At 54.2% G+C, this 91,834-nt stretch carries 85 protein-coding genes, 1 tRNA gene, 1 pseudogene and 1 riboswitch (1 of these 88 running past the window's edge); of the genes and pseudogenes, 44 read left to right on the forward strand and 43 right to left on the reverse strand.

Annotated elements, in window-relative coordinates; all coding sequences use genetic code 11:
- Together tolC and dhaR are read left to right on the forward strand one after the other, a co-directional pair.
- On the forward strand, positions 1 to 842 hold the 3' portion of the coding sequence (tolC, locus tag ACRDCA_RS22370) for an outer membrane channel protein TolC (RefSeq protein WP_438691488.1). Its footprint begins 568 nt before the window's first position; only the last 842 of its 1,410 coding nucleotides appear in the window; its start codon lies off the left edge, out of view; it ends in the stop codon at positions 840 to 842.
- Positions 843 to 998: 156 nt separating this feature from the next.
- The gene (gene dhaR, locus ACRDCA_RS22375; protein WP_438691489.1) at positions 999 to 2,948 is read left to right on the forward strand and encodes a dihydroxyacetone kinase operon transcriptional regulator DhaR; all 1,950 of its coding nucleotides are present in this window, start codon (positions 999 to 1,001) and stop codon (positions 2,946 to 2,948) included.
- Here the strand turns inward: dhaR and dhaM are convergent.
- The 4 genes from dhaM to ACRDCA_RS22395 are packed head-to-tail and all read right to left on the reverse strand — an operon-like array spanning position 2,945 to position 7,238.
- Complete coding sequence (dhaM, locus tag ACRDCA_RS22380; protein WP_438691490.1) at positions 2,945 to 4,375, reverse strand: dihydroxyacetone kinase phosphoryl donor subunit DhaM; 1,431 nt, start codon at positions 4,373 to 4,375, stop codon at positions 2,945 to 2,947. The genes dhaR and dhaM overlap by 4 nt on opposite strands.
- Entirely contained in the window at positions 4,372 to 5,010 is a 639-nt protein-coding gene (dhaL, locus tag ACRDCA_RS22385) for a dihydroxyacetone kinase subunit DhaL (RefSeq protein ID WP_438691491.1), read from the reverse strand. The genes dhaM and dhaL overlap by 4 nt, the downstream gene beginning before the upstream one ends.
- Positions 5,011 to 5,019: 9 nt before the next feature.
- Complete coding sequence (gene dhaK / locus ACRDCA_RS22390) at positions 5,020 to 6,087, reverse strand: dihydroxyacetone kinase subunit DhaK (protein WP_438691492.1); 1,068 nt, start codon at positions 6,085 to 6,087, stop codon at positions 5,020 to 5,022.
- A 50-nt stretch (positions 6,088 to 6,137) separates the two neighbouring features.
- Positions 6,138 to 7,238 (reverse strand): glycerol dehydrogenase, encoded by a 1,101-nt coding sequence (locus ACRDCA_RS22395; RefSeq protein WP_438691493.1) that lies wholly within the window; start codon positions 7,236 to 7,238, stop codon positions 6,138 to 6,140.
- 338 nt (positions 7,239 to 7,576) lie between these two features.
- On the opposite strand from ACRDCA_RS22395, the gene ACRDCA_RS22400 reads away from it, so the two are divergent.
- From ACRDCA_RS22400 to ACRDCA_RS22415, 4 genes are all read left to right on the forward strand, one after another.
- On the forward strand, positions 7,577 to 8,233 hold the full coding sequence (locus ACRDCA_RS22400) for a DUF1190 family protein (protein ID WP_438691494.1): 657 nt from the start codon (positions 7,577 to 7,579) through the stop codon (positions 8,231 to 8,233).
- A gap of 3 nt (positions 8,234 to 8,236) precedes the next feature.
- Positions 8,237 to 9,397 carry a glutathionylspermidine synthase family protein gene (locus ACRDCA_RS22405; RefSeq protein ID WP_438691495.1) on the forward strand — a complete coding sequence of 387 codons (1,161 nt, stop codon included), beginning with the start codon at positions 8,237 to 8,239 and terminating at the stop codon, positions 9,395 to 9,397.
- 120 nt (positions 9,398 to 9,517) lie between these two features.
- Positions 9,518 to 10,081 (forward strand): glucose-6-phosphate isomerase family protein, encoded by a 564-nt coding sequence (locus ACRDCA_RS22410; protein WP_438691496.1) that lies wholly within the window; start codon positions 9,518 to 9,520, stop codon positions 10,079 to 10,081.
- Entirely contained in the window at positions 10,074 to 10,856 is a 783-nt protein-coding gene (locus ACRDCA_RS22415) for a glucose-6-phosphate isomerase family protein (RefSeq protein ID WP_438691497.1), read from the forward strand. Before ACRDCA_RS22410 ends, ACRDCA_RS22415 begins: the two co-directional genes overlap by 8 nt.
- 44 nt (positions 10,857 to 10,900) lie before the next feature.
- Here ACRDCA_RS22415 and ACRDCA_RS22420 read toward each other — a convergent pair whose 3' ends face one another.
- Genes ACRDCA_RS22420 through ACRDCA_RS22440 form a run of 5 tightly spaced genes read right to left on the reverse strand, consistent with a single transcriptional unit; the run spans position 10,901 to position 15,248 of the window.
- Entirely contained in the window at positions 10,901 to 11,722 is an 822-nt protein-coding gene (locus ACRDCA_RS22420; protein ID WP_025119950.1) for a PTS system mannose/fructose/sorbose family transporter subunit IID, read from the reverse strand.
- The gene (locus ACRDCA_RS22425) at positions 11,722 to 12,522 is read right to left on the reverse strand and encodes a PTS mannose/fructose/sorbose/N-acetylgalactosamine transporter subunit IIC (RefSeq protein WP_438691498.1); all 801 of its coding nucleotides are present in this window, start codon (positions 12,520 to 12,522) and stop codon (positions 11,722 to 11,724) included. The genes ACRDCA_RS22420 and ACRDCA_RS22425 overlap by 1 nt, the downstream gene beginning before the upstream one ends.
- Positions 12,523 to 12,538: 16 nt before the next feature.
- Positions 12,539 to 13,039, reverse strand: coding sequence for a PTS system mannose/fructose/N-acetylgalactosamine-transporter subunit IIB (locus tag ACRDCA_RS22430; RefSeq protein ID WP_223498499.1), 501 nt, complete (start codon positions 13,037 to 13,039; stop codon positions 12,539 to 12,541).
- Positions 13,040 to 13,048: 9 nt separating this feature from the next.
- Positions 13,049 to 13,477 (reverse strand): PTS sugar transporter subunit IIA, encoded by a 429-nt coding sequence (locus tag ACRDCA_RS22435; protein WP_438691499.1) that lies wholly within the window; start codon positions 13,475 to 13,477, stop codon positions 13,049 to 13,051.
- 4 nt (positions 13,478 to 13,481) lie between these two features.
- A complete protein-coding gene (locus ACRDCA_RS22440) occupies positions 13,482 to 15,248 on the reverse strand; it encodes a class I mannose-6-phosphate isomerase (RefSeq protein ID WP_438691500.1) in 1,767 nt (588 codons plus the stop codon).
- Positions 15,249 to 15,464: 216 nt separating this feature from the next.
- Between ACRDCA_RS22440 and ACRDCA_RS22445 the strand changes: the two genes are divergently transcribed.
- The 3 genes from ACRDCA_RS22445 (at position 15,465) to ACRDCA_RS22455 (ending at position 17,615) form a co-directional block, all read left to right on the forward strand.
- A complete protein-coding gene (locus ACRDCA_RS22445; protein WP_438691501.1) occupies positions 15,465 to 16,475 on the forward strand; it encodes a LacI family DNA-binding transcriptional regulator in 1,011 nt (336 codons plus the stop codon).
- A 103-nt stretch (positions 16,476 to 16,578) separates the two neighbouring features.
- On the forward strand, positions 16,579 to 17,040 hold the full coding sequence (locus tag ACRDCA_RS22450; protein ID WP_438691502.1) for a helix-turn-helix domain-containing protein: 462 nt from the start codon (positions 16,579 to 16,581) through the stop codon (positions 17,038 to 17,040).
- 212 nt (positions 17,041 to 17,252) lie between these two features.
- Positions 17,253 to 17,615: a hypothetical protein gene (locus tag ACRDCA_RS22455; RefSeq protein ID WP_438691503.1), complete on the forward strand. Its 363-nt coding sequence runs from the start codon at positions 17,253 to 17,255 to the stop codon at positions 17,613 to 17,615.
- Between the two features lie 25 nt (positions 17,616 to 17,640).
- On the opposite strand, the gene ygiD is transcribed toward ACRDCA_RS22455, so the two are convergent.
- Complete coding sequence (ygiD, locus tag ACRDCA_RS22460) at positions 17,641 to 18,423, reverse strand: 4,5-DOPA dioxygenase extradiol (protein ID WP_438691504.1); 783 nt, start codon at positions 18,421 to 18,423, stop codon at positions 17,641 to 17,643.
- A 207-nt stretch (positions 18,424 to 18,630) separates the two neighbouring features.
- Here ygiD and zupT point away from each other — a divergent pair, with 207 nt between their 5' ends.
- The gene (gene zupT, locus ACRDCA_RS22465; RefSeq protein WP_025119957.1) at positions 18,631 to 19,398 is read left to right on the forward strand and encodes a zinc transporter ZupT; all 768 of its coding nucleotides are present in this window, start codon (positions 18,631 to 18,633) and stop codon (positions 19,396 to 19,398) included.
- 105 nt (positions 19,399 to 19,503) lie between these two features.
- On the opposite strand, the gene ribB is transcribed toward zupT, so the two are convergent.
- Positions 19,504 to 20,157 carry a 3,4-dihydroxy-2-butanone-4-phosphate synthase gene (ribB, locus tag ACRDCA_RS22470; protein ID WP_025119958.1) on the reverse strand — a complete coding sequence of 218 codons (654 nt, stop codon included), beginning with the start codon at positions 20,155 to 20,157 and terminating at the stop codon, positions 19,504 to 19,506.
- 110 nt (positions 20,158 to 20,267) lie between these two features.
- Positions 20,268 to 20,429: riboswitch (FMN riboswitch) on the reverse strand.
- Positions 20,430 to 20,576: 147 nt separating this feature from the next.
- Here ribB and ubiK point away from each other — a divergent pair.
- A complete protein-coding gene (ubiK, locus tag ACRDCA_RS22475; RefSeq protein ID WP_438691505.1) occupies positions 20,577 to 20,849 on the forward strand; it encodes a ubiquinone biosynthesis accessory factor UbiK in 273 nt (90 codons plus the stop codon).
- A 19-nt stretch (positions 20,850 to 20,868) separates the two neighbouring features.
- Here ubiK and yjeH read toward each other — a convergent pair whose 3' ends face one another.
- From yjeH to ACRDCA_RS22495, 4 genes are all read right to left on the reverse strand, one after another.
- Positions 20,869 to 22,122 carry an L-methionine/branched-chain amino acid transporter gene (yjeH, locus tag ACRDCA_RS22480; protein WP_438691506.1) on the reverse strand — a complete coding sequence of 418 codons (1,254 nt, stop codon included), beginning with the start codon at positions 22,120 to 22,122 and terminating at the stop codon, positions 20,869 to 20,871.
- A gap of 67 nt (positions 22,123 to 22,189) precedes the next feature.
- Complete coding sequence (hldE, locus tag ACRDCA_RS22485) at positions 22,190 to 23,620, reverse strand: bifunctional D-glycero-beta-D-manno-heptose-7-phosphate kinase/D-glycero-beta-D-manno-heptose 1-phosphate adenylyltransferase HldE (protein ID WP_025119961.1); 1,431 nt, start codon at positions 23,618 to 23,620, stop codon at positions 22,190 to 22,192.
- Between the two features lie 229 nt (positions 23,621 to 23,849).
- Positions 23,850 to 26,687: a bifunctional [glutamate--ammonia ligase]-adenylyl-L-tyrosine phosphorylase/[glutamate--ammonia-ligase] adenylyltransferase gene (gene glnE, locus ACRDCA_RS22490; RefSeq protein ID WP_438691507.1), complete on the reverse strand. Its 2,838-nt coding sequence runs from the start codon at positions 26,685 to 26,687 to the stop codon at positions 23,850 to 23,852.
- Between the two features lie 47 nt (positions 26,688 to 26,734).
- Positions 26,735 to 28,042, reverse strand: coding sequence for a CYTH domain-containing protein (locus tag ACRDCA_RS22495; RefSeq protein ID WP_438691508.1), 1,308 nt, complete (start codon positions 28,040 to 28,042; stop codon positions 26,735 to 26,737).
- A gap of 278 nt (positions 28,043 to 28,320) precedes the next feature.
- Between ACRDCA_RS22495 and ACRDCA_RS22500 the strand changes: the two genes are divergently transcribed.
- Positions 28,321 to 28,938, forward strand: a complete 618-nt coding sequence (locus ACRDCA_RS22500; protein WP_438691509.1) for a TIGR04211 family SH3 domain-containing protein — start codon at positions 28,321 to 28,323, stop codon at positions 28,936 to 28,938.
- Between the two features lie 109 nt (positions 28,939 to 29,047).
- The gene (locus ACRDCA_RS22505; RefSeq protein ID WP_438691510.1) at positions 29,048 to 30,283 is read left to right on the forward strand and encodes a multifunctional CCA addition/repair protein; all 1,236 of its coding nucleotides are present in this window, start codon (positions 29,048 to 29,050) and stop codon (positions 30,281 to 30,283) included.
- 31 nt (positions 30,284 to 30,314) lie between these two features.
- Here ACRDCA_RS22505 and lldD read toward each other — a convergent pair whose 3' ends face one another.
- The 3 genes from lldD to lldP are packed head-to-tail and all read right to left on the reverse strand — an operon-like array spanning position 30,315 to position 33,896.
- Complete coding sequence (gene lldD, locus ACRDCA_RS22510; protein ID WP_438691511.1) at positions 30,315 to 31,457, reverse strand: FMN-dependent L-lactate dehydrogenase LldD; 1,143 nt, start codon at positions 31,455 to 31,457, stop codon at positions 30,315 to 30,317.
- A gap of 16 nt (positions 31,458 to 31,473) precedes the next feature.
- Positions 31,474 to 32,244, reverse strand: a complete 771-nt coding sequence (gene lldR, locus ACRDCA_RS22515) for a transcriptional regulator LldR (RefSeq protein ID WP_438691512.1) — start codon at positions 32,242 to 32,244, stop codon at positions 31,474 to 31,476.
- Positions 32,241 to 33,896: an L-lactate permease gene (gene lldP / locus ACRDCA_RS22520; protein ID WP_438691513.1), complete on the reverse strand. Its 1,656-nt coding sequence runs from the start codon at positions 33,894 to 33,896 to the stop codon at positions 32,241 to 32,243. The genes lldR and lldP overlap by 4 nt, the downstream gene beginning before the upstream one ends.
- A 317-nt stretch (positions 33,897 to 34,213) precedes the next feature.
- Between lldP and ACRDCA_RS22525 the strand changes: the two genes are divergently transcribed.
- Positions 34,214 to 34,450, forward strand: coding sequence for a type II toxin-antitoxin system CcdA family antitoxin (locus ACRDCA_RS22525; RefSeq protein ID WP_438691514.1), 237 nt, complete (start codon positions 34,214 to 34,216; stop codon positions 34,448 to 34,450).
- A 2-nt stretch (positions 34,451 to 34,452) separates the two neighbouring features.
- Positions 34,453 to 34,767 carry a CcdB family protein gene (locus ACRDCA_RS22530; protein WP_438691515.1) on the forward strand — a complete coding sequence of 105 codons (315 nt, stop codon included), beginning with the start codon at positions 34,453 to 34,455 and terminating at the stop codon, positions 34,765 to 34,767.
- 201 nt (positions 34,768 to 34,968) lie between these two features.
- Here ACRDCA_RS22530 and bacA read toward each other — a convergent pair whose 3' ends face one another.
- Entirely contained in the window at positions 34,969 to 35,793 is an 825-nt protein-coding gene (gene bacA, locus ACRDCA_RS22535; protein ID WP_438691516.1) for an undecaprenyl-diphosphate phosphatase, read from the reverse strand.
- 140 nt (positions 35,794 to 35,933) lie between these two features.
- Positions 35,934 to 36,293 (reverse strand): bifunctional dihydroneopterin aldolase/7,8-dihydroneopterin epimerase, encoded by a 360-nt coding sequence (gene folB / locus ACRDCA_RS22540; protein WP_438691517.1) that lies wholly within the window; start codon positions 36,291 to 36,293, stop codon positions 35,934 to 35,936.
- A 107-nt stretch (positions 36,294 to 36,400) separates the two neighbouring features.
- Between folB and plsY the strand changes: the two genes are divergently transcribed.
- Positions 36,401 to 37,039, forward strand: coding sequence for a glycerol-3-phosphate 1-O-acyltransferase PlsY (gene plsY / locus ACRDCA_RS22545; RefSeq protein WP_438691518.1), 639 nt, complete (start codon positions 36,401 to 36,403; stop codon positions 37,037 to 37,039).
- Between the two features lie 33 nt (positions 37,040 to 37,072).
- Here the strand turns inward: plsY and ACRDCA_RS22550 are convergent, their stop codons facing one another.
- Genes ACRDCA_RS22550 through tsaD form a run of 3 tightly spaced genes read right to left on the reverse strand, consistent with a single transcriptional unit; the run spans position 37,073 to position 39,005 of the window.
- Positions 37,073 to 37,333 (reverse strand): hypothetical protein, encoded by a 261-nt coding sequence (locus ACRDCA_RS22550; protein WP_438691519.1) that lies wholly within the window; start codon positions 37,331 to 37,333, stop codon positions 37,073 to 37,075.
- Positions 37,334 to 37,383: 50 nt separating this feature from the next.
- A complete protein-coding gene (locus ACRDCA_RS22555) occupies positions 37,384 to 37,953 on the reverse strand; it encodes a hypothetical protein (RefSeq protein ID WP_438691520.1) in 570 nt (189 codons plus the stop codon).
- 38 nt (positions 37,954 to 37,991) lie between these two features.
- A complete protein-coding gene (gene tsaD, locus ACRDCA_RS22560) occupies positions 37,992 to 39,005 on the reverse strand; it encodes a tRNA (adenosine(37)-N6)-threonylcarbamoyltransferase complex transferase subunit TsaD (protein WP_438691571.1) in 1,014 nt (337 codons plus the stop codon).
- A 324-nt stretch (positions 39,006 to 39,329) separates the two neighbouring features.
- Between tsaD and rpsU the strand changes: the two genes are divergently transcribed.
- The 3 genes from rpsU to rpoD all read left to right on the forward strand — a co-directional run bounded on the left by rpsU (position 39,330) and on the right by rpoD (position 43,427).
- Positions 39,330 to 39,545 carry a 30S ribosomal protein S21 gene (rpsU, locus tag ACRDCA_RS22565; RefSeq protein ID WP_001144069.1) on the forward strand — a complete coding sequence of 72 codons (216 nt, stop codon included), beginning with the start codon at positions 39,330 to 39,332 and terminating at the stop codon, positions 39,543 to 39,545.
- Between the two features lie 137 nt (positions 39,546 to 39,682).
- A complete protein-coding gene (gene dnaG / locus ACRDCA_RS22570) occupies positions 39,683 to 41,431 on the forward strand; it encodes a DNA primase (RefSeq protein ID WP_438691521.1) in 1,749 nt (582 codons plus the stop codon).
- A 157-nt stretch (positions 41,432 to 41,588) separates the two neighbouring features.
- Positions 41,589 to 43,427, forward strand: coding sequence for an RNA polymerase sigma factor RpoD (gene rpoD / locus ACRDCA_RS22575; protein WP_438691522.1), 1,839 nt, complete (start codon positions 41,589 to 41,591; stop codon positions 43,425 to 43,427).
- Positions 43,428 to 43,476: 49 nt separating this feature from the next.
- Here rpoD and mug read toward each other — a convergent pair whose 3' ends face one another.
- Positions 43,477 to 43,965 (reverse strand): G/U mismatch-specific DNA glycosylase, encoded by a 489-nt coding sequence (mug, locus tag ACRDCA_RS22580; protein ID WP_438691523.1) that lies wholly within the window; start codon positions 43,963 to 43,965, stop codon positions 43,477 to 43,479.
- Between the two features lie 148 nt (positions 43,966 to 44,113).
- Between mug and ACRDCA_RS22585 the strand changes: the two genes are divergently transcribed.
- Positions 44,114 to 44,190, forward strand: a tRNA-Ile gene (locus ACRDCA_RS22585).
- Between the two features lie 315 nt (positions 44,191 to 44,505).
- On the opposite strand, the gene ACRDCA_RS22590 is transcribed toward ACRDCA_RS22585, so the two are convergent.
- On the reverse strand, positions 44,506 to 44,904 hold the full coding sequence (locus ACRDCA_RS22590; protein ID WP_438691524.1) for a hypothetical protein: 399 nt from the start codon (positions 44,902 to 44,904) through the stop codon (positions 44,506 to 44,508).
- A 546-nt stretch (positions 44,905 to 45,450) separates the two neighbouring features.
- On the opposite strand from ACRDCA_RS22590, the gene ACRDCA_RS22595 reads away from it, so the two are divergent.
- Entirely contained in the window at positions 45,451 to 46,356 is a 906-nt protein-coding gene (locus ACRDCA_RS22595; RefSeq protein WP_438691525.1) for an endonuclease/exonuclease/phosphatase family protein, read from the forward strand.
- 72 nt (positions 46,357 to 46,428) lie between these two features.
- On the opposite strand, the gene ACRDCA_RS22600 is transcribed toward ACRDCA_RS22595, so the two are convergent.
- From ACRDCA_RS22600 to ACRDCA_RS22615, 4 genes are all read right to left on the reverse strand, one after another.
- The gene (locus ACRDCA_RS22600) at positions 46,429 to 47,805 is read right to left on the reverse strand and encodes a DUF3999 family protein (protein ID WP_438691526.1); all 1,377 of its coding nucleotides are present in this window, start codon (positions 47,803 to 47,805) and stop codon (positions 46,429 to 46,431) included.
- Positions 47,802 to 50,555, reverse strand: a complete 2,754-nt coding sequence (locus ACRDCA_RS22605) for a DUF2339 domain-containing protein (RefSeq protein ID WP_438691527.1) — start codon at positions 50,553 to 50,555, stop codon at positions 47,802 to 47,804. The genes ACRDCA_RS22600 and ACRDCA_RS22605 overlap by 4 nt, the downstream gene beginning before the upstream one ends.
- A gap of 104 nt (positions 50,556 to 50,659) precedes the next feature.
- On the reverse strand, positions 50,660 to 52,117 hold the full coding sequence (locus ACRDCA_RS22610) for an EmmdR/YeeO family multidrug/toxin efflux MATE transporter (protein WP_438691528.1): 1,458 nt from the start codon (positions 52,115 to 52,117) through the stop codon (positions 50,660 to 50,662).
- Positions 52,118 to 52,352: 235 nt separating this feature from the next.
- Positions 52,353 to 53,432: a type I restriction endonuclease gene (locus tag ACRDCA_RS22615; RefSeq protein ID WP_438691529.1), complete on the reverse strand. Its 1,080-nt coding sequence runs from the start codon at positions 53,430 to 53,432 to the stop codon at positions 52,353 to 52,355.
- A 392-nt stretch (positions 53,433 to 53,824) separates the two neighbouring features.
- On the opposite strand from ACRDCA_RS22615, the gene ACRDCA_RS22620 reads away from it, so the two are divergent.
- From ACRDCA_RS22620 to yfcF, 4 genes are all read left to right on the forward strand, one after another.
- Positions 53,825 to 54,478 carry a Qnr family pentapeptide repeat protein gene (locus tag ACRDCA_RS22620; RefSeq protein WP_438691530.1) on the forward strand — a complete coding sequence of 218 codons (654 nt, stop codon included), beginning with the start codon at positions 53,825 to 53,827 and terminating at the stop codon, positions 54,476 to 54,478.
- A gap of 64 nt (positions 54,479 to 54,542) precedes the next feature.
- Positions 54,543 to 54,794, forward strand: a complete 252-nt coding sequence (locus tag ACRDCA_RS22625) for a type II toxin-antitoxin system Phd/YefM family antitoxin (protein WP_438691531.1) — start codon at positions 54,543 to 54,545, stop codon at positions 54,792 to 54,794.
- Entirely contained in the window at positions 54,784 to 55,065 is a 282-nt protein-coding gene (locus ACRDCA_RS22630; RefSeq protein ID WP_438691532.1) for a type II toxin-antitoxin system RelE family toxin, read from the forward strand. Before ACRDCA_RS22625 ends, ACRDCA_RS22630 begins: the two co-directional genes overlap by 11 nt.
- 167 nt (positions 55,066 to 55,232) lie before the next feature.
- Positions 55,233 to 55,868: a glutathione transferase gene (gene yfcF, locus ACRDCA_RS22635; protein WP_438691533.1), complete on the forward strand. Its 636-nt coding sequence runs from the start codon at positions 55,233 to 55,235 to the stop codon at positions 55,866 to 55,868.
- A gap of 111 nt (positions 55,869 to 55,979) precedes the next feature.
- On the opposite strand, the gene ACRDCA_RS22640 is transcribed toward yfcF, so the two are convergent.
- Together ACRDCA_RS22640 and ACRDCA_RS22645 are read right to left on the reverse strand one after the other, a co-directional pair.
- Positions 55,980 to 57,434, reverse strand: coding sequence for an NAD-dependent succinate-semialdehyde dehydrogenase (locus ACRDCA_RS22640; protein ID WP_438691534.1), 1,455 nt, complete (start codon positions 57,432 to 57,434; stop codon positions 55,980 to 55,982).
- A gap of 12 nt (positions 57,435 to 57,446) precedes the next feature.
- Complete coding sequence (locus ACRDCA_RS22645; protein ID WP_438691535.1) at positions 57,447 to 58,712, reverse strand: 4-aminobutyrate--2-oxoglutarate transaminase; 1,266 nt, start codon at positions 58,710 to 58,712, stop codon at positions 57,447 to 57,449.
- Between the two features lie 120 nt (positions 58,713 to 58,832).
- Here ACRDCA_RS22645 and ACRDCA_RS22650 point away from each other — a divergent pair, with 120 nt between their 5' ends.
- From ACRDCA_RS22650 to ACRDCA_RS22660, 3 genes are read left to right on the forward strand one after another with little or no spacing between them, the layout of a single operon-like run.
- Positions 58,833 to 60,308, forward strand: a complete 1,476-nt coding sequence (locus ACRDCA_RS22650) for a PLP-dependent aminotransferase family protein (RefSeq protein WP_438691536.1) — start codon at positions 58,833 to 58,835, stop codon at positions 60,306 to 60,308.
- Positions 60,309 to 60,357: 49 nt separating this feature from the next.
- Complete coding sequence (locus ACRDCA_RS22655; protein WP_438691537.1) at positions 60,358 to 60,648, forward strand: BrnT family toxin; 291 nt, start codon at positions 60,358 to 60,360, stop codon at positions 60,646 to 60,648.
- Positions 60,635 to 60,949, forward strand: a complete 315-nt coding sequence (locus ACRDCA_RS22660) for a BrnA antitoxin family protein (protein ID WP_438691538.1) — start codon at positions 60,635 to 60,637, stop codon at positions 60,947 to 60,949. Before ACRDCA_RS22655 ends, ACRDCA_RS22660 begins: the two co-directional genes overlap by 14 nt.
- A 54-nt stretch (positions 60,950 to 61,003) precedes the next feature.
- On the opposite strand, the gene ACRDCA_RS22665 is transcribed toward ACRDCA_RS22660, so the two are convergent.
- The 3 genes from ACRDCA_RS22665 to ACRDCA_RS22675 form a co-directional block, all read right to left on the reverse strand.
- Complete coding sequence (locus ACRDCA_RS22665; protein WP_438691539.1) at positions 61,004 to 62,344, reverse strand: APC family permease; 1,341 nt, start codon at positions 62,342 to 62,344, stop codon at positions 61,004 to 61,006.
- 242 nt (positions 62,345 to 62,586) lie between these two features.
- Positions 62,587 to 64,293 carry an amidohydrolase gene (locus ACRDCA_RS22670; RefSeq protein ID WP_438691572.1) on the reverse strand — a complete coding sequence of 569 codons (1,707 nt, stop codon included), beginning with the start codon at positions 64,291 to 64,293 and terminating at the stop codon, positions 62,587 to 62,589.
- Positions 64,294 to 64,356: 63 nt separating this feature from the next.
- A complete protein-coding gene (locus ACRDCA_RS22675; protein ID WP_438691540.1) occupies positions 64,357 to 65,976 on the reverse strand; it encodes an ABC-F family ATP-binding cassette domain-containing protein in 1,620 nt (539 codons plus the stop codon).
- Positions 65,977 to 66,463: 487 nt separating this feature from the next.
- Here ACRDCA_RS22675 and ACRDCA_RS22680 point away from each other — a divergent pair, with 487 nt between their 5' ends.
- Entirely contained in the window at positions 66,464 to 68,485 is a 2,022-nt protein-coding gene (locus ACRDCA_RS22680; protein WP_438691541.1) for an oxidoreductase, read from the forward strand.
- Positions 68,486 to 68,519: 34 nt separating this feature from the next.
- Here ACRDCA_RS22680 and rlmG read toward each other — a convergent pair whose 3' ends face one another.
- Positions 68,520 to 69,659, reverse strand: a complete 1,140-nt coding sequence (rlmG, locus tag ACRDCA_RS22685; protein WP_438691542.1) for a 23S rRNA (guanine(1835)-N(2))-methyltransferase RlmG — start codon at positions 69,657 to 69,659, stop codon at positions 68,520 to 68,522.
- Positions 69,660 to 69,808: 149 nt separating this feature from the next.
- On the opposite strand from rlmG, the gene ACRDCA_RS22690 reads away from it, so the two are divergent.
- From ACRDCA_RS22690 to sstT, 4 genes are all read left to right on the forward strand, one after another.
- Positions 69,809 to 70,315: a M48 metallopeptidase family protein gene (locus tag ACRDCA_RS22690; RefSeq protein WP_438691543.1), complete on the forward strand. Its 507-nt coding sequence runs from the start codon at positions 69,809 to 69,811 to the stop codon at positions 70,313 to 70,315.
- An 89-nt stretch (positions 70,316 to 70,404) separates the two neighbouring features.
- Positions 70,405 to 71,385 carry a Gfo/Idh/MocA family protein gene (locus tag ACRDCA_RS22695; RefSeq protein ID WP_438691544.1) on the forward strand — a complete coding sequence of 327 codons (981 nt, stop codon included), beginning with the start codon at positions 70,405 to 70,407 and terminating at the stop codon, positions 71,383 to 71,385.
- 1 nt (position 71,386) lies between these two features.
- A complete protein-coding gene (locus ACRDCA_RS22700; protein ID WP_438691545.1) occupies positions 71,387 to 72,118 on the forward strand; it encodes a glutamine amidotransferase in 732 nt (243 codons plus the stop codon).
- A gap of 294 nt (positions 72,119 to 72,412) precedes the next feature.
- A complete protein-coding gene (sstT, locus tag ACRDCA_RS22705; protein ID WP_438691546.1) occupies positions 72,413 to 73,648 on the forward strand; it encodes a serine/threonine transporter SstT in 1,236 nt (411 codons plus the stop codon).
- Here the strand turns inward: sstT and ACRDCA_RS22710 are convergent, their stop codons facing one another.
- From ACRDCA_RS22710 to uxaC, 3 genes are all read right to left on the reverse strand, one after another.
- On the reverse strand, positions 73,649 to 74,215 hold the full coding sequence (locus tag ACRDCA_RS22710) for a YgjV family protein (RefSeq protein ID WP_438691547.1): 567 nt from the start codon (positions 74,213 to 74,215) through the stop codon (positions 73,649 to 73,651). It lies immediately after the preceding gene.
- 77 nt (positions 74,216 to 74,292) lie between these two features.
- Positions 74,293 to 75,783 (reverse strand): UxaA family hydrolase, encoded by a 1,491-nt coding sequence (locus ACRDCA_RS22715; RefSeq protein WP_438691548.1) that lies wholly within the window; start codon positions 75,781 to 75,783, stop codon positions 74,293 to 74,295.
- Positions 75,784 to 75,803: 20 nt separating this feature from the next.
- Positions 75,804 to 77,216, reverse strand: a complete 1,413-nt coding sequence (uxaC, locus tag ACRDCA_RS22720) for a glucuronate isomerase (protein WP_438691549.1) — start codon at positions 77,214 to 77,216, stop codon at positions 75,804 to 75,806.
- Between the two features lie 384 nt (positions 77,217 to 77,600).
- Here uxaC and ACRDCA_RS22725 point away from each other — a divergent pair, with 384 nt between their 5' ends.
- The 11 genes from ACRDCA_RS22725 to ACRDCA_RS22775 all read left to right on the forward strand — a co-directional run bounded on the left by ACRDCA_RS22725 (position 77,601) and on the right by ACRDCA_RS22775 (position 85,127).
- Positions 77,601 to 78,899 (forward strand): MFS transporter, encoded by a 1,299-nt coding sequence (locus ACRDCA_RS22725; RefSeq protein WP_438691550.1) that lies wholly within the window; start codon positions 77,601 to 77,603, stop codon positions 78,897 to 78,899.
- Positions 78,900 to 79,017: 118 nt separating this feature from the next.
- A complete protein-coding gene (gene exuR / locus ACRDCA_RS22730; RefSeq protein ID WP_438691551.1) occupies positions 79,018 to 79,794 on the forward strand; it encodes a transcriptional regulator ExuR in 777 nt (258 codons plus the stop codon).
- A 188-nt stretch (positions 79,795 to 79,982) separates the two neighbouring features.
- Positions 79,983 to 80,432 (forward strand): hypothetical protein, encoded by a 450-nt coding sequence (locus tag ACRDCA_RS22735; RefSeq protein WP_438691552.1) that lies wholly within the window; start codon positions 79,983 to 79,985, stop codon positions 80,430 to 80,432.
- A 200-nt stretch (positions 80,433 to 80,632) separates the two neighbouring features.
- The gene (locus tag ACRDCA_RS22740) at positions 80,633 to 81,307 is read left to right on the forward strand and encodes a DedA family protein (RefSeq protein ID WP_438691553.1); all 675 of its coding nucleotides are present in this window, start codon (positions 80,633 to 80,635) and stop codon (positions 81,305 to 81,307) included.
- Entirely contained in the window at positions 81,304 to 81,678 is a 375-nt protein-coding gene (gene mzrA, locus ACRDCA_RS22745; protein WP_438691554.1) for an EnvZ/OmpR regulon moderator MzrA, read from the forward strand. The genes ACRDCA_RS22740 and mzrA overlap by 4 nt, the downstream gene beginning before the upstream one ends.
- Before the next feature lie 188 nt (positions 81,679 to 81,866).
- Positions 81,867 to 82,238, forward strand: coding sequence for a DUF1090 domain-containing protein (locus tag ACRDCA_RS22750; RefSeq protein ID WP_438691555.1), 372 nt, complete (start codon positions 81,867 to 81,869; stop codon positions 82,236 to 82,238).
- 163 nt (positions 82,239 to 82,401) lie between these two features.
- A complete protein-coding gene (locus ACRDCA_RS22755; protein WP_025120023.1) occupies positions 82,402 to 82,707 on the forward strand; it encodes a DUF883 family protein in 306 nt (101 codons plus the stop codon).
- A gap of 2 nt (positions 82,708 to 82,709) precedes the next feature.
- Positions 82,710 to 83,129, forward strand: coding sequence for a phage holin family protein (locus ACRDCA_RS22760; RefSeq protein WP_438691556.1), 420 nt, complete (start codon positions 82,710 to 82,712; stop codon positions 83,127 to 83,129).
- The gene (locus tag ACRDCA_RS22765) at positions 83,107 to 83,394 is read left to right on the forward strand and encodes a YqjK-like family protein (RefSeq protein WP_438691557.1); all 288 of its coding nucleotides are present in this window, start codon (positions 83,107 to 83,109) and stop codon (positions 83,392 to 83,394) included. The genes ACRDCA_RS22760 and ACRDCA_RS22765 overlap by 23 nt, the downstream gene beginning before the upstream one ends.
- A gap of 278 nt (positions 83,395 to 83,672) precedes the next feature.
- Positions 83,673 to 84,068: a DoxX family protein gene (locus ACRDCA_RS22770; RefSeq protein ID WP_438691573.1), complete on the forward strand. Its 396-nt coding sequence runs from the start codon at positions 83,673 to 83,675 to the stop codon at positions 84,066 to 84,068.
- Positions 84,069 to 84,140: 72 nt separating this feature from the next.
- The gene (locus ACRDCA_RS22775; RefSeq protein WP_438691558.1) at positions 84,141 to 85,127 is read left to right on the forward strand and encodes a glutathione S-transferase family protein; all 987 of its coding nucleotides are present in this window, start codon (positions 84,141 to 84,143) and stop codon (positions 85,125 to 85,127) included.
- A 119-nt stretch (positions 85,128 to 85,246) separates the two neighbouring features.
- Here ACRDCA_RS22775 and ACRDCA_RS22780 read toward each other — a convergent pair.
- From ACRDCA_RS22780 to ACRDCA_RS22800, 5 genes and pseudogenes are all read right to left on the reverse strand, one after another.
- Positions 85,247 to 85,392: pseudogene (locus ACRDCA_RS22780) on the reverse strand (transposase domain-containing protein); the annotation flags it as partial.
- Positions 85,393 to 85,556: 164 nt separating this feature from the next.
- The gene (locus ACRDCA_RS22785) at positions 85,557 to 86,828 is read right to left on the reverse strand and encodes an HlyD family type I secretion periplasmic adaptor subunit (protein ID WP_438691559.1); all 1,272 of its coding nucleotides are present in this window, start codon (positions 86,826 to 86,828) and stop codon (positions 85,557 to 85,559) included.
- A 4-nt stretch (positions 86,829 to 86,832) separates the two neighbouring features.
- Positions 86,833 to 89,112, reverse strand: coding sequence for a type I secretion system permease/ATPase (locus tag ACRDCA_RS22790; RefSeq protein ID WP_438691560.1), 2,280 nt, complete (start codon positions 89,110 to 89,112; stop codon positions 86,833 to 86,835).
- A 6-nt stretch (positions 89,113 to 89,118) separates the two neighbouring features.
- Positions 89,119 to 91,020: a TolC family protein gene (locus ACRDCA_RS22795; RefSeq protein WP_438691561.1), complete on the reverse strand. Its 1,902-nt coding sequence runs from the start codon at positions 91,018 to 91,020 to the stop codon at positions 89,119 to 89,121.
- Positions 91,021 to 91,088: 68 nt separating this feature from the next.
- A partial coding sequence (locus ACRDCA_RS22800) for a hypothetical protein (protein WP_438691562.1) occupies positions 91,089 to 91,834 on the reverse strand: 746 nt, incomplete at its 5' end.

Below are 91,834 nucleotides of genomic sequence, written 5' to 3' on the forward strand. Positions count from 1 at the left end.
AAGTGACCGCCCGTAACAACCTGGATAACGCGGTGGAAGTATTGCGCCAGATCACCGGCACCTTCTACCCGGAACTGGCCTCGTTGGATACCAACAAATTCAGCACCAAGCGCCCGGAAGCCGTCAACAATCTGTTGAAAGAAGCGGAAAGCCGTAACCTGAGCCTGTTGTCTGCCCGCCTGAGCCAGGATCTGGCCCGTGAGCAGATCAAATCGGCACAAACCGGCTATATGCCAACCGTCGATCTGAACGCTTCTTCCAGCGTCAGCAATAACAGATATAGCGGTTCTGCACGTACTTCAGACAATAGAGATATTGGCCAGAATCAGATCGGCGTCAGTGTGAGTGTGCCGCTATACAACGGCGGCATCACCAATTCTCAGGTACAACAGGCGCAGTACAACTTCGTCGGTGCCAGCGAGCAGTTGGAAAGTGCTCACCGCAGCGTAGTGCAAACCGTGCGCTCCTCCTTCAACAACGTTTCTGCCTCCATCAGCAGCATCAGCGCTTATAAACAAGCGGTGATCTCTGCTCAGAGTTCTTTGGATGCCACCGAAGCCGGTTATGAAGTCGGTACTCGTACCATCGTCGACGTGCTGGATGCGACAACCACGCTGTATAACGCCAAGCAACAGCTTTCCAATGCGCGTTATTCTTACCTGATCAACCAGTTGAACATCAAATCGGCGCTCGGTACGCTGAACGAAAACGATCTGATGATGCTGAACGGATCCTTGGGTAAACCGATCTCCACTGCGCCAGACGTGGTTGCGCCACCAACCTCGGCACAAGATGCCTATGTTGACGGTTCCAGCACCACCCGGCCAACGGCCAGCAGATAACCTGCTGCGACAGCTTAAAGCAACGGAATAACGGAGCCAGGCATTTGCCGCGCTCCGTTTTTTTAGCCGCTAATCCGACTTCTGCCCACCATCTCACAGCCTCCCTAGGGGTTAATGTTATGATTAGCGCCATATTTATCTGCTGAACGGGCTCTGATGGATAACGCTTCACTCTGGCAACGGTTGATCACCGAAGGCGTATTACCGCCACAGTTGCGCCCCTCCCCGGCCATTTATGCCTCCTGGCTGCGTTGCAGCCACCTGATGCAACCCGGCGTGTGGAAAGCCCCACACCGCGCCCTCGGCACCACTTTTAACTCTATCTGCCAACGTAAGAATGATTTTATTACGCTGGGACAGGCGGCGTTGGAGGATGCCTGGGAATATATGGAACAGCGCCACTGCGTGCTGCTGATCCTCGATGAAAGCGGCTGCACGCTGTGGCAATGCGGCGACAAGTCGACCATTGAACAGTTGCTCAAGCTGGGCTTTGCACCCGGCGCTTATTGGGCTGAAGGCGATATCGGCACCAATGCCCCTTCTCTGGCCGCATCGGAAGGCCACCCGGTACAGATCCACGGCGATGAACACGTACGCCAGGCGCTGCATGGCTGGTCATTTTGCGCCGCACCGGTGCATGATCATAGCGGCCGTCAGCGCGGGATGCTGGCTTTGGGCTGCCAGTTGGCCGATTGCAACGCGGGCGATCTCTCGCTGATCCTGGCGATCGCCCGGGAGATCGGTAATGCCCTGAACGCCGATGGCCTGCTGGCCGAATCCAATCGCCATCTCAACCAGCTCAACGGATTGTTGGACAGCGTAGACGACGGCGTCATGGCCTGGGATCATCGGGGTTACCTGCAATATATCAACCCACGCGCCGCCGCCATGCTGAAGCTGCACGAACAGCAAAGCCAGGGCAAACCGCTGGCACAGCTGTTGACGCTACCGGCGTTGCTTAACCGCGCCATCAATCAACGCCAGCCGTTACAGCATGTAGAAGTTACCTTTGAAAGCCAGGGCCAGTTTATCGCCACGCTGCTCACCCTCAAACCGATCCTGGACGGTGAACACTGTAGCTTTATCGCTTTGCTGCATCCTCTGGAAAGGCTGCATCAGTACGTCAGCAGCCAGATTGGCCGGGTCAGCCATACCTTTGAACAGATGCCTTCGGGAACCCAGGAAATGCGCCGCCTGATCCGCTATGGCCAGCAGGCAGCGAAAGGCCATCACCCGATTTTGCTGTGCGGTGAAGAAGGGGTGGGGAAAGAGCTGGTCAGCCAAGCCATCCATAATGCCAGCGAGCGCGCCGCCGGGCCTTATATCGCCTTGAATTGCCAGTTGTTACCCGAGGCGCAAGGGTTAAGGGAACTGCTGGGCAGCGATGCCAATGAAGATGAGGCGGGCCAGCTCAGCAAGTTTGAACTGGCTAACGGCGGCACGCTATATCTTGAGCAGGTCGAATACCTACCGCTGGCTATGCAGTCCGCCCTACTGCAGGTGCTAAAAACCGGCGTGGTGATGCGCATGAATTCCAGCCGCGTGATCCCGGTAAACGTACGGGTGATCGCTACCAGCGCCGCCAATCTGGCGCTATTGGTACAACAGAACCGTTTCCGCCGTCAGCTGTTTTATAGCCTGCAAGCCTTCGAGATCCAAATTCCGCCGCTACGCCAGCGTCTGAGCGATATCCCTTTGCTGGTCCAGCACCATCTGCGTGCCCTGGAACAACACTTCCAGTGCCGCTTCCGGGTGGATAATGAGGCGATGACCCAGCTTGGCCTCTACCTGTGGCCGGGTAACGATCTGGAGCTGAAAGGAGTCATAGAACGTGCCGCGATGATTTGCCACGGCCATCATATCCAACTGGCCGATCTGCCCGCTCACCTGCTCAGCCATCAGCCGTTAGTGGAAAGCGACACTCAGCCAGCCATGCCGCTGCTGACGTTGGCAGAAATGGAGCGACAGGCGATCATCCGCGTGGCCAACGTCAGCCACGGCCAGCTTAATGAGATGGCGCAGCTGTTAGGCATCAGCCGCACCACCTTATGGCGTAAGATCAAACTGTTGCAGATTGATATCAGCCAATTCAAACTTCGGGCTTAATGACTGAGCTGCAAGGTACCGCGCGCCGCATCCAGCATCGCTTTCTGGCCGTTGCGGGTCTTGCTCAAGCATTCGCTCATGCCTACCACCATCGGGATCCCCATCGCTTTGGCCAGGATCGCAGTGTGAGACAAAGCGTTACCGCCACTCAGGCAAATACCCAGCACCATACGGCGGTCGAGCATTACGACGTCGGAAGGCATCAACTCATCCATAACCAGGATCGCTGGCTCATCAAGCACGATCGCCGGGATAGGCTGCCCTGCCAGATGGCTCAGCGTGCGGCGCAGCATGTCACGCACGTCCAGTTCACGCGCCTGTAAATACTCATCATCCAGCGCCCGATAATCGGCGGCAATCTGCTCCAGCTCCAACCGCCACGCCTGTTCCGCGCTGCATTGCTGCTGGGCGATACGGGTGAAGGCGGCCTGTTGCAGATCGGGATCGTCCAACAGCATGCTGTGCGCCCCAAAGATCGCCGCCTGCGGTTTGCCGATCAGGGTACCGGTGCGATCCGCCAGCTTGTTCAGGTCGTTGAGCGTTTGCTGCAATGCGATGCGCAGGCGCTGCTGCTCATCGAGCACGTCATCGGCCCCAAGTTGGCGCTCGGCCGTTTGCGGCCAGAAGTTCAACACCTGGTATACCGGGCCGCTACTGATGCTTTCCTCCACTGGAATACCGTGCAGCGAAGGCAGTTGCTGCTCAGACACGGTTTCACCAAAATGCTGCTCCGCCAACGCCTTGAAAGCTGCCAACGCCTGATCGGCCTGGGCACCATCGGCAATCAGGCGGATGGTGTCGCCGTGGCGAACCTGCAACAGCGCCAGCTGATTCAGGCTGCGCGGGTTGGCACACTGGCCGTGTTTTTCCAGCACCAGTTCAGCCTCAAAGGGAGCCAGAGCCTCTGCCAAACGCGCCGCCGGGCGAGCGTGCAGCCCGTGCGGATTTTGTACCGTCCAGCTCAGGCTTTTACCCTGGCTCAACGGTAGATTCAGGGGTTTGCTGACAGACACCTCCTCGCCAAGCTGGGCCTGCTTGGCCTGCAACGCCCCTTTCGCCTCCGCCAGCACCTGTTCCAGGCTGCCACCCGCGTTAGCCGCCACGACCGCCGCCAACGTGCCTTCAACCAATGGTGCCGCACACAGCACCACCTTGGCCGCCACTTCTGGGTCGAGCAGCTCAAGCGCGGTTTCCGCACTCAATAAAGCGCTGCCGAGATCCATCAGCACCACGATCCCCGTCCCATCGGATACGGACTCGATCGCTTCCATCACTTTCACCGCATCGGTGCCAATCGGGTGTAATTCATCATCCACCCCCGCCGCCAGCACCAGTTTGCAACCTTCCCCACGCATCATCTGGCGGGCCAGTTGTTCAACACCCTGCGCCAATTGCGCACTGTGCGAAACCACCACGATATTGATCATCCCGCCTCCTCGACCACCTGGGCCAGCGTTTGCATCATCAGCATCACAGAGGTTGCCCCCGGATCCTGGTGGCCGATACTGCGTTCGCCCAGATAGCTGGCGCGCCCTTTGCGGGCCTGCATTACGATGGTGGCCTGTGCAGCCTGCTCTGCCCGAGCAGCGGCCTGTTGCAGCGCCTGAGTCACGCTGAGCTGCTGCTGTAGCGACTCGCCCAGGCTGGCGACCACCGGTCCCCAGACATCACACATGGTTTTATCGCCCGGCTCAGCCTTGCCGCGCATCGCTACGCCTTCCGCCCCTTCCTGCATCACCTGCTGCAACTCCGCCAGATCCAGGCTCTGCTTGGCGTTGGCCGCCTGAGCCGCACGGATGAAGAAGGTGCCAAACAATGGACCACTGGCACCGCCTACGCTGGAAAGCAACGTCATGCCAGTGTTCTTGAGAATAAAACCGATATCCTTATCCGCCACCGAGGGCAGCTTTTCCACCACCTTGTTAAAGCCACGATTCATATTCAGGCCGTGGTCGCCATCGCCAATATCGCTATCCAGTTGAGTCAGGAAATCACGTTCGCGGGTAAATACCTCACCACAACGCATCAACCACTCAACGACCTGCTGTTTGCCTAATGTCATGTTTCCTCCTCAAGCCCAGCGCAGCGCTGGCGTGTTCACCGGCGCATCCCACAGCGATAACAATTCGTCATCCACTTGCAGCAAAGTGATGGAAATCCCCTGCATATCCAATGCGGTACAATATGACCCCACCAGATTACGTTCGATCACGATCCCGGCTGCGGCGCAACGCTGTGCTAAACGGTGATACACCCCGTACAGTTCGGAAAGCGGCGTGGCCCCCAGGTTGTTGACCAGTGCAATCACCCGATCGCCCTGCGCCAAGGCCCGCTTGCTCTGGATCTCTTCACGCCATTCTCCCTGCTGGCGATCCCAAACGCGGATTGTACGCTGATAATCACCGTGGTCGATCAGGGTAGCAAACATGTCATCCACCGTTTGATCGAGGGTGGTGAACGTCCGTCGTTCGATCCCCGGTTCACCGTGAATGCCAACGCCGAACTCCATCTCGTTTTCTGCCAGGGTAAACGATGGCTTACCTGCCGCAGGCACGGTGCAAGCGCCTAGAGCGATCCCCAGCGAGTGACCCTGGTTGTTGATTTTGTGCCCCAGCGTCACCAGTGCGTCCAGGTCGTCACCCCGTACCGCCGCCGCGCCGAGCAGTTTCTCCATCAGTACCGTGTTGGCAACGCCACGTCGGCCAGCGGTAAACAGGCTGTCTTTAACCGCCACATCATCATCCACCAGCACCGTGGCCACCGATACGCCGCTGTCATGCAGCAATTCGGTCGCCGTTTCAAAATTCAGGATGTCACCGGTGTAGTTCTTGATGATCAGCAACACCCCGGCACCGCCGTCGATGGCCTGGCCGCAGTCATACATTTTATCCGGCGTCGGCGAAGTGAAAATTTCCCCCGGGCAGGCACCGTCCAGCATTCCTTCACCAACAAAACCGCAGTGCATCGGCTCATGGCCGCTACCACCGCCTGACAGGATCGCCACTTTGCCAGGGACCGGCCCCGCTGTACGGGTCACAAACACGGGATCCTGATGCACCTGCAACTCCGGATGAGCGGCGGCCATGCCGAGTAACTGTTCGTTAAGCACCGAATCGACCTGATTGATTAGCTTTTTCACAATGAATTCCTCTGTAGGGAACAGCGGGCGCGTTAACCGCGCCCGATGATTTATGCTCGTTGCAACCAGGCGCTACCCAGCTTGTCTGCCGTCAGGATGGCCGCCAGTACGCTTTCCGGTGTCACGCTAAATGGCATGTTGTGAATGGTTTCACCCTTGGCACAGCTGGCCTCTGCCACTTTACTGATTTTCTCTGTCAGTTCGCCGGTGATGCCCATCTGCGCCAGGGTGATCGGCAGCCCGACCTGCTGACAGAAGTTCAGTACCGTTTCAATCTGCGCCATTGGGCTGTTTTGCAGCACCAGTTGCGACAGGGTACCGAACGCCACTTTTTCCCCGTGATACAGATGATGGCACTCTTCCAGCACGGTAAAGCCGTTGTGAATGGCGTGCGCCGCCGCCAGGCCGCTGCTTTCAAAACCGATACCGCTCAGATAGGTATTGGCCTCGATGATGCGTTCCACCGCTTCAGTGACCACCCCAGACTCTGCCGCCAGCTTGGCCTTAACGCCTTCAGCCAACAGCGTTTCATAGCACAGACGCGCCAGATTGAGCGCCGCCAGCGTGGATTTGCCTCCTGCCATGCTGGTGGCCTGAGCATCGAAACAGGCCTGAGCCTCAAAGTAAGTGGAGAGCGCGTCGCCCATGCCCGCGACCAACAGACGGACCGGCGCTTTGGCGATAATGGCGCTATCCATCACCACCATATTCGGGTTGGAGGGGTAGATCAGGTATTCTTCGAACTCACCGCTTTCGCTGTAGATCACCGACAACGCGCTGGTCGGCGCATCCGTCGAAGCAATGGTCGGCATCAATACCACCGGCACATGCTGGTAATAGGCAATTGCCTTGGCGGTATCCAACGTTTTACCGCCGCCGATACCGATCACCCCTTTGCAGCCGTGGTTTTTCAACTCCTGGCCAAGACGATCGATTTCCTTGTGGCAGCATTCGCCATTGAAGGTGCAGGCATGATATTTCACCCCGTGCTGATGCAGGCTGCCCATCACCGTATCGCCCGTCAGTTTCATGACGAAGTCATCGGCGATCACAAAGTAATGGTCGGCAAGGGCCTTGGCGTATTCGCCAACGGAAGCCAACGCATTGGCTCCCTGGATGTATTTGCTGGGGGATTGGATGATTCTCAACATAACTGACTCCTTGTAGGGACGTTAACAGGTAACGTTCAGATTTCAGATGTAGGTATCGACGCATTGTTCTGTTGCTGACTATACGGCTTGCGCTCAGGTTGGCGAGCAAGGAAAAAAACGTTACATAATGGAACATAGCTTCAGGCAAAACGTTCCATTATGTAACGCTTTTGCTGCGGTTATGCGCCGTAAAGCGAACTGGCGCACACCCTAACGTATAAGTGCGTAAAGAGTGGGCTCTACGGGCATTTCAGCTTTAATTTTGAGCATCTTTCCCCTATCCTATCGAGCACTACTGGGCAAGGGCGATTACAGCCCGCATGATGGGATAAATATCGATGAAACGGACCAAAAACATCAACAAAGACACCTTCCGCAAATCCTGGCGCAGCTACCGTGTTGCACCCGTGGCTTTGGCGATCAGCGCAGTATTTATGCTGGCCGGCTGCGAACAGGCGGATGAGACGGTGTCTCTGTATAAAAATGCCGACGATTGTTCAACCTCCAACCCGTCGATGAGCGAGCAGTGCACCACCGCGTACAACAACGCGCTGAAAGAAGCGGAAAAAACCGCGCCTAAATATGCCACTCGCGAAGACTGCGTCGCCGAATTCGGGGACGCACAATGTACTCAGGCTCCAGCACAGGCTGGCATGGCCGCAGAATCACAAAGCAGTGGCAGCATGTGGATGCCGCTGATGGCCGGCTACATGATGGGCCGTATGATGGGCGGCGGGGGCTATGCACAACAACCGCTGTTCAGCTCTAAAAATGCCGCCAGCCCGGCAAACGGCAAGTTTGTTGATGCTTCCGGTAAAAGCTACGGCCCGGCAACGGCTGGTGGCCGTTCCATGACGGTACCAAAAACCGCCATGGCCCCCAAACCGGCGGTGACCAATACCGTGACCCGTGGTGGTTTCGGTGAGTCCGTGGCCAAGCAGACCAGCATGCAGCGCAGCAGCGCTACTTCCAGCTCACGTAGCATGGGCGGTTAAGGCATGAAACGCGTTGCGATTAGCGAGCGCCCAGACTGGCGCGAAAAAGCCACCGAGTTTGGATTCCAGTTTCACACCATGTACGGCGAACCCTACTGGTGTGAAGATGCCTATTACCAGTTCACGTTAGCGCAGATCGAAGAGCTGGAAGATGCCACCGCCGAACTGCACCAGATGTGCCTGAAGGTGGTAGAGAAGGTGGTCAACAGCGATCAACTGATGGCCAAATTCTGCATTCCCAAGCACACCTGGGAATTCGTTCGCAGCTCCTGGCGCACTAATCAGCCTTCGCTGTACTCGCGCCTCGATCTGGCCTATGACGGCATCAATCCGCCCAAGCTGCTGGAAAACAACGCCGATACACCAACCTCCCTGTATGAGGCGGCGTTCTTCCAATGGCTGTGGCTGGAAGATCAGATCAACGCTGGCAAGCTGGATCCGGCCTCCGATCAGTACAACAGCCTGCAAGAAAAGCTGATCGAGCGTTTCGCCGATCTGCAAGCCAACCACGGCTTTGGCCTGCTGCATCTGGCCTGCTGTCAGGACAGCGAGGAAGATCGCGGTACGGTGCAATACCTGCAAGACTGCGCGCTGGAAGCTGGCGTGCCGACCGAATTCCTGTTTATGGAAGAGATTGGCCTGGGCGAGAAAGGCCAGTTTACCGACCTGCAAAATCAGGTTATCGGTAACCTGTTCAAGCTTTATCCGTGGGAGTTTATGCTGCGCGAGATGTTCTCCACCAAACTGGAAGACGCTGGCGTCCGCTGGCTGGAACCGGCCTGGAAGAGCATCATCTCCAACAAGGCCTTGCTGCCATTGCTGTGGGAAATGTTCCCGGATCATCCAAACCTGTTGCCAGCCTACTTTGCCGAAGACGATCACCCACCAATGGATCATTACGTCACCAAGCCGCTGTTCTCACGCGAAGGTGCCAACATCCAGATCGTTCAGAACGGCCAGGAAGTGGCGCGCGTAGACGGGCCCTACGGCGAAGAAGGCATGATTGTGCAGCAGTTCCATCAGTTGCCACAGTTTGAGGGTAGCTACACGCTGATCGGTAGCTGGCTGGTTAACGATCAGCCATGCGGCATTGGCCTGCGTGAAGATCGCGAGCTGATCACCCAGGATCTGTCACGCTTCTACCCGCATATCATTCTTGGTTAAAATATAGCTGAGTCTGAGGCGCGAAATTTTCGCGCCTTTTTTATGCGCCATCGCTGGTGATTAATCGATTAACCTCGTATACTCAAAAGCGTCTGTTCTCCTCGGGCGGAGCTACCAGATATGAAATTGACCGCCATTATCCCACCGCAGGTAAATCTGCAGGATGGGCGCTTTACCGCACCTGATGTACAGCATAAATCCACGACCCTGGGCAGCCTGGCGGGGATATTTGCCGATCGTCACGCCTGGCAGGCAATGCCAGCAGAGTTTGCCGTCTACAGCGTAGAAATGCTGCCTTCCCCATCGCAGGAGGGTGAGTTGTTTGTCGGTACTACGCATCTACAGCCGGGTAAAGTGGGTGACGAGTTCTTTATGACTCGCGGCCATTATCACCAGCGCCGTGAACAGGCCGAGTTCTATTTCGGGTTACGCGGCAAGGGCTTGCTGTTGTTGCAACATCAGGATGGCGACTGCATCCTCGAACAGGTATTTCCCGGCAGCGTCCACCATATTCCCTCCTTTACCGCCCATCGCCTGATCAATATCGGTGATGAGGTGCTCTCTGCGCTGGCGGTCTGGCCAACGGTGGCCGGACATGATTACAGCGCCTTGCAGCCACAGGGCTTCAAACTAAGGGTGTTTGCCGACGGCGATAGCTGGAAAGCGGAGGCGCAATATGAGTGACTCCATGTTGCCATTTGGGCTGGACGTGCGTGTGACCCACGATCCAATGGGTTTTGGCTATGGAGACGAGGTGATCGGGCCGCTGCCAGAGATCCGCACCTTGGACCAGATCCGCCCTTCACTACGCGATCCCGAGTGCGACGGCCCAGAGCAGGTGTACGCCATCGTGATGGATGTGGCCAAGCAGCAGCATCTGGCCGAGCTGAAAAAACGCATGTTGCTCTTCGGTATTGTGACCTATGCCAAAGGCCAACTGGGGCGTGAACCGATACGCAGCCAGGGGCATATTCACCGCGTCAGCCAGCACAGCGGCTGGTCGCCACCGGAGCTTTACGAAATCTGGCAGGGTAAAGCGATTATCTATATGCAGGAACGGGTCGAGCGAGATCCGGGCCGCTGCTTCGCGGTCCATGCCGGGCAAGGGGAAAAAGTGTTGGTGCCGCCGGGGTGGGCCCATGCCACCATTTCCGCCGATCCTCATCAACCGTTAACCTTCGCCGCCTGGTGCGATCGCGAATACGGCTTCGAGTACGAGGCGGTACGGGCCCACAAAGGACTGGCCTGGTATCCGTTATTGCAGGGCGATAACATCGTCTGGCAACAAAATCCCCATTATCAATCCGGCAGATTGCACGCCGTAGGGCCACGCCATTACGCTGAATTTGGCCTGAGCGATGAACCGCTTTATACACAGTTTGAAGCCGATCCAGCGCGTTTCCAGTTTATTGCCAAGCCGGGCAGCGTAGCGGAGAAATGGCTGAGGTTTGAGCCTTGATTGAAGATGGGCGCAGCCTTTGGTTGCGCCCAGTAACTAACGAATTAAGAGAATAAACCGCAGGCGACGCCAGCAGCGGCCAGCACCAATAGGCCAAGCATCGCCTTCACCGGTGAAAGCCCACGCTTGGCCATCAGATACCAGGTGGCCAGCACCACGATCAGCGGCATCAGGTTAGGGAAAATGCCGTCCAGCATCTGTTGCAGGTGAATGTTCACCCCATCCTTGGTGATAAACTCCAGGCCGGTCCCCAGCTTGACGTAGCTGGCCGCCACGCCCCCCATCACAAAGACCCCCAGCAGGGAAAGCGCTTCACGCAGGCGGGAGGATTTGCTGCTGACCAGCATCTCCACCGAGCCGGACCCCATGTTGTAGCCCTTCATAAACAGCCAGTAAGAGCCAGGAATGACGATCAGGCTGAAGGCAATAATATAAAACAGCGGCCCAATCACGCTGCCACCCGCGGCCAAGGCCATGCCGATACTCAGCAAGATGGGGATCAACATTCCCGGCAGCATGGAATCACCGATCCCAGCTACTGGCCCCATCAGGCCCACCTTCAAGGTGTTGATGGTTTCACCGTCGATCGGCTCTCCGTTGGCCCGCTTCTCTTCCAGCCCGATCACCATGCCGTTGACGATCGCGCCCAGCTGCGGTTCGGTATTGTAAAATGAGGTGTGGCGGCGGATCGCCTCGATACGCTGTTGCTTGTCCTGATACAGCTTTTTCAGCGCGGGCATCATGCTCAGGCAAAAACCGTACGACTCCAGGCGCTCAAAACTCATCGAAGACAGGTTATACATCATCCAGGCGCGCCAGCAGCGGCGCAGATCCTGCTTATTCAGTTTGGGTGTTGGCGTTTCCATCAGAATTCATCCTCATCATCGGCCTGTGGCCCAGCCTGTACGTTGGCAACCTGCGGCTCTGGCTTATAGTTGTAGTGAATGAGTGCCAGCAGCGCACCGACAATCACCAGCGCCACCATATTCAGCTTGAGGAACACGATGCAGATAAACCCCACCAGGAAGTAAATCAGCATGCTGTAGTTTTTAATGATCTGCTTGAGAAGAATGGCAATCCCCACCGCAGGCAGAATGCCGCCGACCACGTTCATAGTGGTCAGCACCAGCGCGGGTAGGCTGTCCATAAAGGCGTTGATGTAGCGCGCCCCGAAGAATACCGCGATAAAAGTCGGCACAAAGCGCAGCAGGAAGTTGGTCACCTGCGGCCAGATGGCACTGTTGAGATAGATCCCCCGCTCATCGCCCTGCTCTACCGCCACGTCCGCACGGTGATTCCAATAGGAATTGAGCACCATCATGGCGTTGAACAGCACGGTCCCCATGATGCCGATGGTCGCCGCCAGCGCGACTGCCACCTCCGGTCCTTTGCCGGAAAGTATTCCCAACGCAATCGCCGGAAAGGCCACAAAGTTAAGGTCGGCCGGCATCGATCCGCCCGGTGTTACCATGGCGATATACACCGCCTGAACAGCAACACCGATGATGATACCGGTCTGTACATCGCCGAGGATCGCCCCCACCAGCATACCGGACACCAACGGGCGGCTGAGAATATACCAGCCTCCTGTCAGCCCCAGCAGCCAAGGGCTACTCAGCGCGCCGAGATAGCAGAGTATCCCGATAAGCGTCGCTTCAAACCACATAGTTAACTCCTGTCAGTCAGACCTGTTTGAGTTTCTTTTTGGCATCCAACCAGCTGAAATGGCTGGCGTCGGGTACCAGACGGAATTCGATCGCGTGACCACGCTCGCTGAGGAAATCAAAGGCGGCGCTCTCTTCGTGATTTACCGACTGGTTAGGACCAATGGTCACGGTTTGTGCCCGTGCCGACATCGGCCCAACGTTGATCTTCTGGTTACGGTTTTTCAAATCGATACCGGCTTCCAACAGCCTGCGCAGCGTGACGGGCGATTTACCGATCACGAAGTATTGCTTGTCGCTGGCGATCACCTTCGGCAGCTTTTCTATCGCCTGCGCCACGGTGAACAACCAAACTTTGGTATCCTGTACCGCTCCTTTCATCACCGACGACAGCAGCGGATCTGCCGCTACCTCATCGTCGATCGCCACAATCCCGTCGCAGGGCAGTTCCTTCGCCCAGCGGGTCACCAGTTGGCCGTGGATCACCCGATCGTCGATACGTACAAATGAAATCGCCATTGTTTCTCCTCAGAAATCGTCCTGTTGCACCGTTTGCGCCGGGCGGGCAACCACGATGGTTTCTCCCCCCTGCGCCACCAGCTCACGTGCGGCATGTTGCACATCCACACCCTCCAGCAAATCGGCACTCATCAGCAGCATGGGGAAGTTCACCCCGGTCACCACCGCCATCGGCACCGCGTTATGCGGATCGAATGCATGGCGGCAAGCCACGTTATAGGGAGTGCCACACAACAGGTCGCACAGCACCAACACACCATCGGCATCAGGGCTAATCCGTTCCAGTTCAGTAGCAAAGTCCTGTTTAAACGCCTCAATGCCACCGGCTTCGCCCAGGCTGACGTGGCTGGTGTGCGGCAGCTCGCCGTAAACCATACGCGCACTTGCCATCAGCGCTTCCGCCAAAGGGCCATGTGAGATCACCATCACTTTCAACATCGGTTTATCCCCTTACCCAGGCTTTGATAGTGGCGAGGGTTTTGCCCTGGCTGCCGCCAGCAGGGCTGATACGATAGGCCCCAACCGCTGCCGGGACGATAAAGGTTTCTGCGTAATGCACCACAAATGGGGCGAATCGGCCTTCCGGGCTATCGACGACCGCCTCTTCCCCCTCGATCAGGTTCAGCACGTTGACCCGCCCTTCGGTATGGTGCAGCACCGGTTCGCTGAACCAATGACGGCGGGTTTCAATAAACTCACGTTCGTGCAGGCCGGTGCGCTCTTCTCGCCACCCCTGGCCTTCGGCAACCGGTTCGATACGGTTCACCAGATGCTCCTGCACCCACGCGGTATCGCGCTGCCAGTCGATCACCTGCTCGCCATGTTCCAGATGTACTGGGCGCGGCAGCCCATCCAGCCCCAGACGGCCCCAGTCCCATAATTTGAAGGTGAAAATGTAAGGCGTCGCGCTGATTTCCAGCACCATGGCTCCATCGCCGGAACAATGCACCGTCCCCGCCGGGATCAGGAAGTGATCGTGTTTCCTGGCCGGGAACTGATTGACGAACCGCTCATCATCAAAGGCCTTTTCGCCCCGCTGCGCAGCAGCCAGATCCGCCATCATGGCCTGTGGATCGGTCCCGGTTTTTACGCCCAGATAAACCTTGGCCTCCGGCTCCGCAGCCAGAATGTAGTAGCTCTCATCCTGGGTGTAGTGCATGCCGAAATGCTGCTGGATATATTCGGTTATCGGGTGCACCTGGAAACTGAGATTCTGGCCGCCGATGGTATCCAGGAAGTCGAAACGGATCGGGAATTCGGCACCGAAGCGGGCATGAACCCGTTCGCCCAATAGCGGGCGAGGATACAGCAGCACCAAATCCTGTGAGGGGATCTCGACCCTGACGTCACCAAACCGCATTAGCAGGCTGTTTTCCTCGGGCACGCAGTCAAAACACCATGCGTAGTTGGCTGCCGCCGGGTCGAGATCGAACTGTTGCTTCATCCATTGACCGCCCCACACGCCGGGGTCAAAGAACGGTACTACACGAAACGGCTGCTGAGTGGCCTGCTGTAAACCGGCGTGGAACGCGGCACCGGCCACCAATTTGGGTGAACCCGCCTGATTGGTATCCAGCACAAAGTTGGCACGCTGCAACAAAGGGGTTTTATGACGATCGAAGACCCGCCATTCCACAAAGAACGCGCGCTTATAACGGCGCAATACGTCTTCATCCAGGTTGGCTACGCCCCAGTTACCCAATTCGCCCCGGCGGAAGCGCTGTTGTATCTCCCAACGAGCCAGATCGGCATAAACCAACACATCCCCTTCGGCGATCAGTGCCGCCCCTGGCCCATACACCACCACCAAACCACTCTCGATGGCCGCGATGGCCGCGCGCAGCCGTTGTATGGCCTCATCGGCAAAAAACTCCGGCATTTCGTGGCAGGACAATACGCCAAACACCCGGTCATCCGTCAGGTTGCGCTCGATCATAGCGTGGATATGGCTTTCAGCGTATTTGGCCTGTTCAGCGTTCACGACCAGCGCTGGCCGTAAAGGCTCGATCAGCTGCGATTTCAGCTCGGCCATATCCACGCCGTGGTAGCAATCCACCACCAGCACTGTCTTGGCTAATCCTTGCGCTGCGATATGGTTGCCGATGGCCTGCACGATACCCGGCCAGCCTTGCCAGGCTGCACGGTCAAACCCCTGCACTACCAGCTCTGGGTACTTGTCATAGTTTGCCTTACGATGTTGCTCGGACATAATCTTCTGCCTATGCACTGAAAACATAACCAAAGATTAATCGATTAACCTATGATTAAACAGCTTGGTTAACGGGATTAACCTCAAATAACGGCGATAAAGCGGTCAAAAACCCAAATTATTGCGATGGCCATCACAAATTATTTTGGTTATTTGCCAATAAGAGGTTAATCGTTATACCTTAATGACAGATCCCGCCTGCAAACAGGATAGCAAATGAGCACTATAACGCTGGCCGACGTCGCCGCCCGGGCGAACGTCTCCACCGCCACGGTTTCCATGGTATTGCGCAACCGTGGCCGCATCTCGGATGAAACCCGCAAGCGCGTACTGAGCGCCATCGATGAACTGGGCTATGTCTATAATCAGACGGCGGCCAACCTGCGCAATCGCAGCAGTAATCAGGTCGGCCTGTTACTCCACGACATCACCAACCCGTTCTACGCGGAAATGACCGCCGGGCTAAGCCAGGAAATGGAACGCCACCAGTTGATGCTGTTTTTGGCCAACAGCGAAGAGTCCGCCCCCAGGCAGCAAAAGTTTGTCGACTCGCTGTTACAGAACAATGCCAGTGGCATGGTGCTGTGCTCCGCACGCCAAACTCCACCGCTGTTCTTTGAAACGCTGAAGCGCCGTAAAATCCCGGCGATTATGGTGGTACGCCCGATAGCGGATGCCCATTTCGATTTTGTCGGCACCGACAATTTTTTGGGCACCCAGTTAGCCACGCAACACCTGCTGGATCTGGGTCATCGGCACATTGCTTTTATTGGCGGTTCGGTCAGTTCCACCTCTCGCGCTCAGCGTTTGGGCGGCTATACCAGCAAGCTGCTGGAAAGGGGTATTCAGGTTAACGGGGAATGGATCGTTTGCAGTGAGGCCAGCCAGAGTTCCGGTGCCAAAACCTCAGAGCAGCTGTTTACTGCATACCCGGAGATCACCGCAGCAATATGCTATCAGGATATCGTGGCGCTGGGGGTAATGCAGACGTTGCGCAAGCTTGGCCGCCAGGCAGGCCGCGACTTTGCGCTAATCGGCTTTGACGATATTACCGAGGCTTCCCTGGTACAGCCGGGGCTGACCACGGTGTCCGTCGCCTCACGCGAGATTGGCCGCAAGGCCGGGGAACTGCTGTATAGCCGCATTCAGGGCAACGACGAGCCGCCAAAGCGCATCATTCTGCCGCCTTCGCTGGTGATCCGTGAGTCCTGCGGTTACGGGGGGTAATAGGTTTTTTGTAGAGCGTCAGCAAGCATTTCGAATATTGCGATTTTCGATTATTTCGAATATATTGTATTTCGTGCTATAGAAATCAGAGAGACATGCCATTATGACCAGTGCAACTTTTTCCAAAATCAACTTGCCTGGTGTGCAAGAAAAAGAGATTGCTCAAAAAGGTTATCGAGATTTATCGGCGATGTTGGCAACAAAACTAGATATTCGCCACTTCTCGATCAGGGACGATGAGCAAAATGAACACGCTATTGAGGTTCCACCTTCTGCGGTGAAAATGCTCGTTGAGATACTAGGAGAACTAGCAAACGGGAACGCTGTTCAGGTTGTGCCCGTTCATGCGGAATTGACTACCCAAGAAGCCGCCAATTTACTTAATGTATCCAGGCCGCATGTTGTGAAAATGCTAGAAGAAGGCAAAATCGAATTCCATAAAACAGGGCGTCATCGCCGCATACGCTTTGCAGACCTTATGGCCTACAAAGAGCAGCGAGACATCGAAGCTGCTGCAGCAATGGATGAACTGACTCGTCTTTCACAGGATATGGATATCTATTAATGACGCATTCGCCTTACCCAGCATTGCTTGACGCTTGTGTGCTTTACCCAGCAAGACTGCGAGATCTGTTGATGCATTTAGGCCTAAGAGGTCTTTATCAGCCCAAATGGACAGCGCGAATCCACGACGAGTGGAAGCGTAATCTACTGGTTAATCGGCGAGATTTGTAGGCCGAGCAGTTGGATCGCGTTCATGCTCTAATGGATAAGGCAATGCCGGATGCGAATGTGATAGGCCACGAACAATTAGTAGACAGCATTAGATTACCTGACCAAGACGATCGCCATATTCTGGCAGCTGCAATAATTGCAAACGCTGAGGTCATCGTCACTTATAACCTTAAAGACTTTCCGGTAGATTATTTATCGACTTTTGGTATCGAAGCCATACATCCTGACGACTTCGTGTCAGACCTTATTGATCTTAACCATGCGTTAGCACTTGAGGCGGTGACAAATCTAAGGCAAGCACTGAAGAATCCCCCCATGACAGCGGATAGTTTTCTAGCTTCTCTCACTCAAATTGAGATGGCAAAAACGGTTAAGGCATTGGAAGACTACAAGTTCATACTATAAGAAGCCCCGCAAAGGGGCTTCTATATCAACCAAGCTGCACCGAAAGCATGCTCAGCGCCGCCATTTCAATCCCATCGACCGGGATCGAGATCGGCTCTTTACCATCCCAAGCCCCCAGCACATACAACAGCGGCAGGTAATGCTCCGGCGTCGGGTTCGACAATGCCGCGCCTTCATGTTGCATAAAATTGACCAAAGGGTGGTGTTCGCCCTGATATTCCAGATTATCACGCACGTACTGGTTGAATGACTCCGCCCAAGGATACGGGCTGGTGTCGCCCTGCCATTTCGCCATGCGCAGGTTATGCACCACGTTGCCACTGGCCACAATCATAATGCCCCGATCACGCAGTGCCGCCAGTTTACGGCCCAGCTCATAGTGGTATTCCGCTGGCTGAGTCGCGTCGACGCTCAATTGCACCACCGGAATGTCGGCTTGCGGATACATCTTGATCAATACGCCCCAGCTACCATGATCCAAGCCCCATTCGCTGGTATCGGCAATCACCTGAACCGGTGCCAGCAGGCGTTGCAACTCTGCCGCCAGCTCCGGCGAACCCGGTGCCGGGTACTGAGTATCAAACAGCGCCTGCGGGAAGCCGCCAAAGTCGTGGATGGTTTTTGGCTTCGCCATCGCCGTCACCGCCGTTCCCCGGGTATACCAGTGGGCAGAGACGGCAACGATGGCCTTTGGCCGTGGCAATTGCTCACCCAACGCACGCCAGGCCTGGGTATAGCGGTTTTCTTCCAGCACGTTCATCGGGCTTCCGTGGCCAAGAAAGAGTGCAGGCATACGTGAGGTGGTCATAAAATATCCTTGGTTAAGGTGACATTCGTTCTGCTGACTACATTACGCTGTTTGCTTTACCGAGGCTGCCGGATAACCCTGATGATGATCTTCAAGAAATTTGAATGGCTGGAACGATTGAAACCATCAGCCAAATCCACTCGATTTATGCCTTGGCTCTGTTAGTATCAGAAACTGATAAATATTATTGGCATACAAGGAGAATGCATGTCTGTACCGCTGATCCTGACCTTGTTAGCCGGGGGCGCTACCTTTGTCGGCGCACTGCTCGGCATTATTGGCCAGAAGCCCTCCAACCGCCTGCTGGCGTTTGCACTCGGCTTTGCCGCAGGGATTATGCTGTTAATTTCACTGATGGAAATGCTGCCTGCCGCGCTGCATACCGTCGGCATGTCGCCCATGCTCGGCTACGGCATGTTTATGCTTGGCCTGCTTGGCTATTTTGCCTTGGATCGCCTGCTGCCACACCAGCATCCGCAAGACCTGGTACAAAAGCCGATCAAGCCCCATAACCTGAAACGCACCGCCATGCTGCTGACGCTCGGCATCAGCCTGCACAACTTCCCGGAAGGGATTGCCACCTTTGTGACCGCCAGTGCCGATCTGGAACTGGGGATGGGCATTGCGCTCGCAGTGGCCATTCACAATATTCCTGAAGGATTGGCCGTCGCCGGGCCGGTGTATGCAGCAACCGGTTCCAAAACCAAGGCTCTGCTGTGGTCCGGGATCTCCGGGATGGCCGAAATTCTTGGCGGCGTACTGGCCTTCCTGGTGCTGGGACCCATGGTTTCACCGGTGGTGATGGCCTCAATTATGGCTGCGGTGGCGGGGATTATGGTGGCGCTGTCGGTGGATGAATTGATGCCGTTGGCCAAAGAGATCGACCCACACAATAACCCAAGTTATGGCGTGCTATGTGGCATGGCGGTGATGGGATTCAGCCTGACGCTGTTGCAAAGCGGCGGCATTGGTTAAACCATTCGAGCATAAAAAAAGCCGCGTATCAGGCGGCTTCAGACGGGCATTGATGATACAGAAGGGCGCAGCATGCGGCGCCCTTACCCGATTTCGGTCAGCTAATCAGCTGGCCTTCTTTTCATGCGACTGGCGGTAGGCCACCAGATCTTCGATGGTCAGCACCACCATGTCATGCTGCTTGGCAAAGGTGATCACTTCCGGCGCATGAGCCATGCTGCCGTCATCGTTAGTCAGTTCGCACAACACGCCAGCGGGTTTGAAACCGGCCATGGAGACCAGATCGATAGTCGCTTCGGTGTGGCCACGGCGGCTCAAGACGCCACCAGGCTGGGCACGCAGCGGGAACACATGGCCTGGGCGGTTCAAATCGCTCGGCTTGGCACCGTCTGCAATGGCTGCACGGATAGTCGTCAGGCGATCGCCTGCTGATACGCCAGTGGTCACGCCCTGCGCCGCTTCAATCGTCACGGTAAAGGCCGTCTGGAACTGGCTGGAGTTGTTGGTGACCATCATCGGCAGCTCAAGCTGCTGACGGCGATCTTCGGTGATACACAGGCAAACAATGCCGCTGCCGTGGCGAATGGTCAGCGCCATTTGCTCAACGGTCATGGTTTCTGCGGCGAAGATCATGTCGCCTTCGTTTTCACGGTTTTCATCATCAAGCACCATCACACCGCGCCCGTTGCGCAGTGCATCAAGAGCGCGTTCAACGCGTTCTACCGGCGTGCCGAAATCTGAAAGTAGAGTCTGATTCATGGTAAAAAACCTCATTAAAATTATGGATTACCAGAACCAGGGCGATCTTGAGGAGTGACTATGCCAATAGCCAAAAAAATAACGCAAGCGAGCATAAGCCCGACAGGTGTCGTTACTCTCTCCCATCCGGACTATAACCGTCGGCCCCGGAATTACACCGGATCTGCTGACCTCTAACCCACTCCTGAGAGATAGGTTGAGCGCTCGCGGGCTTTCACCGCGAAGGGTGATTTACCGCCGGTGGGGACTTGCACCCCGCCCTGAGAATAAGCATATCGACTATAACCCCATCGCTTTGGGGTTTCAAGCCATCCGGTCGCGTAATGAGGGATCGCGCAGCAAACACGGTAATAGTTTATCCGGCAGGCAACTCGCATTACACTAAGCACCAGCCACCAAATATCAGAAAGGGAAACGCCATGATTGACCCGAAAAAAATTGAACAGATCGCACGCCAGGTCCAAGAGTCGATGCCCAAAGGCGTACGTGAATTCGGGGAAGACGTTGAGAAAAAAATCCGTCAGGTGCTGCAAGCGCAGTTGACCCGTCTGGATCTGGTTAACCGCGAAGAGTTTGACGTACAGACTCAGGTGCTGTTGCGCACCCGTGAGAAGCTGGCACTGCTGGAACAGCGTCTGACCGAGTTGGAAGGCCAACTGAATGCCGCACCGGTGAAGCCGGAAGGCGAATAAGTTTGCACCGAGGGCGTGGCTACACGCCCTGACTGTTTGGCGACGCTTTACGCGGCAGCACCAGCCAGATCAGCACCAACATCGCCAACGCATACAGGCTTTTCCAGCCGATAATCACCAGCAATAACAGGCACAACGCGGAGCCGACGATCGCCATCAGCCGCGAGCGCCCCTGCAAGATCCGCCACCCCGCCAGCATACACAGCAGATAAATCAGCACAAAAATGCCATTGGCATACACCAGCAGCGTATCCAGCGGCAGCTTCAGGGTATAAATCAGCAGGGTGAAAAGCAGGCAGCACCCCACCACTGCGCTCAACGCATTGACCGGCACCTGGCCCACAGAGAGTTTAGCCAAACCACTGGCAGGCTTTTCCTGCGCTTGAGACCAGACCAGGCGGGCAAAGCTCTGGGTGTAAATATTCACGCTGGCAAAGCAGGCCAGATAGCCGATGATGCAGGCAACCCACAGCGCATGTTCGCCAAACAGTTGCACCACGATCCCCGGCAACGAAGCCGCCGCCGCCTGATGTTCACCATAAGCATGGAAGTGCAGCACCGCTACGGTACAACCCCAATAAACCGCCCCCGCCACCAGCAGCCCCAGCATTAATGCACGTGGAAAATCCCGCTCTGGATCGCGGAACTCGGTCGCCAGATGAGCAAACGCCTCCAGCCCGACAAAGCACCAGAACATCACCGCCAACGCGTGGAACATATTAGGAGGAGAAATATCACTGACCGCAGGCCACGGAATTTGGGAGGGAGCAATACCGCCTTGCCACCAGATAGCCCCAACCAGCGCTATCACCAGAATGGCAATCAAGGTCTGAATATTGGCACTGGAACCGGCACTGCGCGTACCAAGCAGCCAGATTGCCACCAACGTGGCAATCTGCACCAGCAACAGGCCGCTAGCATCCCAGCCAAAGGTTGCCTGCCAGAATCCTGCAGCGATTTGTAATGCGGCAGGCAAGCCAACGGGGATCACGGAGAGGAACAACCACGCGGTCACCTTTGCCATGCGTGGCCCAAAAGCCAGCCCCACAAAATGCGCGGCACCGCCAGCGCTAGGGAAATGACGCCCCAAAGCGGCAAAGGCGATAGCGATCGGGAATACCAGCACAATCAGGATTGGCCAGGCCCACAGGCTGTCACCACCTGCTACCTGCGCCGCCAATGCCGGAACGGCGAACACCCCGGTACCCAGCAGTGAAGTGGACAATAGCCCAACGCCCTGCGCTAAACTCAGCTCCTGCCTTAATCCACTCACCGCAAACCACCCTGTTTACCCGCCGTCATTTCGGGCGCAGCGTTCAGCGCCCCTCTGTCAAAGAATGTTAACCGCGCCCGTCCTTGATAGCCTTGATGATGTTGGTGGTTGATAACCCATCTTCAAAATTCAGCACTCGAACGTCGCCACCGTTGGCCCAGACCTCGGCACTGCCGGCAATTTCATGCGGTTGATAGTCGCCGCCTTTTACTAACAGATCCGGCAGGATATCGGCGATCAGGCGCTGCGGCGTATCTTCTTCGAACGGCACCACCCAATCCACGGCTTCCAGCGCACCCAACACCACCATACGGTTTTCCAACAGGTTAACCGGGCGGGTTTCCCCTTTCAGACGCTTGGTCGAGGCATCGCTGTTCACCGCGACGATCAGACGATCGCCCAATTTACGAGCATTCGCCAGGTACGAGACATGGCCAGCGTGCAGGATGTCGAAGATGCCGTTGGTCATCACCACCTTCTCACCGCGTTGACGCGCCTGCGCCACCGCTTTTTTCAACTCGGCCTCGGTCATGACGCCAAAACCGGTTTCGGCACGGCCACGAATGGCGTTTTCCAATTCGATTGGCGAGACGGTAGAGGTACCCAGTTTGCCTACCACCACGCCTGCGGCGGCATTGGCCAGGAAACAGGATTCCTCCAGCGTATTGCCCGCAGCCAAAGCGGCAGCCAACACACCAATCACCGTATCGCCAGCACCGGTCACGTCGAACACTTCCTGTGCCTGGGTTGGCAGATGCAGCGGCTCACGGCCCGGCTGCAACAGCGTCATCCCTTGCTCGGAACGGGTGATCAGCAGCGCAGACAGTTCAAAGTCCGCCACCAGCTTCATCCCACGCGTTACCAATTCTTCTTCGCTCTGACAATGGCCGACCACGGCTTCAAATTCGGACAGGTTTGGGGTCAGCAGCGTGGCTCCACGGTAACGTTCAAAATCGGTGCCTTTCGGGTCGATTAGTACCGGAACCTTGGCCGCGCGTGCCAGAGCGATCATGCCCTGTACCTTGCTCAACGCACCCTTGGCGTAATCTGATAGCACCAGCGCGCCGATCTGTGGCAATGCCTGCTGGATACGCTCCATGATCGGCTGTGGATCGACGTTGGAAAAACCTTCTTCGAAGTCCAGGCGGATCAGCTGTTGGTTGCGGGAAAGTACGCGCAGCTTGGTGATGGTCGGGTGTGTAGGAACCGAGACAAAATCACAGCGTACGTTAACTTCGTTGAGCTTGGCGCTCAGCGCACGGGCTGCGTCATCGATCCCCGTCAGGCCTACCAGACGGGAATTGGCCCCCAGCGAAGCGATGTTCATCGCGACGTTAGCCGCACCACCTGGACGCTCTTCGATGGTCTCAACCTTGACCACCGGCACCGGCGCTTCCGGTGAAATACGGCTGGTCGGCCCATACCAATAGCGATCCAACATGACGTCACCAACCACCAGCACACCGGCGCGGCGAAAATCAGGTAGTGTAACTTTCATCCGATAACTCCAAACAAGTCAAAAATAAATTCGGCAGATATTAGCATAATAGCCTGCAATACCCGTAAAAGTGCCCAACAACTTAATGCTTGCCCCTCACCCCAACCCTCTCCCAGAGGGCGAGGGAGCGAGTACGGAGCGGCCATCAGGCATCAGAGTCAATATGTAGCACAGGCTGTCCCCTCTCCTTGGGGAGAGGGTTAGGGTGAGGGGATGGACATCGACACCCTCAGCCCAGCCATTTGCTCCAACTGGCACGTACCTGCTCACGTTCGGCGGCAAACAGTTCGCTGCTGACTTTGCTGGACTGCTCCTGCAACGCCAGATGGTGGATCTCATCACGCATGGTGACATAGGCCTGGGTCAACGCCCGGGCTTCGTCTTCCGGCATGATGTCGTAATTGGCCATCAGCTCAAAGATACGCACGTTATCCGACCAACGGGTCAGGCGCGGCTCGCCCCCTGCGTAACCTAAGACCAGATATTGGGCGATAAATTCGATATCGGTGATGCCACCTTCGTCCGCTTTGATATCAAACAGATCGCGCTGTTTGCTGCCCAGGTGGTTGCGCATTTTCTCACGCATTTCACGCACTTCCTGCTGTAGCTTGTTCACGTCACGCGGCTTGCATAAAATCTCGCGGCGGATCGCATCGAACTGCTGATGCAGCGCAGGATCGCCATACACGATACGCGCCCGTACCAGAGCCTGATGCTCCCAGGTCCAGGCTTCGTTACGCTGATAGTCGGCAAAGGCTTCAACGGTACTGACCAGCATCCCGGCGGCACCGGAAGGACGCAGACGGGCATCCACCTCATAGAGAATGCCCGAAGAAGTGCGAGTGCTGAACAAGTGCATCACCCGCTGTGCCAGGCGCAGATAGAACTGACGGCCATCAATGCAGCGATCGCCATCCGTCATCACGTCAGGCGGGCAATCCAGCAGGAACACCAGATCGAGATCCGAACTGTACCCCAGTTCCCAGCCCCCCAACTTGCCGTAGCCGATCACCGCAAAACCTAATCCCTCCCGCTCATGCAGATGGGTCGGTTGGCCGTAGCGCGCGACCATATCTTTCCACGCCTGTTGCACCACGGCATCAATGATCGCCTCTGCCAGGAAGGTTAAGTGATCGCTCACTTTCATCACCGGCAGCGCTTCTGCGATATCCGCAGCGGCAATGCGCAAATGCTGCGCCTGTTTGAACTGCCGCAGCGCTTCCAGTTGCTGCTCTTCATCGTCTTCCGGCACCCGCAAGCGGTATTGGCGCAGTTCGCTACGATAGGCATCTGGGGCCACGGGTTGGTACAGCGTGGCCGGATCAAGCAGTTCATCGAGCAATAGCGGATAACGCGCCAGTTGGCTGGCCACCATCGGTGAAGCAGCACAAAGGCGGATCAGGTGGCTGAGCGCGGCATGATATTCCACCAGCAGCTCGAGGTAGGTAGTGCGGGTCACAATGCTCAGCAACAGTTGGATCAGGCGCGCCAGAGCCGTAGCCGCATCGTTACGCGAACACACTTCGGCCAGCAGGCGCGGCATCAGTTGATCCAGCACGTCACGGCCGCGTGGGCCAATGGTGCGTTTGTCCACGTCGTGACGGAAATCGGCGATGGAGCGCAACATCTGCCGCCGCGCTTCTTCGTCTAGATGAGGAGTCAGCGGTGCAAGCTCGTTCTCTTCCAGCGCATCCTGCCACAGGCTGTGATAATGCTGGTAGTTGGGATCTTCGCCTACGTCCGGGCTATCGTCGCCGATCAGGTCGTCAAATACCGCACGTACCTGGCGCATATGTTCTTCCAGCACCGTCATCAACAACGACCAGTCTGGCTGATCCATGCCCCAAGCCAAGCGCGCCTGATCCAGCTCATCCTGCGGCAGGGTTTGCGTCTGCTGGTCGGCGATCGCCTGCAACAGATTCTCCAAACGCCGCAGGAACAGATAACCATCACTCAGCTCGGCAACCTGTTGTGCTGTTAATAGCCCCAGTTCACCAACCGCCAGCAACGTCGGCAGCAATGAACGCCCTTGCAAACTGGGCTCACGACCGCCACGGATCAGTTGGAAAACCTGGGTGATAAATTCAATTTCGCGGATGCCACCGGCACCCAGCTTGATGTTGTCCTTCAGCCCCCGCCGCCGCACTTCGCGGGCAATCATGCCCTTCATGTTGCGCAGCGACTGGATCACGCTGAAATCGATATAGCGACGGAACACAAATGGCCGTAGCGTCTTACGCAGCTCCTGGCTGTAGGCATCTTCATGCCCGCCCATCAGACGCGCCTTGACCATCGCATAGCGTTCCCAGTCACGCCCTTGCTCCTGGTAATAATCTTCCAGTGCGGCAAAGCTCATCACCAGCGGACCGCTATCACCAAATGGCCGCAGGCGCATATCTACGCGGTAGACAAAGCCGTCGATGGTTTGTTGATCCAACGCCTTGATTAGCCGCTGCCCCAGGCGGGTAAAGAACTGGGCGTTATCCAACTCACGTCGCCCGCCTTGAGTATGACCATTTTCCGGGTAGGCAAAGATCAGATCGATATCAGAGGAGAAATTCAGTTCGCCACCGCCGAGTTTGCCCATCCCCAGGATCAGCAATGGCTGCGGCACGCCATCGGCATTGCACGGCGTGCCCCACTCGCGACAACAGGTTTGATAGAGCCAGTCCCGGGCGCTGACGATCAGCGTTTCCGCCAAGGCACTCAGCTGTTGCAGCGTTTGTTGCGTGGTGCATAACTGCTGAGCCTGCGCCCAGGCAATACGCACCAGGCTCTCACGGCGGAACAGGCGGAGCACACGCATGAGCTGCGCTTCGTCACGTACTTCTTCAAGCTCATCCTGCAACCAGGCGGCGTAGTGCTGCCACTCATCGGCAACCGGCGGCTGCTGGCGTAACGTTGCCAGCCATTCAGGGTGGCCGAGCAACATGTCGCTGACAAAATCACTCGACGCCAGAACGCTTTGTTCTGCGGCACTGAGCGCTAGCTCCGCGCCCTGAGTTTCCTGAAATCGCTGCACGATATTCTGTGCCTGAAGCTGTAACGCAGCAGAGAGTGGCAACATAGTGAATGACCCGTTCTATGGCCTGCAGCCCGGCAGGCCCGCTGGAGTTAACGAACCGCGCCGTTTAACCAGAATGGCGCATGGGATAATGCCTGTTTGCGGCTGGCTTCGTACCAACCCTGCCGACGCTCGGCAATCGCCGATTGCAGTTCGCGCCAGCTTTCGATATACGGCTCGGTTTCGCTGTCTGGATAAGCACCAGAGAGCAAGGTAAACGCCAGCACCTGTCGCGTCAGACGCGGGAGTTGCTCTTGATATTCATCTTCATTCAACGTGCGCGTAAAGGCTTCTTTCAGCTCTGCGGCGCTACGGCCCAGCATGATGTCGCTAAAACGCTTGAAGGAGCCATCCAGCTTCGCCTGTGATTTGGCATCGATAAACGGCCGCCATGCACCGGTAATCAGCCACGATGTGAGTGCCAACTTACATTGCAGATACTCCGTGCTGTAACACAACACCTGCGGCTGGGTCGTTTTATCCACCAGCAAAGGCTCCAGCGCCGTTAAACGAGCGCGCAGATCGGTGCTTGCCTTGCGTGGCACCAGGCCGCCAAAGATCACCAGCGCCTGACGGATCAGGCCGATGGCTTCCATCACCGCACGACGCGCCTGCTTGTCACCACGCAGCCACAGCTCTTCATGATACTGCCAATGGCTCAGCGCCAGCTCGAAAGCGGCAATCATGCCCTGTTCAACCGTCGACTTCGGTGCCGGTTTCAACACGCTTAGCGGGCGCAACTCACGTTCAGCATTGCCCTGCGCCAGGTGATAACCCCGAGCCGCTTTGCTGAGGCTGCCCTGGCGTAAACCGCCCTGTTCCGCCAACGCGGTTGCCAAGGCCAGCAAATCACTGGTCTCACCGCTTTTCAGCTCCAGCTCCAGCTCACATAACGGCTCGGCCAACTCACCTGCACACACCTCACCTTGGTCTAGGCCAATCTCGATCTCGCTTGCACCGTAAGTGACCACCCACTTTTCACGCACAAAATCGGTGCGGAACAGTGGCTGTAACGCCTTTTGCAGCGGGGCCAGTTTGCAGCCCTCCGGCCAGATATCCGCCGGGAATTTTTTCAGCGCCAGCGCAGGCTTGGCAATGGCGACGTTATACTCCGGCCGCTGGTGCAACCCGCCCACCACCGTGCCGGCGGTTTTGATGGTCATTTCATAGCTATCGTCACAACCGCGGATACGCAGACCCATATCATGGTTGCGCAGGAAGTTATCAGCGGTTTCATAGTAGATGTTGGTCAGCTTCTGCGGCGCAGAATGCTGATTTGGCCAAGCGGCAATTCGCTCCGGAAGGGTGGCCATCGCTTCAGGGGAAACAATAAATTTCAGTTCTATTTCAACGCTCATAGTTCTTATACACCAATAGGTTAGGCATTCGCGTGAGTCTTCACGACGGCGGAGCCCGCCAGCCGTACTCAGCCTGACGACGCACAATGGGAGTATCTTACCGCGATTCTCCCCGACTTGACTCTGCCAACTGCAGAAAAAACCTGTTACGTTATGGAATACGTCGCAACCCACGAGATCCACCATAGTAAGATAGTTCCCATTCCGGTTTTAGCGTTGCGCCGTCAGACTGAACGCTCTACTATCGTTCCATAAATCCACGCAGAAACGATGACATAATGCAGAAATTACGCCTGATTTGCCTTGCCGTGCTAAGTTTTAGCATCACTTGGGGCGCACATGCCGAAGATAAACGCTATATCTCCGACGAATTAAATACTTATGTCCATAGCGGCCCAGGTAACCAATATCGCATCGTCGGCACCTTGAATGCCGGTGAAGAAGTGGCGCTGTTAAGCGTCAATGACAGCACCAACTATGGCCAGATCCGCGACTCCAAAGGACGTAGCGTCTGGATCCCGCTCGATCAGTTAAGCCAGAGGCCAAGCCTGCGCACTCAGGTGCCGGAGTTGGAACAGCAGGTGAAAACCCTGACCGACAAGCTGGCCAACATCGATAACAGCTGGAACCAGCGCACCGCCGAAATGCAGCAGAAAGTTGCCGCCAGCGACAGCACCATCAGCGGCCTGCAGCAGGAAAACCAGGATCTGAAAAATCAGCTGGTGGTGGCACAGAAAAAGGTCAATGCGGTTAATCTGCAACTCGACGACAAGCAGCGCACCATTATTCTGCAATGGTTTATGTACGGCGGCGGCGTTGCCGGTGTGGGTTTGTTGCTCGGCCTGCTGTTGCCGCGCCTGATCCCGCGCCGCAAGAACAATCGCTGGATGAACTGATCTCAGTTTCGACAGTTTGGGCACCTGCGGGTGCCCTTTTTATTGGTTTGCGCATCCATCGCCCAATTCATGTAATCTGAACAAACGAGCTATAGAGAGGAGTTACACCGTGAAAATTTACCTGGTCGGCGGTGCCGTCCGTGACACCCTGCTCAATTTACCGGTCGTCGATCACGATTGGGTGGTGGTCGGTGCCACCCCGGCCGATCTGTTGGCGCTTGGCTATCAGCAGGTGGGTAAAGACTTCCCGGTATTCCTCAATCCACAGACCCATGAGGAGTATGCGCTGGCCCGTACCGAGCGCAAATCCGGCCAGGGTTACACCGGTTTTACCTGCTATGCCGCCCCTGACGTGACGCTGGAAGAAGATCTGTTACGCCGCGATCTCACCATCAACGCCATGGCGCGGGGCGATGACGGGGAATTGGTTGATCCCTATAACGGCAAGGCTGACCTAGATGCCCGCTTGCTGCGCCATGTCTCTGACGCTTTCGGGGAAGATCCGCTACGAGTATTGCGCGTAGCTCGTTTTGCCGCCCGCTTTGCCACCCAGGGCTTTACCGTCGCCCCAGAGACCAGCGCGCTGATGCAGAAGATGGCCGAGAGTGGTGAACTAGCCTCCCTGACGGCAGAGCGCGTGTGGAAAGAGACAGAGAAGGCGTTACAGAGCCAAAGCCCACAGGTTTACTTCCAGGTATTGCGTGACTGCGGGGCGCTGAAGGTGCTGTTCCCAGAGATCGACGCTCTGTTTGGCGTGCCGGCACCAGAGAAGTGGCACCCGGAAATTGATACCGGCGTACACACGCTGATGACGTTGGCGATTGCCGCTCAGCTCAGCCCCGAAGTGGATATCCGCTTCTCGGCACTGTGCCACGATCTCGGTAAAGGCATCACGCCGAAAGAACTCTGGCCCCACCACTATGGCCACGGCGCTGCGGGCGTCAGGCTGGTCGAAGCGCTGTGCCAGCGGCTACGGGTGCCCAATCCAGTGCGAGAGCTGGCCAGGCTGGTCGCGGAGTATCACGATCTGATCCATACGGTCAACAAACTGCGGCCAGAAACGCTGTTAAAACTGTTTGATGCTATCGACGTGTGGCGCAAGCCACAGCGGCTGGAACAGATGATCCTCACCAGCGAAGCCGATGCCCGTGGGCGCACCGGTTTTGAAAACAACCCTTATCCACAGGGTGATTATCTGCGCCAGGCCTATCAGATCGCCAATGCGGTTTCGGTCAAAGAGGTGGTGGAAAGCGGCCTGCAAGGGTTGGCGATCCGCGACGAGGTCAAACGCCGCCGCCAGCAGGCACTGGCCGACTGGAAAAAGCAGCAAGAACCTCAGCCTTGAGTTAAACGGGCGCAGCATGCGCCCATACACCCTATATCCCCTCCAGCACCAATGAATCACGGCTGATTTCAGCGATACTTTTTGCGCCGGTCAACGTCATCGCGACGCTCATCTCTTTCCTGATCAGCTCAAGCAGATTTTCCACGCCCGCCTGGCCCGCAGTTGCCAGAGCATAGATATAGGCTCGTCCCAGCAGCACGCTATCCGCTCCGAGCGCAATCATCCTCACCACATCCAATCCGCTGCGTACCCCACTATCTGCCAGAATCGTGATATCGCCTTTTACCGCATCGGCAATCATCGGCAGTGCCCGGGCGGTAGAGAGTACCCCATCCAACTGACGGCCACCGTGGTTGGAAACCACTATCCCATCGGCACCAAAGCGCACGGCATCACGTGCATCGTCAGCATCGAGAATACCCTTGATGACCATTGGCCCCTGCCAGAAATCACGGATCCACTCCAGGTCCCGCCAGGAAATTGACGGATCAAAATTGCTGCCCAGCCAACCGATGTAATCGGCTAATCCGGTGGGTTTTCCCAGATAAGTAGAGATATTCCCCAGATCGTGCGGGCGCCCGTTCAAACCCACATCCCACGCCCAGTAGGGATGGGTAACAGATTGTCCATAGCGCCGTAATGCGGCATACGGGCCACTCATTGCCGAATGTGCATCGCGGTAACGCGCACCCGGCGTCGGCATATCTACGGTGAATACCAAGGTGGTGCAGCCTGCGGCTTTCGCGCGCTCCAAGGCGTTGCGCATAAATCCGCGGTCTTTTAACACATACAGCTGGAACCACATGGGCCGCTTGATGGCGGGGGCCACCTCTTCGATCGGGCAGACCGACACGGTAGACAGCGTAAATGGAATGCCTTGTTGTTCCGCTGCCCGTGCGGCCTGCACCTCGCCACGACGGGCATACATACCACACAGCCCCACCGGACCAAGGACGACGGGCATAGATAGGGTTTCGTTAAACAGTCTGGTTTCCAGACTGAGCGCCGACATGTTCTTTAGCACACGCTGTCTCAATGCCACCTGCGCCAGATCTTCCACGTTGCGCCGCAAAGTGTGCTCGGCGTAAGCGCCGCCATCGATGTAGTGAAATAGAAACGGTGGCAGCTTACGTTGCGCCGCAGCGCGATAATCCGTGCCTGCTGAGATAATCATCGAGCGATCTCCCTTATTACAGTGAATTTTCATCAGGCAGACGGGTAATGCGCGCCTGCCTGGCCTCATCTTCATGCAGATTTTTAATGGTGGAATGGACGAACCCCAGGTGGGATTTTGCCGCTTTACCCGCACGTTCAGGATCGCCTGCCAGGATCGCCAACAGCAATTCCTCGTGCTGCTCAGTCAGCCGTGTGAAGATCGTCGGTAAGGTGTACATACGCTGACGGCTATGTATTACGGAGGACTGCATTAAATCGAAAAAACCACGCATGGTTTGCAGCAACACCACGTTGTGCGACGCTTCGGCAATTGCCAGATGGAAGCGCACATCGGCCTGGGCGGCCAGATCAGGATGATCGCTTTCTTTGAGCGCTAACGTGGCGTCAAAACAGGCCTGTAGCTTCTCCTTGTCGGCGGCGGTGGCGCGCATTGCCGCGTGCCAGGCGGTGCTGGCCTCAATGGCGTGGCGGGCCTCCAGAATGTCATAACGATAGCCTGGATCGTCGGCAACCAAGGTTCTCAGCGGTTCCACAATGCTATGCTGCGACCAGGAAAACTCGTCGCAGACATAGGTGCCGCCGCCACGTCGGCTGATGAGCGTTTTTTCGCTGATCAGCTTTTGAATCGCTTCACGCAAAGAGGAACGCGAGACCCCCATTTCGTCAGCCAATTGGCGTTCGGCAGGCAAGCGCATCCCCTCAACCAGTTGGCGTTCGTGGATCATGTTCTTGATGCGCTCGACCAAACGATCGGCCAAGCGTGCGGGCTGAAGCTTGTCTGTCATGGGATCATCCAGGTCAGCCAGTAAGCCTGTAGCGTGGTGATAATCCCCACCATGCAGGTAAAGATCAGGCTATGTTTTACCGTGAAGCGGAACAGATCAGACTCTTTGCCCACCAAACCCACGGCGGCACAGGCGATAGCGATAGACTGCGGCGAAATCATTTTTCCTGTGACTCCGCCCGTGGTGTTAGCCGCAACCAGCAGCACATCCGAAACGCCAATCTGCTGGGCAGTCGTCGCCTGCAAGGCGGCGAACAGCGCGTTGGACGAGGTATCAGAGCCTGTCAGGAACACGCCTAACCAGCCAAGGAACGGAGAGAAAAAGGTGAACGCGCTGCCGGTGTGCGCCAATGCCAGCGCCAGAGTGGCCGACAGGCCGGAATAGTTGGAAATAAAAGCAAAGGCTAGCACCATGCCGATGGAATAGATCGGCAGCATCAACGCTTTTAGCGTTTCAGCCAGCGTGGTGACCGCGTCTTTAGGCTTCATCCGCAGATAGATCACCGAAGCGATCGCAGCCACCATAATGGCGGTGCCGGTGGCAGAGAACCAGTCAAGTTTGAAGACCGCGGCATAAGGCGTGATGTCGGCTACCACCGGTGGCATTTTAGCCACCAGCTTATCCAGGAACGGCACCGGAATAGAGAACACCCAATCGTACAGCGCACCACCTTGAGCGAACAGCGCTTTAAACGGAGGGATGCTCCACAAGGTGACCGTCGCAGTCAGGAAAATAAACGGCATCCAGGCGCGAATAATCTTCCCTAAAGCATAATGTTGCTGCGACTGCGTTTGATCGCTAGTTTCCCCTTCAGCGCTCTCAAAGCGGAACAGGCGCTTTGGCTGCCAAACTCGTAGAAACAGCGTCAGGCACACCAGTGAAACCAGCGAGGAGATGATGTCCGGCAGTTCTGGCCCAAGAAAGTTGGAACTGAGATACTGCGCCAAGGCAAAGCTTCCCCCCGCCACCATCACCGCAGGCCAGGTTTCCTTGATGCCGCGCCAACCGTCCATAATCGCCATGATCCAGAACAGCACGATGATGGTCAGGAACGGCAATTGACGCCCGACCATCTGGCCGATCTCAAAGCTGTCCAACCCGGTCACCTGCCCGGCCACGATAATCGGGATCCCCATAGCGCCGAAAGCGACCGGCGCGGTATTGACGATCAGGCAAAGCCCTGCGGCATATAACGGATTGAATCCCAAACCAACCAACAAGGCAGCGGTGATCGCTACCGGCGCACCAAACCCGGCGGCGCCTTCCAGAAAAGCACCAAAACAGAAGCCGACGATAATCATCTGTAAACGTTGGTCGGGGGTAACAAAGAGAATGGAAGAGCGGATGATGTCGAACTGCCCGGTCTTGACCGAAATCTTATAAACAAATACCGCGGCGATAATGATCCAGGCTATCGGCCACAGCCCATAGAAAAAACCATAAACCACCGCAGCGAGCGCACGGTCAATGGGCATCCGGTAAAGGAATAACGCCACCAGCAAAGCTATCCCAACCGTTAACGTCGCTGCAATGTGCCCTTTCAGTTTCAGCTTAATCAGCGCAAAGAAAAAAAACGCAATCGGCAGTGCCGCGATTAAGCTTGATAGCCAGATATTGCCAATAGGATCATAAACTTGTTGCCAGGCTTCCATGTAAATTTCTCCAGCGATTAGTCATCTTCACGCCCCCGCTTAATTGGTCCTACCAATAGAGCGAAGTCATACAATTGATAAACGATGGTTAATCCATTGTTAAAAATATGCAATCTCTGTGGATGGGTTTTTGCCGTTTATGTGCCTGAGATTCACATTTTTCCGGCTTTGGTCGGACCAAAATGGGGGGAGAAGGGAGTGCTAAATGAGCAAGATTAAGCAGCGCCATTATTTGGGGATCCCTCGCGCTATAGCCTGCTATAATGCGTGCATGATGTCGTGTAGATAACACGTAACCCATCACAGGAGAGCACACCATGACAGTAAAAGTACGCAATACACAAAGCGTCACAATGACTGTAGAACGAGGCCTGCTTAATCGGGCACGTGATGCTGGAATTAACCTTAGTGCCACTTTAACTGCCGCACTAGACGCCGAACTACGCCATCACGCAACGAAGAAATGGCAGGAAGAAAACAGAGGGGCTCTTGAGGCGTTAAATCGTTTCCATGATGAGAATGGCTGCTTTAGCGACGATTACAGGACGTTTTAACGATGCAATTCACCGTCTACTACAATCCCGGAAAAAGCATCGTTTATCCCCTGCTACTTGACGTAACGAGCGATATTATCGGCCAGTTAAACCGCCGTATTGTGATCCCGCTGTTGCCTGTCGAAAAATATCCGGGCAGCAGTCGCCCAGATCGAATGAATCCTCTGATCATGCTGACGGACGGCAAAGAATACGCCGTAATGGCTCATGAACTTGCAAGCATACCTGTTCGTGCCCTAGGTGCTGAGTTCTGCAGTGCAGCGCAATATCGCCCACAGATAAAAGCAGCAATAGACTTTCTTATCGATGGGATTTAAAAACAAAAACTGCTGATACCCCCACCAGTCTCACCGCGTAGGGGCGCTGCTGCGCCCATCTGGATAAGCAAGTAGGTTAGTTAGGGCCGAACATGTTCACCCCTCTACAAATTCAGCAACATTGCCACCTTGTCATCAATCAGAATAGTGGGCAGAGCGCCCACTATTGGTGAGGAAAAACGTTCGTGCAAAGTGGTGAGATTACATAAACACCATGTACACCGCCGCCGCGACAACAAAGCGGTAGATAGCGAACGGCACAAACGAGATACGCTTGATAAGCTGCAGGAAGGTCTTGATCGCGATCAACGCCACCACAAACGCAGTGGCGAAACCGACGGCAAACATCGGCAGATCATTGAGCGTCAGGAAGTGCAGGCTCTTGTACAAGTCCAGCCCGCTGGCCCCGAGCATCATCGGCACCGCCAGAATAAAGGAGAACTCCGAGGCCGCATAACGGCTCACGCCAACCAGCATACCGCCTGAAATGGTAGAGCCGGAACGGGAAAAACCAGGCCACAGCGCCAGACACTGGAAGCAACCGATCAAAAATGCCTGCCGATAGGTAATATCGTCCAACCCGACTGCGCGCGGCTTTTTCGGTTTCAGCCATTCGGCGGCTAGCAGCAGCAACCCTCCAACGACCAAGGCATACATCACGTTTTTCGGTTCAAACAGGGATTTGATCACGTCGTGGAAGATCAGCCCCAGAACCACCGCCGGGATCATCGCCAACAAGATATGGCCTAATTTCAGTCGCCCTGCCGTATGTCCTTCATGAGGCACCGGTTTACCACCAAAATGAATGCCGATCAGGCCAAACAGACGGCGCCAGAACACCACAACTACTGCCAGGATCGAACCCAGTTGGATGATAACCTCGAAGGTTTTCGCCTTATCCCCGGTAAAACCCAACAATTCCCCTACGATAATCATGTGCCCAGTAGAGGAAACCGGAAGGAACTCTGTCAGCCCTTCGACTACCCCAAGAACAAATGCCACAAACAATGAATGCATGTCCGCCATCAGCCCGCTAACCCCATTTCAAATGTAAAACCGTTAAGGTACAAACACAAAAAAGCGGCAATGTTCAACACCTTGCCGCTTAAACAATTCTAGTTACAGACCAGAATACCGCTCATTAGTTGCATAAAAGTGACAACTCATCAGGCAGGGCGCTGGCCACGCTCAATGATCACCCCAACCCGGTTGGCGTGCGCAACCGCACCCGGCTTGCTGACCTTAATACGGACCCAGGGAGATTTAAAGCGCCGCAGCAAAATTTCGGATATCTCCTCTGCTACCCGCTCCACCAGTGCAAAACGATTGGGTTGCACATGCTGGATCACCGCATCGCTGATATCGGCATAGCTCAGGCAGTCATTCACATCATCACTGGCGGCTGCCTGGCGGTTGTCCCACGCCATTTCGATATCGAACACCAGCTTTTGCTGGATGGTCTGTTCCCAATCATAAACGCCAATGGTGGTGATCACGCTAAGCTCTTCTATAAATACGATATCCATCACGTCATTCTCAGTTTTTGGCCTTGCCGGATACCACTTCCGGCGGAATATGCGTATTATCCATAGATGTTGCGAGTAAAACGACCATTATTAAACGGAACCGCGTTATGAGTGCTACCGCGCTTGGCATGATTATCTTCGCGTATCTGTGTGGCTCAATTTCCAGTGCGATCCTGGTTTGTCGGATCGCCAGGCTACCAGATCCGCGTGAACATGGATCGGGAAATCCAGGGGCGACCAACGTCCTGCGTATCGGTGGCCGCCTGGCTGCGGCTACGGTGTTGGTGTTCGATATTCTCAAAGGAATGCTGCCTGTCTGGTTGGCTTATGCGTTCAACGTCCCACCGCTGTATCTCGGCCTGACGGCGATCGCCGCCTGTCTTGGGCACATCTACCCGGTGTTCTTCCACTTCCGGGGCGGTAAAGGCGTGGCAACGGCGTTTGGTGCCATCGCGCCGATCGGCTGGGATCTCACCGGCCTGATGACCGGTACCTGGCTGTTGACCGTACTGCTGAGTGGCTATTCCTCACTCGGGGCGATCGTCAGCGCGCTGATTGCGCCATTCTACGTCTGGTGGTTCAAACCGCAGTTTACCTTCCCGGTGGCAATGCTCTCCTGCCTGATCCTGATGCGTCATCACGATAATATCCAACGCCTGTGGCGCGGCCAGGAAGGGAAAATCTGGGGTAAGTTCCGCAAGAAGAAAGACAGTGTTGTGGAGCAGGAAGAAAAACCGGAAGAGTGATCAAAAAAAGGCTGGAGACTCCAGCCTTTACTGTCATGCTTTTACTTCGGGATACCTCAAGGCGTTATATACCCCCTCTGGCTCCGATAAAGAGTTAACCTTCGTCAGTGCAGGTGCAGCCCGAACCATCGCCGCGAATAACTCACTTTTCGAGACGTTGATACTTTTACCAAGCGGCGTGATCGCCGTGGCGCTGAAACCGTTTGGCCCTTCAATGACAGAAGCAGAACCCTCTGCGCTAACAATGTGATTAGAGAGTTCAAGTGTCTTGATTTTTGCTGTTCTACTGACCATACCTAACTCCTTTTCGCATTGTTGCTAGTGTTGTTATTATTGCTCATATTTTACTCACCATCAACCAAAGGCAGTTGAAGCGTTGTAAACCAAGAGGCGAGCTCATCTGCCGAACGGTACAGTATTAACTTTGCCCCATCGGTGATATCAACAAACTCATGTCGATTAATATAGTAATCCGCCACGCGATCGTTGATTGGGCACATCAGTCGAACGCCCGTTCCTCCGATATCTGCCAGAAAAAAGACAATGGTAACAAGCGAGTAAGTCAACATGTTGCCGTCAAGGACTGAGCCTTCCGGCGCAAAATTTTGCAGCATGTTAACATTCAGAACCTGTTCTTCCTGAACATACTCACAAACACAAACACCAGCGGGTCGCTCTGCCGAGTCCAGCAGTTTGAACGCAAAATTGAACGCTTCCTCGTCATACAAAAAAGCGTTTACCGTATCCCAAGGGAGCCGTCTCTCCTTTGGCAAATTACGTACCATTGCCATGCACCATTCCAAATCTTGCGGACTCAGTGCATTTGCCATGAGAGGCAAACGAGTAGCAAGAAAATACTGGTTGGTGGTTGCGATGGCTTCAGTCCCATGCTGACGTATTGTTAGGTTCGGCATCTTTGGTTCCATCCATTAATGCAAAATGTGATTTGTTTTTACACCGCAGGCAGCTCTGCCAGCGGCCAACGTGGGCGTACGGTAACGCCCAGTTCCGGATCGCCACCGTTTTTCAGCCGAACCATCCCGGCATAGGCGATCATCGCACCATTGTCGGTACAGAATTCCGGGCGGGCATAGAATACTTCACCACCGCGTTTTTTCATCAGCTCTGCCAGCTTGCTGCGCAATGTGCGGTTGGCGCTGACGCCACCGGCCATCACCAGGCGTTTAAACCCGGTCTGTTCCAGCGCACGCTTGCATTTGATCGCCAGCGTATCCACCACCGCATCCTCAAAGGCACGGGCGATGTCGGCACGGGTCTGATCGTCGTTGCCGTTAGAACGGATGGTGTTGGCAGCAAAGGTTTTCAGGCCGGAGAAGCTGAAATCCAGCCCAGGGCGATCGGTCATTGGCCGCGGGAAGGTAAAACGCCCTTCCGTGCCCTGCTGCGCCATTTTAGACAGCATCGGCCCGCCAGGATAATCCAGCCCTAACAGCTTGGCGGTTTTGTCGAACGCTTCGCCAGCGGCGTCGTCGACCGACTCCCCCAGCAAGGTATATTCACCGATCCCGGTCACGCTGATCAGTTGGGTGTGGCCACCAGAGACCAGCAACGCCACAAACGGAAACGCCGGTGGATTGTCTTCCAACATCGGTGCCAGCAAGTGGCCTTCCATATGATGCACTGGCACCGCAGGCACGCCCCAGGCAAACGCCAACGCGCGGCCAATGGTTGCCCCGACCAGCAAAGCACCGACCAAGCCAGGGCCAGCGGTATACGCTACGCCGTCGATATCGCCTGGCTTCAGGTTCGCCTCTTTCAGCGCAGCCTGGATCAGCGGCACGGTTTTACGCACGTGATCGCGAGAAGCCAGCTCCGGCACCACGCCGCCATAGTCGGCATGCAGTTTTACCTGGCTGTAGAGTTGGTTGGCTAACAAACCGGTTTGATCGTCATACACTGCAATACCGGTTTCATCGCAGGACGTTTCTATACCCAATACGCGCATTACATTTCCCATCATTCACGTGCGGCCGCCAGTTTATCACAATCAACGCCATTTACCGCCTGCCCGCAGCACCCAGACCGCCATGGCGCGCTATGTCGATGATTCGCAAGGTTGCCCGTCGGGTGATTAATAACGAGCAATTTTTTCTGATTAGTCTATAATCGGCGGCCGATGCATAATTGCGCGAGTTTGCCGGAACGCGGCATGTTTCAATTTGCTATGGTGCTTTACAAAGCAGCATCCATTGAAGTAAAATTCCGCACCATTTTGAAAAGGCTGGCGCTTGGCCAGCAGCAAACCGAATTCTATTGAGGTGAGAGGCACATGCCGGTAATTAAAGTACGTGAAAACGAGCCATTTGACGTTGCACTGCGTCGTTTCAAACGCTCCTGCGAAAAAGCAGGTGTTTTAGCTGAAGTTCGTCGTCGTGAGTTCTATGAAAAACCGACTACCGAACGTAAACGCGCTAAAGCTTCTGCAGTAAAACGCCACGCGAAGAAACTGGCTCGCGAAAACGCACGCCGCACTCGTCTGTATTAATCCTTCGGGGGTAACCCCACCGCGTGATTTTTTTCTTTTTCAAGAACACGCAGACCGAGTAGTTGCATACGAAGGCCGTGCTTTCCGAAAGGAATGCGCGGCTTGTTCTCGTTTATAGGCAATCGTAACAGGGGCTTATGGCTGGACGAATTCCGCGTGTATTTATCAATGACTTGCTGGCTCGCACCGACATCGTCGATCTGATTGACGCCCGGGTAAAGCTTAAAAAGCAGGGCAAGAACTATCACGCGTGCTGTCCGTTCCACCACGAAAAAACGCCTTCATTCACCGTTAATGGCGACAAACAGTTTTATCACTGTTTTGGTTGTGGAGCGCACGGTAACGCCGTCGACTTCCTGATGAATTACGACAGACTCGAGTTTGTCGAAACCATCGAGGAACTGGCCACCATGCACGGGCTGGAAGTGCCTTACGAGGCAGGCACCGGGCCGACGCAAATCGAACGCCATCAGCGTCAAAGCCTATATCAACTGATGGAACAGCTCAGCGCGTTCTATCAACAGTCACTGCATCAATCCCACGGTACGCAGGCGCGCAACTACCTGCAACAGCGCGGATTGAGCGACGACGTTATCCGCCATTTTGCCATCGGCTTTGCACCTGCCGGTTGGGATAATGCGTTAAAGCGTTTCGGGCGTGATACCGACAGCCGGGCAGCATTGAACGATGCCGGAATGTTGGTGACTAACGATCAAGGGCGCACTTACGATCGCTTCCGCGAACGTGTGATGTTCCCCATCCGCGACAAACGCGGGAGGGTGATCGCCTTTGGTGGACGAGTGCTGGGCGACGGTATGCCCAAGTACCTGAACTCGCCGGAAACCGAAGTATTCCACAAGGGCCGTCAGTTATACGGCCTGTATGAAGCACAGCAGAGCCACGCCAACCCGCAACGTTTGCTGGTGGTCGAAGGCTATATGGACGTGGTGGCGTTAGCGCAATATGGCATTGATTATGCTGTTGCCTCACTCGGAACCTCGACAACGGCTGAACATATTCAGCTGCTGTTCCGCGCTACCGATAACGTTGTCTGCTGTTACGACGGCGACAGAGCTGGCCGTGAAGCCGCCTGGCGCGCGTTGGAAACCGCACTGCCCTATCTCAACGATGGGCGTCAGCTGCGGTTTATGTTTTTACCAGATGGTGAAGATCCGGACACGCTAGTCCGTAAAGAAGGCAAAGACGCCTTCGAACAGCGAATGGAGCTGGCGCAGCCGCTTTCCACTTTCCTGTTCGAAACGTTGATGCCGCAGGTCGACCTGAGTAGCCCGGATGGCCGTGCCAAACTGAGTACGTTGGCACTACCGCTGATCACTCAGGTACCGGGTGAGACATTGCGTCTGTACCTGCGCCAACAGCTTGGCAGCAAGCTGGGCCTGCTGGACGATAGCCAGCTCGACAAGCTGATGCCCAAACAGGCGGAAAATGCGAATACTTATCAGGCGCCCCAGCTAAAACGCACAACCATGCGTATACTGATAGGATTACTGGTGCAAAATCCGCGTTTGGCTACACTTATCCCTTCGCTGGAAGGGCTCGAGCAGACTAAGCAGGCGGGCTTACCGCTATTTGTTGAGCTGGTGCAAACCTGTTTGGCACAACCGGGTCTGACTACCGGCCAGTTGCTGGAACTGTACCGCGATAACAAATTGAGTCCACAGCTTGAAACCTTGGCAACATGGAACCATATGATCGTTGAGGAACAAGTTGAGCAACACTTTTTAGATACGCTGACGAATCTCTACGACTCGGTCCTGGAAAAACGTCAGGAAGATTTGATCGCCCGTGACAGAACGCATGGCCTGAATGCAGACGAACGCAAGGAACTCTGGTCATTACAATTGGCACTGGCGAAGAAAGACTGAATACCAAACGGCTTAAGTGCCGATAAATGCGAGGGCTGAGCCCTGCAATATGCCGCCACAGTGGGCCGCGGCAACAACAAAAACGCCCCAAATGCTATTGTTGGCGGTTTCGCCGACCGACACCAACCCAAATACTCTGAAGTGTGGATACCGTCTTATGGAGCAAAACCCGCAGTCACAGCTTAAACTTCTTGTCCAACGTGGTAAGGAGCAAGGCTATCTGACCTATGCTGAGGTCAATGACCATCTGCCGGAAGATATCGTCGACTCCGACCAGATCGAAGACATCATCCAGATGATTAACGACATGGGCATCCAGGTGATGGAAGAAGCACCGGACGCCGATGACCTGCTGCTGGCTGAAAACAACAACAGCACAGACGAAGATGCGGAAGAAGCTGCCGCTCAGGTGCTGTCCAGCGTAGAATCTGAAATCGGGCGCACGACCGACCCGGTGCGTATGTACATGCGCGAAATGGGTACCGTTGAGTTGCTGACGCGCGAAGGCGAAATCGACATCGCCAAGCGTATCGAAGACGGCATCAATCAGGTACAGTGCTCGGTTGCCGAGTACCCTGAGGCCATCACCTATTTGCTGGAGCAGTACGATCGCGTCGAGGCTGGCGAAGCACGCCTGTCCGATCTGATCACCGGCTTCGTCGATCCTAACGCGGAAGAGGACATCGCGCCTACCGCCACGCACATCGGTTCTGAATTAACCACCGAAGAGCAGGACGACGACGAAAAAGACGAAGACGAAGAAGACGAAGCTGAAGACGACAACAGCATCGATCCTGAACTGGCGCGCCAGAAGTTTACCGATCTGCGCGATCAGTACGAAGCGACTCGTCTGGTCATCAAAAAGAACGGCCGCAGCCACGCCAGCGCAGCAGAAGAGATCCTGAAGCTGTCTGAAGTGTTCAAGCAGTTCCGCCTGGTGCCAAAACAGTTCGACTTCCTGGTCAACAGCATGCGTACCATGATGGATCGCGTTCGTACGCAAGAACGTATCATCATGAAGCTGTGCGTTGAGCAGTGCAAAATGCCGAAGAAAAACTTCGTCACACTGTTCGCCGGCAACGAAACCAGCGATACCTGGTTCGCAGCGGCACTGGCAATGGGTAAACCATGGTCAGAGAAGCTGAAAGACGTTAATGAAGACGTTCAGCGCAGCCTGCAAAAACTGCGTCAGATCGAAGAAGAAACCGGCCTGACCATCGAGCAGGTAAAAGACATCAACCGTCGTATGTCGATCGGTGAAGCGAAAGCCCGCCGCGCGAAGAAAGAGATGGTTGAAGCCAACTTGCGTCTGGTTATCTCGATCGCCAAGAAATATACCAACCGTGGCCTGCAGTTCCTGGATCTGATCCAGGAAGGCAACATCGGCTTGATGAAAGCGGTAGACAAGTTTGAATACCGTCGTGGCTACAAGTTCTCGACTTACGCCACCTGGTGGATCCGTCAGGCTATCACCCGCTCCATCGCCGACCAGGCACGTACCATCCGTATTCCGGTGCATATGATTGAGACCATCAACAAACTCAACCGTATTTCGCGCCAGATGCTGCAAGAGATGGGCCGTGAACCTACGCCGGAAGAGCTGGCCGAACGCATGCTGATGCCAGAAGACAAAATCCGTAAGGTACTGAAGATCGCCAAAGAGCCGATCTCCATGGAAACGCCGATTGGTGATGATGAAGATTCACATCTGGGCGATTTCATCGAGGATACCACCCTCGAGCTGCCACTGGATTCTGCCACCTCTGAAAGCCTGCGTTCTGCCACGCACGACGTACTGGCTGGCCTGACCGCACGTGAAGCGAAAGTGCTGCGTATGCGTTTCGGTATCGATATGAACACTGACCACACGTTGGAAGAAGTGGGCAAACAGTTCGACGTTACCCGTGAGCGTATTCGTCAGATCGAAGCCAAAGCGTTGCGTAAACTGCGCCACCCAAGCCGTTCAGAAGTGCTGCGTAGCTTCCTGGATGACTAAGGTTTAACAACCTCCGAAGAACCCCGGCTTGCCGGGGTTTTTTTATGCCTTATTGCAGTGCTAGAAATAGCTCACGGTAACTCTCGGTAAGCTGCTCCAACGTGGCACGATTCAATCCACTGGGATTAGGTAATACCCACACCTCAGTTTCGCCCAGCATCATCTCCTGACGCCCCCAAGACGCATTACGCACGCCAAACGCACTGCTGAACGCCTGTATCCCCAGGATCGCCAAAGCACGCGGCTGGTAACGCAGAATTTTTTCTTTGAGCGCCTCACCGCCACCACGCAGCTCATCGCGCGTCAGTTCGCTGGCCGCCACCGTTGGGCGCGCTACCAGAGCGGTGATACCACAACCAGTATCTTGCAGCTGTAACCACTCTTCCGGAGCCAACTGGCGATCGGTGAAACCCGCCTGATGGATCACCTTCCAGAAGCGATTGCTGCCGTTAGCGAACGGATAGCCCTGATGGGCAGAAGAAAGGCCAGGATTGATGCCGCAGAACACCACCTGTAGATTGGGTGCCAAAAGTTCCATAAGTATTGCGAGTCCGTTAACAGGGATTAATCACGGTTATCGCAAAATCTGCCTGCAATTACAACAGGCTAGGCCTGTACATAAAAACATCATATGGTTTGATGAGTGTAGACCTGCGTCCCCTGATTACCGTATAATCTCGCCTCTTGGCCCCTTAGCTCAGTTGGTTAGAGCAGGCGACTCATAATCGCTTGGTCACTGGTTCAAGTCCAGTAGGGGCCACCAAACATAACAAGGACTTACGCTAAAAACGTGGGTCCTTTAGTTTTTTGGGGATATGCGAGGGATATTTTGCACAGGTAATCATGGTGTTTTTTAGTGATACCCCTCAGAAATCCCCCCATGTGTGGGGCTGCACAGTTGGTTGTATACACCCGGAACATTTCAGTACAGGGTGTTGCGCATTAGCCGAGGAGTTTCGGTAGATTTGAAGCTATCCTGATAGCTACATGGTGGCCATGGAGCCGTTAAGCCAGGGAATAGAGTGAACAAAAAAATAATGACCGGGGCAAGTTCTTTTAACTTGATACGACTTGTGTTCTAGCGAAACTTTCTGGTTTTCATCAACATTTCCAACAAAAATTTCCCCGATGCTGGATCAATTTTGTAAGCACGGAATGCGCCTCTGCGAAAAATTCCGCGATACATTCTCGCCATAGAAGGGAAAAGTATAAACGGAATTACACCTGCCCCAAACGCCGCCAGCCCATATACCCAGTTCATTAAGAAAAGAGTGAGCAGTACAAAAAAATAGTGAATTGCAATAGCAAAACCGCCGCATTGACTTGCCCATTTAGGTATAAGCCACCGCACATAGGTTCTGTCATAACCGAACTCTTCCGCGATACTCTGAGCTGTAACATTCATGCCCAAAAACCAGAAAGCAGGTATGTAAGTGATAACCAATGAAGACACTACAATGATATCAAACTCATTCATTATTAGTTCCATTACTCAATAAAACCTAGCATAAATAATACGTTAATAACTTACAATATGGAACCTGCTGCTCTTGGTGCACGTGACTAGTCAGTGAACCCCCACCTTCTCGGAAGCAAACTGTATTAAAAGTTGCTTAACCTGCTCTTTCGCTTCCATGCCGTTCATCATGTGGATTGAGGACTAAAACGTCTCTGCCATCAAGCTCAGCTGTTAGTAATTCTCTGACAGGTCTGAAAAGTGAGTTGTTCGATAACATGCTGTGACATTGACTTTCTCCTGAAACGCAAAAATCCGCACTATTAGCGTAATCCAATAGTCCTTCCCCTCCCGACGACCAGTCATTCGCATTACTAATGCTTGCAATAAAACAGCAAACAAAGAATTAATTAAAACCCAGTATAAGTTGATTCATTATTTTTTAATTTAATCAAGTTGTTTCACCTTGATAAATAAGTTTGAGGCATTCGTCACAAACACCCACTGGCAGTTCATGATATATCTCTAAAGAAGTTAAATCATTGGGCTTATGCCACAGGGGAAATAATGAAGATAAATACATTAAATTATTTAATTTCAATAGGTTTTCTTGCATCCTTCTCTCTTCATGCAAACACTGGACTGACAGGCTCTGAGATCCTTGCAGTAGAAAAAGGAGGGACTCCAGACAAAATTTACACCACAAAAAAACCAACAATTAAGATAGCGACCTTTAACATTGGTAAAAATGAAACCTCGGACAATGTCTCTGACTTTACGTCATTGAACCAAGCCATCAAACATATCGATGCTGATGTCATTGCCGTAGAAGAAATCGATAATAAAACGGCCCGCAGTGGGAAAATAGATCAATTGGCAGAGCTCGCGAAGGCGAACGGTCTTTTCTATGCCTACGGCAAGGCCCTTGACTTTGATGGTGGTGAGTACGGAGTTGGGCTACTATCAAAGTACAAAATTGATAAGTCACAGGTGGTTAAACTCCCCTCTGGTAATGCTGAGCAACGAGTGGTTTTGCTGTCCCAAATCACCAAACCCGGCTTTGATTCACCGATAATAGTCATGGTCACCCATCTGGACTGGCAGAAAGATCCAGCCGTTCGCCTTGGGCAGGCCCGTTATATCCTTGACTTAAGTATTGGAGATGCGCCATCTGACTTTGCCAACATCGCGACATCGGTAAAAATTCTTGCCGGCGATTTCAACTCCACCCAAAACGAACAACCCATTAAGGAAATAAAATATTTCTGGGATCCTGTCGTGAAACCTGATGTGGACTTCAGAACGTGGCCAGCGATAAATCCAGCTCTCGATATTGACCATATATTTACTTTCAAAGGCCAGAAATGGAATATCAAGAATATCGAGATCCCTCATAACTCAAACAAGTTCCAATGGGCTGCAGCAAGCGACCATCTGCCAGTGATTGCAGAGCTTGAACTTACAGAGCAATAACTCGATGCACAAGGGGCAACGCAAACCGCGTCACCCCTTGTCTTTCATCTCACCAATCAGCAATCACTCAGCTTATTGCGGCTTCTGCTGTACCTCTTTCCACAGCTTCAGCGCCAATAGCACCAAGCCGCCTGCGCCCAGCACCAGCAGGAGCCAAAGCAGGCCCTTCTTCCACATGCTGGCCTCTTCTGCGGCATCTACCGCGCTCAAGCGTTCGGTGCCACCCAACGTGACCTGGGATTGCAATCCGGCTTCTGGCAACGCATCGGCATCCACCGCTTTACGCAGCTCGGCCGGGATAAGGCTATCTAAAGGGATCGCCTGAGTCTGGGCCGCTTTATTTCCCCATGCCAGCAGGAATGGCGTGGTTCCCTGGGCATTGAATATCACGGTTTGGCTGTCGCGCTCTGCCTTAACCTCTGGCAGCGAATCGCCCCATTGCTGGTTGATGCCTTTCAAGCGGATACCCTGCACCAACAAGCCGTTCAGCGGGATTGCCTCTGCGGTACGTCCATTAACCGAGAACACCACCTGCTTGGTCAGAGGGTGCCAACTGTCATTAGCTGCACTGCGGTAATCGATCTCGAGTGGCAATACCGTATTCCCCTGCGTTGGGCGAATGCTGATATTGTTCAAGGGCTGAGGGTTCGGCCAGCTATACTCCGCCTCACTGGGCGAAATGGCTTTTTGGTTAAAGGTCAGGCCGATCCTTTGCTGTTCGGTATGTCTGGAAGCCAAAATTCCCTGCACTGATTGAATCTTCAAATCAGGGGCCGTTTTGGCATCGTTGAACACCAATAACAGATAACGAGGTCTGGCATAGTCATCAAGATCGATGGTATCCAACAGCAACCGATCGCTGCCAGAGACCAGATCCATCAAGGGCACATCCTCGGCACTGCTCGACCAGTCTTTTAAATCACTGCTATAAAACAGGCTAACGCGGGTCTGCCAATTCTCGGGCAAACGCTCCCAGGCCAGTTTCAGCTGGGTCAGACGGGGATAGTCGCCCTCATGCTGCGGGATCTCCAGCAGATAGGTATTCCCCATTGGCTTGTCACTATCCACCGGTAAGGTCACTTCAACACCACCAGCGGATTTTAGTGAAATCACCTGCTGTTCCTGATTGGTGACCCTTTTGCCATTCATCGGGAACAGGCGCAGAGGGAAAGTCTGGTTATTTTCCTGAGTGGTAACGTTCGCGGTCAGTGCGAAGGGTACGGCCTGCCCCTGATTGTTGAACACCCGCACATCACGCATATCCGGCCAAACGCTCTCGGTATACACCGTTTCAGGCAGTTCTATGCGGAAGAACGGCGAGCTGCCTTCAGTGGTTAGCGACATGCCATAGGCGAAGTCTTGCGGTTTTTCAGCCACTGACTCTGCACTGGCAGCACCGGCCAAACAAAGCGATCCCAACAGCAACCAGTTATTCAGTTTTACTTTCATACATTCCCTCGTTCGCTTGCCACATTCGGCTCCTTACCGCGCACCGCTTTGGGTGGCAATGGGGAAAAATATCCCACGATCAACACCAATATCGCCACGCCGATAAACGAGATGGCACGAGCCAATCCGCCGCCCCGGGCGCTATCAACCAGCATCAATTTAACAATGACGATACCGAGCAACGCCGCACCGCCAAACCAGACTTCACGTTGTCCGCGACGGGTTGACCACACCATGACGATCAGCGCGATCAGCATCCACAGCAAAGCGAAAGTGGTCTGCACCAGACGGGAGCCCCAGAGCGTATCGGCCCGCCAGGCAATATCGGCGTAATAGGCCAGCGCACGCAGGACAGCCCCATTTCCCCACCAGAACAGCATCGCGAGGGTAAACAGCGGCAGCGCCTGTTTCAGCAATGCGGCAAATTGCGGGTATTCCCGCCGGACAAACAGCCCCAGAGTCACCAGCGCCAACAGTGCAAAACCGGCCCCCTCTTCCAACGGGTTCAACAGCGGCAAATAACGCCAGCCTATACTGACCCCATCAAACACGTTGCCTACCAGCAACAGCAGCAAGACCAACGCCGCCAATGGGGCCAAGGCTATTGCACCATACAGCTGACGATGTTCGGCAAACGGCCAACATCCTTTACGCAGTGCACCATGCGTGGCCAAAATGATCAGGGAGATGAAGCCCATTTGCAGGCCCAGTCGCCACTCATCCATGCCCCACGGCAAGCGCATCGTACGCCAAAAGACTTCATAGCCCAGCGCAAATATCACCATCCAGAACAGCGACAGGTGTAATCCTTGCTGCAGGCGTAGTAAAGGTAGAGAGCCCGCTTCGCGCTTGAGCAACCAGTACGCCACAGGCAAGGCCAGCAACCAGACCAGGTTCGGCCAACCGAAAGACCATAAAGAATCCATATCGGCCAGTTGGAATAACAGCAAGGCCAGCATGCCCGGCCATAGCAGCCAAATGCTATAACGCAGTTCGAGCCAGGCCAGTCGTTGTGCCACCCAACGCCACAGCACGACAGATAGCGTCAACAAGGCCAGCGCCAGGAAGGCCCCTTGGCTATAGTAAAGCGGCAATCTGCCGGCAAAACCTAGCAGGCAGACCAACCAGAGTAGGATCCCGCCAGCCAGCAGACTACGGCTGACAACCTGCCGGAATGCAGCATCGGCCACGATATCGCGCCAGAGGAATGCTGCCGCAAGCCAGGTTAATGCCAACACGGCAAACACCAGGGTGAAGGAAAGCGTCGTCATGCCCGCGCCAAGGGCTACCAAGGCAGAAGCCAAGGCCAGCACCAGCAGGCCAGAACCGCTGAGGCTCATGCGGATTTGTTTTTGCTGACGACCAAGCCAAAGAATACCCAGCCCTTCCAGTGCCCAAGCCATGGATGTCCACTCAGCGGACAGCGCCAATGGGATCGCTAGCGTAGTGAACACTCCGCCAAGCGCCAAACCGGAAACCGCTAACATTCGGCCCAAGGATGGGTAACGCTTCAAGGCAGCCCAGGCGAGTAACAGGTAAGCCAAACCGAAGCCTAGCGCCGAGAACGCCGGGCCAAATTCCCACTGACGGGTAATCAGATACTGCATACCAAAACCGATTAACGGTGGGCCAAACAGTAGCGCCCCATCGATGATCTTCTCGCCAGGCAGTTGTGCACGTAGCGTCAGGGCCAGGCAGAGCACACCAAAAATCACGATATTGGCAATCAGGAACAGCTGGCAGCCCAGGTAGTATTCAGGTAGGTAGTTGTTTACCCCCCACAATCCGGCGACACCAAAGGAAAAGACAAAGCCCAACAGGTTAAGCGGCCGCCACGGCTGCCAGACGCTGATCGCTAAAATGCCCAGCGAAAGCAGCAGGTAATAGGAGAACAGAGCGATATAACTTCCGCCACCGGTAGATAGCAGCAGCGGAGAAAGATAGCCGCCAATGCTGGCAAGCATCGCCAGGCTGAGGGCGCGTTGCAATACGGCCAACCCCACGCTGGCGGCGCAGATCACCAGCATCAGGCCAAATGCCAGCATATGTGGCAACAGCTGATACAGCCGGAAGGCACCAAAGACGGTGATATAGAGCGCGCCAACCGCGCCCCCTTGCAGGATCAGGGCATAAAGCGTCTGTTTAACACGCAAACGCCAGCCAAACCACAGTAAAACACCGCTCGCCACCGCCGCGCCCATTAACCTGAACTCAATAGGCAGCATGTCGCGTTCAACGGTGTATTTCATCAGGTAGGCCAAGCCGAAGAACAGTAACAGCACCCCCAGCTTCGCCAGCGGATTGCCTTGCATAAACCAGCCAATCAGCCCGCTGAGCAGGTCGTTTTTCGGTTGCTGCGGTTTATCAATAACAGGTTTAGCCACAGGTGGGCGAGGGAGGGTGGCTGCTGGTACGGCAGGTCCCAATGGAACTGTAACCGGTGGAGGTACGGCGATGTCAGCAACGGGTTTAACGGCAGGCTGTTGTGCCGCGTGTGCCGCAAAGTCATGCGTTTGCTTCGCCACCACCGGTTGCACCACAGGATCAGGAGTCGGCGTTGGTCGCGATCTTCCGGTTTCAACGAACCGCAGATCATCCACCTGTTTTTGCAACTGGGTGATGGTGAGTGTGAGTTGTGCAATCTCTCGCTGGTTGCGGTTGCCACGGCCAAGCGCTATCACCACCGAAATGGGTAATACCACCAGGCATAAGAACAACGCCAGACCAGCGATAAATAACAATCCGTCCATGGTGCAGCCTTTAGCTCATTTATCGTGGCATCAGTCTTACACCAAAACATAACCGCCGACAATGGGTTGATGCTGTAGACCCCACTCAGGCTAATAAAATACCGTTAACTTGGCGGCAGCTCTGTGACTGACTCAGGCTGGTTTTTTCTGAGCCGTGGATACTTCCATAGCCAGCGCCCGCTGACCATACGCCAGTAGAAGAAGACGCCACGCACGGCCCAGTCCATAAACATCCCCATCCAGACACCCACCACGCCCATACCCAGTACGATGCCCAGGAAATAACCGGCGACTACCCGACAACCCCACATACCCAGCATCGTCACCCACATGGCAAAACGGACATCGCGCGCCCCCTTCAACCCGGCAGGTAACACCCAAGACGCGGCCCAGATCGGCATAAACGCGGCGTTGAGCCAAATCAGGATCTTGATAACTTCTTTAACATCGTCTTCCTGGGTATAAAATGAGGCAAACAGCCCGGCAAAGGGAGCGGTTCCCCAGGCTAGTGCCGTCAGGCCGATCGTCGCCAGCCAGAAGATATGTTTCATCTGTCGCTCAGCCTGAGCAATCTGCCCTTTCCCCAGACGCCTGCCGACGATAATGGTCGACGCAGAGCCCAAAGCATTGCCCGGCAGGTTAATCAGCGCCGCAATAGAGAAAGCGATAAAGTTCCCGGCGATGACGTTGGTGCCCATACCAGCCACAAACATTTGTGTCAGCAGCTTGCCAGCGTTGAACAGCACCGATTCGATACTGGCTGGGATACCAATCCCTAACACCTCGCGCAGGATGCTACTGTTGAGTGGCGTAAAATAGCTTTTGAGCGTGATCCGCAGCGCCGGGTTAAAGCCCACCGCCAGCACGGCAATAATGGCAATTGCGCCAATATAGCGGGCAATAGTCAGCCCCAGCCCAGCGCCAACAAAACCCAGACCCGGCCAGCTAAATACACCATAAATCAGCGCGCTGCTAATAAGGATATTGAGGATATTCATGCCACCATTGATCAGCAGCGGGATCTTGGTGTTGCCAGCGCCACGCAGGGCACCGCTACCAATCAAAGCGATGGCGGCTGCCGGGTAGCTCCAGACGGTGGTTTGCAGATAAGATAGCGCCAACGCTTTTACCTCTGGCGTGGCTTCACCGGCAATCACGTTAATGATCTGCTCGCCGGCCAGATGGATCCCAATAGCTAGCGCCAGTGCCACCACGGTCATCAACACCAGCGACTGACGTGCCGCCGCCCGCGCCCGCTTGCGATCGCGAGTGCCCAGGCTAAAGGCCACCACCACCGTAGTCCCCAGATCCACCGCTGCGAAAAAGGCCATGATGACCATATTGAAGCTGTCTGCCAAACCAACGCCCGCCATCGACTCTTTGCCGAGCCAGCTCACCAGGAAGGTGCTGAGCACCCCCATCAGCAGTACGCAGGTGTTCTCCAGGAAGATCGGTACCGCCAGTGGCGTGATCTCACGCCAAAAAAGCACGCGATAGCTTTTTCGCTTGGCATACCAATGCGTCTTGGCAACGCGTTGGCGCAGTACCGTAGGTAAGTTCAAGGTTAACCTGTAGAAAGGAAGTGAAACGACGTTTCAAATGATGATTTATCAGCACTTATTCTGCAAGGAATTTTTTCACTTAATGTATGAGAAAGTTACAACATGTTGATTTAAGCAGACCAATGCAATCAATAGAGAACGGTTTTCATGGATGCTACATAGAATGGATTAACTTATAGCCCTTTAAAAAAAAGATAAACGAGTGGTTATTTTTAATATAGCCACTCGTTACCAATTAATTATAGGTTTCCGCTGTCGCTTTAATATGCTCAGCATGGCTATAAATATCATCCAATACTTCTATTGGATAGCGTGTTTCTTTTTTTTCGAAATCAAACAAGCCTATATACAGCTGACTCCGATTAAAATGAAGTCTACAAATAGGCCTTCTGTTATTATCATCAAGCAATATACCGAAATAACTTTTAGTATCCCGATAAGTAATTCGGCTTGGCTCAACAACAGTACGAATTATAGATTTAACAATATGGTAGCCCTCAATCTCGATTTCAGTGGTTACAATACCATCATCATCTACAACCGGAGCTAACGTCTGCTCAACAATATCCTCTTTAGGTTCAATTGCTAAAGTCTGCGAGGCACCACTGATTGCAGACTTGAGACGTTCATTTACCTGATCATTTAACCACTGACTAGAGGCTTTTTTGGTTAACGTTGTAAATAGCTCACGTACTTTTTGAGTTAATATGCCATCATAGACTCTGGAGGCAAAGAATTTAATAAAATCTTCCTCAGGATTATTAAACTGAGTCGATATTATTTTTTTAATCTGACTTACATACTTCAATTCACCGGCAGCATTTACTATAGAATCCACATCAAATTTTGATTTGGTTAACTTGGCTATCTCAGGAACAACATTTTCATCAATATCTAATAAATCCAGTTCAAGAAATGGCTTTTCATCCATTTTGTTAGGCGCATCAATATCGGTGAAAAATTTATATACCTGCCCATTAGTTAAAATGGATATCCTCGCATTAGTCACATGAAAATACCTGAACAATTGCGAAGCATGGTTGACGTTTAACGGTTCACCAATTTTCTTACACTCAACAAGTATCTGAATCTCGTTATTCTTCAAAATAGCGTAGTCTATTTTCTCCCCTTTTTTTGTGCCTACATCGCAGATAAACTCAGGGGTAACCTCCGTTGGATCAAAAACATCATAACCAAGCACTTTATTTATGAATGGCATTACGAAAGCACTTTTTGTAGCTTCTTCGGTTTGAATAACTGCAGCCTGCTGTTTGATCTTAGCTGAAAGACTTTGCAATTCGTCTAAAAGCTCCATAAAAACCACTCCATGTCAAATAGTTATAATACCTTCACACTATCTAATTTATATAAAAAAAATGCGGTTGTCTTTTTTTATTCTCAGAACAAGACAATGATCACTTAATTTAAAAAAACACTCCAAAAATAGAATTATTTATCATAACAATCAACACATTAAATCCATAGCCATTTCCATCAGTTAGAGAATCATTCAGTATAAACGTTGAATAATTAACATTCGTATAGTTCATATATGAAATCATATATAATTAAAAAAGATAGATATGCAATATTTAGCTTTATTTAGTTCCGCCCCCCAAGAAACAACTAATTATTTATATAGTATTTTCCTTTATCACTCTCCTCGGTTACTATCGCGACAAACTGTATAAAAAAACAGGTAACAACATGCAACCCTTACTGCTGCAATCCGCCAGGATCGCCCGCGATCAGTTCCGTGGTGAAACCATCACCAACGGCAAGTTCCTCAACTGCGATTTCTCCGGTACCGATCTGACCGATACCCAGTTTATCGGCTGCGTTTTCTATGACGAAGAAACCCAACTCGGCTGCAACTTCGGCCGGGCGGTATTGAAAGATGCCAGCTTTAAAAGCTGCGATCTGTCGCTGGCCGATTTCAGAAATACCCAGGCCCTCGGCTTGGAGATCCGCGAATGCAAAGCACAGGGGGCTGATTTTCGAGGTGCCAGCTTTATGAACATGATTTCGCAGCGCAGCTACTTTTGCAGCGCCTTCATCATCAAAAGCAATCTAAGCTACAGCAATTTCTCAAAGGTGGTATTGGAGAAATGTGAACTGTGGGAGAACCGCTGGAGCGGCGCTAACGTGCTGGGTGCCAGCTTTATTGGCTCAGATCTGTCCGGCGGGGAGTTCCATCAGTTTGACTGGCGGGCCGCCACCTTCAACCACTGTAATCTGACCGGTGCAGAACTGGGGGACATGGATATCCGCCAGATAGATCTGGAGGGCGTACAGTTGGACAGCCAACAAGTCGTTGGGTTAATCGATCGGCTGGGGATCATTCTGGTCAGCGATGAGTGACGAATAGCTCATTGAATAGCACTTTTAAAGGTGCTATTGTCGATATTATAAACAGGAGAATACTATGGCCTTTCAAATTTTAACGACCATCGCTGCCAGCATCACCGACCTGAAAAAGAACCCTATGGGAACCGTTGCCGATGGGGAGGGCGCAGCAGTTGCCATCCTCAATCGTAACGAACCAGCATTCTACTGCGTGCCTCCAGAACTGTATGCTTACTATCGGGAGCTTGCCGAAGATGCAGAATTAAACCGTATTGCCGATGAACGCATGGAGGATGCGGAGTTTGTAAGCGTGGATCTCAATGACTTATAAACTCAAATTTGAAAAGCGCGCCCTGAAGGAATGGGAAAAACTGGGTCATCCAATCAGGGAACAACTGAAAAAGAAACTGGCCGAACGTTTAGATAATCCACATGTTCTCGCATCCCGCCTCGGTGGCCACCGCAACCGTTACAAAATCAAATTGCGCTCATCGGGTTATCGGTTGGTTTATGAAGTTCGGGACAGTGAAATTGTTCTGCTGGTGATCGCCGTTGGAAAACGGGCTGGGGATGAGGTCTATTTTGCTGCCGACAAGCGATAGAGCTAACCAATAAGAGTCCCCTTCACTAATCGGCCAAGCCAGCTTAGTGGCAGATCAGGTATCACTGCACCTAATACGCCATTACGATTAATCATCGGCCATCGCCTTGATTTTATTGCATTGCTCACCAATGATTGGCAATACCCTTCTCATACTCAAGGATCCGTATGACCTCACCAGCTACCATTCTCTACACTGACGCCGACTTTTTCAGCCCGTATGCCATGTCAGCCTTCGTTGCGCTTACAGAGAAAGGCATGCCGTTTACCGTCAAGCCGGTGGATCTCTCACTGGGGGAACAGCAAAGCCAGGCTTACGGCAACTTGTCGTTAACGCTCCGAGTACCAACATTGGTGATAGGAGGCTTCCAGCTTTCTGAATCTTCGGCCATTGAGGAATATTTGGAAGAGCTTCATCCCGCTCATCCACTCTATCCGCGTGACATCAAACAGCGCGCCAAAGCCCGTGAAGTCCAGGCTTGGCTACGTAGCGATCTATTGCCACTGCGAGCCGAACGCCCAACCGAGGTGATTTTCAGCGCCGGTAAATTTGCCCCACTGAGTGAAGATGCCCAACGGGCAGCCAAAAAGCTGCTGGCTGCGGTGGAAAAGTTGCTGAGCCACGGCCAGGATCATCTGTTCCACGAGTGGTGCATCGTCGATACCGATCTGGCCCTGATGCTTAACCGGCTGGTGATGCACGGCGATCCGGTGCCGGAGAATATTCGCCACTATGCACAAAAACAGTGGCAGCGCCCTTCGGTGCAGGCCTGGTTGGCATTACCAGAAAAAATGCGCGGATAAAAAACCGGCGGCCACGACGCCGCCGTTCTCAACGGTGAGAAACATCACTTCTTGCTAGGGGAAACACTCCCCGCCAGCAAGGGCCGCCGGAGAGCGTTCAGGTCTTGAGGGTTAATAGCTCACATCAATGCACAGATATTTCATTTCCAGATACTCTTCGATCCCATAGCGTGAACCTTCACGCCCCAGTCCCGACTGTTTGATACCACCGAAAGGCGCTACCTCGTTGGAGATCAAACCGGTATTGATGCCCACCATGCCGTATTCCAACGCCTCTGGCACCCGCCACTGACGCGCCGCATTTTGGGTAAACAGATAGGCCGCCAGGCCAAACTCGGTATCGTTGGCCATCGCGATGGCTTCCGCTTCGTCATGGAAACGGAACAGCGGTGCGACCGGGCCAAAGGTTTCTTCTTTGGCAAAGCGCATTTGCTGTGTCACCCCGGTAACCACCGTCGGCTGGAAGAAGGTACGGCCCAGCGCATGCGGCTGCCCACCGGTGGCGATTTGCGCCCCTTTAATCAGCGCATCATCAATATGGCTCTGTACTTTCTCTATCGCGGCCTCATCGATCAGCGGCCCCTGGGTGGTCCCTTCCTGGGTGCCATCACCGACCTTGAGTTGTTCAACGGCGGCCACCAGTTTATCCACCAGGCGATCGTAGATACCGTCCTGCACGTAGATGCGGTTGGCGCAAACGCAGGTCTGGCCGCTGTTACGGAATTTGGAGGCCATGATCCCGGCGACGGCCGCGTCCAGATTGGCATCGTCAAATACGATCACCGGTGCGTTACCGCCCAGTTCCAGCGAAAGCTTCTTAATGGTTGGCGCACATTGAGCCATCAGGATCCGCCCAACTTCGGTCGATCCGGTAAAGCTCAGCTTGCGAACTACCGGGCTGTCACACAGCACTTTACCGACCTGTGCCGCCTCACCGGTCACCACTTGCAGTACGCCAGCGGGAATACCGGCATCCTGCGCCAATTTGGCCAGAGCCAATGCCGTCAGCGGCGTCTGCTCCGCCGGTTTGACGATCATGGTGCAGCCTGCAGCCAGCGCGGGAGCAGCCTTGCGAGTGATCATCGCCGCCGGGAAGTTCCAGGGCGTGATCGCCGCGCAGACACCGATCGGCTGCTTCACCACCACCAGGCGCTGCGAAGCCTGCGGAGCCTGTAACACGGCACCATCGACACGTTTGGCCTCTTCGGCGAACCAGGTAATAAACGAGGCGGCGTAGGCCACTTCGCCACGTGCTTCCGCCAACGATTTACCCTGCTCGGCGGTCATCAGCTGCGCCAGATCTTCCTGGGCCGCCATAATTTTATCGGCCCAAGCCAGTAACAGCACGGAACGCTGCTTGGCGGTCTGTTGCTTCCAGCCGATTTGCGCCTGCTGTGCGGCGTTAATCGCCTGCTGAGTCTCTTCTGCACTCACCAAAGGCACCGTTGTCAGCTCTTCACCGTTGGCCGGATTGATCACAGCCTCACGTTTACCGCTGCGGGCATCGCACCACTCACCGTTAATCAGGCATTGGCTACGTAGCAGATCGGGGTTTTGCAGTTTCATGGGTATTGCTCCTTATTGGGCCAGCGCACGGGAAAGGATTGCCAGCGCCTGGTTAAACTGGGCATCAGGGATGGTCAGCGGGTACAGGAAACGGATCACGTTACCGTTCACCCCACAACTGAGCAGCAACAGTCCTTCTTCCTGGGCTTTTTGCTGTACCTGACGGGTAAACTCCGGCGACGGTTTGCCGGTTGCCGGGTCATTAAACTCGACTGCCACCATGGAACCCAGCGCGCGGATATCGACAATCGCCGGGCAGTGGCTGCGTGCCTGTTGCAGCACTTCCACCAAATGTTGTCCCAAACGCTGTGAGCGTTGGCACAGTTGCTCTTCTTCAATCACATCCAGTACCGCCAGCGCGGCGGCAACGGCTAATGGGTTACCGGCGTAAGTACCGCCAAGGCCACCGGGGGCTGGTGCATCCATCACTTCAGCACGGCCCGCCACGGCGGACAGCGGCATGCCACCGGCCAGGCTCTTCGCCATGGTGATCAGGTCTGGCTTCACCGCATAGTGATCCATCGCGAACAGTTTGCCGGTACGGGCAAAGCCGGTCTGCACTTCATCGGCAATCAACAGGATACCGTGCTGGTCGCACAACGTACGCAGCGCCTGCATGAACTCTGCCGGGGCAACGTTAAAGCCCCCTTCACCCTGCACCGGCTCCAGCACTATTGCGGCAACCTGCTTGGGATCGATATCGGCCTTAAAGATCCGCTCCAGGCTGTTCATGGCATCTTCGGTGCTGACGCCATACAGCGCATTCGGATATTGGCCGTGGTACACCGAGCCAGGGAACGGGCCAAAGCCCAGCTTGTAAGGGGCCACTTTACCGGTCAACGCCATGGTCATGTAAGTACGGCCATGGAAACCACCGCCGAAGGTGATCAAACCAGGGCGCCCGGTATAAGCGCGGGCAATCTTCACCGCGTTCTCTACCGCTTCTGCGCCAGTGGTGAAGAAGGCGGTTTTACAATCACCTTCGATCGGAGCGCGCTGGTTGATGCGTTCTGCCAGCGAGATATAGCTTTCATAGGGGACAATCTGGTAAGCCGTATGGGTAAACGCCTGAAGCTGTTTTTCAATCGCGGCGATCACCTTGGGATGACGATGGCCGGTATTGAGCACGGCAATGCCCGAGGCAAAGTCGATCACCTCATTGCCTTCCACATCCCACAAGGTGGCATTCTCTGCACGTTCGGCGTAAAAACCACACATCACGCCAATCCCTCGTGGGGTAGCGGCCAGACGACGTTGATTCAGTTCTGCGTTTTTCATGCTGTTCTCTCCGGGCGGGACCAGTTGTCGGGTTTGTTCACAAACGTGAAACATTACGTGTATTTACACCGGATGTGGCCCTATAATCGAGTGCCAGTTACGATTAATTGAGGGATCCAATTGCGCTCATTAAGTGGTGACCTGCTGCTGCAACGCCTCGGCGAGCAGCCCGACGATAAACTGCACAAGCGGTTATACAATGCCATTCGTACCAGTATTCTGGACGGCAGCCTGCCCCCCTCCAGCCGCCTGCTGGCGTCACGCGATCTGGCACATGAGTTGGGTCTCTCACGTAATACGGTTTTAACCGTTTATGAACAATTGCTGGCGGAAGGATATGTGTTTTCGCGCCAGGGAAGTGGAACCTTCGTCGCAGAAACGGTACCCGACAGCTGTTTATCCACTGCCAGCCAGCCGATCAGCGACAACGGTGAACCACGGCGTGCCGAGCTGTCACAGCGCGGAACCGCGCTGTTGCAGCATGCCAGTGCCAGCCCAAAACAGTGGGGAGCCTTTATTCCCGGCGTCCCCGACGTGAATGCTTTCCCGCATCATATCTTCAGCAAACTCCAGGCACGCATCAGCCGCCGCCCAACCTCGCAACGTTTAACCTACAGCAATCAGGGCGGTAGCCCGGAATTGCGGCATGCGCTGGTGGACTATCTGCGGGTATCGCGCTCGGTGCGCTGTTCGCCGGAACAGATCCTGATCACCGAAGGCATTCATCAGGCGATCGATCTGGTCACCCGCATGTTGTGCAATCCGGGCGATGACGCCTGGATCGAGGAGCCCGGTTATTGGGGGATCCGCAATATCCTGCGCATGAACGACGTCAATATCTGCCCGTGGGCGGTAGACGAGGCCGGGATGGTGCCACCAGAGCAACCGGCGGCATTACCACGGCTGATTTTTGTTACCCCCTCACACCAATATCCGTTGGGCTCGGTGATGAGTCTGGCACGGCGGCAGCGGCTGTTAGCCTTGGCCCGTGCCGCGGGCGGTTGGGTTGTGGAGGATGATTATGACAGTGAATTCCGCTTCTCGGGCCAGCCGATCCCCGCCTTACAGGGGCTAGAAGCCGATGCGCCAGTGATCTACATTGGCACCTTCAGCAAAACGCTCTATCCGGCCTTGCGGCTGGGCTATGTGGTGTTGCCTAAGCCACTGATGGACCAGTTGAAAACGGCTCACGCCGAGCTGTATCGTGGCGGCCATCTGATCATTCAGGCAGCGCTGGCGCAGTTTATTCAGGAAGGTCACTACACAGCACACATCCGGCGCATGCGGTTGCTGTATGCCAAACGCCGTGGGTTCCTCACCGCATTGATTGAACAGCATCTGGGTAAGCAGGCGTTAAGCGAGTTCAACAGCAATGCCGGGCTACACCTGGTGCTCAACCTGCCGGATGATGCCGATGATGTCGCCATCGCCGCTGCGGCCAACGAGCGCGGAGTATTAGTGCGGGCGTTATCGCGTTACTACATGCTGCCCAACGCGCGGCGCGGGCTATTGATGGGTTTTGCCTGCGTGCCCGAGGGACAGATGGCAGCGGCGTTTGACGTGTTGTTGGAGTGTATTGCCCAACCAACCCCCTGACAGCGCCCCCTCCATTTGACTTTTTATTTATTGTAGCTACATTAAATACATGAAAATCACATGCGACCCCATCAAAAATGAGACCAATAAGCAAAAGCACGGCGTCTACCTTACCGATGCTGAATACCTTGATTGGGATCTGATGGTCGCCGCACCTGATTCTCTCGGCACCTATGAGGAAGATCGTTACATCGGCATTACGTACGGTTTTGCTTACCTTAACGACAGGATCTATGCCATCGTTTTTACCTACAATGACAGCGATGGCGAGGAAGTTTATCGCATCATTAGCCTGCGAAAAGCCACTAAAGAGGAGGTTCGAAATTATGCCAAAGCTTAAACCGGGAACCATCCTGCCAACGGATGAAGAAGATCGCAAAATCCGGGTGGCTGTTGCCCAGGACCCCGATACCAGACTGCTGGAAGGGGAAAGTGTAAAACTGATACCTTTTAGTGAGTTGAAAGCCATCCGCAAGTTGGGCCGCCCTATTAAAGTGGCGCCGAAAGAGCAAGTCAGCATCCGCTACTCACCCGAAGTGATTGCCGCATTCAAGGCCACTGGGCGCGGTTGGCAGACACGAATGGATGCAGCGATGAAGGACTGGCTTAAAAATCACTCTCCAGCCGATTTGGAAGTTTGACAACTGAATCCCCCCTCATTCGTAAGATGAGGGGGAAGATCCTTAGCTAATCCATCAATCCAGCAGATGAGAAATATCATCCTGGGTGGCGGGAGGATCCTGACGCATCCCCTTGGTCAGCCACAGCAGATAAATAAAGCCGGCAAACAGCCAGGCGAAGCCCACTTTCAGCGCTTCGGGATCCAGGTTAAACCACAGCCACACCGACATACCAAAACCAATCAGCGGCAGCAGGCCGTATTTGAACATCGCGTTCAGCCCACGGCGTTTCTGGTTAATCAGGAAGTGTTTGATCACGCTGAGGTTAACGAAGGTAAATGCCCCCAGTGCGCCAAAGCTTATCATCGACACCACCATGCTCAAATCCATCCACAGCGCCAGCAGAGAGATGATGGCGACAAACACGATCGCCCGCCACGGGGTGCGGAAACGTGGATGAAGGTGATAGAACACTTTGCGTGGCAGTACGCCCTCACGCCCCATGGCGTAGAAGATACGTGAGACGCCGGTTTGTGCCGACATGGAAGAGGCATACACCCCGGTAAGGTAAGTGGCCATAAAGAAGCTGTACATCCACTTGCCGCCCACGTGCTCGGAGATAATCAGGCTGGCAGTGTCCTGATGTGGGATCAGCGCTTGCCAATCGGGATAGGCCAGATGCGCCGCGTAGGAGACGGCAACAAAGATGGCACCGGCACAGATCACGGTGATGAGGATCGCGCGCGGCAGCGTGCGCTTGGCGTCGGCGGCCTCTTCGGCCATGGTAGCAATAGCATCAAAACCCAGGAAAGCCAGACACAACACCGCAGCCCCGGCGATCAAGCCAGAGAAGTCACCGGCATCCACCAGCAGCGGCTTCATCAAGGATGCAGGGCTGAGGTCGGCTTCGCTAAACGCCAAGACGATAAACAGCACGATAAACACCATTTGCAAGGCGATCAGCGTGAAGTTCACCGAGCTAAGCAGACGCACCCCGAGAATATTCAGTGCGCTGACGCTGGCGATGGAACCAAGAATAAACACGTAAGCAGGGATCGATGGGAATGCCTCGTGCAAGAAGATACCTAAAACCAGATAGTTAAGCATCGGCAGGAACAGATAATCGAGGATCTGCGCCCAACCTACCAGGAAACCGGTTTTCCCCCCAAAGCTGCGCTGTACGTACGAATAGGCCGAACCTGCCAGCGGCATGGCGTTGGTCATCCGACAATAGCTCAGGGCGGTAAACAGGATGGTCACGATGGTAACCAGATAAGCGACGGGCAAGTGGCCCTGGCTTAACACGGTAACCTGACCGTAGGTGGTAAATACGCCCAGTGGCACCATATAGGCAAGGCCAAACGCAACCAGGGCGGGGGTTTTAAGAACTCGTTGCAACCGAATGTTTTGCGGCATTACCGTATCATCTCCTGGCACAGCTCAGCGCTATTTAGGGCCAATCCCAATAGGCTATTTTATTCGCTGCGGACAAAAACAAGGGGACGGATTCTGGCACAAGAAAGGCTGCCGGGGAAGCTAACAATCGGCTTTCAAGCAACTAGGCGGCGATAGGTAAAAAACTGGATCGTAACCCGTTGCTTTATTGTTTCTTTAATCAGTAAAGCGGTAAAAATTTACCGCTTTACTTCAATTAGCTATCAGGACTGATAGCTAATCTTCCCGCCGACCAAAGTACGCTCGATTCGGGTCTGGTACAGTTTCTCTGCCGGTTGCTCAAACAGATTATGGTGCAGGACAATCGCATCAGCAAATTTCCCCACTTCCAGCGAGCCAATGTACTGCTCTTTGGCAATCATATAGGCCGCGTCGATGGTGGCTGCGCGCAGCGTTTCGATCAGGGTCAGATCGCGATCGTTGTCCAGACGTGGCCCAGCAGGATTGCCTTCGCTATCCCAGGCGCGGCGGGTCATTCCCACTTGCAGGTTATACCACTCATCCAGGCGATCGATCGGCCAGTCGCTGCCATAGGCCAGCCGCGCACCCGCATCCAGGAAGCGGGCCGCAGGCTCCAGATGCGGGAAGCGTGCCTCACCCAACATCTCGCGCTCTTCATCGATCAGCACGCCCGGTAAACCGGCCCACTGGAACGACAGCACCGCGGTAGCCTCCAATGAAGCAAAACGCGCATATTGGTGCGGCGCAACCAGTTCGTTATGTGCCAACCCTGGGCGGATATCCTTGCCTGGGCAAGCCGCGCGCATCAGTTCAACCGCATCCAGTACCTGCTCAATCGCCCCATCGCCTACCGTGTGGGTATGCGGGTGCAGGCCAGCGCGGCCACACTCGACGATCAATGCGTTCAGCACCGGCGTGGTGAAGTAGAGATCGCCATAGCGCTCACCCTTGGCCTCGCCATGATGCTCGCGGTAAGGCTCTAACAGCGCCGCCGTCATGGTCGGTGGCTGCAATACGCCATCCACAAACAGCTTGAGATGGCCAACCGAGATCCCGGCCTGCGGCGTCCACTCTTGCTTGCTCCACTGTTCGGCAAAGGCGACGATTTCCTGTACCGCACGGGCTGCATCTTCCGGCCCCTGCACGCTATCTGGCGTCACTTCTTTGGCGCCCAAGACGCGCAGTGTCAGCTCACCGCGATCGCGCAATACCGCGAAAGCTTCAAGCTGTTCCGCAAACACGCGGGTATCCATCACCGTGGTGACACCCTGCTCATGCAACACCTGCTGCACATGAGCCGCCACCTGCACGTTCTGTTCTGCCGTGCCGGAAGGAATGCTGTCGAAGGCACGCATCGCCGGAGCATCTTCCAGAATGCCGGTCAGTTGACCATTGGCATCGCGGGCAATTTTGCCATCTGGCGGCACCGGCGTATTTTCATCAATACCCAGCATCTCCAGCGCACGGCTGTTGGCCGCTAGCGTGTGGCAGTCATTAGCGAACAGTGCCACCGGGCGGCGTGTGTTGAGAGAGTCCAACAGTGCGCGGCTCATGTCCGCACCGACTGGGATCATCGCCTGACGCTGCCAGGCACGCACCGTCAACCATTCGTCATCGCCAGCCGGATATTTATCCAGATGCGCCTGAATATGTTGCAGGGTCTGCTCGGCCGTCAGTGCTGCATAGTGCAGGCTACAACCCTTAAGCTGTTTGCCGCCCCAGAACGGATGCATATGGCTATCGATCAAACCCGGCATCATCATTTTGCCGTGCAAGTCGATGCGTTCGGTGGTGGGTGTTGCCAGCGCAAGCACCTGCTCATCAGTCCCTACCGCAAGAATGTATCCCTGCCCTATCGCCAACGCGCTACAAACACGATTTTCCGCATCGGCGGTGAAGATAGTGCCGTTGTAATAAATTACCTCGGCTGCTGTTGCCACTGGAGTCATAGTCATTGTCTCAAACCTAACAAAATTGCCCTAAGTATACCTAAAACTCCCCCGCTTCGCCCCTCAGGTAGCCTGAAAGCACCAACCCTGCGCAGTCCAGGCCAATCGATGGGTCAAGCGTAGCGCCTGCAAGAAGTCCTCGTCGTGCGATACCACCAACATCGCACCGGGAAACTCCGCCAAAGCCGCCTCAATCGCCTGCGCAGAGGCCAGATCCAAATGATTGGTCGGTTCATCGAGCAACAGGAGTTGTGCCGGTTCCCGCCGCCACAGCACGCAGGCCAGCGCCGCTTTCAACCGCTCTCCGCCGCTCAATGCCGCCAAGGGCAGCTGTACTCGGTCGGCATTCAGTTGCAACTGCGCCAACTGGCTACGTAACGCTCCTTCGGCCAGTGGGGTATCCTGTAAACCCAGATGTTCGACCACCGAGTACGTCAGGTCGAGCTGAGTGAGATTTTGATCGAGATAGGCCAGCGATACCGAGCAGTGACAATGGCCAGCGGTAGCGGCCTGTTGCCCCAGGATCACCTTCAGCAACGTAGATTTGCCACAACCATTCGGGCCAGTGATAGCAACGCGCATCGGGCCATCCATCCGCCAGTCGAGCGGCGGCAAAGAGCTAAACGGCAGTTGCAGCCGCTCCAGCACCAACACCTGCTTACCTGCCGCTACCGCGCTACCCGGTAAGGTAAACATCACCGGGTTAACTTCCTCTACCCGCTCCCGAGCCTCGCGCACCGCCTCATTCAGCGTGCTCTTTTGCCCCTGATGCTGTTTACGCAGGGTGCCCATGGTGTCGCGGGCTGCTCCCTTGAGGGCCGCTTTCTCAAACGAGGCGATATTCAGCGAGTCTACGGTTCTCAGCGTACGGGCGGAATGGCGCTGATAGTTATCATGTTCTCTCTGCTGGCGGGTACGGACGCGGCGTCTTTCCAGCGTGGCATGCTCCAGTTGGGCACGTGCCGCCTGTTGCTCTTGCTCACGCTGGCGATGGTAATCATGATAATTGCCACCATAGCTGTGCAGTGCATCGGGGGTCAGCTCAACGATCCGCTGCATGCGTGCCAGCAGTTGCCGATCGTGGCTGGCAATCAACAGCCCACCACGCCACTGCGCCAGTTGCTGATACAACCATTCACGGCCTGTGGTATCTAGGTGGTTAGTCGGCTCATCCAGCAACAGGAAGTCGGCTTCCGTCAGCAACGCGCCACACAATGCTGCACGCATACGTTCACCGCCGCTCAAGTCGCTGGCTGGCCGCTGCGGATCAAAAGCGGGCAATCCCGCCGCCACAAAGGCTGCGCTCAGGCGCTCTGCCAGATCCCACTGACCTTCAAGGCGATCGATATCGTCCAGTTGTGGGCAACCCCGCTCGAGCCGAGCCTGGGCAGCAAAAACCTCGCCATAACCCAACAGTTCCGCCAGGGAGGTTTGTACAGTGATGTGCGGTTGCTGGGCCACATAGGCGCAAGAGGCATGAGTCTCAATATGCCCTGACGCGGGTTGATCCAGGCCGGCAATCAGACGAAGCAGGCGGGTTTTTCCCACGCCGTTACGCCCCACCAGGCCACAGTGCAGCTGTTCAACGGCCAGGTTAAGCGGGCCAAATAGCGTTTCACCATTGGCAAACTGACAGGTTAATTGATGTAACACGAAATAAGGGGACTGCGCAAAATGAGCCATAAGCACTCCTGTATGAAATCAAAATATCCCCATACGGCACGGGCGTGCTCGCTATAGGGCCAGATATCAGCAGGTGTGGTTGTTCATTTTCGGTAATGGCTCCGCAGAGAGAAAAGAGTAAAGCGAGCAGATGGTAGCCGATCTTTTATACCGATTGCAAACATGAGGTCTATCACATTCAGCACATCCGCGTTTCCCAACTGCGGCGACAACGGCTAGATTTATCTCATCCGACCACTTCAAGGTCGTCTATAACAATTACAACTCATACCCTATGGATTTCAAGCTGCAGCTAGGCGACAAGCTTACTCATCCCCAGGAGCTTACTTTTGGGTAAGTGACTGGGGTGACAAATCTGTCAGGAACAGATTTGAACGCTGTACACAGCGGCCCCGAAGGGGCGAGGCCCACGGACGGGCCGAGTAGCTAAGTGCAGGTAACAACGCTGCAGCTTGAAAGACGACGGGTATACATTTTGGAGACTGCAATGAGCGCTTACCCCAACCTGCTTGCGCCGCTGGATCTTGGCTTCACCACCCTGAAAAATCGGGTGCTGATGGGCTCGATGCATACCGGCCTGGAAGAACTGCCTAATGGCCCCGAACGTATGGCGGCCTTCTATGCCGAGCGGGCGGCTGCCGGTGTCGCCCTGATCGTCACTGGCGGTATTGCCCCCAATGAACAAGGCGTGGTGTATCGCGGGGCATCGGTCCTGAACCAGCCACAGCAGGTAACCCATCACCGGGTCGTGACCGATGCGGTCCATCAGGCTGGGGGCAAAATTGCCCTGCAAATCCTGCATACCGGGCGCTATAGCTATCAACCACAGCCCGTAGCTCCTTCGGCGCTACAAGCTCCGATCAACCCGTTCAGCCCAGCGGCGCTGACCACCCAAGAAGTTGAACAAACCATTGCCGACTTCGCCAACTGTGCGGCATTGGCGCAGCAGGCTGGCTACGACGGCGTGGAAGTCATGGGGTCTGAGGGCTACCTGATTAACCAGTTTCTGGTATCACGTACTAACCAGCGCACAGACCAATGGGGCGGTAATTTCAGCAATCGCATGCGTTTCGCCGTGGAAGTTGTGCGGGCCGTGCGCGAGGCAACCGGGCCGGAATTTATTCTGATCTACCGCCTGTCGATGCTCGATCTGGTGGAGGATGGATCCAGCTGGCAGGAGATCGAACAGCTTGCCGTGGCGATCGAACAGGCTGGCGCAACGCTGATCAACACCGGGATCGGCTGGCATGAGGCACGTATTCCCACCATCGCCACCATGGTGCCACGCGCCGGGTTCAGTTGGGTCACGCGTAAACTGATGGGTAAAGTGAAGATCCCGCTGATCACCACCAACCGCATCAACGATCCTGCGGTGGCAGAGCAGGTGTTGGCCGACGGCTGTGCCGATATGGTGTCCATGGCGCGCCCGTTCCTGGCGGATGCGGCGTTCGTGCAGAAAGCCGCCGAAGGACGCGCTGACGAAATCAACACCTGTATCGGCTGTAACCAGGCCTGCCTGGATCAGATTTTTGACCATAAGCTGACCTCCTGCCTGGTGAACCCTCGGGCCTGCCGCGAAAGCGAAATGCCATTCACCACTACGGCAGCGCCTAAAAGGTTGGCCGTGGTCGGGGCCGGGCCCGCCGGGTTGGCATTTGCCACCACCGCCGCCAGCCGTGGGCATCAGGTGACGCTGTTTGACGCAGCCGATCAGATCGGTGGCCAGTTCAATATCGCCAAGCAAATCCCCGGCAAAGAGGAATTTCACCAGACGTTACGCTATTTCCGCCGTCAACTGGTGCTCAACGAGGTGGAACTGAAACTGGGCCAGCAGGTCAAGCCGCAGGATCTGGCCGATTTCGATGAGGTGATCCTCGCCTGCGGCATCGTGCCACGCCTGCCTGAGATTGCGGGCATAGAACATGCCAAGGTGATGAATTATCTCGATGTGCTACGCGATAAAAAACCGGTTGGGCGGCGGGTCGCCATCATCGGGGCCGGGGGGATTGGTTTCGACGTGGCCGAATACCTCAGTCAGCATGGCACCTCCAGCAGCCTGGACCCGGCAGCGTTTAATCGCGAATGGGGGATCGATCCACAGCTTAACGAGCGTGGTGGTTTGAGTGCCAAAGGGCCGGAAGTTGCACCATCGCCGCGCCAGATCTTCCTGTTACAGCGCAAAACCAGCAAGGTGGGTGAAGGCCTGGGTAAAACTACCGGTTGGATCCATCGAACCAGCCTGGCAGTACGAGGCGTGAAAATGCTCAATAGCGTGAACTATCAACGTATTGACGACGAAGGGTTGCATATCCTACGTGCCGAGCAGGAAAGCTGCTTGCCAGTCGATACGGTGGTGATCTGTGCCGGGCAGGAGCCGCGCCGTGAATTGCAGCAACCGCTGCTGGAGATGGGGAAAACGGTACATCTGATTGGCGGTGCCGATGTGGCCGCCGAACTGGATGCCCGCCGCGCTATCGATCAGGGCACGCGGCTGGCAATGACACTGTAATCAGTTGGGCGCTGCATGTGCAGCGCCCTCCTACTTAATACCGGGAGCCAGACTTGACCGCTTTGAGGATCAAGAACTTCTGGTTGGAAGCCACCGTGGTGCAGTTGCCAAACAAACGTCTCAACTTCTGGTAGTAATCCAGATGGCGGTTGCCCACGATCCACAGCTCACCCCCCACCTGCAGGCAGCGCTTGGCGTCGCAGAACATCTGCCAGGCGGTATGATCGGTGATCGCATGCTGCTGGTGGAACGGCGGGTTACACAATACGGCCTGCACGCTTTCACGTTCAATGCCAGCCAGCGAGTTGTTCACTTCAAACTGACAGCGATCCATATCCTGCGCCAGGTTGTGTGCCACGTTCAGTTCGCTGGAAGCCACCGCCATATAAGATTCATCGACGAAGGTCATCTGCGCCAATGGGTTCTGTACCAAGGCACGCATACCGATAATGCCGTTGCCACAGCCGAGGTCGACAATATGGCCCGGCAAATCTTTCGGCAGGTGCTCCAGGAACAGACGTGCGCCAATATCCAGGCCACCACGTGAGAACACGTTGGCGTGGTTGTGGATCAGCCAATCTGTATCGTCCAGCAACCAGTCGGTGGTTGCCGGCGCGGCCGGTGGCACGATGTCGGCAACCTGGCAATAAATCAGGCGCGCCTTTTTCCAGGCCAGGCTGGTGCGGGTCGGGCCAAGCACTCGCTCAAAGACCTGCATGGTCGAGGTATGTACATCACGGGCTTTAGCACCGGCCACGATCAACGTATCTGGCGCGACTACGTCACGCAGAGCACGCAGTTGTTGCTCCAGCAACGCCAACGCTTTCGGGATGCGGATCAGCACGACTGCCGGGTTGGCTGGCAATTCTGCCAGGCTGTCTTGCAGAGTCACCTGTTCAACATCGAGTTCATTGAGCTTGAGGTTGTGGCGGGTCGCCAACTGGCTCATGTAAGAATCGCTGATGCTGTAAGGCTTATGAGCGTGCAGCGCACAGGCCAGCGTGCCAAAGTTGTCGTTGAAAATCAGCACCGGGCGTTCGCCGATGTCGACATTGTCCAACTGCTGCAGCAGATATTCGTCCGCCGCTTCCCACGCCTGCAACTGGGTGGCTTCTTCCTGTTGGGGATAACGCTCCAGCTCAAGTTGCTGTGTTCCCAGATCGAGTTGGCTCATTGCCCCTCCTGAATAGTAAATTTGGGCTGTTTATCCCCTAAAAACGCCCCACAGTAAAATGTTTTTTGGGATTAATTGCCCTTTAGCGGATTTGAGCAAGAAAACGTCATACAATGCTCGCCCCGGTTTACCACTGAATACTGAATAACATGTCCGAACTGAGTTACCTGCAAGGCTATCCCGATCATCTGCAAATACAGGTGCAACAACTCATCCAGCAACAGCGGCTGGGCGAGGTTTTGTTACAACGCTATCCACAGGTGCACGGCTGCACGACCGACAAGTCGCTCTATCAGTTTACCGTCGATCTGAAAAATCAGTACCTGCGCAACGCGCAACCGCTGAGCAAAGTGGCCTACGACAGCAAGATCCAGGTGATGAAACACGCTTTGGGCCTGCACACCGCCATTTCCCGGGTACAGGGTGGCAAGCTGAAGGCCAAGGCCGAGATCCGCGTGGCGACGGTATTTAAAAATGCCCCGGAACCGTTCCTGCGCATGATCGTGGTCCATGAGCTGGCGCACCTGAAAGAGAAAGACCATAACAAGGCGTTCTACAGCCTGTGCTGCCATATGGAACCCGGCTATCACCAGTTGGAGTTTGATACCCGCCTGTATCTGACCCATCTGTCCCTATTTGGTGAACTCTATGAATAATCAGCATTTTTAAGCAAATATTCGCCTAACCTTTGCGGCGTGATAATCTGGTTCCCTAAGCTATCTTCCTGTGGAAACCGGAGTCACCCATGATTCGCTTTGCTGTTGTCGGCACCAACTGGATCACCGAACGTTTTATCGATGCGGCTCACGAAAGCGGCAAGATGAGACTGACCGCCATCTATTCGCGCAAGCTCGAACAGGCCCAGGCATTTGGCGCCAACTACCCTGTCGAACACTTCTTTGACTCGCTGGAAGCGCTGGCGCAGTCGGACGTTATCGATGCGGTGTATATCGCCAGCCCCAATTCTCTGCACTGCCAGCAATCTTTGCTGTTCCTCAGCCATAAAAAACATGTGATTTGCGAGAAACCACTGGCGTCAAATCTGCGCGAAGTAGAACAGTTGGTAGCCTGCGCCAGGGAGCATCAGGTAGTGCTGTTTGAAGCGTTCAAAAGCGCCCACTTACCGAACTTCCTCGCTCTGCAACAGGCGTTGCCGAAAATTGGCAAACTGCGCAAGGCGTTTATCAACTATTGCCAATACTCATCTCGCTATCCGCGTTACCTGGCCGGTGAAAACCCAAACACCTTTAACCCGCGCTTTTCCAACGGCTCGATCATGGACATTGGCTATTACTGCGTGGCCAGCACCGTGGCGCTGTTTGGCGCACCGCAATCGGTATTGGCTAGCGCGACGTTGCTGGATACCGGGGTAGATGCTCACGGCAGCGTGTGCCTGAACTATGGTGACTTTGACGTGGTGATCAGCCATTCCAAGGTCAGCAACTCGACTATTCCGAGTGAGATCCAGGGCGAAGAGGGTACGCTGGTGATCGACAAGATCTCCGAAGCCCAAGGCGTGGTGTTGACGCCGCGCGGCGAAAATAGCCAGGTACTGACCCAGCCGCAGCACATCAATACCATGCTGTACGAGGCGCAAGTGTTTGCCGAACTGGTAGAGCAACAACAGGTCGAGCATGTGGGGCTGGAAAACTCACTGATCGTCGCCAGCCTGCTGACGGAAATCCGCCGCCAGACCGGCGTAGTGTTCCCCGCCGACGGAGAATAAGATGAAACCGCTGTTGTTGATGCAAACCGGCGATGCGCCACCAGCCATTCAGCAGGAACTGGCCAACTTTGAGCAGATGTTTCTGCAACAGGGGAACATCGCCACCGATCGTGTGCATATCGTGCATGTCCTTGCCGGTGAGACGCCATTACCGCCCACAGATTATTGCGGCGTGGTGATCACTGGCTCAGCAGCGATGGTGACCGAACGCTTGCCCTGGAGCGAACAGGCAGCAGAGTGGTTACGCCAGGCGATGCGCATCAAGCTGCCGATCTTTGGCGTGTGCTACGGCCACCAGCTTTTGGCTTATGCGCTGGGCGGCGAGGTGGGTTACCATCCACAGGGCATGGAAGTCGGAACCCTGGATATCGAGCTGTTGCCCGCTGCCCACCTTGATAAGCGTCTAGCCGCCCTGCCCTCGCGCTTCAAAGCTAACCTGATCCATTCGCAAAGCGTGCTGACTCCGCCGCCCGGAGCCGAAGTGCTGGCCCGTTCGCAACAGGACGCCTGCCAAATCCTGCGCTACGGCGAAAACGCCTTGACCACCCAATTCCATCCGGAATTTAACGGGGCGATCATGCAGCACTACCTGAGCTGGCTCAGTGAATTGGAGCCGGCCAAACAGCAAACCTATCAGCTTAAACAACAGCAGGTTAGCGATACCCCGTTCAGCCAACTGTTGCTGCAAGATTTTGTCGCCAGCCTTGGGGCTCGCCAGCCAATGGCCGGGTGATCCTCAGCACGTCATAATCTATTAGTCGGGGCGCTAGACGCCCCGCGATTATTTGGCAAATAGCCTTAAACGCCAAATGTTATGGCGATCACACAAATGTAAACAGCATGTTATCAATCATTGATCCGTGCAGGGAATTTCACCTTCCCCTCTTTCCAACACCCATCGTTTACTGAATACTGACCAGGCAAACATACTTAGTTACAGATATGACGATAAGTTGCCCGGCCACGTTCCGCCGAGGCGCAGCAGTCTGTACATCACATTCTCAGGGAGCGGAAACGCAAGAGCATCATGAATAAACTATTACTACGGATCACTCAGGGCAGCCTGGTTAAGCAAATTATGATCGGCCTGGTTGCAGGTATTGTAGTGGCACTGGTTTCGCCAACCGCCGCAACCGCTGTTGGGCTGCTCGGCACTTTGTTCGTCGGTGCTTTAAAGGCCGTTGCTCCACTGCTGGTGCTGGTGTTGGTCATGGCTTCCATTGCCAACCATAAGCAGGGCCAAAAAACCAATATTCGTCCAATCCTGTTCCTCTACCTGTTGGGGACCTTTGCCGCCGCGCTTACTGCCGTGGTGATCAGCTTTATTTTCCCTTCCACACTGGCACTGGCCGTCGGCACCACCGATATCAACCCACCGGGCGGCATCGTTGAAGTGATCAAAGGCCTGCTGATGAGCGTCGTGGCTAACCCATTCCATGCGCTGATCAACGCCAACTATATCGGCATCCTGGCTTGGGCCGTTGGTCTGGGGCTGGCACTGCGTCATTCCTCTGAAACCACCAAATCGCTGATCAATGACATGTCTCACGCCGTGACCATGGTGGTACGTGCAGTGATCCGCTGTGCACCGCTGGGTATTTTTGGTCTGGTTGCTTCGACACTGGCGGAAACCGGCTTTGGCGCACTGTGGGGCTATGCCCAACTGCTGTTCGTGCTGATTGGCTGTATGCTGCTGGTAGCACTGGTGCTGAACCCGCTGATCGTTTGGTGGAAAATCCGCCGCAACCCTTATCCACTGGTGTTCACCTGCCTGCGTGAAAGTGGCGTTACCGCCTTCTTTACCCGCAGCTCCGCAGCCAACATTCCGGTGAATATGGAGCTGAGCAGAAAGCTGAACCTGAATGAAGATACCTATTCGGTTTCTATCCCGCTGGGCGCGACCATCAACATGGCCGGCGCCGCAATCACCATCACCGTGCTGACGCTGGCGGCAGTTAATACGCTGGGTATCCCCGTTGATGTGCCGACGGCACTGCTGCTGAGCGTGGTTGCCGCAATCTGTGCCTGTGGTGCCTCCGGTGTGGCGGGTGGTTCACTGCTGTTGATCCCGCTGGCGTGCAACATGTTCGGTATTCCCAACGAAATTGCGATGCAGGTGGTTGCCGTCGGCTTTATCATCGGCGTGTTGCAGGATTCGGCAGAAACCGCATTGAACTCCTCCACTGACGTGCTATTTACCGCTGCCGTCTGTCAGGCAGAAGACCAACGTTTAGCCAGTGAAGATCCGCTGAAAATTCGTTAATCATTTACGATCGTCAGCCAGGCGCCCTTCTGCAACGGGCGCCTTTTTTTCGACCGCAAAAGGATCGATGCCGCGCAGTTGCAGACGGCGGAAGCGGATAATGTTGAAACCGTTCATCAGCAGGAAACTGCCTTCAATCAGCGAACCGCCGATCGAGCCCAACCAGATATTGTGGGTGACCCAACAGGCCGTTGAACACCACATCACGCAACGGGTGGTCAAACCACGGGTGCGAAACAGCGCCCAGGTGCTGATGGTGGTGCCAAAGATCGGCAAGAGTTCGATCCAGTAATGGAAACGGGATAAACCGATGATCAGCGTGAGGGTGATGAAGATCCACATCACCCAGAGGCTGCGAGTCTTCATGGAAACCAGGTTGCGACAGGCGCTGAGCAGTGCGCTGCTCCCTGCCGCATTGGCTCCCATCAGCAGGAAATGGATGCCGATAATCAGGCTGTAGCCCGACAGCTGCAGTTTGAAACGCTGGTCATCGCGATTAAAAAAGCTGGTGATACCCACCAAAAAAGCCAGCACGCCAACGGACTGCGCAAACCAATAAAACGTCATGAGGGAGATCCTGAGGCGGTAATAACAAGGCGCTGAAAGGTGAAACGCCGTTTTATGCTACTCCCGCCCGCCAGGCATTACAACGTTACGCCGCTTTTAAAGATCGCCAACTCGCGGAAATCATTCACTTCATTGCGCGCCGGTTTACCATCGGCAATGGCTGCGATCAGATCGACAAACTGCTCCAGCATCTGCGCCATCGGCAGGCCGTGGATCAGGCGGCCGGCGTCAAAATCGATCCAGTGCGGTTTTTTCGCCGCCAGCTCCGAATTGGTCGCCAGTTTCACCGTTGGTACAAAGCCACCGTAAGGCGTCCCCCGCCCGGTGCTGAACAGCACCATATGGCACCCAGCTCCCGCCAGCGCGCTGGTGGCAACCGCATCATTGCCCGGAGCACTCAGCAGGTTCAGCCCCGGCAAACGCAGGCGCTCACCGTATTTCAACACGTCCACCACCTGGCTCTGCCCGGCTTTCTGGGTACAGCCCAGGGATTTCTCTTCCAACGTGGTGATCCCCCCAGCTTTGTTGCCCGGCGAAGGGTTCTCGTAAATCGGTTGATTGTGGGCAATAAAATACTGTTTGAAGTCGTTGACCATGCTGACGGTTTTTTCAAAGGTCCCTTCATCGCGGCAACGGCTCATCAAAATGCGCTCGGCACCAAACATTTCCGGCACTTCGGTCAGCACGGTGGTGCCACCGTTGGCAATCACGTAGTCCGAGAAACAGCCCAGCAACGGGTTGGCCGTGATCCCCGATAAACCGTCCGACCCCCCGCATTCCAGACCAAACTTCAGCTCGCTGAGCTTGCCCGGCTGGCGGCGATCGTCGCGCATAATCTGGTAAAGTGCATGCAAATGTGCCAATCCATCGGCAACCTCATCATCCTGCTGCTGGCAGACCATAAAATGCACGCGCTGCTCATCAAATTCACCCAGCGTACTGCGGAAGGCATCCACCTGGTTGTTCTCGCAGCCCAGGCCAATCACCAGTACCGCACCGGCATTGGGATGACGCACCATATTTTGCAGCATGGTGCGAGTGTTCTCATGATCCTGGCCAAGCTGCGAACAGCCGAAGGGATGGCTGAACAGATGCACGCCGTCGATCCCCACAGCATCTTCCGTTTCCTTCTGGAAGCGTTGCAGGATCTGGCGCGCAATACCGTTCACGCAGCCCACGGTCGGAATGATCCACAATTCGTTGCGGATCCCGACCTCACCGTTGCTGCGGCGGTATATCTGTACTTCACGGTCTGCCGCCTGCGCCGGTAAGGTCTGGAACTCCGGTTGATACTGATAGCTGTCGAGATCGCTCAGGTTGGTTTTGGCATTTTGCGAATGAATATGCTCGCCAGCGGCAATGGCTACCAGCGCATGGCCGATCGGCAAGCCGTACTTGACGATCATCTCACCGGCAGCAATAGGCTCAAGTGCAAACTTGTGCCCACGCACCACGTCTTGTACCAGGCTGATCGATCGCCCTTCCCAGCTGAGCTGGTCACCCGCAGCCAAATCACACAGCGCGACCGCCACATTATCTTTTGCATGGATCTTTATGATGCTTTGCATAAACCAACCTTGAGCTATAGCTACGCTAATTCGATAGCGAAATAGTGTTTGGCATTGTCGAAGCAGATGTTTTTCACCATCTCGCCCAGCAACGCAATATCTGCCGGTGCTTCGCCATCTTCCACCCAGCGGCCAATCATCTGGCACAGGATGCGGCGGAAGTATTCGTGACGGGTATAAGACAGGAAGCTGCGGCTGTCGGTGAGCATGCCGACAAAGCGGCTAAGCAGCCCAAGCTGTGCCAACTGGGTCATCTGGCGCTGCATTCCGTCTTTCTGGTCGTTAAACCACCAGCCAGAGCCAAACTGCATTTTGCCTGGCGTCCCTTCCCCCTGGAAGTTGCCGACCATGGTGCCGATCACTTCGTTATCCCGTGGGTTGAGACAATAAAGAATGGTTTTCGGCAAGCCACCCTGTTTGGCCTGAGCATCCAGCAGGCGAGACAGGGCTTGTGCAACAGGCTGATCGTTAATGGAATCGAAGCCGATATCTGGGCCGATGGTAGTGAACATCCGGCTATTGTTATTGCGCAGCGCGCCAATATGGTATTGCTGCACCCATTCGCGGCGCTGATATTCAGCGGCCAGGAACAGCAACACGGCAGTTTTGAACTGGGCAACCTGCTGTGGCGTTGGCAACTCACCGCTGAGGCGCTGCGCCAGGATCTTGTCCAGCGTGGCTTCGTCAGCCTCGCCGTACATCACCACGTCCAGCGCGTGATCGGAAACCTTACAGCCGTGAGCGGCAAAGTGATCCAGACGTTTTTTCAGCGCATCACACAAATCACTGAAGCGACTGATGGAGGTGTCTGCGGCAACCTCCAACTGTTGCAGATAGTCATTGAACCCAGCGGCTTCGATATTGAAGGCCTTGTCCGGGCGCCAGCTTGGCAACACTTTGATATCGAAGCTGCCGTCGGCAGCGATGGCTTGATGATGGCGCAGATCGTCGATGGGATCGTCGGTGGTGCCGACCATTTTCACCTTCATCTGCTGCATGATACCGCGTGCGCTGAAAGCATCCTGCGCCAGCAGTGCATTGCCACGCTGCCAGATTTCATCTGCGGTGGCCGGGGAGAGCAGCTTGCCGGTAATGCCAAACGGACGACGCAATTCCAGGTGCGTCCAGTGATACAGCGGGTTGCCGATGGTATGCGGCACCGTGGCCGCCCAGGCATCAAATTTTTCGCGGTCAGAAGCCTCACCGGTACACAGGCGTTCAGCCACACCGTTGGTACGCATTGCGCGCCATTTGTAGTGATCCCCCTTCAGCCAAATATCGTACATGTTTTTAAAACGGGTGTTTTCAGCAATCTGCTGCGGCGGCAGATGGCAGTGATAGTCGAAAATCGGCTGATCCGCCGCGTAGTCGTGATACAGGCGGCGGGCAAATTCACTGTCTAACAAAAAATCATCGCTCAAAAACGTGGCCATAATGGGTTCCTCACCTTTTTCCTGGCTAGCCTTGCTGTCAACTTTCGAAAAGTTATCACACCAATTTAATCTAGCGTCTAGCAAAATTTTATCATTCCTGGCCCTTTATCGCGGCTTTCAGGCCTATACCTAGACAACTCTTGTTAAACCAATGCCATATGATGCGATGTATTATCACCTAAAAAAATAATGGCTTTTGTGATGTCACTCAACTTTTAAATCTGTATGACAAGTTATCTTTTCGCCACCTTGCCAACGGTTATCAATCACGCACCATGGCAATGCGCTGGGCGGCGCCGGAAAGCGATATACCGGCAACACCATGACCAAAGACCGCCACGGGCTTGCCAGTGGCCGAAATTTTAAGACTGGGAGAGAGTTGGGATGCGTAAAATTAAAGGCTTACGCTGGTATATGATCGGCCTGGTGACTATCGGCACCGTGCTCGGTTATCTGACCCGCAATGCGATGTCTGTCGCAGCACCCTCGCTGGAAGGCTCGCTGGGGATCACGACTCAGCAATATTCCTATATTGTTGCCGCCTATTCAGCCTGTTATACCCTGATGCAGCCCGTTGCAGGTTATATCCTCGACGTGCTCGGCACCAAAATCGGCTATGCGATGTTTGCCATTCTGTGGGCCATCTTCTGTATGGGTACCGCGCTGGCTAACAGCTGGGTCGGTCTGGCGATGGCTCGCGGTGCGGTCGGTATGGCCGAAGCGGCCATGATCCCTGCAGGCCTGAAAGCCAGTAGCGAGTGGTTCCCGGCCAAAGAACGCTCCATCGCCGTGGGCTACTTTAACGTTGGCTCCTCCGTGGGCGCGATGCTCGCTCCCCCCTTGGTGGTCTGGGCGATTGTGGCCCACAGCTGGGAAATGGCGTTTATCATTACCGGGGTCTTGAGCCTGATCTGGGCCATCTGCTGGCTGATCTTCTATAAACACCCGAAAGACCAGAAGAAACTCAGTACCGCCGAGCGTGATTACATCCTCGATGGTCAGGAAGCGCATCACCAGACTACCAACGCCAAGAAGATGTCTGCCTGGCAGATCCTGCGTAACCGTCAATTCTGGGGCATCGCGCTGCCGCGTTTTCTGGCAGAACCCGCCTGGGGAACTTTCAACGCCTGGATCCCGCTGTTCATGTTCAAGGCTTACGGTTTTAACCTGAAAGAAATTGCCATGTTCGCCTGGATGCCGATGCTGTTCGCCGATTTCGGCTGCATCCTGGGCGGCTATCTGCCGCCATTCTTCCAAAAGCATTTTGGCGTCAATCTGATCGTCTCACGCAAACTGGTCGTCACCCTGGGTGCCGTGCTGATGATTGGCCCTGGCATGATCGGCCTGTTCACCAGCCCGTACGTCGCCATCGCCCTGCTGTGCGTCGGGGGCTTTGCCCACCAGGCGCTGTCCGGTGCGCTGATTACTCTCTCGTCAGACGTCTTTGGCCGCAACGAGGTCGCTACCGCCAACGGGCTGACCGGGATGGCCGCCTGGACGGCGAGCACCATGTTCGCTCTGGTGGTCGGTGCTTTGGCTGACACCATGGGCTTCAGCCCGCTGTTCGCCGCGCTGTCGGTATTTGATATTCTGGCCGCCATCGTGATCTGGACCGTGCTGCAAAACAAGCCGGTTTCCGAGCTGGAACAGGAGCGATTGCAAACGGCAGAAGCCAACAGTTAATCCACCACAGCCCGGCCTTGCAGCCGGGCTTTTCACATCTGACTCGCTAGCAGCTACGGCCGATAAGTGGTATAACAGGTCTTATGGCAACACGCCCTTCTACCGCCGAGCATTCACTATGGAATTCACTGAAACCAGACGCCTTTATCAGCAATTGGCCGCCGAACTCAAACGGCGCATTGAGGGCGGAGTCTACCCGGTCGGGGAGAAGCTGCCAGCCGAGCGTTATATCGCTGAAGAGATGAACGTGAGCCGTACCGTAGTACGTGAGGCGATCATCATGCTGGAAGTCGAAGGCTACGTAGAAGTGCGCAAAGGTTCGGGCATCCACGTGATCTCCAACCAACAAAAACACCTGGTAATCCCTGGTGACAGCCTTGAATTTGCCACCTCCGGACCGTTTGAGCTGCTACAGGCACGCCAGTTGATCGAAAGTAACATCGCGGAGTTCGCCGCCACCCAGGTGACCAAACAGGATATCGTTCAACTGATGGAGATCCAGGAGCAGGCGCGCAAAGAGGATCGCTTCCGCGATTCGCAGTGGGATCTCAAATTCCACGTGCAGGTCGCGCTAGCCACCCAGAACGCCGCCATGGCCACCATCGTGGAAAAAATGTGGGTTCAGCGTGTCAGTAACCCTTACTGGATCAAACTGCACGAACACATCGATGAGCGTTCCATTGCCAGCTGGTGTGACGATCATGATGAGATCCTCAAGGCTCTGATACGTAAGGATCCGCACGGAGCCAAACTGGCCATGTGGCAGCATCTGGAAAACACCAAGCAAATGCTGTTCAATGCCACCACCGACGATTTCGAATACAACGCCGATCGCTATCTCTTTGCCGAGAATCCGGTGATCCATCTGGACAACGTGACCACCACGGCCAAATAGCTTTTGGCCAGCAGCAAATGAAGCCGAATGTCAGGTATTGTAAAAACGGCTGAATCGATCCCAGTATCGCCGCCCGCTGCGTGATATTTCCCCTGTGGCCACGTAGATTTCCCTGTTGCCAATCATGCTATTTTGGTAGAGTTAGCCCACTTTTTTATCGACTGACTTTGGGGGCGGAACGCGAATACATGCGCTGGTTGTTTGCCATGCTTATTGCTCTTTTCTGCTGGACCGCTTCGGTTTCCGGCCCAAAGCTGTATGCATCACAAACCTTAGTCTTAGCCTCCGCGTTAAGTGTTCAGGTACCCTTTGCTGAGCACGTCGTTTCCCCCTACGATCAGGATTACCGTCCACACGGTGAACTCCGCCGCAAACCCCTCGGCAAATTACTGCTGTCATTGCCCCGGATGCATTCCTATCTCAGCGCGTTGCAGACCCCGCCCCAGTCAGTTCCGGCCTATACTTTAGCAACGAATCTGGGCTACCACCTGCGGCCCCAACGGCAGGCAGATAACCCAGCCCCCAACCGGCTGCGGCAGGTCAATTGGACGCTGGATTTCCCACAGCAGCAAAGCCGGCTTGGGGGCTGGAAAGAAAGCAACATGCTTTACCGTGGCTCGCTAACGTATCACTCATGATCCGGTGTCGCCCCGTTTTACCCTATGGATTTCAAGTTGCAGCAAGTGCAGATAACAACGCTGCAACTTGAAAGACGACGGGTATAGAACCAAAGAATAAAGCAACACCGATCATCATCTTCAGCAGCCAGGGCCCTTCGTGAGCTTACCGCCGCCCGGTCGCTGAACGAAATAAACAATGACGTTTTTAGGAACACCGGATGGATATCATTAAGCAACTGTTGGATGCCTTATGGCAGCAAGACTTTGAAACGCTGGCCAACCCCTCGTTGGTCTGGACGCTGTACGTTCTGCTATTTATGATTTTATTTCTGGAAAATGGTCTGCTGCCCGCCGCCTTCCTGCCGGGCGATAGCCTGCTAATCCTGGTCGGCGTACTGGTCGCCAAAGGCACCATGAACTTCCCGGTGACCATTCTGATCCTGACGACCGCGGCCAGCCTGGGCTGCTGGGTCAGTTACATCCAGGGTCGATGGCTCGGCAATACGCCAACGGTGCAGAGTTGGCTATCTCATTTGCCGGCTCATTACCATCAGCGCGCCCACCAACTGTTCCACCGCCATGGCCTGTCGGCCTTGTTGATTGGCCGCTTTCTGGCCTTCGTGCGTACGCTGTTGCCGACCATTGCCGGTTTGTCAGGTTTGAGCAATGCACGCTTCCAGTTCTTTAACTGGGTGAGTGGTTTGCTGTGGGTGCTGATCCTGGTCTCGGTCGGCTTTGCCCTCGGGAAAACCCCAATGTTCCGCAAGTATGAAGACCAGTTGATGTTTGGCCTGATGATGCTGCCGCTGGTGTTGCTGGTTGTTGGGCTGGTCGGTTCTCTGGTGGTGCTGTGGCGCAAAAAGCGCGCTGACCGCGCAGGGAAAGACGCGTGAAAGCCAAACGCTCACGCTGGCAATACGCGCTGATGCTTTCAGTGCTATTGCTGGCATTGGCCACCGTGCTGCTGCCGTACATCCTGCGTACGGAAAGCGAACTGCGCATCCACGCGGTTCACCAGGGCCTATCATTGCCGGATGGTTTTTTTGTCTATCAGCGGCTGGATGAGCGTGGCATCCGCATCAAAAGCATTACGCCAGAGGGCGATGGGCTGGTGATCCGCCTCGATACTCCTGAACAGCAACTACAAGCCCGCGAAGCCCTGAAAAATATCCTGCCCCCTGGCTATGTGATTGCCCTGAACGACCCCCAGTTCCCCGGCTACTGGGTACGTAAATTTACACGTGCCCCCCTTGATCTGGGATAATTCGTTCTCATTTAAGACATTATCTCACTCTCAATCGATTATCATTGGATCTTTGGGGTTCTACGCAATTTGTGACTATGCTAATTATCAGCATGGGTCAGCCGCGTAGGCCACCTGTCGCACTGCCCCTTGGGCAGCAGGAAACCGGGAGCAACACCGTTGTCTCCCAGCATTAAGGAATTGAAATTATGAAATTACGCCACACTTTATCACTGGCCATCCCACTGTTCGCTTTTTCTGCCCTTTCACAGGCAGCGGTCGAGACTTGTGCCAGCAAGGCCCAAGAGATCCAGACCCAGATCGATTATGCCACTAAGCATGGCAACAGCCACCGCGTGGCAGGCTTGCAGAAAGCCCTGAGCGAAGTGCAAACCCATTGCACCGAGGCCGGTTTACAGGCCGATCGCCAGAAGACCATTGCAGACAAGCAGGAAAAAGTTGCCGAGCGTGAGCAGGAGCTGAAAGAGGCCCAGGAAACCGGCAAGGCGGATAAAATCGCCAACAAGCAGAAAAAGCTGGCAGAAGCCCAGGCTGAGTTGAAAGCCGCGCAGGCCGAATAATTTTTTATATTAGCGGATTTATCGTTTAGAGGCCCATCTGGCGGGATTTTCATAAGCCATCCCGCTGATGATTAGGGATATCCTCCGGGTATAAACCTTTGCTTAAGTGAATAAATCCGCTATGTTAAAAGTCTGTCGAAGTTAATGTTAAGGAGTTATCGAAATGGCACATGATTCAAATGCAGAAAACTTACGCGCTGAACTGAAGTCCCTGGCCGATACCTTGGAGGAAGTGCTGAACTCTTCCACCGATAAACCTAAAGCTGAACTGGACAAACTGCGTTCCAAGGCCGAAGGCGCACTGAAAGAAACCCGTGCCCGCCTGAGCGATGCCGGTGACAAACTGGCACACCAAACCAAGCAGATGGCTGGTCAGGCCGATGATTACGTACGTGAAAACCCGTGGACCGGTATCGGTATCGGCGCTGCGGTTGGCGTGGTGTTAGGCGTTCTGCTCGCGCGCCGCTGATTATGGCAGAGCAGCCGCAAACGCGCGCACAGGGCCCCGGGAAAGGGGTCCTGGATATCGCCCAACGGATTGTCACCATTATGGTCGGCATGGTGGAAACCCGGGTGCGTCTGGCCGTTATCGAGCTGGAAGAGGAGAAAGCCAACCTCATTCAGCTGCTGATGATGGCGGGTCTTACCCTGCTGTTTACCGCCTTCGGCCTGATGAGCCTGCTAATCCTGATCTTCTGGGCCATCGACCCCGCTTATCGCCTGATGGCGCTGGGCACAACTACCGCCGTTCTGCTGTTCCTGGCCGTTGTGGGGATCTTCTGGACGCTGTCCAAGGCTCGCCGTTCGACACTGTTAGGGGCAACACGTCAGCAACTGGAACTTGATCGTGCTGAACTGGAGGAGAGCCATGAATCACCGCCAGTACCGTGAACGCAGAAAAGAGCAACTTATCCGGCAGATCCAGCAGCAACGTCTGGATCTGGCCGACAACAAAAGCCAATGGCTGCAAAAGACTGAACCCTTCGATCGCAGTTGGCAGACTTTGTATGGGCTGCGTAAATATATGGCTATCGGTTCCAGCGTGATTGCGCTGTACGGTATACGCCATCCCAGTAAGTTGATCCGCTGGTCACGGCGCGCACTCAGCGTCTGGGGCACAGTTCGTCTAATCCGTAACGCCCTCGCCAAGAAATAACCCCACTGGTAAAGGTTCAATTATACCGTTGCTAGCCTCGTCAATCTGCGTGTTTTTTGTTCCACCCTCGGTTTTAAAAACATAAACACATGATTTTAATAAATTTTCACCGCGCGACCAATATTCATATTTTTTGAAAAAGTTCGACAATTTTACTTGCTAACAACCCGCATCATTCCCGTCTAACATTCACTCCATCAACCAGTCATGGCGGCAACAGCCCCCTTGGCGGTACCAATGCCAAGATTGGCAAGCCACAACACTTTTTGGAGTTAATGATGAAAAAATTAGAAGATACAGGTCTGCTGGTTGCACGGGTTCTGATGCCAATTCTGTTTATCGTTGCAGGCTACGGCAAAATGGGTGATGCCTATGCTGGCACCCAACAGTACATGCAAGCGATGGGCGTACCTGGCTTCTTGTTGCCACTGACCATCCTGCTGGAGTTCGGCGGTGGCCTGGCAATCCTGTTCGGTTTCCTGACCCGTACCGTGGCACTGTTCACCGCCGGTTTTACCATCCTGACCGCACTGCTGTTCCACACTAACTTTGCCGAAGGCGTGAACCAGCTGATGTTTATGAAAAACCTGACCATTGCCGGTGGCTTCATCGTGCTGGCGATTGCCGGCCCTGGCGGCTTCAGCATTGACCGCATTTTGAACAAAAAGTGGTAAGCTTATAATATCGCCAACAGGCTCGGCTCCATGCCGGGCCTGTTGACTTTTTCAGACACATTGGAGGATCTCATGGGACAACTCGTTGATGGCGTTTGGCAAGACACCTGGTATGACACCAAATCCACCGGGGGCCGTTTCAAGCGTTCAACCTCTCAGTTTCGCAATTGGGTTACGCCAGACGGTACTGCGGGAGAACACGGCAAAGCGGGTTTTAAGGCCGAGCAAGATCGCTACCATCTATATGTTTCGCTGGCTTGCCCCTGGGCGCACCGTACCCTGCTGATGCGCAAATTGAAGGGGCTGGAGAGCACCATCCCGGTTTCCGTGGTGCATCCGCTAATTTTGGAAAACGGCTGGACCTTCGGCCAGGATTTCCCTGCGGCCACCGGTGACACGCTGTATCACGCTGATTTTCTTTACCAACTCTATCTGCGGGCCGATCCACAATACAGCGGGCGCGTTACCGTGCCAGTGCTGTGGGATAAACAGCAACAGACCATCGTCAGCAATGAATCTGCCGATATCATCCGCATGTTTAACAATGCATTCGATGCCGTAGGCGCACGGGCTGGGGATTACTATCCGCAGGAACTGCGTGAACAGATCGATTCGCTCAACGGCTGGATTTACGACTCGGTGAACAACGGGGTGTACAAGGCCGGTTTTGCGACCAGCCAGGATGCCTATGACGAAGCCGTGAACGGCGTGTTTGCCTCGCTGGAACGGTTGGAACAGATCCTTGGCCAGCACCGTTATCTGACTGGCGATCGCCTGACCGAGGCCGATTTACGCCTGTGGACCACGCTGATCCGTTTCGATCCGGTCTACGTGACCCATTTCAAATGTGACCAACGCCGCATCAGCGACTTTCTCAACCTGTACGGCTTCCTGCGCGATATCTACCAGATGCCGGGGATCGCCGAAACGGTCGACATGGCGCATATCCGCAATCACTACTATCGCAGCCATGCCACCATCAATCCGCACGGGATCGTTTCAATCGGCCCGGCGCAGGATCTGGATGAACCCCACGGCCGCGATGTACGTTTTGGTTGATTGTAGGGCACCGAACGGCGAACTCGTGTTGTGTGATTAAATAATGTAATAAGCTGACGGGGTAATTAGTTGAAGTGATTTTCGGCGTAAGGTGGCAGTTCGTTGAGCCGACTGTTGAGTCAGGTCGGCAAACGGGTCATACATCTCGCACCCAGACATAAGGATCATGGCCGTTGAACTTGGCGGTTTCCAGCAGGTTCAGGATAGATGCCATTCGCTGCCCGGCACGCAACGACCCGGCAAAGAGCCTGCCAATATTCTGGCCGAAAATTCGCCCTTAGGCCCCACGAACGCATGATCACGCAGGTCTACGCTAATACCTCTAAGTATTGAGCGTACCGCCACCTTGAACGGGTGCACTATAAAACGGAGCAAACGCATCTGGGCAATTCTGGTGTTGTCTGTAGCGCGTCTGCTTCGCCTAATACTTTATTTCTCTCTAAATGCCTCTTGAACACGCAGCAAAGGCCTAATTAAATATTGCAATAGGCTCTTCTGACCCGTTTGAATATCCACAGTGGCTGTCATACCAGGAATAACCTTAAGTGTCTTGCTGCCGGGTTTGGTTAGCGTATTGCTTTCCGTGCGCACCATTACACGATAATAAGTATCATCCATACCGGCCCCTCGCTGGGCTTTAGCATCTTCATCCTTCAATGCGCCCGGGCTGATATTTTCTACCCGTCCCTTAAGCCCACCATATATTGAATAATCATAAGCAGAGAGCTTGACCATGGCTTCTTGCCCAAGGGCTAAAAAAGCGACATCTGAAGGCTTGATTTTTGTTTCAACAAGCAATTGATCGTCAAGCGGCGTCACTTCCATAATCTCGGCTCCAGGCTGGATAACACCACCAATGGTATTTATTCGGATATTGTTGACCACACCCCGCACTGAAGAGCGAAGTTCGGTACGCTCCAAGGTATCGTGCCTCCCCAGAGCCGTCTCCTGAAGACTGGTCAGTTCAACCTCAACTTTAGACAGTTCGTCATTAGCTTCATTGCGATAACGGTTACGACGTTCAGTAATTTGCAACTCGGCATCATTAGCCTGACGTTCCAGCTTTAATACCTCCGTATAGGATAAAAGGGATTTCTCGGCCAACTCTCTGGCCATTTTTAATTCCTTTTCAATCAATGCCTTTGTTTTAATATAGCCAGACACCGATTCATCAAGTGTACGCTTTCGCAATTTCCAAGCTTCGGTTTCCCTTTGCACCAACTCAGGTAATTCAAGTACCTCTGCGGGGAAAACCAGAGCTTCGCCAGATGTCTCCGCCCTAAGGCGGGCAACTTGAGCTTCCAGGGCCTGTATGCGGTTAGCACTTTCTCGGAACGACGCCTGCGCACGGGTAGGGTCTATTCGGGCAACGATCTGCCCTTTTTCAACGGTATCCCCTTCATGAACCAACATTTCTTGCAAAATCCCCCCCTCCAGACTTTGCAGAACCTGTTCCCGGGAGCTAGGCACGATTTTCGCAGAACCCGTGGTAACCTCTTCAATATCAAAATTGGCAGACCACACCATGACGACGACAATCAACGCTACCCAACCCCAGGCGATAAAAAGCCAGCCATCCCATCGATCATGGCTTGCCGCCCTCACTATTTCACTTGCAGTAACATGACCAAATTGATATTCAACATCCGTGCGTGAAATATCTGCCCGGGTTCTGTTTTTTTCTCGATCAACCTTAAACATCCTTTTACTCCTTGCCATCCATCGGTGCAATACCTACCCTGACCTCAGGTTTTGATGCGGCGCGTATCACCGATGCTGCCGGGATCTTTCCTTCATTTAACATTCGTACAATTTCATCTTTTTGACCATCAGCAACCTTCAATCCTTCGTCCATAATAATAACTCGGTCGACATAGTTTAAAATGGCGGGTCGATGCGTCACGATCACCACGGTTTTTCCCTCCATTGCAGGCACTAATGCTTGCAGCACCATACGTTCCGATCCCATATCCATTCCGGAAGTCGGTTCATCTAATAACAAAACATCAGGTTGCGTTAATAAAGCTCTCGCCAAGGCAATGGCCTGTTTTTGTCCCCCGGATAATGTTTCGCCCCTTTCGCCAATAGGCATACCAAACCCCATGGGATGGCGCGCCACTATGCTGCTGACACCTGTCATCTCGGCTACTTTCATCATTTCATCGTCACTGACGTGTGGGGCCCCCATCAATAGATTGTCACGCATTGAGCCAAACATCAGGCGGGGCTCCTGATTAACAAGAGCGATTCTTGAACGTAACTCCGCGGGAGCTATTTCACGAATATCTACACCGCTAATAGTAATTTCTCCCCCTGTTGGCTGATAGAGGCCAACCAAAAGACGCAGCAGTGAAGACTTTCCGCTCCCCATTTTGCCAAGAATAGCGACCCGTTCACCATGTTTAAGCTGCAAGTCCAAACGTTCAGTCACGGCTGGCAGTTCTTTTTTATAGGTGAACGTTAAATCCCGGCAGATTATTTCGGTTTTGCTCCCCTGAGGTAACTGAACATAGATTTTCCCTTGTGCATGTTCCGTTGGCGTTAGCATGACTTTATTGAGAATATCCAGAGAAGTTCTAGCCTGCTGAATACGCAATCCTAAAGCGGCAAGGGTGGCAATCGGTGTCACAGCTCGCCCCATTAGCGTCATGGTCGCAATAATACCGCCCATGGAGACAATCCCATCACCGACCAGGTAGACCCCCCATACCAGTAACAATACCGTACCAAATTGCTGGGTAGCCTGAATAATGCTGGATCCGACCGTTGCCAGGAAACGTGATTTCATTGAGACATCTGAAAGCTTCACACTGGCAATATCATGTTTGGCAGATACCAGGTTCTCAGCGCGCAGTGCTTTGATTGTTTCAATATTATCCAGCGTTTCAATGACCAGCCCATATCGGTTGCTGCCGATTTTTACTGACTCCTCCGCATGACGCTTCAGAGGGATCTGCATGAGCAGTACCATGCAGGTAATGGCGAGCAGGATCAGGATGACGCACCAAACCAGAGGCCCTGCAACCAAGTAAATTACCGTCAGGAAAAGAAACACAAAGGGAAGATCGGCAAAGGTGGTCAAGGCAGCGGAAGTTGTCAGATCGCGTACTGTCTCAAAGCTTTGCATGATGTTACCGAAAGCACCGCTAGACTGTGCCCGGTTTTCCATTTTCCCTTCAAGCACATGACGAAAGATGCGCGCACCTAATAGAAGATCTATTTTCTTGCCAGCACGATCGGTGATCCAGGCGCGGGCAATTCGGGCGCCAAGTTCGAAAAACAAAGCAATAGTCACACCAATGGCCAGCGTCCATAAAGTCACATAGGTCTGATTCGGCAGGACACGGTTGTAGACTGTCATGGTGAAAATCGACATCGCCAGCACCAGCACATTGATCACGACGGACAGTGCTGCGGCTTCAAGAATATAACGCTTAAAACTCCAAAGCGTGTGCCAGAACCAATGCTCTGGGCCAACCCTCACCAAATCATCAGAACGATGATCCATAAAGGATTTTGGGCGAATCAACAGCAGTTCGCCCGCATAATCTCTCACTAATGTTTCAGTATCAATTTCAACCGGTTGAGCCCCTAATTCTGGTGCAATGATACGGCATGCTTTTGCATCGTGGTGGGTAAGCACTATAAAGCTATTGCCCAGACGAACTACCGCAGGTAACAAAAAGGATTTGACATCCTGCAGGCTTATTTTTTGCCATACTGCGACCATTCCTCGGCCTTGTAGTACTTGTCTGGCCCATTCATTTTGCTCTTGCGGTAAATCCTTGCCAGGGCAAGGCGGCATACCAGAACTGATTTCATTAATTGTAAGGCGAACATCAAGTAAGCGTAGAATGCTCTGTAATGATAATATCAATGATTGATCATTAGCTTTATTTTCAGAATGACCGATGTCGCCAATCTGATGCAATGTACTTGTACCGTCTGATGTTGAGCCATCTTCATTTTTTCCTGAATTGAACATTACTCTTTACTCTTTAAATTCATGCGTTCTTACAAAGGTCATCCATGATGGCTCATTAGATGTGCTATTCTCAGTTGTCGAGCCTTGGGGTTTACCGTCTACCGCACCTTTATTTTCATCAGCCTTCGTCAACCAAGGAAAATCACGTAAATCATTAAGTCCACCCGAGGGCTCTTTGGCCACTGAAGCACCTGAGGTATTTACAGCGACCGAATCACGAGAAACTTCTTTCGTGAAGCTTTCTGTACGAGAATCGCTTTTTGGCTGTGAAAATGAAGCAGACACTGAAGCGTCTACTCTTTTGGTTCCTGCTGGTTTTTCATTTCCATTCGCCACTGTTTCCCACTGCAATCCAGGGAGACCTTGATGACTTGCTAGCGAATTATTCACCTGACGAGAAGAGCTAGCAAGAACCTCCTGTTTTTTGGCAGGTATAATCGGTGGTGAAACCTGTGAAACTTTTTGTTTCCAATTCTCAACATCATTTTTAAATTGTATGCTTGAATTTTCAGCAAACGTCTTATTTGTAATACCCTCATTATTTATTGCAGGAACCGTGTTATCTTTCAACGTATTAGCATAATTAGCGGATAATAGTAATTTATTGGCTGGCAATGATTTTACTTTATTGCTCAGATCGCTGAGTTTACCCAATGCGGCTACAACCTGCCATTGGGTGGCTAAATACTGTATCCTTTGTTCTTCATAGCTTGCCAAGCTGGAATAATAATCAGTAGCGAATGATATAAGATCGGTAAGAGGCCTCTTACCCGCAAAGAATTGTGTTTCCCCTGCCTGCCAGGTTTTAAGTGCCGAATTTGATTGCTGTAACAGCGCATTCATCTGCTGCTCCCGCAAAGGCATAGAGATCCATAACTGTTCTACCTGCTGTTTCAGGTTCCTGCTTGTCGCCTCCATCTCTTGCTCTGCCGATGACAGGCGCTGAGTCTCACCCTTTAATGTGGCAGAACCCGCTCCACCGTCCCAAAGATTAAGATCACTACTGACTTGCACGGTTGCAGCCTTGAAAGGTTCCATTTCCCCATTGGTACGGGGGCTATTAAGCGTAAGTTGAACCCCCCATTTTGGGCGATTCCATTTTGAGGCAACCTGGACAGCTGCCGCTGCGGCATCCCGTTTATAACGTGCCGCCACAAAGGAGGGGCTTTCCATCAGGACGCTCTCCGCCGTATTAAGATCGGCAGGTAACAAGCCTGCTTTTTTTAAATCGGGAAGCTCATAAGTTAACGTAATAGATTTATGTAGTAACAACGAAAGCTGTGTCCACGCCTGCTGTTGTGAGGTATTACTCGCTTCACGGCTGGCAATCACCGAACTTAGCCTGGTTGCCACCTGATTGATTTCAGAGGCGCGGCCAGGATCAATACTCGCAATGGTTTTTACCCTTTGCAGTAAATCTTTTAGCGTTTCTATCTCTTGATCAAGGATTTCAACTACTTTGGCATTGCTCACCGCCGTCGTGAAAAGTGATAACGCCTGCTGATTGATATTTTCTCGCGTCACCATGATTTGGGCACGTTGCATTTGATATTCAGCTTCCTTGCCATCGACCATGGCATCAGTGCGCCCATGGTCATATAACACCTTGCTGATATTGATATGAGGAGACACCAGGTTACTCTCGTTTCCCGGCTGCCCTGCATACCCAACGGAGCTGACCCCAGCACTAAACTGTATATTACTCGCAGATTTTGCAACATCAATATCAAAAGAGGCTGCACCTGCAGCGGATTGAGCTGCTTGAATAGCGGGATGATCTGCCGTCATCCGGATAATATCAATAAATTCGGTTGAATTCGCTTTCATACAATGCGTTGTGACAACCAATGAAATAATCACTCTTTGCAATGCAATTGCAGAAATATTAAAGCGAAAATACCGTTTCATAGATCCCTTAAAAAATTAACTCGCTAGCCACTTCAGGCGGTGGCCAAAGCCACCGCCTTTCTTTCTTGTTACACTACATTCATGCCATGCTGGATCATAAGTTTGATCGTTGAATCATCATTATGAACATAGACATCATAGGTAACACCATTTTCAGTTTGTGAAATAGAACTATCCCACACAGATTTATCAATGCTGACGGTATCTTTAGCGCCATTAGCGTTTGAGTTACCATCATCACCGGTAATGTATAGAACCGTCCCCATTTCACCATTATCTTTCATCATATCAAGAACATCACCTGCATTAATAACCAACGTTTGTGCGGTGTTATTCCCCATGTGAATCGTTTCGACACCGGTAATTTTCGAAGATACGCTCCCTAATTCGAAGTTGTTATTTGAATCCCACACCAGGATATCGTTGCCACTTCCACCATGAATACTGGTGAAGTTAGTGCCATTGATGAAGATGGTGTCATTTCCCTCTTTGGCATTAACGGTTACTGCGCCTCTGGCATCCAACACATCACTACCTTCAGTACCGTTCAGGTAGAACTGTGCAGGTTGATACTCAATGTGAGTAACACCGGTGCCGTCGTCACTCAGCCCAAGCGTTTCAACCAGGTCAACAATGCGCCCCTTGATGGCGGAGCCGGCACCGTCACCGACACCCTTATCCGTCCAACTGACGTACAGTTGCCCACCTTCGATAAAGGTCGCATCCACTTCCACCTGATTACCGTAGGTCAACTGGTTGATCTGCATCTGCTGACCCACCTTGTTACCCTGCGCGTCAAAGTACTGTGCATAGA

This window comes from Serratia sp. (in: enterobacteria), assembly GCF_051654945.1.
GTDB lineage: Bacteria > Pseudomonadota > Gammaproteobacteria > Enterobacterales > Enterobacteriaceae > Chania.

Bases quoted from the DNA above. Each gene is read 5' to 3' on its own strand.
- ACRDCA_RS22410 (WP_438691496.1), top strand. From the start codon at position 9,518: ATGAAATTGACCGCCATTATCCCACCGCAGGTAAATCTGCAGGATGGG.
- ACRDCA_RS22790 (WP_438691560.1), bottom strand. From the start codon at position 89,112: ATGTTCAATTCAGGAAAAAATGAAGATGGCTCAACATCAGACGGTACA.
- folB (WP_438691517.1), bottom strand. From the start codon at position 36,293: ATGGATATCGTATTTATAGAAGAGCTTAGCGTGATCACCACCATTGGC.
- ACRDCA_RS22735 (WP_438691552.1), top strand. From the start codon at position 79,983: ATGCGCTGGTTGTTTGCCATGCTTATTGCTCTTTTCTGCTGGACCGCT.
- exuR (WP_438691551.1), top strand. From the start codon at position 79,018: ATGGAATTCACTGAAACCAGACGCCTTTATCAGCAATTGGCCGCCGAA.
- mug (WP_438691523.1), bottom strand. From the start codon at position 43,965: ATGGAACTTTTGGCACCCAATCTACAGGTGGTGTTCTGCGGCATCAAT.
- dhaL (WP_438691491.1), bottom strand. From the start codon at position 5,010: ATGACATTAGGCAAACAGCAGGTCGTTGAGTGGTTGATGCGTTGTGGT.
- ACRDCA_RS22420 (WP_025119950.1), bottom strand. From the start codon at position 11,722: ATGGAAACGCCAACACCCAAACTGAATAAGCAGGATCTGCGCCGCTGC.
- dnaG (WP_438691521.1), top strand. From the start codon at position 39,683: ATGGCTGGACGAATTCCGCGTGTATTTATCAATGACTTGCTGGCTCGC.
- lldD (WP_438691511.1), bottom strand. From the start codon at position 31,457: ATGATTATCTCAGCAGGCACGGATTATCGCGCTGCGGCGCAACGTAAG.
- ACRDCA_RS22435 (WP_438691499.1), bottom strand. From the start codon at position 13,477: ATGTTGAAAGTGATGGTGATCTCACATGGCCCTTTGGCGGAAGCGCTG.
- ACRDCA_RS22725 (WP_438691550.1), top strand. From the start codon at position 77,601: ATGCGTAAAATTAAAGGCTTACGCTGGTATATGATCGGCCTGGTGACT.
- ACRDCA_RS22640 (WP_438691534.1), bottom strand. From the start codon at position 57,434: ATGAAACTGCAAAACCCCGATCTGCTACGTAGCCAATGCCTGATTAAC.
- ACRDCA_RS22590 (WP_438691524.1), bottom strand. From the start codon at position 44,904: ATGAATGAGTTTGATATCATTGTAGTGTCTTCATTGGTTATCACTTAC.
- ACRDCA_RS22500 (WP_438691509.1), top strand. From the start codon at position 28,321: ATGCAGAAATTACGCCTGATTTGCCTTGCCGTGCTAAGTTTTAGCATC.
- ACRDCA_RS22495 (WP_438691508.1), bottom strand. From the start codon at position 28,042: ATGAGCGTTGAAATAGAACTGAAATTTATTGTTTCCCCTGAAGCGATG.
- ACRDCA_RS22395 (WP_438691493.1), bottom strand. From the start codon at position 7,238: ATGTTGAGAATCATCCAATCCCCCAGCAAATACATCCAGGGAGCCAAT.
- ACRDCA_RS22595 (WP_438691525.1), top strand. From the start codon at position 45,451: ATGAAGATAAATACATTAAATTATTTAATTTCAATAGGTTTTCTTGCA.
- ACRDCA_RS22670 (WP_438691572.1), bottom strand. From the start codon at position 64,293: ATGACTCCAGTGGCAACAGCAGCCGAGGTAATTTATTACAACGGCACT.
- ACRDCA_RS22555 (WP_438691520.1), bottom strand. From the start codon at position 37,953: ATGCCGAACCTAACAATACGTCAGCATGGGACTGAAGCCATCGCAACC.
- ACRDCA_RS22675 (WP_438691540.1), bottom strand. From the start codon at position 65,976: ATGGCTCATTTTGCGCAGTCCCCTTATTTCGTGTTACATCAATTAACC.
- ACRDCA_RS22795 (WP_438691561.1), bottom strand. From the start codon at position 91,020: ATGAAACGGTATTTTCGCTTTAATATTTCTGCAATTGCATTGCAAAGA.
- ACRDCA_RS22440 (WP_438691500.1), bottom strand. From the start codon at position 15,248: ATGTCCGAGCAACATCGTAAGGCAAACTATGACAAGTACCCAGAGCTG.
- ACRDCA_RS22755 (WP_025120023.1), top strand. From the start codon at position 82,402: ATGGCACATGATTCAAATGCAGAAAACTTACGCGCTGAACTGAAGTCC.
- ACRDCA_RS22550 (WP_438691519.1), bottom strand. From the start codon at position 37,333: ATGGTCAGTAGAACAGCAAAAATCAAGACACTTGAACTCTCTAATCAC.
- dhaM (WP_438691490.1), bottom strand. From the start codon at position 4,375: ATGATCAATATCGTGGTGGTTTCGCACAGTGCGCAATTGGCGCAGGGT.
- ACRDCA_RS22615 (WP_438691529.1), bottom strand. From the start codon at position 53,432: ATGGAGCTTTTAGACGAATTGCAAAGTCTTTCAGCTAAGATCAAACAG.
- ACRDCA_RS22775 (WP_438691558.1), top strand. From the start codon at position 84,141: ATGGGACAACTCGTTGATGGCGTTTGGCAAGACACCTGGTATGACACC.
- ubiK (WP_438691505.1), top strand. From the start codon at position 20,577: ATGATTGACCCGAAAAAAATTGAACAGATCGCACGCCAGGTCCAAGAG.
- rlmG (WP_438691542.1), bottom strand. From the start codon at position 69,659: ATGAGCCAACTCGATCTGGGAACACAGCAACTTGAGCTGGAGCGTTAT.
- ACRDCA_RS22785 (WP_438691559.1), bottom strand. From the start codon at position 86,828: ATGTTTAAGGTTGATCGAGAAAAAAACAGAACCCGGGCAGATATTTCA.
- hldE (WP_025119961.1), bottom strand. From the start codon at position 23,620: ATGAAAGTTACACTACCTGATTTTCGCCGCGCCGGTGTGCTGGTGGTT.
- ACRDCA_RS22415 (WP_438691497.1), top strand. From the start codon at position 10,074: ATGAGTGACTCCATGTTGCCATTTGGGCTGGACGTGCGTGTGACCCAC.
- ACRDCA_RS22680 (WP_438691541.1), top strand. From the start codon at position 66,464: ATGAGCGCTTACCCCAACCTGCTTGCGCCGCTGGATCTTGGCTTCACC.
- uxaC (WP_438691549.1), bottom strand. From the start codon at position 77,216: ATGGCCACGTTTTTGAGCGATGATTTTTTGTTAGACAGTGAATTTGCC.
- lldP (WP_438691513.1), bottom strand. From the start codon at position 33,896: ATGGAAGCCTGGCAACAAGTTTATGATCCTATTGGCAATATCTGGCTA.
- rpoD (WP_438691522.1), top strand. From the start codon at position 41,589: ATGGAGCAAAACCCGCAGTCACAGCTTAAACTTCTTGTCCAACGTGGT.
- ACRDCA_RS22445 (WP_438691501.1), top strand. From the start codon at position 15,465: ATGAGCACTATAACGCTGGCCGACGTCGCCGCCCGGGCGAACGTCTCC.
- dhaR (WP_438691489.1), top strand. From the start codon at position 999: ATGGATAACGCTTCACTCTGGCAACGGTTGATCACCGAAGGCGTATTA.
- tsaD (WP_438691571.1), bottom strand. From the start codon at position 39,005: ATGCGCGTATTGGGTATAGAAACGTCCTGCGATGAAACCGGTATTGCA.
- ACRDCA_RS22695 (WP_438691544.1), top strand. From the start codon at position 70,405: ATGATTCGCTTTGCTGTTGTCGGCACCAACTGGATCACCGAACGTTTT.
- sstT (WP_438691546.1), top strand. From the start codon at position 72,413: ATGAATAAACTATTACTACGGATCACTCAGGGCAGCCTGGTTAAGCAA.
- ribB (WP_025119958.1), bottom strand. From the start codon at position 20,157: ATGAATCAGACTCTACTTTCAGATTTCGGCACGCCGGTAGAACGCGTT.
- ACRDCA_RS22710 (WP_438691547.1), bottom strand. From the start codon at position 74,215: ATGACGTTTTATTGGTTTGCGCAGTCCGTTGGCGTGCTGGCTTTTTTG.
- ACRDCA_RS22700 (WP_438691545.1), top strand. From the start codon at position 71,387: ATGAAACCGCTGTTGTTGATGCAAACCGGCGATGCGCCACCAGCCATT.
- ACRDCA_RS22665 (WP_438691539.1), bottom strand. From the start codon at position 62,344: ATGCCGCAAAACATTCGGTTGCAACGAGTTCTTAAAACCCCCGCCCTG.
- glnE (WP_438691507.1), bottom strand. From the start codon at position 26,687: ATGTTGCCACTCTCTGCTGCGTTACAGCTTCAGGCACAGAATATCGTG.
- ACRDCA_RS22605 (WP_438691527.1), bottom strand. From the start codon at position 50,555: ATGGACGGATTGTTATTTATCGCTGGTCTGGCGTTGTTCTTATGCCTG.
- lldR (WP_438691512.1), bottom strand. From the start codon at position 32,244: ATGACAGACAAGCTTCAGCCCGCACGCTTGGCCGATCGTTTGGTCGAG.
- ACRDCA_RS22405 (WP_438691495.1), top strand. From the start codon at position 8,237: ATGAAACGCGTTGCGATTAGCGAGCGCCCAGACTGGCGCGAAAAAGCC.
- ACRDCA_RS22425 (WP_438691498.1), bottom strand. From the start codon at position 12,522: ATGTGGTTTGAAGCGACGCTTATCGGGATACTCTGCTATCTCGGCGCG.
- bacA (WP_438691516.1), bottom strand. From the start codon at position 35,793: ATGGCGGACATGCATTCATTGTTTGTGGCATTTGTTCTTGGGGTAGTC.
- ACRDCA_RS22715 (WP_438691548.1), bottom strand. From the start codon at position 75,783: ATGCAAAGCATCATAAAGATCCATGCAAAAGATAATGTGGCGGTCGCG.
- ACRDCA_RS22765 (WP_438691557.1), top strand. From the start codon at position 83,107: ATGAATCACCGCCAGTACCGTGAACGCAGAAAAGAGCAACTTATCCGG.
- ACRDCA_RS22455 (WP_438691503.1), top strand. From the start codon at position 17,253: ATGCCGGATGCGAATGTGATAGGCCACGAACAATTAGTAGACAGCATT.
- ACRDCA_RS22600 (WP_438691526.1), bottom strand. From the start codon at position 47,805: ATGAAAGTAAAACTGAATAACTGGTTGCTGTTGGGATCGCTTTGTTTG.
- rpsU (WP_001144069.1), top strand. From the start codon at position 39,330: ATGCCGGTAATTAAAGTACGTGAAAACGAGCCATTTGACGTTGCACTG.
- ACRDCA_RS22450 (WP_438691502.1), top strand. From the start codon at position 16,579: ATGACCAGTGCAACTTTTTCCAAAATCAACTTGCCTGGTGTGCAAGAA.
- ACRDCA_RS22740 (WP_438691553.1), top strand. From the start codon at position 80,633: ATGGATATCATTAAGCAACTGTTGGATGCCTTATGGCAGCAAGACTTT.
- ACRDCA_RS22660 (WP_438691538.1), top strand. From the start codon at position 60,635: ATGCCAAAGCTTAAACCGGGAACCATCCTGCCAACGGATGAAGAAGAT.
- ACRDCA_RS22645 (WP_438691535.1), bottom strand. From the start codon at position 58,712: ATGAAAAACGCAGAACTGAATCAACGTCGTCTGGCCGCTACCCCACGA.
- plsY (WP_438691518.1), top strand. From the start codon at position 36,401: ATGAGTGCTACCGCGCTTGGCATGATTATCTTCGCGTATCTGTGTGGC.
- ACRDCA_RS22400 (WP_438691494.1), top strand. From the start codon at position 7,577: ATGAAACGGACCAAAAACATCAACAAAGACACCTTCCGCAAATCCTGG.
- ACRDCA_RS22630 (WP_438691532.1), top strand. From the start codon at position 54,784: ATGACTTATAAACTCAAATTTGAAAAGCGCGCCCTGAAGGAATGGGAA.
- ACRDCA_RS22525 (WP_438691514.1), top strand. From the start codon at position 34,214: ATGACAGTAAAAGTACGCAATACACAAAGCGTCACAATGACTGTAGAA.
- ACRDCA_RS22625 (WP_438691531.1), top strand. From the start codon at position 54,543: ATGGCCTTTCAAATTTTAACGACCATCGCTGCCAGCATCACCGACCTG.
- yfcF (WP_438691533.1), top strand. From the start codon at position 55,233: ATGACCTCACCAGCTACCATTCTCTACACTGACGCCGACTTTTTCAGC.
- ACRDCA_RS22760 (WP_438691556.1), top strand. From the start codon at position 82,710: ATGGCAGAGCAGCCGCAAACGCGCGCACAGGGCCCCGGGAAAGGGGTC.
- ACRDCA_RS22690 (WP_438691543.1), top strand. From the start codon at position 69,809: ATGTCCGAACTGAGTTACCTGCAAGGCTATCCCGATCATCTGCAAATA.
- ACRDCA_RS22530 (WP_438691515.1), top strand. From the start codon at position 34,453: ATGCAATTCACCGTCTACTACAATCCCGGAAAAAGCATCGTTTATCCC.
- zupT (WP_025119957.1), top strand. From the start codon at position 18,631: ATGTCTGTACCGCTGATCCTGACCTTGTTAGCCGGGGGCGCTACCTTT.
- ygiD (WP_438691504.1), bottom strand. From the start codon at position 18,423: ATGACCACCTCACGTATGCCTGCACTCTTTCTTGGCCACGGAAGCCCG.
- ACRDCA_RS22620 (WP_438691530.1), top strand. From the start codon at position 53,825: ATGCAACCCTTACTGCTGCAATCCGCCAGGATCGCCCGCGATCAGTTC.
- ACRDCA_RS22770 (WP_438691573.1), top strand. From the start codon at position 83,673: ATGAAAAAATTAGAAGATACAGGTCTGCTGGTTGCACGGGTTCTGATG.
- ACRDCA_RS22430 (WP_223498499.1), bottom strand. From the start codon at position 13,039: ATGGCGATTTCATTTGTACGTATCGACGATCGGGTGATCCACGGCCAA.
- ACRDCA_RS22655 (WP_438691537.1), top strand. From the start codon at position 60,358: ATGAAAATCACATGCGACCCCATCAAAAATGAGACCAATAAGCAAAAG.
- ACRDCA_RS22750 (WP_438691555.1), top strand. From the start codon at position 81,867: ATGAAATTACGCCACACTTTATCACTGGCCATCCCACTGTTCGCTTTT.